Below are 115,343 nucleotides of genomic sequence, written 5' to 3'. Positions count from 1 at the left end.
CGCCTCGGTCGGTCCCGCCCCAGACTCCCGTCAGCGTCGTCGCCCGGTACATGCGCGACGAGGGGATCGGCGCCGTCCTGGTCACCGAAGGCGGACGTCTGCGCGGCGTGGTCACCGACCGGGATCTCGTCGTCCGCGTGATGTGCCAGGGCGGGAACATCGACCATGTGACCGCGGCGCACGCCTGTAGCGACGTACTGGTCACGGTCTCGCCCGACGACGACATCGACCGGGCTGTCACCCTCATGCGCCAGCGCGCCGTCCGGCGCATCCCGGTCATCGACGACGGCCGCCCGGTCGGCATCGTCACGCTCGGCGACATCGCGGTGGAGAACGAACCCGACTCCGTCCTGTCCGCGATCACCACCGCCACGCCCAACGAGTGACGAGCACCCGAGACGAGCGGCTGCCTGCCGGACGCCTCCGCGAAGCCCGGCGGGGCTGGTGGTGACCGGGCCAGGTGGCTTCCCGTCGGACTCCGGGATGCCCCCGGTGGTCAGCCGCTCTGCCGGGGCAGGCGCACCACCTGGACGAAGAAGTCGTCGATCTGGCGGACGGCCGCGATGAACTGGTGCAGATCCACCGGCTTGGTGACGTAGGCGTTGGCGTGCAGTTTGTAGCTGCGCAGGATGTCCTCCTCCGCCGCGGAGGTGGTCAGTACCACGACCGGGATGTGCGAGAGGGCCGGGTCCGACTTGATCTTCTCCAGGACCTGCCGGCCGTCGTACTTGGGCAGGTTGAGGTCGAGGAGGATCAGGTCGGGCTGCGGTACATCGGCGTGGGCCCCGCGCCGGTAGAGGAAGTCGAGCGCCTCCTCGCCGTCCCGTACCACGTGCAGGGTGTTGCCGATCTTGTTGTCCTCGAACGCCTCGCGGGTCATCAGCTCGTCGCCCCGACGGCGATCAACGCCCCTGCCGATTCTGTCGGTTCACGCGATCCCGGATTCAATGGGGGTGAGGCGTGGCTTGTAGGGCCCGTCCCGTTGGTGAGGGTGGGGCCCGGGCCGGTGGGTTGATCGGTCCGCGCGTCTTGATCGTTGCCGAGCCTGCTGATTGGCTGGTCGGCATGACTGATCTCGGACCCGTCGACTGGCCACCTGCCCCGATCGGGACCGAGCGGCTCGTGCTCCGCGAGTCCGAGGCCCGGGACCGTGCGGCGTTCATCGAGCTGCTCGCGTCGCCGGAGGTGCACACCTACCTCGGCGGCCCCCGGCCGCGTGACGAGCTTGAGAGTGAGATGTCCGGGGCGCCCGAGCGGTGGCCCGGGAGCTTCGTCGTTGATCTCGACGGGTCGATGATCGGCCAGATCCTGCTCAGGAGAGCAACGGGGCACCGTCGCCCGGCTGCCGCGGGGAAGGCCGATCTCGGCTACCTGTTCCTGCCGCGGGCATGGGGATTCGGGTACGCCGCCGAGGCGTGCGCGGCGGCACTCGACTGGCTCGCCGGCGCGCTTCCCGGCGAGCCGGTGGTGCTCACCACCCAGACCGCCAACGTCGGCTCGATGCGTCTCGCGGCGAAGCTGGGGTTCACTGAGGTAGAGCGGTTCGAGGCCTGGGGCGCCGAGCAGTGGCTCGGCATGCGGTCCCCGGTCACGCCGTCCGATTGAACTCGTGCCCGACAACGCGGATCCGCAACTGGACAGCACTGCCGGGGCGGAGCCCAGCGCTGTTGAAACTCGGGTCCTAGCTCAGCCTTTTTTGGAGCTGTGACCGTGCCTCGCAAGACGGCGAGGCGGACACCTCGGTGGTCGGGGCTGGATTCGATCCGACCCCACGAGGTCAAGGTGCCGATTCGCTAAGCGAGGAGAACTGGCGTGCCCATCAGGCCGGAGGAAGCCGCCGATTTCCTGCGTGCCGAGCTGACAGCCGGGCGATCGACGACGACCGAGCTGACCACTCGGCCGTGGGGCCCACGGGGATGCCGGCTGCGAGTCCGATCAGGGCGGCGGCGCCCAGGGCGAATCCGACCTGGGGCGACCGGGAGGCCCACGGAGCGGGTGAAGAACAACGCGGCCCCGGAAATGAAGAGGCCCTTGCCGATCTGGTTGATGAAGGTCGCGGCGGCGAAGGCGCGTTCGGGGCTCGTCTCGGGTATCAGGCCACAGGCTACCGGCCAGGCCGGTAGCCCTCCTCCGGTGCCCTTCCCGGCCGCCGTCTCGGTCGGTTCGTTTTGTCGGCGCTGACTCCTGGTGTCCAACTGGCCGCCCCTCCGACTCCGGGTGATGACGCGTGTTCGGGTGCCCTCACGCCGAGAACGCCGTCCATCGCCGCCTGGGCTGCCGAGTGCTTTCGAGCTCGCGAGCGCTGCCTCGCACGGCTTGATGGACGGCGTTGCCGATCAGGCGGACTTGTGGCGGGCGCCGCCCTCGATGTGGATCGTCTCGCCGGAGACGAAGCCCGCACGCAGGAGCCACATCACCGTGTCGACGACGTCGTCGGCCTGGCCGTGGCGTCCGACGAAGGTCCCGTCCGCGCTCTTGCTCAACAAGGCGGTCTTCTTGTCACCAAGGCGATCCCAGGCGCCCGAGTCCACGACACCGGGCGAGACGGCATTGACCCGTACCGGCGCCAGATCCGCCGCCAGGTGGCGCGCGGCGTACTCGACCGCACCGTTCGTGACGCCCTTGACGAGTGATCCCGGCCCAGGGCGCCAGCCGACCACACCGGAGAACAGCACCATCGACCCGGTCGGCCGCAGGACCGGCGCGAAGTGCTTGGCCACCAGCATCGGGCCGACCACCTTCGCCGTGAACGCGGCCAGCAGCTTGTCGCGATCCAGCTCGGTCGCGCGAACGTCGTGCGGCGCCGAACCGGTCGTCACGATGTGGTCGATTCCGTCCTTCAGCCGTTCCGCCGCGGCCGCGAGCGTCGACTCGTCCTGCAGATCGACCCGCACCGCCGTGGCGCCGATCTCGCGCACCAGCGCGTCGGCCGCAGCGAGATCGCGGGCACCGACAACAACCTCGTACCCGTCCTTCACCGCACGCCTCGCGACGGCCGCGCCGAGCGCCCGCGAACCGCCGATGACCAGGATCCGTTCCATGTGTATCGACTCCCTTTCGTAGGATCGAGTGCCACGGTATGGTTTTGATACCGGTATCTTCAACGAAACTGGGAGCAGCGATGGGCAAGGCGTACAACGTGATGGCAGCGACCTGCCCGAGCCGCACGGTGCTGCACCGTATCGGCGCCCGCTGGACGGTGTTCGTCGTCAACGCCCTCGACGACGGACCTCGCCGCTTCACCGAACTGAAGGGGCACATCCGGGGCATCACCCCGAAGGTCCTGACCGAAACCCTGCGCTCCCTGGAAGCCGACGGTCTGGTCAGCCGCCACGAGTACGACGAGAACCCGCCCCGGGTCGAGTACGCCCTGACACCGCTGGGCCGCTCTCTGCTCATCCCGCTCCGCGCCGTACGACTCTGGGCCGAAGAGCATGTCCCGGACATCGAGGCGGCCCGAGCCCGCCAGCCGATTCTCTGACCCATGAGCCGACTGCCGACATGAACCCCGGCCGCGGCCGGTGCGGCCAGGGTCTCGGCGAGTCCTCACGGGCAATCATCCGACGCTCCAACACCCCTTCCGCGTCGGCGAGTTCAGCCACACCCGCTCGGCTTCCGCGCGAAGTTCCACCGCCCGTACCCGGGCATTCGTCTCCCGATCCTTCACCAGTCCCATCACCGACGTCACCCCTCAACTCCGCTTCGCCGAGAACGAATTCACCGCCCCGAACCACGGGAGGGGCGCGTCGATCGGCGATCTCTGGACAGCCGGCGGCCAGGCGCGTAGCACAGCCACCGCAGAGGAGACCCGCAGCTTCATTCAGCCCGGTCCCGAAGCCTGGCGGTCCAGCTCCCGCGTGAACGCCGGACCGCCGCCACGGCCCAGTACGTTCCGCAGGCCGACTTGGCTTTGGACCGCCTACGGTGGCTGAACATCCAGGCGAACACGCAGGCAGGAGCGCTGCTTCGACAGGTGCTCCGTCAGGTTCCGTTGGCCCCGAGTCGGCGGCGTCGACCGGGTGATCACGGCGAGCACCGGCCCCCGGTTGAAGCGGGTGACCAGGACGCTCATCAGGTCCTGGCCGGCGGACGGTCAGCCCTCGTACAGGCCGTGGCCCTCGCTGGCCGCCGCGCGCATCAGGACGTCGGCCAGTTCCACCGGGGTGGAGAGCATCGGGTAGTGGCCGGTGGCCAGTTCGAAGAAGGTGACTCCGGGCTCGGCGAGCTTGGCGAACCGCGGCAGGCCTGTGCCGTGCAGCGTGCGGGCGAACTCCAGGCTGAGGCCGTTCGCGAGGCAGAACACCCCGGTGGTCGGGAGCTTGAGCCAGGCGCCGGTCAGCTCGATCGGCTCGGTGACGGTCCGGACCGGGTGCGGGGTGGCGAGGCGGTGGTAGCGCTCCAGTTCGGCCGACGGGACGGCGTGCACCGCCGGGATCTCCTCGGGCACCGGGATGACGCCGCCGCGGGCGCGGTCGGGGAGGCCGAGCTGCGGCATCTGCGCCACCACCGACTCACCCGGCTCCGGGAAGCCGGTGTCCACGAACACCACCCGGGCGACCTGTCCGGGGCGCCGGTCGGCCGCCGCGAGAGCGGGGAAGATGCCGTAGCTGTGCGCCACCAGCACAATCCCCGGGCTCTCCGCGTCGAGCAGCGCCGCCACGGCGTCGGTGTGCTCACCCAGCCCGACGCCGGCGGGGTCCTCCCCCGCCCGTTCGGCCAGGCCGGGCAAGGTGACCGGAAGCGCCCGGTGCCCCTGCGCGGTCAGCTCGGCGGCCACCGCCTCCCAGGCCCAGCCACCCATGAAAAGCCCCGGGACCAGCAGAAACGTCGTCATGACAGACCTCTTTCGAAACATCGCCTGTGCGGTGGTCAGGACGGTAGGACCTCCCCCTGGGGGAGATTCCAGCCGTTTCCGGCGCGCGGGCCCGGCAAGATCCGCCGGAAAGGGCCCAACGGTGTCTCCCGATCAAGCGTTGGGTGTGGGCGAGGGCGTCTGTGAACCAGTGCCACCCGCCCGAACGCAGAACGCCGTTCAACTCCACCAGGGCGGCGAGAAGGCAGAGGTCCCTCCCCCGGTCCTCGGAACTCGTCGAGCGGGGTGCACCGGAGTCACGGCGTCAGGTCGGGGTGCGGGATGCGCACCGTCTCCACCCAGCTCGGGGGCTGCGGTGCGGTGGCGCCGATCAGAGCCGCGATGACGCGGCAGGGCGGGTTCTCGTCTGGCCAGGGGGTGATCCCGTCGGTGAGCACCACGACGATGTTCGGGCGGTCCGGCGTCGCGAGCGCCGCGCCTATGCCGACGCGCATGTCCGTTCCGCCTCCGCCGCCCAGGGTGATCTGCTCGGTGGCCGCCACCCGGGACACGGCCTGCACATCGGCGTCGCACGCCAGCACGGTCACGCGATTGCCCCGTACACCCACCTCGCGCAGGACGCCCGTCACCTCCGCGAGGGCGGCGGCCAGTTCGCCGTCGCCCATCGAACCGGAGGTGTCGATGACCACGGCCACCCGCGGCAGCGGCCGGCGCAGGCTCGGCAGCACGACACCGCGCAGCGCGGGGGTACGGCGCGAGGGGCGGCGATAGGTGTAGTCGACGGCTCCACCCGCCCAGGCGGCGGCTTCCCGGACCGCGCCCGACAGCGCCTGCCGCCAGTCCACAGTGGGTTCCAGGATCTCCTCGGCCCAGCGTTGCCAGCCCCCGGGCAGGGAGCCGCGACTGCGCTGATGGGCGCGCATCGCCTCGGCGGTCTGCCGCCGCAGCGCCTGCGCCTCCACCTCGCCGATCCGCGCGGGCCCGGCCGACCCCGGCAGGTCCCAGGATGCGGGCCGCCCGTGGGCGCCCGATCCGCAGTCCGAGGCGCGCACCTGCGGCGGCAGCAGGTCTACGTACTCCTCGAACAGCCGGCCCTCGGGAAGGCCGAACCGGCGGGGTTCCATGCGCCCCTCGGGCAGCCGCAAGCCGTCGGCGAGCAGATCGTCGTTGATCTCACAGTCCTGGGCGACGTTCACACGATGCCAGTCGCGCTGGGCGGCGGCGGGCAGCCGGTCGGCCCGGCCGTGGTGGTCGCGCAGCAGATGCGCCACCTCGTGCACCCAGACACCCGCGAGCTCGGGCACCGCCGTCGCCTCGACGAAGGCGGGGGACACATAGCAGCGCCAGTGCCGGTCCACCCCCATCGTCGGCACATCCGTGCTCGGCACGACGGTCAGGCTGTACAACGCCGCCGCCAGGTACGGCCGTTCGCTCGCCGCCCGGTAGCGGGCGGCGAGCAGTTTGGTCATGTCCAGAGCGCTGCGGGCGTCCCCCGTGGTCCCCGCGCGGCTCACCGGCTGCCGCCGGGCAGCGCCCCCGACATCTGCAGCAGGTCCAGGAACCCGTCGATGCCGGGCGGTACGGGCCAGTCGAGGCGCCGCATCGCGGCGAGGTCGGTGGCGGCCCGGGCGGCCACGTCCGGTACGCCCGCGTCCACCGCCTTGGCCAATACCGTCCAGCCGGCCTCCCAGCGGGGCCGGGTGAGGTCGCTCTGGATGGCGGCGACCACCGCGATGAGGAACGCCAGTTGCCGGTCGCCGCGGTCGGGCAGGGCGAAGGCGTCCGGGTCGGCGAGGACCCGGTCGGGGTCGGGCAGATCGAGGTGTTCGAGGTAGGACAGCAGCTCCAGGCCCGCGCCGTCGCCGACCGCGCCGGTGAGTGCGGCGGCCAGTGCCTCGCGGCCGGCCCCGGCCGCGTACCCGGTGGCGAGCAGTTTGAGGGCCATCTCCCAGGTCCGGGGGGACGGCCAGGACCGACCTCGGCTCTCGGCGTCGCCTGGAAGGTGGTGGACCAGGCCGGGCCGGGCCGTGAGGAAGCCGGAGATCGCGCCGCGGGCCCGTGCGACCGCACCGGGCACCCTGGCGGCACCGACGACGGGCACGGTCACCTCTGGCCAGGTGCCGGCCATGCCGCGGGCGACCGTCCGGGGGTCGTGGGTCCATTGCAGATGAACGAACCGGTTGGCGAGCGGCGGGCTGAGATGCCAGCCGTCCGCCGCGCTGGACGGCGGGTTGGCGGCCGCGACGATACGCACCGTCTCCGGCAGGACCAGACTGCCGACCCGTCGTTCGAGCACCACCCTCAGCAGCGCTGCCTGCACGGCCGGCGGTGCGGAGGACAGTTCGTCGAAGAAGAGCAGGCCCTGTCCGGCCCGAGCGAGGCGCACCGCCCAGTCCGGCGGAGCCATCGGGACTCCGGTCACGGCCGGGTCGTCACCGACGATCGGCAGTCCGGCGAAGTCGGAGGGTTCGTGGACGCTGGCGATGACCGTCTCCAGCGGCAGGCCGAGCCCGGCGGCCAGCTGCTCCAGGGCGGCCGACTTGCCGATTCCGGGCTCCCCCCACAGCAGTACGGGCTGATTGGCCGTCACGGCGAGGGCCAGTGCCTCCAGCTGCGGGTTCGCGGCGGGCTCGGTCCGTCGCGTGCTCAGCCTGCGGTTGAGGTCGTCCGCGGCCGCCAGCGGGCCGGACGGCGCGGCGGGGGCGGTACGGTCGGTGCTCAAAAGGGCTGCTCTTCCTCGTGGTCGGGCTCGGCCGCGGAGTACTGCCGAGCCCCGCCATCGGGTGCGGCAAGCTCGGCGGGGTCCTCCACGAAGTACCGCTCCCCCGTAGAAAATTCGGCGAGCTCGGCGAGGCCTTCCGCCGAGTAACGCTCTTCCTCGTCATCGGGTTCAGCGGGGTCGGCGGGGTCCTCCGCGTCATCGGGTTCAGCGGGGCCGGCGGGGTCCTCCGCGTAGTACTCCGCCTGCTCCTCCATCCATTCGTCCCACCACTCGGCGCCGACGCCCGGATGCTCCTCGCATACGCGGTCCTGGAGGAAGGCCAGGTCGGGCCGCTTGTACCGGCGGACGAGCTGGGCGAGCGACAACTCCGACTGGTCGGTCACGTCGAGCCGCGCCCCGGCGGCGACGAGCGCCTCCACCAGCGCCCTCGTGCCGAGGTCGTTGACGGCCACGAACAGCGGCGTGCGCTCCCGCCGGTCGCGGGCTTCGAGGTCGAGTCCGTCCGCGAGCAGCCGCGGCAGCAGCGTCTCGTGGTCGAGCAGGTTGAGTACGTGGAGCAGGGTGCGGCCGCTCTCGTCCCGCACCCGGGGATCTACGCCCGCGTCCAGGAGCTCCAGCACGCCGGAGGTGTCACCGTGCTGGGCGCGCTGGAACAGTTCGTTGCGCTGCGCCCGCAGTTCCTTCGGCAGGCGGCCTTGTCCGGATGTCCACGTCTGCTCCACGGCGAAGCATCCGGCGACGGCACCGCCGAAGGCGCGCAGGGCGCGCTCGCGCTGCTGCTCCTCGTCGCTGTGCGGCATCCGCAGCAGGGATCCGGGCCGGAAGCCCACCTCGTGCCATTGCCCGCGGCATCTGACCTGTACGGGGGCGGGCGCCGTCGGCCCCGGCGGGCCCACCGGGCCTTGCGGGACCTGGAGAGCGGGGAACAGGGCCGTGCTGACGAGCGGATGCAGATGCTCCGGTGCGACGCCTCCGGCGCGCATCAGATCGAGGTCGGGGAGTCTGCGCCACAGGGCCTCCGCGAGGGTGGGCTCGCCCTTGGCCTCCTCCCGGTCGACGATGCGCGCCAGCAGCCCGCCGGCGTCCGCGGGCTCCAGCAGGATGTAGGTCCGCCAGTGCGTGGTGGGGACGAGGAAGCGATCGGAGACGCCCTCGGCCGCCTGCCGGCGGATCTCCGGCTCCAGGCGGGTGTGGTTGAGTGCGATCCCGTCCAGGAGCCGCTCCGGCTCCTCGCGGTACGAAGACCTCTTCGAGGAGGTCAGGTCCAGCTCGATGCCGACGGCGGCGAACGCGGTCCGGGTCTCGCCCCTCTGGTGCAGCAGCGTGGCCCACTCGGCCCGCGCCGCCGGGTCGCCGTCGCCGGGATCGGCCGTCGGCAGTTCGTCCGTGTCGCGCGGGGTGGCGTCGGCGTGGAAGAACGGCGGCCGGTCCGTGCCGCCACCACACCGTTCGCGCAGCTCGGCAGTGTGCCGGACATCCCACAGGTGTCGCGCGTCACGCCAGTCCTGCGTGGTCTGCCCGAAGACGCCTGCGTCCCCCTCGTCCTTGACTGCCGCGAACCGCAGGGTGATCCGCTGCGGTCCGTCGATCATCGCGGGAGTGGTGATGTGCAGGGACGGCGTGGCCGGGCGGCCCGCGTCAGGTGTTCTCGGGTGGTAGTGCGCGAGGACTACGGTCGTGTCCTTGGCGAGTGTGGTCCGCCCGCCGAGTGTGCGCGGCAGGTGCCAGCGCAGCAGGTCCGGGGCGAAGTGGCGGAGGTCGCCCTCCAGTTCGGCTGCGATGTCCTCGCCCCAGCGGCCGGCGACGTCGGACAGGTCGAAGCTGACGTCGACGTCGGCCGCCGCACAGGATCCCCGCCAGTCGCCGGCCAGACGGTGTTCGCTCGCGCGCTCGATCATCCAGCGGGGCACCGCGTACCGGCGGATCCGGCGCCGGCTCGACACCTCGTCCGGGGGGAAGCAACGCAGGTCGCCACGAGAACTCAACGGTAGACGCTCCCTATCGCGCGCACGTCGGGATGCGCCCCGGCGGCGGGCCGCAGACGTCGGGTGAAGGAACGCTTCACCTTGCGGGGCAGGCCCGGTCCCAGACCGACGTACTCCAGGGGCGAGTTGTCGGGCACGGCCGCCAGCAGTGTTTTCGCGCCCCGCCCGGTCAGGCCGGTGTGGCACAACTCCAGCCGGCGCAGCGGGCTGCCCTGCAGGGCGGCGGCCAGCGCGTGGGCGCCCTCGTCGCCGGTGGTGTTCGCGGGGGCGCCGAGGCTGCGTTCCGACAGTGGCCGGCCCAGGTCGAGTGCTTCGATCCCGTCGAGGCGGTCGGCGAGGGCCCGGACACCGGCGGGACCGATTCCGTTGCCGCCCAGGCCCAGGCGCACTGGCCGCACGGGGTCGGCCGCGGCGGCGAGGATCGCGGCGCCTTCGTCTCCGAGGTGGTTGGCGGGGAGATACAGCTCGCGCACACCCGCCTCGCGAATCAGGGCCGCCAGCAAGGGGGCGGCGTCGGCGGTCAGACCGTTGCCGCCGAGGAAGAGGCGTTCCACTGGGCTGGTCCGGCTGGTGAGGGCGTCGAACAGGGCCCGCAGACCGTCGGTGGTCAGACCGGTGTTGACCAGGTCGAGCGTGCGCAGCGTGGTGTTGCTGGGCAGCATCGCGGCGAGCGCGCGGGCGCCGTCGTCACCGACCGGGTTGCGCTTGAGCCACAGGGCGCGGACGGTGCCGTCCGTCGTCAGCGCCTCGGCGAGTGCGGTGACACCCTCGGGGCCGATGCGGTTGCAGCCGAGGTAGAGCGTGCGCAGGCCATGCCCGTCGACCAGCGCGTCGGCGACCGTACGGGCTCCGTCGTTCCCGATGGCGTTCGTGCCGAGCAGGACGTGCGCGGCGTACGGGGAGGCGGCGGCGACGGGCATCAGCCGCTCGGCGCCCACCGCTCCGAGTCCCTGCTTGCACAGGTCGATACGTCCGTCCGCCCGCACGGTGCCGAGCGGGAAGATCTCGTCGGCCTCGACCGGCTGCGCGGACCGCAGCCGGTCCAGCAGGGGCTGCAGAGCGGCGGGGTCACTGACCGGGATGTCCGGGTGCTCGATCGCGGGGCAGCGTACGGGTGTCGGCTGCGTCATCACCACTCCACCGGTCCATCGCCGGTGTCCGGCCCGCCGAGGGCGGCATCGCCCTTCGACCGCCCGGGACGAACCGACGCCAATCGACTTTCCTGCACGACAAGGGCGGCAAGGCTGGCCGGATTCGAACCGACGTCCTCCAGCTCGATGCTTGGGCGCGACGACCTCTGCGCTACAGCCTTGCCGCGAAGATCATAGCGGCTTTCATCCCTGCGTTCGAACCCAGTTGGGCGAATCTGGGATCGGACGAAGACCCGGTGGGGAGGTCCGCCGGGGCGCTCCGGAGCGACTCACGGATCTCGCCCCCGTCACACGCGCCCGACCCCGCCTATCCCGCTCACCGCTCTCGGCCATGACAACTGCGCTTGCCCGATGGGGCGTTGGCAGCGCGAAGTCGTCCGGGCCACGCCGCCCCACTCGGCTTCGGATCCCGGCGTTCAAGGGCACGCACCCGTTCGCCCCGCGGACATGGCTGACCTCAACTCCCTAGGGCCTGCCTGGCGACTCCCGCCGGGCCCGCGGCGCCCGGCAGCGCAATCCCCCAAGCTCTTCGAGCAGGGGGACCCCCACGCCGCGTTGTCGGACACGCCCAAGTACGCCCAGTACGGGGGCGACCTGCCGCCTTGCGATGCACGGCACCGGACGCCGCGGCCCGATCCGACGCGAATCGTCAGACAGGCCCTGGCGCACCGAAGCGTTCGACCGGCGCAAGCAGCCCACCTGCGCCCGACCACAGGTGCGCGAGCCGCCGGTCGCGCTTGGCCGCCGGCTCGCGCGTGCGGACGGGGCCGGCGCTTCTCAGAGCGGGGCGACCGGCTCGAGGGCCTCGACCGCGGCGGCCGCGGCGGCGGAGTCCCGGCCGTAGAAGATGTCGATGTCGACCTCCTCGCCGCCCATGGTGAGTGTGTCCCAGGCGCCGCTGAGCACCAGCATGCGCAGCGTGCTGCCCTCCAGGGTCCCCAGCCGTTCCAGGATCGCCTCGTCGTCCGGCAGTCCGGGCATGCGCTTCGCCAGCCGGGTACGGATCTCACGCAGCCGCTCCAGCAGCGTCGCGGTGTCCGCCTCGCGATCCGGCTCATCGGCGATTCCGTCGATACCGTGCGCGATGATGTCCTTGATGGCCCAGGTGGTGCCCTGGTCGTCGGTGGTCACCATCGCCTTCCAGGCACGGCTCTTGTGGCGGTACTGGAGCATCGACATGGCGGCCTCGTGGCGCAGGAAGTCCGCGTCCCGGAAGGGCTTGCCGTTCCATGCCCCGTTGAGCGACCGTGCGAGCGAGATCGCGGAGGCCAGGCCGCTGTTGAGTCCCCGTCCCGGCCAGAAGTGGATGGCGTTGGCGGCGTCGCCCAGCAGAAAGCCGTACGTACCGGTGGAGTTGGCCGTGGGCGGCAGCAACTCGGCGGTGAAGCGGGGACGTTGGACCATGTCCAGACGGAAGGAGGTGACCGCGCTCAGGTCGTGCGACTCGACGCCGAACAGGCGCAGCCCCTCGCCCACCCGTTTCCACAGGGCCGAGCCCTTGATGAGGGCCGGCAGGAACAGGGTGCTGTGCGTGGAGCACTGGAAGTCGCCGTACTCGTCGCGCCCCATCAGGCAGGGGCGGGAGGCGATGCACTCTTCGAAGACGCGGCGCACCGGATCGATACCGACGACCTCCGCGGCCTCCGCGTCCGTCAGGCGCATGTTGAGGAAGCCCTCTCCACGCAGGGAGTTCAGCAGGAACCGGTTCTGCCCGACGGTCAGCAGCACCGCCATCGGGTCGCTCAGACCCGACTTCACCCGCAGGCCGAGCACCACGTCCTGGAGATGACGGTCGTTCAGCGAGTAGATGGACTCGTCCGCTCTGCCGAACTTGGCGGCGAAGTGCTCACGGGTGTGCGACCGTCCACCGTCACAGATCGCCAGTACGTGCTGGGTGGTCAGGGCGTCCTGTTGTTCGTCGATGCTGAACCGGGCGGGGACGAGTCGGATCCGCCCCGGTTTCTCGTTGGCCACCTCCAACAGCCGGTCCTCGATGTAGGCGATGCGCATGTTGCGCGGGTGGTGATCGCCGATGGAGTCGGGGCCGGAGGGCCACATCTCGGTGTAACTGTCCGGATCGAAGAGCCGGGCCTGCACCTCCTCGGGCAGACTGAGGTACTGACGGCTCTGAACGGTCACCACCTGCTGGCGGCGCACATTGCCCTGACTCGCGTCCTTCCAGACGACCTTGCGGCCCTGCTTGCGCCACCGGCCGTCGTAGACGGTGATGTTCACCTGGGTCCCGAGGAAGCGCTCCAGCAGCAGGGCGAGTGACAGGCCCACGGGGCCCCCGCCCGCGATGGTGACCCGCAGCACCGGCCCGTGTTCGACCTCCTCGTCGCCGTGGGTCAGCGACCTCGGCAGGGAGAGCGCCATGATGGTCTCCATGGCGTCCGGGACCTCGAAGCGGAACTCCTGGTCACCGATGGTGATGTCGTCCCCGGGCTTGAGGAGTTGGGAGTCGATCTCCTCACCGTTCACCAGTGTTCCGTTGCTGCTGCCGCAGTCGCGCAGCACATAGCCCTGAGTGTCGTCGAGGACGATTTCCGCGTGGAAGCGTGAAACGTTCAAGCTGGAGAGGACAATGGTGTTTTCCGGATTGCGTCCGAAGGTGACCCTGGTGCCTATCACCGGTATGCGCTCTCCGGCCAGCAGTCCTTCGTGTCCAACAAGCACCGGTGCCACAGCACTTCCTTCCGAGATCGACGTCATGGCCGCTGCCGCGGTGCCACCAGAACGCACCGCGGCGCGGGCAGGACCGGGCAGCGTCTGACGGTTGGGACAAAGGGGCGTGCCCTCGATGTATCCGAAGGGGAATGGATCAGTTCGACGACGGCGTAGCGTCGCTTGACCGGTACGGATGCCCATCATGCCCGATTCCGAAGCCGTTCGGGAGAGGCCCTCCGGCGACGGCGGAACGGACCTCGCCAGGAACGCGTCAAGGTCCATCCCCCCGCCGGACACCCGCCGGACGCGATGTCGGCCAAGTGGCGGCCCACATCGGCGATCACGGCCCTCGCGGCACACCCGGCACACCCGGCACACCCGGCACACCCGGCACCCAGTGTTGCTGCCGCATCTGTCGCGCGTCCTGCAAGATCGAGCGCAAGTGTGTCGACGATGTCGCGTTCCGCCATCTCGCCGCCGGGCAGGGCCCGGACCGCCGGTCGCTGTCGTGGTTCCGCCGCCGTCATCTGGACGGCCTCGCGGACCTGTTCACTCAGTACCTGTACCTCGCTCACAAGCTCGGCGGGGTCAAGATGGGCCGCGTCGCCCTGGACGGCACCAAGCCGGAGGCGAACGCTTCCAGGCACAAGGCCAAGGGCTACGGCCGCATGGTCGACAAGGAGGAGCATCTCGAAGCTGAGATCGCCCAGTTGGAGGCCAAGGCCGCCGCTCTGCCGGCCGACGCCTAGACCCCCGACTCCGCCGAAAGCGAAGGGTTGGGTCGGCGGCAAGGAGGTCGACGTGCCCGCCGAACTGGACCGGCGCGAGAAGCGCCTGGCCAGGCCGCAGGCGGCCCGCACGCGACTCGAGGCCCGAGCGGCCGCCGAGGCACGCGACGACTCGCTCTTCCCGAAGTACAAAGGCGGACGCCCGAGAACCTTCACCCTCCCTCGGAGTCCGTACTCCGTCACGAAGTTCTGGACCGTGTCGCCGCCCCCCCGAAGGCTCCCCACGCGCACGTGGACCGGGGGAATCGGGGCGGGCGGTCGGAGCCCCTGCCTACCGGCTCGACCGGCCGCCGTCGGCTTCACCGGGGACATCAGCTCGTTCGCGGCGGTGAAGGCGCTGCGCCAGGCGGGAACGAAGATGAGCCTGCTGGCGGCGGTGCAACTCCAGGTGGAGGCAGTGGCCAGTCCGGAGGGCCAATCCGGAGTGATCCGGCAGCCCCCGAACACGCGGGGGCTGCCGCAGGTGTCGCGCTGCTCATGAGGTCAGGTAGCAGGCCTTCCGCACGTCGGCCAGCGGATCCGTGCCGAACGTCGACGACGTACAGGCGGTGCCGCCGGTGAACGCCTTGTACACGAAGCTGCCCCGGGCACCGTACGCGACGGTCCGCTGCCTGCTGAAGGCGCACGTACCGCCTTCGTCCGCGCAGGCCGTGGCGTAGCCGGGCGGGCCGCCGGTCGCGGCGTAGCAGGTCTTCGACTCGCCGGGGATCGAGTCGCCGAACGTGGCGTCGGTGCACGGCGTGTCACCGGCCGCCGTGATCGTGGCGAACGCGCCGAAGGCCCCGTACATCACCGGCTGTCCTGCGGCTGCCGGGCAAGTGCTCCCCTGGGAAGCGCACTTGGTCCAGCCGCCGGCCGGGGCGCCGTCGGGTGGCAGGTAACAGGACTTGGCGACACCGTCGATGGGATCGCCGAAGTGGGCGTTGGTGCAGGCGACGGAGCCTTTGGCTACCTGGTGGGCGAAGTTGCCGTTGGCCCCGTAGGCGACATCACGGTTGTAGCCGGGCACGGCGCAGGTGCCGCCCTCGGCCGCGCAGACGGTGTATCCGGGCGGACCACCCGCGTCGGCGACGTAGCAGGACTTGACGAGGTTCGACGCCGGGTCGCCGCCGAAGGAGGCGTTGGTGCAGGCGGTGCTGCCGGTCGCCGTCTTGTATGTGTACCTCCCCGCGCCGTAGGCCACGGAGCGGGTGCCGCTGAAGGAGCACGTACCGCCCTCGCCCGCGCACCGGGTGAAGCCCGCCCGCAGCGCACCGGTACCGGGATCGCCGGGGTTGGGCGGATTGCCCAGTCCGGTGGCGCTCACGGTGTAGCTGCCCGGGGCGACGCCGGTGAGGTAGACATAGGTGTCGTCCTGGCTCGCGCCGGTGATGCCGGAGGTGGGTGTGAAGGTTCCGTTGTTCCAGACGGTGGTGCCGTTCACGGACACCGAGATGCTGCCGCCGCCGAGCTTCGGGACGCCGATGCGGCCGGTGGTGCCGGACGGGCTGGTCAGGTGCGCCGAATAGGCGCCGGCGGCGGGGTCACGGGACCAGGACGCGTTGACGGCGCCCTGGGGCAGGGTGATACGGCCCTCGGCGCTGGTCAGGTCGCCGGGGTGCGGCACGAAACGGTACGCGCCGGTCGCCGACTCCGGCGCGGTGCCGAGCACGTCGAAGGTGAGCGTGGAGGTGGGCGCGGTGGACCAGCCGTGGGCCAGGCTCATGAACGAACCCCCGTAGGCGAGGCCGCCGTCGGCCCTCACGCCCTCCCAGAAGGTGCTCTTCGTGCCGATGTCGCTGGTCAGCATGTGGCCCCAGGTGCGGCGGATCTGCGCCAGGGCGGTGTAGTCGTCGTTGGCGGTGAAGCGGGCGTTCAGCTCCATGCCGCCCGCGAAGGGCGACACGTTGCCGCCCCATTCGGGGGTGGTGGGGCCGTACACGCCCCAGTTCTTCCCGAGCCCCGCGATGACGCTCTTCGACTTGGCCGTGGAGTCGGTCAACCCGTACCAGACAGCGAGGGAGTTGCCGTCCTGCGGGTAGAGCCCGCTGGTGGGGTTGTCCTTGTACATGCCCTTCGAGGCGTCCCACAGCAGCGAGTTGGCCGCGGTCTTGATGGCGGCCGCCTTGCCGTTCCAGCTCGCGGCGAGCGCGCTGTCGCCCTCGGCCGTGGCCAGGGTGGCGCCGCCCCTGAGCGCGGCGTACAGCAGTGCGTTGGCGGAGATGTTCTCGCCGCCCTGACCGACCCGGGCCCAGTCCTGGGTGCGGGTCACGCTGAGCAGGCTGTTGCCGTCGATCTTGTTGGTGATGAAGGCCATCCCGCGCTTGTAGTTGGCCCATTCGGAGTCCAGCCACGCCCGGTCTGCCGAGTAGGTGTAGTACGTGGACGTACCCAGCAGCGTCCAGGTGTGGTAGGTGTCCGAGCCGGTGAGGTTGAACGGCGGTCCCGACCACGGGATCTCACCCTGCGCCGACTGCGCGTTGTACATCGTGGTGAGCGCGTTGCGGGTCGAGGCCAGGTCGCCCGAGTACGCGTACTGCGTGGGTACGGCGATGCCCATGTCGCCGGGCCACACCGTACGGTCCCGCTTGGCCCCGTCGACCAGGACGGAGTCACCGACGCCGACGGTGGCGCTGTTGTCCCACGCCGAGGCCGGCGGGGGCCAGGCGCGGCCCTGGCCGGAGGCGATCGTGTTGAGCTGAACGGTGTACGCCCCGGCGTACCAGATGCTGTTGAGCAGATCGTCGCTGGAGGTGAAGTAGTTGGCGTAGTCGGCCGGGTCGGCCTTCCCCGGAGCCGCTGTGAAGTTGAGGCTGACGCCGTTGAGGTCCACCCAGCCCGAGGTGTCGAGGAAGACGGTGAGGTAGCGGAAGCCGCCACGCAGTTGCGCCGTGGGCATCGTGTAGGTGCCGTTGGCGGAGGCCGTGGCGTAGAGGGCCCCGTCCTCACCGTCGCGGCCGCTGCTGCGGTCGCTGTTGTTGCCTACGTACAGGGACGATTCGCTGAAGGCGAGGCCGACCCGTTGGCCGTTGTCGCTGGTACCGCCGAAGGACAACGTTGCCAGGCCGCCGACTTCCTTGCCGAAGTCGAGGGTGATGGCCGACTGCGAGCCGGAGATCCGCGTCGACTGCCCGCTGAGGACGTTCTGCGGGTTCGCGACGCTGCCCGAAGTCCGGTGGACGACGGTCGGCTTGAGGGTGCGGGAGGTAGGCGAGTAGTTCGAGGCAGCAAGACCCGCCAGGGGTCTGGACGTCGCCGCAGCCGACGCCGCCCCGGACGCGGGAGAGGCCGCACCGGCGGACGGCGCGGGGGCCACGGCCAGCGCGGCGGCCACGAGCATGGCGAGGCCAAGTAGGCGCCCTGGACAGGGCATTCGGTTCAGCGGGGGCCGGCGGCGCATGAGTACCTCCCGGATCGGATACGGAAAATGACTGCTCGAATCGGCGACCAGCCGCTTGAATCGATTCAAAAAGATCGCCCGTGAGGGCCTGGGACTGAAGTGGCAGCGGGTGTGCGAGATGACTCGCCGAAGTTCGCACCGAATGATGGGCGCACGAAAAGCGGGTGTCAACCCATCGCACCATCTGTCAACTCCATTGAAAAAGCAGCCTCTTGCGGCATTGACATGGCATCGCCAAGCCAGTTCACTGCCTCGGAGACAGGTATGGACCAGTGCTCGATTCCCGCCCGACTCAGCGGCAGCCGTCGGCCCAGCCGCCACGTCCTTCGACCGGCGTCCCCCATCGTGAAATCGAGGCGAGTTCCGGTGTCCTCACGAAGCTCCGACATCGTTGTCAGATCACGGCTCCTCAGCTTCCTGCTGACGGTCGTTCTCGCGTTCGTGGCACTGGTCCCGGCCGCCACGCCGGCGACCGCGGCCGCCGCCACCCAGGTGTGCGTACTGGCCTGTGACACGCTGGACCCCTCACAGGCCCGGCAGGAGAGCTTCCCCGTGCCGAACAAGGACCTCAACGGCCGTCGCCTCGAACTGCACGTGTCCGACGCGGACGACATGGCCTGGGCCAGCATCGACAACGGCGTCACCGGCGACTCGGTGTGGCTGGGCCGCTCCTGGGACGGCGGCGCCACCTGGGAAGGACTGCTCGGCAAGGCGAGCATCCCGAGCACCTGGACCGGCACCAGGACGCTGATGTACAACATCACCGATCCCCGCAATCACCGGCGCGAACTGGTGCGGGCCTGCGGCGACGCCGCCGGCGTCGGCTGTACGAACTGGGTCTACCCCACCGTCTGCGACACGCTCTGCGACGGAACCAGCGCCGCGCAGGCGGCCGGCGACGACCAGCCGGTCCCGTCGACCACCCTCTACGGCCGCACAATCCGGCTGCACGTCGACCAGAAGAACTCCATGACCTGGGCGAGCATCGACACCGGTGGCGCCGGCGACGAGATCTGGCTCGACCGCTCCTGGGACGGCGGTTCGACCTGGCCGGACGGCTCCTCACTCGGCCGCACCAGCACCCCGTCCGGGGCCACCGGCACCCGTACCGCGATGTACGCCACCCGCGATCCGCGCGGCCTCCTCCACGGCGGCGCGGTCCGCGCCTGCGGCCGGGAGGCCGCCCACCAGGAGGGCAGCTGCACCGCGTGGGTCAGGCCCGCGCCGACCAGGGCGCGCGCCGCGGCGGACGCGCTGATGACCTCGTACGACCCGTACAACGGCTGGTGGCCCAGCAGTTGGTGGAACTCCGCCGCGACCCTGACCTCGCTCATCGACTTCGCGAAGGCCACCGGCAGGCACGACTACGACTGGGTCGTCGCGCGCACCTTCGACCAGAACAAGGGCGTCTTCGCCGCGGGTGTGCGCAGCTCGGACGCGATCGAGGGCCACTTCATCAGCCGTTCCATCGACGACTCGGGCTGGTGGGCCATCGCCTGGCTCGACGCGTACGACTACACCGGCGACTCCCGCTACCTCGACGAGGCCGTCACGATCGCCAACTACGTGCAGCAGTACTGGGACCCCGGCACCTGCGGGGGTGGCGTGTGGTGGGACCGCGAGCGCACCTACAAGAACGCGGTGACGAACGGGCAGTACCTCTGGCTGACCACGGCGCTGCACCAACGCATCGCGGGCGACACCGTATGGCTCCAGCGCGCCAGGACAGCCGCCAACTGGTACCGGTCCAGCGGGATGATCAACTCCTCGGGGCTGGTGAACGACGGGCTCACCTCGGCCTGCGCCAACAACGGCGGCACCGTGTGGAGTTACAACCAGGGGCTGGCCATCGGCGGCTTCACCGAACTGTGGAAGGCGACCGGGGACGGCGCCCTGCTGGCCACCGCGCGGACCCTTGCCGACGCCGCGATCAGCAGCCCGGCGCTGACCCGGGACGGAGTCCTCACCGAGTCCTGCGACGTCGGCTCCGCGTCATGCGACGACAACCAGAAGCAGTTCAAGGGCATCTTCATGCGGAACTTCGCCGACCTCGCGAAGGCCACTGGTTCCAGTACCTACCAGAGTTATGTTCAGAAGCAGGCTGACACGCTGTGGGCGCACGACCGCAGCTCCCTCAACGCCCTCGGCGAACGCTGGGCCGGTGCCGGCCCCCAGCAGACCGACTGGCGTACCCAGGCCAGCGCCCTCGGAGCCCTCACCGCCGCCACGGGATGACGACCGGTGGGGGGCCGGGAAGGGACGGGGGGCGGGGGGGCTGAACGCCCGGTGCACTTCGAAATTGGTGGATGGTGCCGCGACACCGCAAAAGTTGGCGCGGATCGACTCGCGTGGCTCGTCGCTCAGTCGGGTGTTCAGTCGGGTGTCCCGGCCGAGTCGGCCGGTCCGGAGTCGTTGTCCAGGGCAGACCGTTCGACGTCGTCGCTGGTCGCCGGCCCAACCGGCCGGCGCCAGACATCGCCCGACGCTCCCGAGTCCCGTCTTGAGGCCGCTAGGAGACTCAGCCACCGCTCTTTCGGCGGAACGACCGCTGACTCGCGGCCGGGCCGTGCGCGCCGTGGACCTTCGACCTGTTGGTGTTCGCAGCGAGGTCAGCGGCGTCCGCCTGGACACCACGCTTGCGCGCCAGAGCCTCCCGGAACTTGCGCTTCAACTCGTCCTGGCCGTCGTCGTCGGGCGTGAGGGAAGGGCTCTCGCCGTCAACCGGCTCTTCGGCCGACGGAGACTCTGCAGGCATGGTGACCTCCTGGGACTGGGCAGTGGAAAGCACAGCTTGTCACGGCGGGCACCCCTCGAGGCACCCGCTCCTCCCATCGCCAACCGCCATAGCGGCTCGTTGACGCTGAACCTGGATGAGGACTCCCCGCCGCCGATCAGCGCACCGGACCCTCCACCTTCACCTGCCCCGACGGCCTGGTCGGCCCGTGCTCCGGCTGCCAGCGGACCACCCACAAATACGGCAAGGGCTGCCCGCCCTGCGCCAGGCCAGTGGTGCATGCCCCCCGCCCACGAGAACTGGGGCTCCACCGCCCGCTTCACCAGCACCCGCCCCGTCGCGCACTGCTTGCGCGACGCGGGCAGCGCACTCCTTGCGCGACACCGGCGGCCGATTTGTCGTATTCCGAGGCCGTCGATGTGAAGCGCCTCACTGCCTGGGTGCTTCAGATCGGGCATGCGCGATCATGACCGGATGGACGCTCGTTTCCTTGGCATCGCTGAGCTGGTCGAGGCCCCGTCCGTGGCGGTCGTAATCGACGTCATGCGTGCTTTCACGGTGGCTGCCTGGGCCTTTGGCCAGGGGGCGGAAAAGATCGTTCTTGCCGAGTCGCTGGACGAAGCCCTGGCTCTCAAGGCTCGCCACCCGGATTGGGTGGCGCTCAAAGACGGTCCGCCCGCGCCCGGGTTCGACACCGTCAACTCGCCGGGCCTGCTGAGGTCTGTCGACCTTGCAGGACGGACCGTTGTGCAGAAGACCACGGCAGGGACGGTCGGCGCTCTTGCGGTCAAGGAGGCGTCGCTGGTGCTGTGCGCCGGCTTCGTGGTGGCGGAGGCTACGGCTCGGCTCTTGCGGACACGCGAGTGCGAAAGGGTCACGTTCGTAGTCACCGGCGAAGATGGGCACGCCGAGGAAGATCTGGCGTGTGCTCAATACATCGCTCGGAGGGCCACTGAGGCTGGGACGGATGCAGTTGAGTTCCTCCGCCGCGCTGCCGGGTCGCGCGCCGCCGCCGAGCTGGCGGAGGGTGTGCGTCAAGGAGTCCATCCTGATGACGTCGCGCTCTGTCTTGAGCTCGACCGGTTCCCCTTTGCCATGGTGGCGACCTTGGAGGACTCGCTCATGGTCCTCCGTCCGCGCGCCATGCCCTCGCTGACCGACAAGGCTTCGATCTGATCGCTGGTGAGGTCCGACTCTCGCAAGCGGAACGGATCACCGCTCCTGCCTCTCGGCCCACCGCACGACGTAGGGGATCACCACGACGCGAGCAGGCCGCACATCAGCAGCGCGACCGCCCTTGGGGTCTGCCATCGGAGGACCGCGTTCTGCTGGTCACGACGTACTGGCGCACGAACTTGACGATGCGACAGCCGATCTCGGCATCGTCGGCTTGGCTTCTCTTGCTTCGGCAGGCCCTGCACGTGCCCGGAACTGTGGCTTCCATCATGGCGAATGTGATCTTGTCCTGGTGAGATCACCGGATGCTCGGTTTCCTCCTCCGTCTCCTGCCGTTCTGGGTCCGCGAGCCCCTGCTCATCGCGGTCGGGTCTGTTTTCGGCGTACGCATCATGTATCTCGCCGTCCGCGATCACGATCGGGTCGCGGCCGGTCTGGGCGTGGTGTTCCTCGCGTTCACCGCAATACGCGTCTACGTGGTGGTCCGGGCCCTGCGCGCACGCCGGAACCCGAGTCCGGCAGCCTCCGCGACCGGGGCGGCAGTCGTTGCTGCCGCCCGGCCCCAGCCACAGCCCCAGACCCAGGCCGGTACCGGGCCGCGTCCTGGCCCGAACACTCCGGAGAAGGAGCACAACGCATGGAGCCAGGCCGTCGCGGCCGTGGCCGTGTTCGGGGCACTCGCGGCCACGCTGTGGCTGGGCCCACGCTTCATGCCGTCCGAGGACAACGCCCCGCAGCCCGCCTCGTGTTCGGACGGGGCACACGAGGAGCTTCCGAAGGCCTACAAGGACACTCCCCGGCCTGTGACCGGTGAAGAGCTGTGCAAGGCGCTCAACCGGCCAGACCTGGCCAAGCTCCTCGGAACGCCTGGAGAGACCGTGACCACGGTTTCCGGCACCAACAACACCGCTCCTCTGACTGAGGGGAAGGTCGCCCAGCCGGAGGCCGAGATCACGTTGGACACGTACACCGTGAATGTCTCGGCCAGTTACAACGACCTGTCGACCGACCAGTACGTGAAGCTGATGAAGTTCGGGGACGAGACGGACATCAAGACGCTCAAGGTTCTCGGTCGGCCCGCGGTCCTCTCCTCGGATCACACCATGAAGCTCGAGATCAATCTCGGGAGTGGCGGATCCGGCGGACCGGTCGAACAAGGCCCCCTGGCCAGGACGCTGTCCGTGGCCCTGGACCGTAATGACCGAGGCGGCTACTGCGACTTCACCGTGTGGAGCACGTCCGGAGCCCTCCCGAACGACAGCGTTCTCCTCGACATCGCCGAGAAAGTTCTTCCGAGGATCCCCGAACGACGTGTCCGATGAGACGCACCGGGCAGCTGAAGGTCGTACTGGAGGGTCGGGTCGTCGGACAGGACGGGCAGGTCGACACGGGCTGACGGTTCCGCCCGGTAGGCGGTGCCGTCGTCGAAGGCCTCGGCCACGCCCAGAAGCACGGGCCGGTACCCGTCGAGGTCACCGAAGGCGCGCTGGGCGTCCAGGGCACCGTCCCACGTTTCCCCGCCGCCTCGGCCTCCGGGGCGGACACCAGCCACAGCCACGCCGGGGCGTCGGCGGCGGTGCGGGGCTTTGAACCGGCGGCGCCGTCAGCAGCATCAGCAGCCGGGTCCTGCCTGTGGCCAGCCGCAGGCGTCGACACAGGCGTGCCGCCGGACGGCCGCCCAACTCCACCGCGATCGACCGCCGCCACCCCGTCAGACCGGTACTCGACCGGCGGTGCCGATCGGTCAGGCCCGGCACCTGCTCGACAAACGTCTTTCGGGAACACCACTTCCGGTCACGGAAGTATCGGCACACCCGAAGCCGGACCACGACTCGTCGCGAGCCCAACGGCCTCTCGTCGAAGCCGCGTTGGTACGAACCGTGCACCCGTCTCGCCTGCTTGCGGCAGCCCGGACAGCGACCAGGCCCTCATGCGGAGACCCTCCATCACCAAGGCACCGGAGAGTCGCTGAACGCTCAGCTCGCCCAGCGATCCCACCTGAGACGGGCTTCGGCCCACAGCCGCGGGCCCGGCGCAGCGCCTGACTAGTAGGGTCCTGGCATGCCGTCTTCCACCGCCCCGAAGTCGGCCACGTCTCGGGGCGTGCTCTCGTCGCTGCCGCGACCGCGTACACGTCGCCAGCGGCTCGCCACGGCTCTCGGCGGCAGTCTCGCCGTGATCGCCGGTGTTACGTGGTTTCTGCTGGGCACCGGACCCCGACCCGGCGATCACGCCCCCATGGCCATATGCGCCATCGACGGCTTCACCCTGACCCTGCGCGCCGACTTGGACGCGGACGGGCACCTGGACGAGATCAACGAGGTCACCAGCTCAGTGGTCTTCCAGAGGGACGATCACCGGACCATTGTCAAAGTCGACGCTGCCCGCGGATCCTGGCAGAAGCTGCGAGGTTCGTGGAGGAAGGACATGAAGACGCGGGGAGCCTTCGGCGACTTCGACGGCGACGGTTATCTCGACCTGGCCGTCTTCTACAGCCAGCGCAACAATGGCGACGCACCGCAGCACAACATGGTGGTGCATGAGGTGCACTACGGGCCTCTCGCCCGCGACCTGAGCAGCGACCGGACCGGCACCATCCGCGTGGGGTCATCGTCGTTCGTGTACGAAGCACGGGCCATCGACGCCAACCACGACGGCCGCGCCGAGCTGGAGGTCTTCCAGTCGGTCGGGGACGGCGGCGTCTCCCGCCGCATCGGCCGGCAGGACAGGGGCGGCGTCTCTGTGAGCCGTGAGGAGACCGGCTTCTACGGGGAGTCGGACTTCCCCTCCCGCTACCCCGACGCCCTCCACTACGGCGCCTGCGAAGATCGCTAGTGCGCCGGTCCACGGACTCCCGTCATGGGGAGCTTCAGCGAGCAGACCGGCTTCGCGACTCGTCCTCGCCCGGCCGGGATTGCGACAGCCTGCACGCCGGAGAGTACGAGGTCGACTGCCCGCACTGCGGCGTCGACTTGTTCGTCGTGTGAGTGTCTTCACCCGGTTCACATGGCCCTCGGGCGCGCTGCCTCGGCCGAGGGCTCTTGCCAAACCTGATTCCACGGAATGCGGGTGTGGCACGCCATGTGGCTGCAGCGCATCGAGGCCAAGATCGCCTCTCCAGGAGCGGGAGGCCGAACAGGAACGTCAGGCCGGGCACGGCGACACGTCGCGATCCCGCCCGCAAACGATTGGCGATCGGTGCGGTGCCGGTAGGTTCGGAAGTCATGCGGATCACGAAGTACACCCACGCGTGCGTGCGGCTCGAACACGAGGGCCGCGTGCTGGTAATCGACCCCGGGACGTGGAGCGAGGCGGCGGCCCTGAACGGTGCGGACGCCGTGCTGGTGACCCATGAACACGCCGACCACGTCGACGTCCCGCGCCTGGCCGGGCTCGGCGTCCCGGTCCATGCCCCGGCCGATGCGAGCATCCCCCGGCTGGAGGTGACCGGGGTGTCCTCCGGCGAGACGTTCACCGCTGCCGGTTTCCGCGTGAGGGCGGTCGGCGGCCGTCACGCGTTCATCCACGGCGGCGAGCCGGACTGCGCGAACCTCGGCTACATCGTCGACGAGGCGGTCTACCATCCCGGCGACTCGCTGCACGTGCCCGAGCAACCGATCGAGACACTCCTGGTCCCGGCGCAGGGCTCGTGGTTGAAGACATCGGAGGCCATCGACTTCGTCAAGGCGATCGCGCCACAGCGGGCGTTCGCGATCCACGACGCCCAGATCAACGACCGCGGCCTCGCGAGCGTCAACGGCTGGCTCGCCCAGGAGACCGACCATTGTTACCGGTACCTGAGCCCCGGCGAATCGATCTGAGGCTGAGCACGGGGCGGAGCCCGCGCGTGACGCTGTCAGAGAGACGCCACCCAGGCCGCCGTTTCTTCGGGGTGCCGGAAGCAAAGCGTGTCGAGCGGGGCGAAGCTGGAGTCGAGGGTGCGTCGCTCGATTTCGTCGTGCCGGGTTCCGTGTTGCGACCAGGACCACCAGGCCGGGTGGTCCCGGCGCAGCCACTCTCGCCAGGTCTCCCGGTTGCCGCCGAAGATGACCTCGCGGGTGACGGTGCGCCGGATGGACCGGCGCAGGACCCGGGGCATGACCACGTGCCGGGGGTAGTCCAGCCAGATCACGGTGTCGGCCCGGGTCCACAGTAGATCGCGGACTTCCGGGTGGCCGAGCGAGTCGACGATCCAGCGAGGCCCGGCAGCGAGCCTCGACACGTCCTCGGCCAGCTTGTCGTTGACGGCCCAGCCGGGCCCGTTGAAGAACAGCGCGTCCATCTCGTGGTACGGCATGCCGAGGCGGCCGCTCACGGCTCGGGCGAGAGTGGACTTACCCGCTCCGGTGACGCCCACCACCAAGATCCGTTCCATCCGCGCACCGTACACCTGAGGTCGGCGACCTGCTGTTCCCGCCCCCGGCCGCGCAGGCCGGCCGACTGACGGCTTTTTTTGCCCCTGACCCGGCGTCTGATTCGGACACGGGCAGCACGGACCGCCGCCGGACGACGCCGGACGACGCCGATCGTCGAGTCCTCAGCCGTACTGGCCGAGGAGCGCTCGGAGGTGGTCCTCCGAGCGCTGGGCGAGAACGGCCGATGTCCGATCTTCCCTCCCGATTTCCCGCCAGGGCTCGTTGACCTTCTCCGCGTCCGGCGCAAAGGCCAGCGCGTCCGGCACACGCTAGTACAGGTGGTCGGCCAGGTCATGGCTGAGCGTTCCGCCGGCCGCGATGCAGTGGTCCGCTGGCCACATGCCGACGCTCACTCCGTGCAGCAGAGCAAGCGCGGTGGAACAGTGGGCCACGTCCAGGTCAGCGGGTCCCCAGCACGTCTCCACCCAGTCCACGACACCCGTGACCGCCAGGGCGGCTCCTTCTCCCGCGAAGAGCGCGTTCCCGGGGTGGAAGTCACGGTGCGGGAAGCATGGCCGGCAGGCCGGGGGCGGACGGCGAATCACCTCCACGGCGCGCTGCCATATTTCCGGCTGTTTCGAGCTCTCGGGAAGCGCCACCGCTCCGGACTGGTCCACGCCTGGTAGACACGCGGTCGCGCACCTTCTGGGGCTCCTGAGGCTCGTCCAGATCGGTTTCCGCCTGTGCAGGCGAGGCCGCGCAGGCGCCTTCGGCTGCGGCCTGTTCACGGGCGGAGCCGTCGGCTCGGCAGGTCCCGTACCCGCTCAGGCCCGCGGCCTCCCACCGGCTAGGGCAGCAGAGGACAGGCTCCGGTCCGGAAGAAAGGCCACTTCCCGGAAGCGGCCACGAGGCGCTGCCCTTGGAGCAACCCGTCCAGGTGTGACCGAGCACTTCACTTGGCCGGTTGAGCAGGTGGAAGACGGCGGCCGCCGCGGCGCCCGACCCGGTGTGGCAGCCGGCCCGCGATGTCGTCCCGACAGGACGGCTGTGCCGCGCGGCGTTGTCATCGCACGTCGACGTAGTCCGTGACCATGGGGCTCTTCAGATAGTGGGCTCCGGTGCTGCGTTTCAAGGCAACAGCCCAGGTGCCGTCCTGGGCGGCCTTGAGGACGATGTTGCGGATCCGGCCCTTGGAGTCGGTACCCAAATCGCTGACGTAGCGGTAGGCGGAAGCTCCACGGGGCCGGAAATACAGGTCGAGGCCTTCACCGGCGAGCGGCTTCCAGGTGGTGCCCGAGGAGTACTGAAGCGTGCCTGCGAGGTGGAGGAGGCCGTTCTTGCGGATCGGTTCGGGGGAGACATTGAACCCGGTGATCCGCGTGGCGTAGCGGCGGAGGTGGACGGGATCGGTGGTGCTGCCCGCCAGGTCGGCGTTGCCGTTGAAGCGGGCACGCCAGTAGGCGTCCTTCGGCGCGGTGAACGAGGTGCTGAACTCCTCGTCGAAATTGGCCTTGTTGTAGCGGAGCTTCACGGGGAGTGTGGATGCGGCCTTCCAGCCGGTCCTGCCGTCCTTGGAGTATTCGATGGTGACGGCCGGGTTCGTGGGCCAATGAGCGCGCCGGTCGCTGTAGTACATCCATCCCGAGACATGGAGCCGGGAGTCGTCGCCGAGCGTGGCCGTCATGTCGAGATGGGTCGTGTAGGCCACGTGGAGGCTGAAGGGCTGAACGGCGATCTGCTCGAACGGTGTTCCGCCGAGGAGGAGTTGGCCGGACGGAGCGGGACTGTCCGTGGGAACGCGCAGAGTGTAGAGCCCGTGATCGTCCGTGGTGGTCTGGGCGACCACGAATTCCGAAGTGCCGGTGGGGCTCTGGCCGAAGAGGGTGAGCGATGTGTGCGGTAGTGGCTGCCAGCCGTCGGCCGTCTGGACCTCCGCACGGCCGGTGACAGTACCGGTCGTTCCCTGGCGCAGGTTGAGGGCATGTGTGCTCGCCGTGAATCGGGTCGGTGCCTGCACGGCGGTCACGTGCTGCTCGGGCGTGTCCAGGATGATCGCCCCGGGGTACGCGCCGGAGGCGCCCGGCCACGCCTTGAGGTCGGCCGACGGCCAGGTGGGGACAAAAGAGACGGCGAAGCGCCCGTCGGCTCCGGTCTTCGCGTCGATCCTGCCGTACCGGGAGGTGATGTCCACCGGGAGATTGGCGGCCGGGACAGGAGCGTCGGGATTCCGAGGATCCTCGGCGAGCACGGTCCCGTCGGCGGTGACCTCCTGATGGAGGTAGTCCGGTCCGGTCGGAGCGACGGAGAAGTCCGGAATCGTGAGAATGGTCCGGTACTGCAGTGTCAGGGGTGACAGGGCGCCGGCGACCGTGGCACCGGAGGAGTCCTCCAGGTCGACGGTGATGCGGTACTCGCCGAGTTCCGCCAGATGGACCGGTGCCCGCCAGACTCCGGACCGGCCGTCCACGCCGGACTGCTGGGTGAAGTCCTCGGTGGATCCCGCCTCGGCTTCGCCGTCCTGGCGACCGACGGGGGTGAAATGCGCGGTGATGTGAGTGATCGGGTTGTCGGAGTGCGCGGTGACGAAAACCATCCCCGGGTAGGCGTACCAGGCGTCCGCGTTGTCCAGGGCAGGTCCACCACCCGGAGCGGCATCAGCCTGGGCCAGCGTGGAGCCGGTGAGCATCGAGGCGGCCAGCACCGTGGCGGTGGTGGCAGAAAGCAGGGCAATGCGTCGCACGATGGTGTTCCCCCCACAGGATCACATGGCTCCCAGCGCACGGCGCCTCCCGACAGGCAGCCCGACATCGCTGTTCACCCGATGCGGATCGCGACCGGGTGATCAAGGACTATAGCGGCCCTGTCCGACAGTCAGTTCTCCCTCCGCCGACGCCTGAACGCGAGTGCTGGACCTCATTCGCATCGCCGGACACCAAGTCAGGAACAGTCGACAGAACGCTCAGCCGGCCGGCCGCGGCGCCGCCACGTTTCCCCTACCCCTTGCCGAACTCCCCTGTTCGGCCGCACTTGTTCGCATTTTCGTCGGCGTGGCCGCTGTGAACCGGACACGCTCATGGGAAAACGAGAGCTCAGGGGCCTGCAGTTGGCCGGAAAGATCGGCCGGAATCGTAGCTGACAGCAGGATTCTAGATCGCGTTACGTGTCATGTCTCCGTCGATTCATGCACAGCCGTCACCGTCCAGACGGAGAGTCACCCCCACGATGGAGGAACCGTGACCGGTTCGATGAGCCGCCGTAGATTTTCCCTCCGCCCGCTCGCGGCACCGCGTACCGTGCTGCTCGGCATCCTGAGTCTGTCCTTGGCGTTCGGCGCCGCCGTGGCCGGAGGCGCCACCGCCTCCGCCGTCGACACGAACTCGCTGCAGGTGTCCGGCACCACCACGTCCGGAATCCACAACACCTACGACCCCAGCGCGTTCACCTATCTCGCGCAGGGCCTCGACACCGGTACCTCGATGATCGAGCTGGACGTCTGGGACGACTTCTTCACCCAGGAGTGGAAGGTCAGCCACGACAGCCTCACCAGCAACGGCAACAACTGCGTCAATGCCTCCTCGGCCGCCGATCTGTACACGGGCAGCGCCAACAAGGACCTGGAGAGCTGCCTGGACGACGTCCGGGTGTGGCTCGGCGCGCACCCCGGCCACGGGCCGCTGATCATCAAGCTGGAGATGAAGGCCGGCTTCCAGTCCAGCTTCGGGATGAGCCCGGCCAAGCTGGACCAGTCGATCACCGCACACCTGGGCAGCCTGGTCTACAAGCCGAACGACCTGCTGAACAAGCCCGGCGGTGGCCAGTACGCCACCCTGGACGACGCGGCCAAGGCCGGCAACTGGCCGACCCGGGCGCAGTTGGCGGGCAAAGTGCTGCTGGAGGTCATCCCCGGCACGGTCGAGGAGAACAACCCGACCGACACCCTGTGGACGGACAAGGAGTACGCGACCTACCTGCGCAACCTGCACACCGCGGGCACCACCGCGCAGGCGAACATCTTCCCCTCGGTGCACAACGCCGCGTCGGGTGACCCGCGCACCCGCTACTCCGACACGACGCTGCGGCCGTGGTTCGTGGCGTTCGACGGTGACGCGGCCACATACATCAACAGTGGCATCGACACGAGTTGGTACGACAGCAACCACTACCTGCTGTTCATGACGGACTCGCAGAATGTGTCGCCGGCTCTCGACGACGTCAGCCCGTCGTCGGCCGACGCGTCGGCACGGGTCGCGCTGCTGGCCAAGGCGCATGCCACGGTCGCGTCGAACGACTGGCGGGGCCTGCCGGACGTGCAGTCGCAGGTCCTGCCACGCGGCTGACCCACGACTGATCCACGGCTGATCCACAGCTGATCCACGGTCGCAGGCCGCGCGGCTGCGGGGATGGGGAACCTGAGCCAACCGGGCCAGTGGCCGGGGCAGTTGATCTTCCGCAGCGTCAGGCTGATCTCGGAGTCGGTCAGGGATGGGCAGGATCGGAGAACATGCGACGGCAGGCACGGACTTCCGCAGGGATCACTGGACTCGACACCCACATGATCTTGGAAGGCCGTGCCTGCTCCGCATCCGGGCCCACATCAGGACAACCCGCTCGACCCGCGACCACGCCGAAGCCCCGGCGTACTACACCTTAGAAGTAGTGCGGCATGAAGTGCTGATTGGGAGAGTTCTCGGTGCACGCGTACAGGGCGAGGTACTTCGGCTGGGTACCCATGGTGTCCACGCACAAGCCCGTGCTCTTTTGCACGATCTCCCAGGTTCCCGGCTCCTCATCCCAATAATGGAGACTGAAGACCTGGGAGGCTTGCCCCAAGCAGTCCCATTCATTGAGGTAGTTGCCGCTCTTGGCATCGGGGCCCCCGTACACGTCGATGCACTTGCCGCTACCGTTGTTGACCAAGTTGAATTCGAACTGGCCTCCACCCGGGGGCCTCCGCAGCGTCCACAGGGACCCTTGCGCATCATAGCTGTCCGTGATCACACGGGTGCCGTTTGCGCTGCTCCTCGCTTCGAATCCAATGAATTTGGCGTGGTCACTATCGCTGATCAGGTCGACCACGGAGCCGTTCGCAGCCAGCTGCGTACGGAAATAGATCGGATAGTGGTCGGAACTCCTGCCGCCGTTCCTCACTCCGCGATAGTTCGCCATGTCGCGAGACGAGATCATGTAGTCGAGCTCGCCACCGCTCTGCTGGGTCGACTCGCCGCTGTGGTAGACCCACGCATTCTGGGCGCGAGCCGCAGTGTGCATTCCCTGGTTCGGGTCCCGATTGAAGTCCCCGATGGCGGTCCACGCATAGCCGCCCGCCGCGCGCGCCTGGGTCGCGATATTGGCTACCAGTTGCTCCGCTTCGTTGCTCGCGCCCGTGGCGGCCGCGTGCAGGCTGTAGTAGATGTCGTTGTCGAAGCGCAGCCCCAGTGCCGGTCGCGCCCCGGCCCGACCGGGCGGAGCGACAAACACCTCGTGGGCCTGCGTGCGCGTGACCATGGCCAGATTGACCCGGCTGTCTCCCGTCGGGCTCATCCAGTACACGTACCGCGTCCCCCACCGGTAGGCACGCACGGTGTAGCCGCCACGGACGTAGGTGTTCAGCAAATTCATGCCGTACGGTGTCGGTTCCGGCCCCGCCTCCTGAACCGCGACGATGTCGTTCTCGTCGCTGATGGCCCTGACGTCGGCCCAACGGGCGCCCTGCGAATTGTAGGTCGCAATGCTGTAGCTATTGGGCACGTCGGCATGAGCGAGGGGAGCCGGCAGGCCGACCGAGAAACCGATGATCCCGATCAGTGCCGCCACTATGGCGGGCACTTTGCCTCGTGCGCGTAAGAATCGGACAGGCGACAAAATGAGACCTACTTCCGGTGGATGGCAGCACGGAGCCTTTTCCAACCTGGCTGTGAATGACAGGTGTTGGCGCGGCTGACAGTGAGCTTTCCCCACCCTCGCACCTCCGCCTGACGTTTTTCTCACGTCCCGCTGACGTCCCGTCATGGGCGGACCGCGATACCCGAATGGTGGGGACCGCCCGGGCCGGCGGAAGCGTCGATCAGTAGGCGATACCCCACCAGGAGTTCGGCCGCGCGGCCCGCGACGGAGAACCGTCGACGGCGGTTCTCGCGTACCGGCCCGAGGAACTCGGCGTGCAGCGATTCCGAACGGGCACCTACCCCGGCCCGGCGGCACTGGGCGGGCTGATCGACGCGGTGCGGGACCACCGGGGACGGTCACGGCGACTGGTCTGCGTGAGCGCACCGGTCTATCGCGGACGCCGCTGACGTCGATGCCGCACCTGCCGGAGGAGGCAGGGGCCGTGACGGCGGACAAGCGTGGCGATGTTCGGGCCGTGCCCGGGCACGGCGGGACACCTGCGTCCGCGAGGCGGCGCGGATCGCTTCCGCCGGTGTCGCGGCACGCGTTCGCCCTGGCGCTCGGTGAGCGTGACCGCGAAGGAGCGGACGTGCCGGGTGAGGGCGTCGAGTTCGGGACAGTGAACGCGGACGGTCTTGAGCTGGAGCTGTTGGGGCTCGGTCAGGGCTTACGGGCGGCTGAGGATGCATCCGGCTCCGACGAGGAGGCCTCGCCCTGGGAAACACCCTGAGGGTTACGGGCGATGCCTCTCGCAGCAGGGCTCGTGGCCGGATGCGCCGACCCGGAACATCCGGTGGCGAACCCGAGCCCGTGCCGCCCGGCGCGAAAATCGGAGCCGCTACGACAATGCCGGACTTCGGTCATGGTTGACCGCCAGGCGTCACCCCCGTCCCCACCAGGGCCGACAACTGCGGGGAATACGTAGCATGCAGGACGAGCGCCGCGCTGCCCACCACCGCCGCGTCCGTGCCGAGCGGGGACGCCTCGACCTCCACGACCCGGATGTGACGGGACAGCGGGCGGCTCTTCAGCGCGGCGGCGACGACCGCGACGTAGCGGGACTCGACGTGCTGGATGCCGTGGCCGCCGAGAATGATCAGGTCGACGTCGATGAAGTTCGCGATGTCGACCGCGACCGAGGCCACGTACTCCGCGGTCTCGTCGATGACCGCCGCGGCGACCGGGTCCCCCGCCGCCGCGGCCACCCGGATGGCGGCGTGGTCGATCGCATCGGGATCCTCGGCGAACGCCCGCGCCAGCGCGCTGTCCGGGTGCGATCCTGCCGCGAGTCTGCGGTGCACTTCGGCGACGATCGCCGTGGGGTTGACGAGCCGTTCCAGGCAGCCCCGGTTGCCGCAGTAGCACTCCGGACCGTCTGGCAGCACCGAGGAGTGGCCGAACTCGCCCGCGTTGCGTGAACCACCGCGGTACACCTGGTGGTTGAGGATGAGACCGCCGCCGATACCGGTGCCGAAGAAGAAGTAGGCGAAGTCCGCCACTCCCCTGCCGGCTCCCGACCAGCGCTCGCCGATCGCGGCGGCGGTGGCGTCGTTGTCGAGGGTCACCGGCAGGCCCGTCGTCTCGCTGAGCATGTGCTGGACCGGCACCCGGGTCCAGTTGGTGAGTTGCGGCGCGCCGACGATCACGCCGTGTTCGATGTCGATCGGCCCGGGAGTGGCGAGACCGATCCCCAGGACCTTGTCGCGGTCGACCCCCGTCTCGGCCAGCACGTCGGCGACCAGTTCGGCCATGTCCTTCACGACCTCGGCCGGATCGGTGACGCTGCGAGCCGGGCGCTTCTTGACGACCAGGGGCCGGCCGAGCAGGTCGACCACGGTGCAGCTCAGCTCCACCGGGTCGAAGTGGAGGCCGACGGCGCAGCCGGCGTCGGCGTTCACCCTCAGGGTGGTGCGAGGTTTACCTCCGGTCGCCCCCTTGCTCTCGCCGTCCTCCCGGATGATGCCCTCCTCGATGAGCCGGCGCACGATGCCCGAGACGGTCTGCGGGGTCAGACCGGTGTACTGGGCGATCTCGACACGGCTGATGCCGTCGGCGAGCTGGATCTGGTCCAGGACAACCGCCCGGTTGTATCGCCCGACCTTGGGAAGGTTCGTTCCTGACTGCCGCACGCACGGTCCTCTCTCGATGCCCCGACAACATATCTTCCCCTGCCCATTGACTTAGTAAAACAAATGGATTTAGTGTCCGGCCGCAGATGAAACATCCCGGACGCGAGGGCACGGACCTGTGCCACCGGAGGCAAGTTGATGTCCATGGAATGCCGCGGGCGGCTCGGCCCGAAGACGCCTCGGCGCGTTCCCGGCGGTGGGGAGCACCGCTCATGACCGCCACCGCCTCGACCCTGCTGGAGATGCGGTCGATCACCAAGACCTTCCCGGGCGTCACCGCGCTCGCCGACGTCGGCCTCGTCGTGAGGGAAGGCGAGATCCACGCGATCTGCGGCGAGAACGGCGCCGGCAAGTCCACGCTCATGAAGGTGCTCAGCGGCGTCCACCCGCACGGCAGCTACACCGGCGACATCGTCTACCGGGGTGAGCAGGTCCGGTTCCACGACATCCGGGCCAGCGAACAGGCCGGCATCGTGATCATCCACCAGGAGCTGGCCCTGGTACCGGGCATGTCGATCACCGAGAACCTCTTCCTCGGCAACGAGCCGCGCCGACGCGGCTCGATCGACTGGAAGACGGCCCAGCGACGGGCCCTGGAGCTGATGGAACAGGTCGGGCTCCGTGAGGACCCCGACACCCTGATCAAGGACATCGGCGTCGGCAAGCAGCAGCTCGTCGAGATCGCCAAGGCGTTCGCCAAGGACGTGAAGCTGCTGATCCTCGACGAGCCGACCGCGGCCCTGAACGAGGACGACTCCCAGCACCTGCTCAACCTGCTGCGTGACTTCCGCGAGCGGGGCATCACCTCGATCATCATTTCCCACAAGCTGAACGAGATCGAGGCGATCGCCGACACCATCACGATCCTGCGCGACGGCCGCACCATCGAGAGCCTCGACGTGCAGGCCGACGGCGTCAACGAGGACCGCATCGTGCGGGGCATGGTCGGCCGTGCGCTCGACAGCCGCTTCCCCGACCGCACGCCCGACATCGGCGAGGTCCTCTTCGAGGTCCGCGACTGGACGGTGCGGCACCCGAGTTCGGACGATCGGCTGGTGTGCAAGGGCTCGACGTTCCACGTCCGCCGCGGCGAGATCGTGGGCTTCGCGGGCCTCATGGGCGCCGGCCGCACCGAACTCGCGATGAGCATCTTCGGCCGCTCCTACGGCACCTGGCTGTCCGGGCGCACCTTCAAGGACGGCGAGGAGGTCCAGCTGAAGACGGTGGCGGACGCCATCCGCCACGGGCTGGCCTACGTCAGCGAGGACCGCAAGTCGATCGGCCTGAACCTGCTGGACGACATCAAGACCTCGATGGTGGCCGCCAAGCTGTCGAAGATCGCCCGGCGCAGCGTCATCGACCCGGTGCGCGAGCACCAGATCGCCGAGGAGTACCGCCAGAGCCTGAGGATCAAGACCCCCGGCGTCGACGAGGGTGTCGTCAAGCTCTCGGGCGGCAACCAGCAGAAGGTCGTCCTGGCGAAGTGGATGTTCACCGACCCCGACCTGCTGATCCTCGACGAGCCGACCCGCGGCATCGACGTGGGCGCCAAGTTCGAGATCTACGGGATCATCCAGCGGCTCGTCGCCCAGGGCAAGGGGGTCGTCGTCATCTCCTCCGAGCTGCCCGAGCTGATCGGCCTGTGCGACCGCATCTACACGGTGTTCGAGGGCACCATCACCGGCGACGTGGCGCGTGACGACGCCGACCCGGAACTCCTGATGAAGCAGATGACCGCTACCAAGAAGAGCCCGACTCCATGAGCCGTATAACAGACCTGCAGAAGAACCTCTTCGGAGGCACGACCTCCAACGCCCGCCAGTTCGGCATGATCTCCACCCTGGTGGCAATCGTCCTGCTGTTCCAGATCTGGACCGACGGACTGACGCTCACCTCCGGCAACCTCATCGCGGTCGTCAGCCAGTACTCGTACATCCTGATCCTGGCCATCGGGATGCTGATGGTGATCGTCGCCGGGCACATCGACCTGTCGGTCGGCTCCGTCGCCGCGTTCACCGGCATCGTCGTCGCCAAGACGATGCATGAGTACTCGCTCCCCTGGCCGCTCGGCATTCTGCTCGGCCTGCTCGTCGGCGCGGCGATCGGCGCGTGGCAGGGCTTCTGGGTCGCCTACATCGGCATACCGGCCTTCATCGTGACCCTCGCCGGAATGCTGCTGTTCCGCGGCGGCAACCAGTACATCGGCAACGCCGACACGGTTCCGGTGCCCGAGGGCTTCCGCCAGATCGGCGCCGGCTTCCTTCCCGAGGCGGGTCCGGACACCGGTTACAACAACCTGACGCTGCTGCTCGGGGTGGCCGCCTGCGCGGGCGTCGTGTGGCGTGAGTGGAAGGCGCGCCAGACCCGCCGTGAGATGAACGCCGACGTGGCGCCGCTGTGGGTCATGGGCATCCGGCTGGCCGTCATGCTCGTTGTCATCATCTTCGCCACGCTCCGCTTCGCGGGCGGCCGGATCGGCACCAGCGTGCCGATCTCCGGCATCATCCTGATCGTCCTGGTCCTCGCGTACTCGTACTACACGCGCAACACCATCGGCGGCCGGCACATCTACGCCGTCGGCGGCAACGCACGAGCGGCCGAACTGTCGGGCGTGAAGCTCAAGCGGGTCAACTTCTTCGTCATGATGAACATGTCGGTGCTGGCCGCGCTGGCAGGCATGATCTTCGTGGCACGGTCCGCGGCCTCCGGCCCCCAGGACGGTCTGAGCTGGGAACTGGACGCCATCGCGGCGGTGTTCATCGGCGGCGCGGCGGTCTCCGGCGGCCTCGGCACCGTCAGCGGCTCGATCGTCGGCGGTCTGGTGATGGCCCTGCTCAACAACGGCCTCCAGCTGGAGGGGGTCGGCTCGGACATGGTCCAGATCATCAAGGGACTCGTCCTGCTCCTCGCCGTCGCCTTCGACGTCTACAACAAGAGCCAGGGACGCTTCTCGCTCCTCGGGGCACTGACACGTCCGTTCCGGCGGGACGACGACCCGGCCACGCCGAAATCGCCGCCGTCCCCGTCCTCCGACGCCGACAAGACCAAGGTCGCGGGCTGACACCCGCAGCCCCCGGCGGCCGGACCCCTCCGGCCGCAATCGCTCCACCTCCCCCGACGACCGGGCATCCGGTCTCCTGACGACCGGGTGCCCGGTCCCCACCCCGGAACGACCGGTCATGGGCACACGGTCCGGCGGTGTCCCACCGCACCGCCACCGCCGCGCTCGACGACGCAGCACAACTCCGGCAACCAGCACCACACGAAGGGTTCGACTCCACCATGCGCTCACTCACCATCAGAAGCATCGCCGCCGTCGGCGCGGCTGCCCTGCTCACCCTGGGTACGGCCTGCTCCAACCACCGTGAGGGTTCCACCGCCAGCACCGACGGCAAGGGCTTCGCGAAGGACGCGCTGATCGGCGTCGCCCTGCCGGCCAAGACCTCGGAGAACTGGGTGCTCGCAGGAGACCTGTTCACCAACGGTCTGAAGGAGGCGGGCTTCAAGGGCGACGTCCAGTACGCGGGCGCCTCGACCACCGTCGCCGACCAGCAGGCGCAGATCTCCTCCATGGTCACCAAGGGCGCGAAGGTCATCGTGATCGGCGCGACCGACGCCTCGCAGCTCTCCACTCAGGTCTCGCAGGCCAAGCAGGCCGGCGCCACCGTCATCGCCTATGACCGTCTGATCACCAACACCAAGGACATCGACTACTACATCGCCTACGACAACTTCAAGGTCGGCCAGCTCCAGGGCCAGGCCCTCATCGACGGCATGAAGGCCAAGAAGCCCAAGGGCCCGTGGACGATCGAACTGTTCTCCGGCTCGCCGGACGACAACAACTCGAAGGTGTTCTTCGACGGAGCGATGCAGGTGCTCAAGCCTCTCATCGACAAGGGCGACATCGTTGTCGGCTCCAAGCAGACCGACATCAAGCAGACCGCGACCCAGGGCTGGAAGGCCGAGAACGCCCAACAGCGCATGGACTCGCTGCTGACCTCCGCCTACGGCGGCAAGAAGACCCTCGATGGTGTCCTGTCCCCGAACGACACCCTGGCCCGCGCGATCCTCACCTCGGTGAAGGGCGCCGGCAAGCCGATCCCGGTCGTCACCGGCCAGGACTCCGAGGTCGAGTCGGTCAAGTCGATCATGGCCGGTGAGCAGTACTCGACCATCAACAAGGACACCCGCAAGCTCGTCGCCGAGACCATCAACATGGTCAAGTCCCTGCAGAAGGGCAGCAAGCCGACCATCAACGACACCAAGTCGTACAACAACGGCTCCAAGGTCGTCCCGTCGTACCTCCTCCCGCCCGTCATCGTGACGAAGGAGAACGCGGCCCAGGCCTACGCCAACGACCCCAAGCTCTCGCCGCTCACGAAGTAGCACCGCAGGAAACACCGATCACCGCCGTCGCCCGTCCCGGGGTACCTCCGGGACGGGCGACGGCGGTTCGCGTTCCTCCTACTCGACAGTGATCTTGAAGGTACTGGTCGTGTTGCGGATGTCCTGGGCGTTGCCGCTCATCCGCAAGTTGCGGAAGGTGGCTTCGCCGACAGCCGGGCCCTGACCGGGTTCCGGCAACTCGTTGGCCCAGATGCCGAATCCCGACTTGGCGTCGAAGGCGTCGCCGCTCTTCTTGGAGTTGGTGATGGAGATGTCGGTGAAGATCGTGTCCTTCACCGGGAACTGGGGTTGGCCACCGGAGTAGTTGGTCTGGAACATGACGCCTCCGTAGGTGGAGTCGTCGATGTCGACGTCGTTCACCCTGATGCCCTGGAAGACCTTGGAGGCGGAGAACGCCCAGATGGCGGGGAAGACCTGCGAGCCCCAGAAGTGGCCGCCCGTTCTGTCCAGGGAGACGTTCTCGATCGTCGTGGGATCGGTCCCGAAGCCGTTCATCGGGTAGCCGAAGTCCAGCGAGGAGATCGTGATGCCGGAGTAGACCAGGGTGTCGGCGACACGGAGGTTGCGGAAGGTGTTGTTGTAGCCGCCGTAGACGGCGATCCCGGCCGCTCGCCAGGTGAGCGTCGATGTCAGGTTCTCGTAGAGGTTGTTCTTCTCGTCGGCGCCGCCGGCGTCGATCGCCGAGAAGAGGGCGAAGCTGTCGTCGCCCGTGGCACGCGCGTCGTTGTTGACGACATGGTTGTCCGTGGAGCCGTTCGTCATGTTGATGCCGTCGGCGAAGGTGTCCCGGATGCGGGCGTTCTTGAGGGTCATGTTGTCGGTGTTGGCGCCCCAGTAGAGGCACACCATGTGCTCGACCCAGATGTCGTCGATGGTGATGTTGGCGACGTTGGAGAAGTCGAACACCTTGCCCGGACCGTCGATCCGGGACGTGTAGTTGCCGAAGTAGGAGAAGCCGGTGAACGACGAGCCGTTGGCGGTGGCCTCGGCCCGGAAGCCGACGTCGGTGTTCTCCTGCGAGGCGGGGGCGTGGAAGCGGGTGAACCACGGCCCGGCTCCGACGACCTTGACCGCCTTGCCGTAGACCTGGAACTTGCTGGAGGTCTCGTAGTCACCGGCTGGCAGGTAGACGCCGACCAGCTTGCCCGTGGTGTCCATGCGGACCTTGTCGAGTGCGTTCTGCACGTCCTGGTGGGAGAAGCCCGCCGGGACCGTATAGGCAGCCGGGTCCGGGTTCGGGACCGCCGTCGCCTGCTCGGTGTTGACGAAGTCGATGGCGTAGGTGGAGGCGTTGGCCGCGTCCTTCTGGAGCCGGATCTTGGAGCCGGCCGGAACGGTCTTGCCGAGCTGCAGGTTCGCCTCGTCGTAGATGTGGCGAGGGGCACCGGAGCCGGGCGAGTTTCCGGGCGCGGTCTCGTTGCCGTAGAGCCAGGCGTACTTCGAGGTGAGGTCGATCGCCTTGAGGAACTGGCCGTCCACGTACACGTCGAGCGTCGTGTCGGTACCGTCCGGGATCGAGAAGCGGGTCACCAGGGTGTTGGTCGCGGCGCGGGTGGTCCATTCGACGTACTGGCCGGTCCCGTTGAGGGTCACCGCCTTGCGGCCGCTCGCCTCGCCGGCGATGTCGCCGACGGTCCGGTTCGGGCCGACGACCTTGGCGCCGGCGCCGAGGGTGCCGTCCTCGGCCTCGTACATGTCGTACGGCATGTCGGCGCCGCGGCCGACGAACAGGGCTTGCGTGGTGGTGTTGTTGGCCCGCTTGACCGGCAGTTCGTTGGTGTCGTCGGCGATGACCGTCTTGACGGTGTACTTGCCGTTGACGGCCGTCCACGAACCGAGGCCGACCGGTGCGGTCGTCTGGCCCGCGGCGATGGCACCGTCGTAGGAACCGCTGAGCGTCTTGACGGTAGCGCCCTTGGAGTCCTGGATCGTCAGCGTGACACCGTGGGCGCCGGAGGAGGCGGCCACCGTCCCCTGGTTCTTGATCGCGACGGCGAACTCGACCTCGTCGCCGGCCGACGCGCTGGAGGGGGTCCAGGAGACCGGTGCGGCCAGGAGGTCGGAGCTGGAGACGGGCTTGACGACGAGGGCGTCGGAGCGGGTGAAGGTGTTGTTCGCCTCGTTCTGCTCGATCACCTTGTTCGACGGGTCCACCTCGGCCCCGACCGGGTAACTGCCCGCGTCCCGGGCTCCGATGCTCGCGGTGACCGTCGTCGTCTCACCGGCCGCGAGCGCCGGGACGTCCGCCGTGGCGACCTTGGTCCCGCCGAGGGTGAAGTTGAGGTCGGTGGCCTTGGCCGCCTTGCTCCCGCTGTTGGTGACGGTCGCGGCGAGGCTGATGGCGTCCGACTCGACCGGGGCCGCGGGCGTGTTGGTGATGCCGGTGACCTTGAGGTCGGGGTTGGCCGCCGGGGAGCCGATCACCTGGAACTCGGCGACCTGCGCGCCCGGGGCGCCGGAGTTGGAAGTGAACTTGAGCTGGATGTCGGCGGCGGAGCCGGAGACCGGGATGGTCACGCTGTTGCCGCTGGACGGGTTGAACGTGTAGTCCTTCGCCGCGGTGAGGCTGGTGAAGGCCGTCGCGTCCTGGTCGCGGCCGAGCACCTGGACGTTCTGGGTCCGGGTCGCCCAGGCGGCGTCCGGGTTGAGTTTGACGACGACCTGGCTGAGGTCGGCGTTGGCACCCAGCTTGATGGTGAGGGTGGCCGGGTAGGCTCCGCCTCCGCTCTCCCAATAGGTGCCGATCTGGCCGTCGTTGGCGTTGGCCGCGACGTAGGTGAAGGTGTAGGAGGACGCCTCGACAGGCTTGCCCTGGGCGAGGTCGGATCCCGAACCGGAGCCGGTCCGGGTGACGCTGTTGCTCGCCGCCGACACGTTGCCCGCGGCGTCCTTCGCCTTCACGTAGTAGGTGACCGTGGCCGTCGCCGACGGGGTGTCGGTGTACGTCGTGACGTCACCCGCCACGGACTTGACGAGTTGGCCGTTGGCGTAGACGTCGTAGCCGGTGACCTTCACGTTGTCGGCGGACGCCTGCCAGGTGAGCTTCACGTCGCTGCCGGACTGCGTGTAGGCGAGGTTGCCGGGTGCCGTGGGGGCCTGGGTGTCCCCGCCCGATCCCTGGCGGGTGACGCTGTTGCTGTTGGAGGAGATGTTGCCCGCCGCGTCCTTCGCCCGTACGAAGTACGTGATGTCGGTGCCGGCCGGCTGCGTGTCGATGTAGGTCAGGACATTCCCGGCGACGCTCGCCCGCAGTTGGCCGTTGGCATAGATGTCGTACCCGGTGACGGCCGTGTCGTCGCTCGCCGCGTTCCAGGTCAACTTGATCTGCCCGGTGGCCGGTTCGGTCAAGGCCAGGTTGGACGGCGCGGTCGGTGCCTGGGTGTCGCCGGTGGCCGGTCCGTAGACTTCCAGCTCGGACAACTGCCCGGCGGGCCAGCCGGTGTTGGCGGTGAACAGCACCCGCACGTACCGCGTCGTGGTGGTGTCGAGGGCGATGGTCGCCGACTGGTCGTCGCCACTGTCGAAGGTGTACGCCTTCGAGGCCGTCAGGTCCGTGAAGTTCTGGTTGTCGGTCGAGCCCTGGACCTTCAGCGTCTGGCTGCGGCTCGGCCATCCCCCGGGCAGCCGCAGCGCCACCTGGTTCACCTTGACCGATGATCCGAGGTCGACCTGGAGCCACTGCGGGAAAGCGTTGTTCGTGCTCTCCCAGTAGGTGGCCCGGTTGCCGTCGCCGGCGTTGGCCGCGCCGTACACGTCGGCGTGCCCGCTCTCGGTGAAGGGCTTGCCCTGGGCGAGGTTGGGGGTCGAGGCGGCTGTCGTGAGGATCTGCATCTCGGCGAGCTGGGCGGTGGAGGCGACCGAGTTGCCGCTGAAGTCCGCCCGTACGTACCGGGCGAGGGTCGCGGGGAAGGAGACCTTCACCGTGTTCCCGTTGCCGGGGCCGAAGACGTACTGCGCCGACGACTTGAGTGTGGCGAAGCTCTTTCCGTCGGCGCTGCCCTGAAGCGCCAGCGACTGCGTGCGGGTCTGCCAGTGCTCGGGCAGTCGCAGCACGACCTGGCGGACGCGCTCGGTCCGCCCGAGGTCGGTCTGCACCCACTGGGCCGACTTCTTTCCGGCCTGCCAATAGGTGTCGGCGTCGCCGTCTGTGACATTGGCGGCCGTATGTGCGCCGCGGACGCTGCCGGCCTTGGTGGCGGCGTCCGCGGCGGCGTTGGGACCGCCGACGGCGTGGGCGCCGACGGCGGGCAGACCCAGAACCATGACGGCGGAGGCGAGCGCGGCGGTCACTGCGCGGCGTCTCCAGGATCTCGGCTTGTGTGGAGTCATACGAGGTTCACTCCCTGCGGAGGTTCGCGCGCCGGAGGGGGCGGCGAGGTCGGCTCGTTCCTGGGCAGAGCGGTGGCGCGGTACGACTGAATGGTCCGAACGGTTCGAACGGACTGGACGGCAAGAGCTGTCTGTACGGACATGTGCGATCCCCGAAAGGAGGATCACACGCAGGTTCTTGCATTGTTTCATCGCAATATTGCAGAGCGGTGCGAGTGCGTCTACGGCCAGGACGCCACAAGTTTCACCATCAACAGCCGAGTCTCAACGCCAAGGACATGGCGCACAAAGTCGGCAGACCGATGAACCGGTCCATGCGCGAGACCCGAAGGGCCAAGGCGAGTCAGCCGGGCACCCCCGGAGCGGCCCTTCTCCGGGGTCAATCTCCATATGCCGCCCACCGAGAGCCTCGCGTCGACCCTTCAGAAGCAGCTGTCGCCTGCGTCGGCGTCACCCGGCGTCAACGCCCGCACGCGCCGGTCCAGGCCTTGCGGCCCGAAATGCAAGCCAACGAAAGTTACGCAATTTTTTGCGCTTCCATGCGTCGCCGCAAAAGAGCCGGACCTCATACAGACCGTGTCGCATCCCATTGCGGAGCTGGCACTGGCCGGTCGCGATGACCGGCCGGATACATCACTCGCTCACCCCGCGCGAAGCCGCCTGCAACGGGCGCCGTCCGCATCGGCGGCTCTGAATCCGACGAATGTCCGGCGTGCTGACTACAACCCCGTACGAACTTGGGATGTCTTCTGAGTGGATGCAAGGGGGGTGTTGCACTGCCGTGCCTGTGCCACTCCCTGCCCCTATCCCAATCCCTGAACTGCGCCTCGCCGTCGGCCGGGGAGCCGACCGCGCACCTCCGGCGCCACGCGCGCAAGAAGCCGCGGCGGTACAGGACCTCGTAGAGCAATCCAGAAACGAAGGAGGATCTCTCCAGTGCGTCACATCAAAAGCGCGGCCCTGACGGCCGCCGCACTCCTCAGCCTCGGTGGCGGCACGATCGTTGCGGCCCCCGCGGCGCAGGCCGCCGTGCCCTTTCCGTCCATCGGCTGGCAGCAGCACAACTGCGACTACGACGGCAACGGGTTCGACGACGTACTGATCGGCGCCCCGGCCGCCACGGTGAGCGGCGCCAAGGCCGCCGGCTACGTCACCGTGCAGTACAGCTCGTCAAGTGGTCTCAGCACGACCAGGAAGAGCGTCCTTCAGCAGAACTCCTCCGGCGTCCCGGGCGCGGCCGAGGCCGGCGACGGCTTCGGCGGTGCCGTGGCCTCGGGTGACCTGGACAACGACGGTTACGACGACGCGATCGTCGGCATCCCCGGCGAGGACCTGGCCGGACTGTCCGACACGGGCGGCGCCACCGTCTTCTGGGGCTCGCCGACCGGGCTGCACGGCAGCGACAGCACCTGGCTGCAGGACCCCGACCAGCTGCGGGCCGGCTCGAACTTCGGTCTGGGCATCGAAGCGGCCCGGTACTTCGCCCCGGACCCGGCAGCCCCGGACGCCAACCTGCGCGACAGCATCGCCCTCCTGGAGAACGACACGCTGCTGTTCTTCACCGCCGCGCCGGAGGCGCCGGCCCGGCAACTGAAAGTGGTGGACACGGGAGTCCGGGCTCGGGACATGAGCCCGAAGGAGACGGGTTTCGCCTTCCGCAGTCTCAGCCACGGCAACTACAACGAGGACTCATGGGCTGACCTGGCCATCTCCGGTGTGACCACCGGCGACCAGCCGGGCATCGGCGCCACCCAGGTGCTGCACGGCGCGCCCAGCGTCGAGGAACTGGGGGACGGCGGCGCGTTCGAAGGCGGTCCCGCCGTCGTCTCCAGCGACTTCAACCACGACGGCCAGGACGACCTGGCCATCGGCGACACGGGCGTCGGCTCGCCCGTCGGTGGATCGGTCTCCGTCTACCTGGGCAAGGGCGACCTCTCCGGCCTCGACCCGACCCCGGCGCAGACGTGGACGCAGGACTCCCCCGGCGTCCCCGGCACAGCCGAGGCAGGCGACCGGTGGGGCTCTGAACTGTCATCCGGTGACACCGACGGCGACGGCCGCCCGGACCTCGCCATCGGCGCGCCCGGCGAGGACGTGGGTTCCGTGCCCGACGCGGGTGCGGTCTGGACGCTGCGCGGCGCACCGGGCGGGCTGACGGCGACCGGGGCACGCAGCTTCGACCAGAACTCCGCCGGCATTCCCGGCGCGGCGGAGGCCTCAGACCACTGGGGCGGCCAGGTGCGGCTGATCGACGCCGACAAGGACGGCCTGTTCGGCCTGCTGGCGGCGGCACCGGGTGAGAACACCGGCGACGGCATCGTATGGGTCATTCCCGCCTCGTCGTCGGGGTTGATCGCCAAGGGTTCGTGGACCTACGACGGGCCGAGGCTCGGGGCACCGGTGTCCCATGGGCGGTTCGGCACGGCGATCGACGAGTAGCGAAGCCGAGGAGGGCTGGGCGTTCAGTCTCCCTTGGGAGGCAGTGGTGCGCCCTTCTGCTCGCCGAGTACGGCGCTGTGTCCGCGGGGATCGGGCACGGCGCCACAGCCGCCAGCCCGCTCACGGAACTGAAGTCGACCCGCGGGCCCTTCACTCGCCTCGCACCTTCGCGGGCGGCTTGGGTCGGCTGTCTTTTAGGGAGCCTGCTGGGCAAGCGCCCGAACGCGACACCTCGGCGAGCGCGCGGGCCGACGGCCGTTCATGGGGCGAAGGCCGTGACCGGCATGTCGCCCCGCGGGAGAGCCCAGCCTCGGCCTTGTGTCAGGCAGGAGCCAGACGTGGATCCTCCGGGAAAGCGAGAGGGCCCGGATCGAATGGATCCGGGCCCTCTTCAACAGTAGCGGGGACAGGATTTGAACCTGCGACCTCTGGGTTATGAGCCCAGCGAGCTACCGAGCTGCTCCACCCCGCGTCGTTGTCCCCACCGTACGCCATCAGAGCAGGTACCAAACACCACCGTCCGCCGCAGAGCCTCTGCGGCGAAGCCGACCTTGGTGGCGTACTCGTACCGGCCCCGCTGTGAACCGAGGTCTCGATTGTGTCCTGCCACGCGTCGTAGAGGTTCCGGTGGTCGCCGGCAGCGTCGCCATCTGCCCCCCTCGCCTACAGCCTCATGCTGGTCGCCGTCATGCCGGCCCTCAACGGCGCCGGGGTGGCGCTTGGAAGGTATACGTGGTGTCCCCCGATCAGAGGGCGGTTCTGCGGCGTCTGCCGTGTTCTGTGCGGCCGTTCGGATGACTGGTTGGTGAGGCGTGCGGGCTGAAGCCGGGTGCTGGCCTAGCCTGTCGCGCGTCCGGGCTTTCCCCTGCTCTGTCCGGATTTCCCGTACTGGTCCGGAAGGAGTGTGAGGGTGGGGCTTTCGTCCGGCATCCGTGGCCTCCAACGGATTCTGCTCGCTCTGTGCCTGTCGGCAGCTCTGCTGGCCGGCTGCAGTTCCGGAGGTGGCGGGCCGGTGACGCTCAACTGGTACAACTTTCCCGATGATTCCGGTGCGTTGGCCAGTGCGGCCGGCGCCTGCTCCAAGCAGTCCGGTGGGCGCTACCGGATCAGTTACAACAAACTGCCCCGTACCGCGGACGGGCAGCGCCAGCAACTGGTGCGTCGACTGGCCGCCAAGGACAACACCGTCGACATCATCGGGCTGGACGTCACCTGGCCCGCCGAGTTCGCGGAAGCCAAATGGATCCTGCCGTGGACCGGAAGCAACCGCACCGCGGCCATCCGGGACACCCTGGAGGTCCCCCTGCGGACGGCCACATGGAAGGGCCGGTTGTACGCCGTCCCGTACAACACGAACACCCAACTGCTCTGGTATCGCAAGGACCTGGTCCCCACGCCGCCCACGACCTGGGCCGAGATGATCCAGATGGCCGGCCGTCTGGCGAAGCAGGGCAAGCCGCACTACGTGGAGATCCAGGGCGCACAGTACGAAGGACTCACGGTCTGGTTCAACACGCTGGTGGAGAGCGCCGGCGGCTCCATCCTGAACGCGACCGCCACGGCTCCCAAGTTGGGCCCACCCGCCGTGCGCGCGGCCTCCATCATGAAGGCCCTGGCCACCTCGGCCGCAGCCGATCCGTCCCTGTCCAATCAGATGGAGGACCAGAACCGGCTGGCCATGGAGTCCGGCAGCGCGGCCTTCGAGATCAACTACCCCTTCGTGTATCCCTCGATGAAGGCCAACAACCCCTCGCTCTTCAAGCAGTTCCGATGGGCGCCCTACCCGGGGGTCGAAAGGGGTCGGCCGGCCAAGCCCACCATCGGCGGCATCGACCTGGCCATCGGCGCCTACTCCCGTCACTCCGGGTTCGCCTTCGAGGCGGCTCTGTGCCTGCGGAACCGGCAGAACCAGTTGACCGCGGCGCTCAAGGGCGGGCTCCCACCCACGCTCCGCTCGCTCTACTCGTCCCCCTCGCTGGTCAAGAACTACCCCTTCGCCTCCACCGTTCTGACGGCCCTGGAGAACGCCAGCATCCGGCCCAAGACCCCCGCCTACCAGAACGTGTCCATCGCGATCTCGCACACCCTGTCGCCGCCGAACGGGATCCAACCGAGACCGGACGTGCAGAAGATCAGTGGCCAGATCAAGGACGCCCTCGCCTCGAAGGGGCTGATCCCGTGACCCAGTCGGCTCCGACCGCCCCTCAGGACGCACCGGCGCCCAAAAACGACCCCGCTCTGTCCGAAGGGGCCCGGCAGGAGCGCCGATTGGGCTGGCTGTTGTGCGCACCCGCCGTGATCGTCATGCTCGCCGTCACCGCCTACCCGATCGTCTACGCGATCTACCTCTCACTCCAGCGATACGACCTGCGCTTTCCACAACAAGCGCGGTTCGTCGGCTTCAGCAACTACGGCGCCGTGCTGTCCTCCGAGTTCTGGTGGCAGGCTCTGTGGGTGACGGTGCTCATCACCGTGGTCTCCGTGGTCGTGGAACTCGTCCTCGGATTCGCCCTGGCGCTGGTGATGCACCGCACCATCTTCGGCCGCGGGACGGTTCGTACCGCCATCCTGATCCCGTACGGCATCGTCACCGTGGTCGCCGCCTATTCCTGGCAGTACGCCTGGACCCCGGAAACCGGCTACCTGGCCGATCTCCTGCCCTCCGGCAGCGCTCCCCTGACCGAGCAGTGGCCGGCCATCGGCCTGATCATCCTGGCCGAGGTGTGGAAGACCACACCCTTCATGGCCCTGCTGCTGCTCGCCGGCCTCGCCCTGGTGCCGGAGGAGACGCTGCGCGCGGCCCAGGTGGACGGCGCCGGAGCCTGGCAGCGCTTCTTCCTGGTGACCGTACCCCTGATGAAGCCGGCCATCCTGGTCGCCCTGCTCTTCCGCACCCTGGACGCCTTCCGGATCTTCGACAACATCTACATCCTCACGTCCGGCGCGCACAACACCGGCTCGGTGTCCATCCTGGGCTACGACAACCTCTTCACCGCGCTCAACCTCGGCATCGGCTCGGCCATCTCCGTACTCATCTTCCTGTGCGTGGGATTGATCGCCTTCGCCTTCATCAAACTCTTCGGGGCAGCCGCCCCCGGCTCTCAGGAAGGGGGACGCTGATGTCCGCCGCCGGACGACGCCGGATGTCGGGGTGGGCCGTGGTCAACATCCTCGTGATCGCCTACGCGCTGTTCCCGGTCTGGTGGATCGTCGCTCTGTCCTTCAAGGACCCCAGCACCCTCACCGACGGCAGTTTCATCCCGACCAAGTGGACGTGGGAGAACTACCGCGGGATCTTCCAGACCTCCGAGTTCACCCGCTCGCTGATCAATTCCATCGGCATCGCCCTGATCTCCACGGTGATCGCGGTCGTGCTGGGCACCATGGCCGCCTATGCCGTCGCCCGGCTCCGTTTCCCCGGCAAGACCCTGCTGATCGGCATGTCGCTGTTGATCGCCATGTTCCCGCCCATCTCGCTGGTCTCGCCGTTGTTCAACATCGAGCGGATCATCGGCATTTTCGACACCTGGACCGGTCTGATCATCCCGTACATGACCTTCTCCCTGCCGCTTGCCATCTACACCCTGTCGGCCTTCTTCCGGGAAATCCCCTGGGACTTGGAGAAGGCGGCCAAGGTGGACGGTGCCACCCCGGCGCAGGCGTTCCGGCTGGTGATCGCTCCGCTCGCGGCGCCGGGAGTGTTCACCACGGCGATCCTGGTGTTCATCTTCTGCTGGAACGACTTCCTCTTCGCGATCTCACTGACCTCGACCTCGGCGGCCCGGACCGTGCCGGCGGCCATCGCCTTCTTCACCGGGAGCAGTCAGTTCGCCCAGCCCACCGGTTCGATCGCCGCCGCCGCCGTGGTGATCACCATCCCCATCATCATCTTCGTGCTGCTCTTCCAGCGGCGCATCGTGGCCGGGCTCACCTCCGGAGCCGTCAAGGGCTGACCGGCGGCAGCCGTTCGTCAGGACAAGAAGGACCGACCGTGGCAGAGATCGTTCTCGAAGGCATCACCAAGCGCTACCCCGATGGTGCGTTGGCGGTGAATGACGTCAACCTCAGTGTCGGGGACGGCGAGTTCGTCATCCTCGTCGGTCCCTCCGGCTGCGGTAAGTCCACCACCCTCAACATGATCGCCGGGCTGGAGGACATCACCGAGGGCACCCTCCTGATCGACGGACAGGTCGTCAACGACAAGACCCCGAAGGACCGCGACATCGCCATGGTCTTCCAGAGCTACGCCCTCTACCCGCACATGAGCGTGCGCGACAACATGGGTTTCGCGCTCCGGCTGGCCAAAGTGGACAAGGCGACCATCCGCGAGAAGGTCGAAGAGGCCGCCCGCATCCTCGACCTGACGGAGCATCTGGACCGCAAGCCCGCCAACCTCTCCGGGGGTCAACGCCAACGGGTGGCGATGGGTCGGGCCATCGTGCGCAACCCGAAGGCGTTCTTGATGGACGAGCCGCTTTCCAACCTGGACGCGAAGCTCCGCGTCCAGATGCGCACCCAGATCTCGCGCCTGCAACAACGCCTGGGCAGCACCACGGTCTACGTCACCCACGACCAGACCGAAGCCATGACACTGGGCGACCGGGTGGTGGTGATGCGCGGCGGAGTGGTACAGCAGATCGGGACCCCGCAACGCCTCTATGAGCAGCCCAAGAACCTCTTCGTCGCCGGGTTCATCGGTTCGCCCGCAATGAACTTCCTGCACGCCACCGCCGAGGAGCACCGCCTGCGCACTTCGGTGGGCGACCTCGACCTCAGCGACCGACTGCGCCGCACCCTCGAACGGCACAACGCCCCCAGGGACCTGATCGTGGGGCTGCGCCCGGAGGCCTTCGAGGACGCCGCCCTGGTGGACCAGGGCAGGGCCGGATCGGGTACGACCTTCAGCGTGGACATCGACGTGGTCGAGTCCTTGGGATCCGATGTCTACGCCTACTTCACCGAGGACGAGTGGCAGCCCACCGCCACCTCCGAACTCGCCGAGCTCGCGGCCGACTCGGGAATGACCGACACCGGCGCGGGCGGGCACCAGATCGTCACCCGCCTCAACGCCTCCACGCGGGTGCGCGAGGGCAGCCGGGCCGAACTCTGGGTGGACACCGCCAAGATGCACGTCTTCGACCCGTCCTCCGGGGCCAACCTGACACTGTCCGACGAGCCCGCCGACTGACAGGGTGTGCAGCGGGCAGATCCGGCCGACGCTCGCGGTGGCAGGCACGGTGCGCGGGACGACGGGTCGGGGGTCTGTAGCGCGGGCCCGGTCGGCGGCGTGCCGTCCAGCCCGGCCCCCAGGAGCCGCTGGACGGTGGTGGCGGCCGGGATCGAGGCGAGCAGACCTCAGTGACCGCCCCGCCCATGGTCCGCATCGAGGGGTCGACGGGCTCACGCCCCGTACCCGCGTTTCGCCGGGTGAGCTCCGCTATTTTCGAACCCGGTAGACCTTGATGTCCTTGTTGACGAAGAGGTGGACGTAGCCGCACCGCCAGCAAATAAGGCCTGTCGCGTTCTCGTCGGCCCATGCCAACGTGAAGAACTCCATGCCGGCGCTGTTCAGCAGGACATCCCGCACCCGGAACAGGTCCCCCTCGCAGATCTGGCAAGTGATCCAGATCTCACCCAGCGCCGCACGTACCGGCTTCGCCATCTCGCGGACGCCCCCGTCGTTGCCATATGGACGGAGCGAGACTACCGGGCAGTACGAACCGCTCGCCGCCCGCTGGAGCACGTAGTGGCCCGTGTCGGGATCACTGGCAGGTGATCGACGGGATTCCGCACCGGGTGCACGTGCGGAACAGGTCGGTGCAGGCCGCCCGCGACGCGATCGCCGCGGACACCGATCCCTCCTCTGGCCCTGCTCGTCGAACCCGACCGGCAGTATGTCCCTGGTGGTGATTACGCAACTGGCCCGGGCGCACCTGGATTCGTGGACGGTGGCGTGGCTCCGAGAGCCGCGAGCAGCCGGTCCACGGCCTCGTCCAGCGTGGAGCGGGGACAGCCCAGGTTCACCCGCATGTAGCCGTGGCCCTCGATCCCGAACTTCTGTCCCTTGTCCAGCCACAGCCGTGCCCTGGTGAGCATGAACTTGTCCAGCGACTCGGCGTCCATCCCCAGTCCCCGGCAGTCCATCCACGCCAGATACAGCGAGTCGGCCGGCAGGACCCGCACCTTGGAGGTGGCGGAATTGACCGCCTGCGCGAAGTGCGCGTGATTGCCACGCAGGTACGTGAGCAACTCCTCCAGCCAGGGCTCACCGTGCACATAGGCCGCCTCGGCCGCGACCATGCCCAACCCGTTGACCAGCGGGAACACGTTGCGCTCGTACTGGCGGGCCAGTTCCGCCCGCAGCCTGGGATCAGGTACGAAGACGTTGGCGCTCTGCAGGCCGGCAAGGTTGAACGTCTTGCTGGGAGATGTGCAGGTGATGCTGTTCCGTGCGAACTCCTCGCCGAGCGAGGCGAAAGGGATGTGCTTGCGGTCCGCGTTGATGATGAGGTCCTCGTGAATCTCATCGGAGACGACCAGGACATCATGCCGGGCGCAGATCTCGCCCATGGTCCGCAGTTCGTCCTCCGACCACACGGTTCCAGTGGGGTTGTGAGGGTGGCTGAGGATGAACAGCTTGGTGTCGGGGCGGATCGCGGACTCGAACGTCGAAGCGTCGAACCGGTAGCCGTCGTCGGTCCGCTGCAGCGGCGCGAACGCGAGGTGACGGCCGTTCAGCAGGACGTCGTCGTGGAAGTGGACGTAGACCGGAGGCTGGATGAGCACCGAGTCGCCCGGCGCGGAGAACGCCTGCACAACCGTCTTGAGCGTGGTGATGATGCCGGCGGTCTGCATCACCCACTCCCGGGGGACCTCCCATCCGAATCGCTTGGCCTGCCAGCCGGTCACGGCGTCGAGGTAGCTGTCGGTCGCGCCGCCTGGATACCCGAAGACGCCGTAGTCCACAGCCTGGTGGAGCGCGTCGATCACGGCCTGGGGGGCCTTGAAGTCGGTGTCGGCGACCCACATCGGCAGCGGGTCGGCCGCAGCCTCGTCGGCCGTCAGGAACTGATGTGCACTGGCCCACTTCATGGAGTTGCTGTTCCTGCGGTCGACGACGGCATCGAAGACCGATCCGGTCTCGGCCGCGGGGGTGCTCTGCCGTGTCCGGTTCTGCGGGGTGGTATCAGGTGCCATGACTGGATGCTAGAAGCGTGGGTCCATCACGGTGAGCGGTGGGACCGGTCGCGGTCGTCCGGCCGGCGCCTGTGAGGCCGGGATGAGGTTGCGCCTGCCAGGCTGTGGGTGCTGGTAGGGCCGTGACGGGGCGGGTCACGGCGATCAGCCGGTCACGGTGGTGAAGCGGCGGTTCCGGCGTGTCGCAAGACCTGCGGAGGCCGTGGCCGTCGGCAGGCGCACCCCCGAGGTGGGCCGGCCGACGGCGGCCACTACACCACGTGGAGGGTGTACTGACCGGAGGTGTGCGCGGTGAATCGCCAGCCGCCGGGCTGTTGCGCCAGCCTGATGCCGCTGAGACCGCTCCCGGTGGCCTGCGGGCGGCCGGGGCCGGGGACCCACACGTCCAGGGTGCCCGCCCCGGAGCCCGACAGCCGCAGGTCCCGCGTGGTGACGGAGGAGCGCAGGGATTTCAGGCGACCGGGGGCGCTCCGCGGGTACGCCTGGGACAGCGCCGTGGTCTCGAAGGCCGGGCTCGGCAGCGGCTTGCCGTCGGGGCAGGTGTACAACACGACGCCGCCGCCCGAGGTGGTGGCCGCGGGGTCGTTCTGCGGGTCACCGCAGGCCTTCTTCCACACCCAGATCGCCGAACCCAGCAGGTCGGTGTTCTGCCGTTCCAGGAAACGGTCGAACCGGGAGCGGAAGTCGTCGGGGTCCCCGAACCATCCCCACTCGCCCGACCACAGCGGTGCCCCGTACGCCCGGGCGGTGCGCTCGGCGGTGGTGTAGCCCTGCTCGATCGAGGTCAGGGTGACGCCCAGGCCCTGGTCCATGGTGATCGACTCGCTGTACAGGTGGGGCGAGAAGACGAGCAGTGGGTCATCGGCGAACCCGACCGGTGGGGTGGTGTCGAAGCCGAGCCCCGACCAGAGGATCGAGGGCTCGAAGAACACCAGGTGGTGGAAGCCGCCGGAAGCCCGCGACTCCGCTGCCCGGATCGAGGTGATCGCCTGCTGGTAGAGGCGTCCGAGCAGGAGGGACGAGGTGACCCCGGGGGCGTCGCCCGGGCCGGGCTCGTTGAGGAGGTCGTAGCCGGCGACGGCAGGATTGTCCGCGAAGTCCGCGGCGAGGCGGCCCCAGGCGTGGGCCAGTTCGGTGCCGATGCCGTCGGTGTCGTCGTAGAGGTTGGTGAACGCCTGCTGCACATTGGGCGAGAGGTCGCGGCCGAGGAAGCCGCAGGCCCGGGCGCCGTCGGTGAGCGTCGCCCAGTCCGGGGCGCCGTCGTTGCCGAACTCGGGTGTCGCCCCGGGGCGGCAGTGCGTCCCCGGCGTCGCGCTGACGAACTTGGAGAAGGTGTCCTGGTGCATGTCTAGGACGGTGTGGATCCCGTGCGCGGCGGCCTGGTCGACCGCGGTGCGCACCCTCGCCAGATACGCCTCGTCGAAGACGCCTCGCTTCGGCTCCAGGGCCGACCACGACAGGGCCAGCCGCTGGACGTCGAATCCGTACCGGGCCATCAGAGCGTAGTCGGAGTCCTCCAGCGGCCACACCGTGCGCTTGGCCGGGTCGGGCTGCCCGTAGTCGATGAGCTGGTTGACGTTCACACCGCGGAGCAGCGCCTGGCGCCCCGCGCTGTCGCCGATCACCGGAGGCTGTCCGTTCCGGCGCAGCACGGTCAGCGGCAGCAGACCGTTCCGGTCGCGGCCCGCGGCCTGCCGCGGCTCATCGCCGGAGGCCGCCGCCGTTCCCGTCGTTCCCGGTGCCAGGGTGCCGGCGGCGAGCGCCAGGACGGCGGCCACCGCGACGGGCGCCCAGCGGACGGCACGGGCGACGCCCCTTCGTTCGACCGGGGCCGTCCGCCGTGTCCGCGCCCGTACGACGGCCCAGGGCAGGGCCACGAGACATGTGCACACGCCCGCGGTCACGCCCTCCGCTGCCCGCACCAGAACGGACGCGACCGGGAAGAGAGCCCCGCCGAAACCGTCCAGGCACCCGTCCAGCACCCACAGCAGCGAGAAGCCGAGGGCTCCGGCCGCGGTGAGCGTCGCCGCGAGCGACCACAACGTCACCCCGGCGCGGGCGCTGGTCAGGCCCGGTGACACCACTCGACGCCAGAGCAGGACGCCTGCGAACGCCGCCGCGCCCCCGGCGACGAGTGCGGCGATGCCGGGGCCGGGCGTGGGGCCGGCGGCCCAGGCGAACACGCCGGTACCCGCCTGGAGCGCCACGGCGGCACCGGCCGGCAGCCACGCGAACCCGGCGACCCGGTCGACGCCGGCGCCCGAATCCCCCGCGGCGCGCTCGCCGCGGAGGCGCCGCACGCCGATCCAGTACGCCGATGCCGCCAAGCCCGCGACCAGCGGCCCGAACACGGCGTACTTCGCGCCGGTCAGACCGCACTCGGCGAGCAGCGACCCGGTCGTCGGGAGCAGGTGCAGGCCGCCCGGGCCGGCGATCGCCAGCAGCAGCACGCTGTAGGCCAGCTTGGCCAGGAACGCCACCAGGATCAGACTCGACCAGACGGCGCCGAAGACCCATCGCGCCCTCGCCACGGGGGCCGCGGCGTGCACCAACCGGTGGACGGCCACCGCGCTGCCACCTGTCAGCAGGGGCAGGAACACCACCGTGGCCCAGGCAGGGCTTGTAGCGTTGCCGGGTACGAAACCCGCGTCCAGCCAGTTCTCCGGAGCGAACAGTCCGGTCCCGTCGGCATAGCCGAGGGCAGCGCAGAGAACCGCGAGTACGACCGCGGTGGTGAGGGACGCTGTGCGGGCCAGCCTACGGCCGCTGCGCTGATCATCGGCAAGGAGCATGGATGCAGAAGATAGGGCAGTCCTAAGGTCGCGCATAAGGTCTGTGAGCAGGAATTTCTCCGGCCCCGCGACGCCCGGGCAGGTCCGGGCGGCACGGTGGCCCCGGGCTGCTCGACCGGTGCCTTCCGCCGGAGCGGGTGCGGAGATCCGAACTCGCTCCCCCGGCTCGGGAGTTACCGGACCTGGCGGTCCTCTTCCGGGGAGCCGTTGCCCCGCAGGCGGACCGCGCGCCCTCCATACGACCGTCGGATCACCGGGACGGCTCCCCCGCCGGTCACCGAAGCCGGCCGGGCCGGCCTCGGTGACCGCCCCTACGCGAGCGCCACGCGGTTGAGTGCGGAATCGACCGCCTGAACAGGCACCGGGCCGTAGCAACGCGATACGGGAAATTGGCCGTCCGCTACGAGGCGACCGTCCTGGTCACAGTCATCAACGAGTGGCGGTGACCAGCATCTTCCCGGCGGACCTCAATCCTTGATGTCGAGCGCCGTTCCATACATCCGGTCCACCTTCAACCGGATGACCACGCGGCGTTCAGTGACCAGTTGCCTCAGGAACGCGTCTTCGTCTTCTGGCTCCGCGCCCTTCGGGATCATTCCGAGTAGTTCCCGCCCAACTGCGTCACCGGGAATCGTCGTCACCTCGGAGACCCCGGCCTTGCCCTCGGCGACTGCGAACGACCACACGTCGTCGCCCTGCACATGCAGCGCCGCATGTGGGTCGCGCCGCAGGTGCTTGACCTTGACGCGGTCGGCTGTCGTCGAGAACCGCACGATGCGGTCATCGGCATCCCAGCTGTAGAGCATGGTGGTCAGGTGGGGATGGCCGGTGCGCTTGACAGTGGCGAGGGTACCGAACTGCTGCTTGCCGAGCAGCTTGGAGAGGGCTTCGTCGGACAGTGGGCGAGGAGCGGGACCTTGACTCATGACCTGATCAACGTCCGTGGCCGCACGAGTATTTCTGGCGTTCCATCAGGCCAACCACTCGCTATCGCAACAGACCCTGGTAGTCGCGGTTGGGGCCTTCGCGGAACCCGCGAACCTCCGCATACACGGTCGCTGTCGAGCCCGACGGACGACGCCCGCACAAGACGCTCGGCTGGGAATCCCAGCCGAGCGCATGCGCAAACTGCTCGCGGCTCGATCAACGCGAACGCGTGTGGCGACGGCCCCTCGAATCCGCCCGGAGGCGAAGGCACCTTCCGGTCCTCCGACTCAATCGGCGGGTCGGCGCGATGGGCCGGAGCCCGAGGTCACGCGCCGCTCGCGGTCACATCCGCGGAGTAGACCAGCGCGACACGGTGGTTGTACTGGATGGTGTACATCTGCTTGGCGCCGACGACGACCGCCCCGGACGTGAAGTAGTCGTCGGTGTTGGCCGGCGGCCGGGTGGCGACGTACGCCTGACCGGTGGGGACGGTGTAGTAGCTGATGGGCGCCTGCGTCGAGGGGGACAGCCCGGCAGGGTACTCCGCTCGGTCGGGGTAGCTGGAGCCGTATACGGCCACCGGCGTGGCGGCCGCGGCGGAGACCAGCGTCACGCCGTACGCGGGAGTGGTGTTGACGCCGCCGGGGTTGTAGAACCAGACCTTCGCGCCGCTGTACCAGATGGCGGTCCAGTCACCGTCGACGTCGGCCACCACGAACTGCTGTCCCGCCTGGGCGGTGGATCCCCAGTCGCTGATCCGGTCGGTGCCCGCGCCGCCCTTGTGAATGGCCTGGTCGCCGAAGAGCGGGGCGGTGTCGTTGGGCGCGGTGCGCAGGAAGACGAAGTTGGAGGCCTGTTGCTGGCTGGTGCAGGCGGGAGTGGCGCCGGTGGGGTCGTCACCGGGGCAGATCTGCAGGGTCTGCTGGTTCTCGGTGAAGCCGGGGGTGATCGTCACCGCCGAGCCGACCGGCCCGACCCCGTGCTCGCCCGTCACCGGAGCGCCGAGCAGGCTCATGAAGTGCTCCCAGTCCCAGGAGGTGCCCGGGTCCCAGTGCATGCCCGCGACGAGGCTGGAGTTGGGGCCGGCGACATTGTCGTGGCCGATGATGTGCTCACGGTCCAGCGGTATGCCGAAGCGGTCCGAGAGGTAGCGCACCAGGGACGCGGTGGCCTCGTACTGCTCCTCGGTGTACCAGGTGCCTCCGTGCGCGGCGTAACCCTCGTGCTCAATGCCGATGGAGTGCAGGTTCGTCGAGTAGTTGCCGGCGTGGAAGGCGACGTCCTTGGTCGGCACCATCTGCGTCACCGCGCCGTCCGAGGAGCGCATCACATAGTGCGCGGCACTGCCGCCCGGGTTCTGGAACGTCGAGATGGCCGACTGGTACGACGACTCGGTGTCGTGGATGACGACGGTGTCGATCCTGATGCCGTTGGCCGGGCGGTTGGAGACCTGGCCGTTGGACGACGCCGCCGGCACGAAGGTGCACGAGACCTCCGGCGGGCACTCGGTCGCCGCGGCCGCCGCGACGCCGGTCAGGGCGAGCCCGCTCAACTGCCCGGTCGCGAGGCGGACTTTCCGGTCGCCGCTCATCGACACCCGCTGGCCGTCGAGGGTGGTGCGCGCGGCCCCGGTCCTGATGGTGGCGTAGACGCGGTTCGCGAACGCCGTGGCGCCCCGTTTCTGCGACGAGCCGCTGTAGCGGGCCACCGCTCCGTACCACTGGCCGGCGTCCGACGGCCGACTGCCGGTCACGGCCTGCTGGTACGAGGCGAGCAGCGCGGCACCCCCCGCGATGTTGGCGGCGGGGTCGTCACGCAGTTCGGCGAGCGACAGACCGGTGAGCTTCGCCGCCGCCTGCAGCGTGTGCAGGGCGGGGTCCTTCGCCATCGCGGCGAGGTCCGCCCGCCCCGCCGCCCCGGCCGGACCGCCGGCCAGCATCGCGGGGGTGACATCGGTGAGGTGCATCGGGCCGTAGCCGCCGCTGGTGCTCATCTGACCGGAGTGGGCATCCCATGCCGACTCCTGATACGCCACGGCGAGCAACACCGCGGCGGGGACACGGTACTTGGCAGCGGCCGCCGCGAAGGCGTGTTGCTGTGCGCTCGGCCCTGACGGCGCGGCGGTACCGGCCTGTGCGGTCGCCGGCACCACGGCGGTCAAGGCTCCCGCGGTCAGCACACTCGCGGCGGCCAGACCCATCAGCCGATACCGTGACACAAGCATGCAAGAAGCCTTGACCGTTGTCTTCTTCGTCTTCACGTGTTTCCGTACTCCAGAACAGCCGGATAAGAGTGAGCGGCGTTGTCTGCCGGATGGGCGAGCTACGCCGCTTCAAGGCGGGAACATGAGGAAAATGCCGACATCGCCGCATGGCGAACAGTCCCGAAAGGACTCGCCGTTGCGATTCAGCACTTCATGTCGAGGCGTCAAAAACCTTACAGATTAGACGCGTTGGAACTATAAGACAGGTGAACTCGGCCGTGCAAGCAGCCCTTTGAGGCATCGGATTGCCATCACAGACGGAATGCGATGTCGCGAGACATTCGGCGAACGAGGTCGGATTCCGTCCCGCATCGGACAGCCCGGCGCGGGAGAGCTGTGAACACCTCGGCATCCGTGGCCTCGCCCGGCCACAGAGCGGCTTCAGCGGCAGCGAGGGGGCACGTCGCCACCCGGGCTCCGCCTGTGAACACGATCGAGCCCCGGACCGGGCCGTTCGAAATTGGGATGCGGGTCGATCCGACGCACGCGTGCCGCCGATGCACAGGCAGCCGACGACGACGCCTCGCGGAAGGCCCGCGGAACAACGACGGGGCGGCGGACCTGCGTGTTGGTCATGTACTTGTCCGGCATCCTGTCATGGAACATCACCACCAATAAGGGTCGGCGCAACGCTGTCGGCCATTTCATCCGGCAGACCGGCCTGACGTATTTCTTCGGAGCGAGAGCGGCCAAACGGCCGGGAGACGCCCACGAGTCGGGGGAGAAGTGCACTCCGCGGCACTGCGACACAGGCAGGGACCAGTACAACAACCGAGTGGCGCGGGTCTTCGAGAGCAGTAGCTGGAAATCGCAGCCAGACCCGCTACTGGCTCAACAGGGGACAGCTCTTCCAGTACCTCTACGACATCGGCAACTGGCTGTACAGGAACCGCTGTCTCAAGTAGCAGCTGTCGATACACCGAAGTGATCTGACCGATCGACAAGCCGGGCGTGGTCTTCCCTGAGTGGGGACCGCGCCCGGTCATCAACTGCCGTACTCCTAGGAGCACCGTTGTTCCCCACTGCATCGTCCGCCGTCACCCGCGCCGGGCTGGCGGCCGCCCTCCTGCTGCCGACCGCATTCCTCGGGGCCTGTTCCGTCATCGGCGGCGACAGCTGCAATGGCACCAAGGACGAACTCAAGCGGTTGGCCGCGCAACCGCTGCTCGACGCAGCGCCCGCCGGTGCGGCGGCACCCACCAACTACCGCGACCTGGGCATAACCACCGCGTGCGACGGCGACGACAGCAGCAGCGGAGAGCCCTGGCTGCACGCGGACCGCTTCTTCGCCTTCCCCGGCAAGGCCGAGGACGTCGTCGCCCACTACACCAAGGAAGCCGCCGCGGCCGGCTGGCGATTCGAGCACGACCCGGACCCCGCGGCAACGCCCGCCACCGTCGAAGGCGCCTGCTGGACCAGGACCGAGAAGGGCCGTCACCTGCTGCTCAACGTCGACTTCCGGAGCCCTGACTACTCGCCCGCACCCGAGGTGGGCGCGGGAATCGGCTACGCGGTGTCGATCGGCACGACGCCCGACGGCAACAACGACGACAACCAGGCCACCTGTTGGCATTAGCCAGTACTCCAGCAGCGTCCGCTGTGCGGGCTGGTCGGAGGCATCGTCCGGAGCATGACGGGCTGATGGTGCATCAGGGGCGGTCCCGGCGGACCGCCCCTCCGGTGAGTGGTCCGGTCGGGGAACTGGCCGGGCTGCGATCGGGGCAGCCTCCCGGCGTGATCGACGACCTTGCGGACGCGACCTGCGGTGCTTCGAGCGAGTGGTGTCCGAGCCGCCTTCGCAGGCGCGAGGCAGGCGAAATTCGCTACCGTGCCAACCGGGAAGGGCTCAGACTCGTCGCGTGACCGACATGGGGACGTTCCGGGAAGCGGTCACCGAGTGGGCGGCCGGTGGTCCCGGTGACCCCGCTCGCGAGCTGGCCGCGCGGTTGTCCGTCCGGGTGGCGGTCCTGCTCGAAGGGCCGAGCGATGTGGCGGCGGTCAGCGCGCTCGCCGACAGACGCGGCCGGGATCTGGGGGCCGAAGGCGTGTGTGTCCTGGCGATGGGCGGTGCGATGAGCGTCGCCCGCTTCGCGTCTCTCCTCGGGCCAACCGGACTGGGGCTGCGCCTCACGGGATTGTGCGACGAGGCGGAGCGTGGCTACTACGCGCGTGGTCTGGAGCGGGCCGGTGCGGCCGAGCAGGAGTTCTTCGTCTGCGCGGCGGATCTGGAGGACGAGCTCATCCGCGCCCTGGGCGTGACGCGCGTGGAAGAACTCGTCCGGGCCGAGGGCGACCTGCGAGCCCTGCGGACCTTCCTGCGCCAGCCCGCACAGCGGGGCCGCACCGGGCAGCAGCAGTTGCGGCGCTTCCTCGGCACGAAGAAAGGACGCAAGATCCACTACGGCCGCGTCCTCGTCGAAGCCCTCGCCCCCGACCGCGTACCCGCCCCGCTCGACGACTTGCTCACCAGTCTCTGACTGCTCCGCACAACTCGTCCGGCGTCGGTCGCTCGACCCACCCGCCTCAGCGAACAGCCCACCCAGCCACATGAGTTGGTCTGTCACCCGCTGAGGAGTCGAGCATTGGGTTCGAAACGAGTCCTGTCGCCCGGCGCGACGATGTCGTCCAGGTCGGTGAAGTAGAACGACGTCGTCGTGGCCGCGACCACCTCGAGGAGGAACTGGCTGCACGACATCGGATACGTCTCCCAGAGAGGGCCGCGTCCCTCATTGAGGATGACGGTCCACTCCTCGGGCTCGACGCCCGGCCGGACCAGCCAGTAGAGGTAGTGTCCCCCGCCTTCCGCGTACCCCCAGGGCACCAACCTGGTGTTGCCCTCGTGGAGTTCAGACGGCTTGCCCTCGCCGGATTCCCTGCGCGCCCATGACCAGCCCATGCGCTCGGTCGCACCAGGAGCGCCGCGCGCACTTCCCCTCGCGTACCGGGTGGGGGGACGATGGCAGTCATGACTTTGTCGACAGCGTTCACGAAGTTGTTGGGTGTCCAGCACCCGATCGTGTTGGCTCCGATGGGCGGATCGGCGGGCGGCGAGCTGGCGGCCGCCGTCTCGTGCGGCGGCGGGCTCGGCCTGGTGGGCGCCGGCGGCGGCGACCCGGCTTGGCTGGCGCGCGAACTGCCGATCGTGGCGGGTGCCGGGAAGCCATGGGGTGTGGGGTTCCAAGCCTGGGCGACCAACATGGACATGGTCGAGCAGACGCTGGAACACGGTCCAAGAGCTGTGATGTTCTCCTTCGGAGATCCGAGCCCGTACGTCGAACGGGTCCGTGACGCCGGTGCGGCGGTGATCATCCAGGTCACCGGACTGGATGAGGCCAAGCAGGCGATGGACCTGGGCGCCGACGTCATCGTGGCGCAGGGCACGGAGAGCGGGGGGCACGGCGCCCGGCACGGGCGATCCACGCTCCCCTTCGTACCGGTCGTGGTGGACCTGGCCGATGGAGTGCCGGTACTCGCGGCCGGTGGGATCGCCGACGGCCGGGGCGTGGCCGCCGTCCTGGCCCTGGGCGCCGCCGGGGCGCTCATCGGCACCCGTTTCCAGGCAACGGCCGAGGCACTCATCGACCCCTCGACCGCCAAGGCGCTCGTCGAGGGCCGCGGGCAGGACACGGAGCGCAACCGCATCCTCGACATCGCCCGAAGTTCCCGATGGCCGTCGAGGTACACGGCTCGCACTCTGGGCCACCCCTGCCTCGACCGATGGAGGGGCCGGGAAGCGGAGCTGGCGGCGGACCCGTCGGCAGCCCGACTGGCCTATCAGGCTGACCTGGCACGCGGCGATGTGCCCGCACTGCCGGTATGGGCCGGCGAGGCCGTCGATCTCGTCACCGACCTGCCACCCGCAGCCGAGCTTGTCGCCATTCTCGCCTCGGAGGCCGGCCATGCCCTGGCCCGAGCGGGACGTCACTGACCGGAGCCGCACGCCGTGACCGGAAGGCCGCCCACCACGGCCGGGGACTACTCCCCCCGCGTCCTGGCCCGCGCCATGCACAACTTCACGAAAGACGGGTAGTCGCTCTGACGGAATGTCACCATGACCCGGAGAACCGTTCCGACCCGCCCCGTGACAGTCCATCGGCATCCGGCACGACACCGCTCCACCGCTTCGACTCGGCCCACGGGCCGTGCACACCCGTGCCTCGAGACCCTCTTCCACTCCCACGTACGCACGCGACCGGCCGAGCCTCGGCATCACGACCGCGGCACCTCACGTGGCTGGGCCGGTCCGGTCTACGGCATCGCCGGAACAGGAGCACGCCATGCGCCTTTACGCCCAGACCCCAGCGCGTCGGAGCCGTCAGGTGCTTGCCGACCTGATCGCGGTGACCCTGATCGCGGTCGCGGTGTGGTTCGCCCTGGCCGTCCGCGACGCGATCCAGCTGCTGGCCGAGCCGGGGCGGAAGGCCCAGAGTGCGGGCGACAGTCTCGCCGGCGGCCTCGGTGACGCCGGCGACGCGGCCTCGAAGGTGCCGCTCGTCGGAGGCTCTCTGAAGAAGCCGCTCCAGTCCGCCGCCGACGCCGCCACCGGTCTCTCCGACGCCGGGCAGTCACTGGAGGACTTGGTGGGCCACGTGGCCACACTGGCCGCGGTCGCCCTGATCGTCCTCTCAGTGGCCTTCGTGCTGGTGTTGTGGCTTCCACCGCGCCTGCGCTGGATGCGGCGCAGCACCACCACCCGGCGTCTCCTCGACGCCCCCGGAGGCGCGGACCTGCTCGCGCTGCGCGCCCTGACCGGGCCGCAGCGGGATCTCGCCGCGGTCTTCGCCCCGCCGGGTGGCCTCGCCGACGCCTGGCGGCGCGGAGACCAGAAGGTCATCGCCGACCTGTCCAAGGTGACACTCAGGCAGGCGGGCCTGCGGCCATGATGAGTGAAATGAACGCCGCCCCACCACGCCCCGGAGCCCCGGAGCCCCGGAGTCCAGGAGCCAATGGTCCGGCGGGTGAAGGCGACGCCGCCGATGCCGTCCGTGCCGACGGCTGTCCGACGGCTGGCTTGTCCGACGGCAGTCAAGCGGGAGACTCGGACCGAACCCGCGACGTCCCTCTTCGGAAAGCGGTCGCGGCCCTCCGCACCCGCGGATAGACATGTGCCATGGCAGCTGACGACTCCAGCAACACTCAAGCAGGACAGTCGGGACTCGTTGTGAGGGTCCCTGAGGCGGAACCTGCTGTTCGAGTGTGGCGGGACCGGCTGGGCCCTTCCGCCCGTGCGGCTGTCCCGGCACATGTCACCGTGCTCTTCCCATTTCTCCACGAGAGCCGCCTCGACGGCGACACCTTGGCTGCCATCGATGGTGTGATCGGGCGTCATAGGCCCTTCGAGGTCCGGTTCGAGCGCTGCGGGCGGTTCCAGGGGATTCTGTATCTCGCCCCTGAACCGGGCACCCCGTTTCGCCGGATCACCGAGGCCATCGTGCGTCGGTGGCCCGAAACCCCTCCGTTCGGCGGGCAGTTCGATGACATCGTCCCGCATCTGACCATCGTCCAGGGGCAGGACGATGCCGTCCTGGACGAGGCCGAGGCCGACCTTCGCGGCCGCCTTCCCATCACTGCCCGCGTATCGTCGGTCGATCTCATCGTCCATGACGGATCGCAGTGGCAGCAGCGGGCGGCGTTAGCGCTGCGGTGACACCGCGACGAGCGAGGGCGCTCAACTGCGGACTCTCAGTGACCGGCCTGCGGCTCGAAGCAACCCGTCTCCGGGTAGGGGCCGTTGGCCGACACCTGATAGTTGGTCTTCTGCACGAAGGCGGTGACGCAGGCATCATCATGGACGCGCAGGCCCACCCGCGCGCCCTCGTGCGTGACCTCCCGGCCGTTCTCGAAACGCGGGTCCATCGGTTTGACCTGCAAGGTCCCGCCCAGCAGCTTCCACTTGGCGTCGAAACGCTCCTCCTGGTAACCGAGCTTGAGCATCGCGGCGCGGACCGTCTTCGGGTCCCACGTCTTGTGCTGCCACAGCCGCTTGAGCACAGGTTCGATGCGGGCGGCCTCCCGCTGGGCGTCCTTGGCGCTCGCCGCGGACATCTGGCCCGCGATACGGAAGCCGTTGTTCTCGCGATAGTGAGGGGCGCCTTCACCGGCCCCCGGTTCCACGTAGGGAGACCCCACGGGGGAGCTCGGGGTGGTTCTGTTCCCCTCGTCGGTCGCGGTCCCGCCGACCGCCCCCGTCGGCACGCGCTCCGTGCCGCACGCCCCGAGCGACACCGCCGCCAGGGCAACCAGAGCCGCCGCCACAGCACCCCTTCCGCGCCACCCGGACCCGCACCGTGCGACCGCGCCCAACGCACCCTTGCCCACACATGCCTCCCGCACGCCTGCGTCCCCCCGCTCCAAGATCGAGCCCATGCTAGGAGCCGCCTCACCCTCCGTCGTGAGTACCGGTACTCATTTCGGCGCTCGGGATGCCTCTCCATGGAAGTGCGTCTCCAAAGCCTCACGTCAAATCCTTGTGCATGACGATGCAAGGGCGGTCGTGTCGGCGGTCGGTACGTCGGTCGATCTCCTGCCAGCCCAGGGAGCTCCAGAAGGCCAAGGAGGCCGGAGTGTTCTCCAGGACGGCCAGCCGGATACCGTCTCTGCCCTCGCGTCGGAACCGTTCCTCGACGAGCCCGGCCAGCAGGCGTCCGACACCCGTGCGGTGAAGACTCCCGTGCACCAGCAGCAGCCCGATCCACGGCCGGCCATCGGTGGGGTGACGGTCGAGCAGGCACAGCAGGCCGACGATCCGGTCCTGGACGTCACGGGCGAGCAGGACCTCGCAGCCCTCCGTCTCCGCTTCCTCCCGCAGATCGGCCTCGACCCTGTCGGCCGGAATACGCTCGGGGTCGTACTCGCCCGCAGCGCGGCAGTACTCCGGGTTGCTCGCGTAGAGGCCCACCACCCCGGTCATCTCTTCCGGGGAGAAACGGAGCGGGGAAAGCGACAACGGTGGCATCCGGGCAGGGTATCCAGCCGTACCGACTACGGTCAGTCGCGCGCGCTCCATCCTCGACCTCAGTCGCGGCGGGCCCACCGTGCGGCCTGGACCGTTCCTTCCTGGATGTCCTGCTGGGGCAGTTGAAGGCCGAGCGCCTCGTCCAAAGCGTGGAAGTACAGTGCGAACTCGCTGGTCACATCGGGGTGGTCCAGTTCGGCGCGGCGTATGGCCCGGTTGAGGAAGTCGAGCCGGCCGCCCCGGTAGTAGGGGGCGCGGCCCCGGTGGTACCAGATCAGTTCCAGTGCACCCCGGTCGTCGTCGACGCGGCAGCCGTCGCGTGTGTGGTCGAAGGTGTACATGGCTTTCGCGGCGCAGGCGCTCAGCCGCACCGTCTCCGTGACCCCGAGCCGGGAGAGAGCCGCGCTGTCGGCCCGGACGCCGGGTGGTGTGTCGTGGTACATCAGGAATACCCAGTCGCCTGCCTGCCCGAAGCAGAAGGTCTCCCAGGCGGTTTCCCAGTGGTCACGGCCGGAGTCGTCCACGCCGGGCAGGTCCGACAGGCGTGTCCCGGTGGCGGTCTGTTCGGGGTCGGCTCCGTGGAGGAGGGCGATCTGCTCGGCGTTGATCCCCTCACCGCGGAAGAATTCGAGGTTGGTGTACGGGTCCTGGTCCCGCCACGTGCCTGCGATCCAGGCGAGGCGTTCCAGCGGGTCGCGTCCGCACGGCCGTGCCGACTCCGCACCATCCGTGCCGCCGCCACGGAATCTACGTCCCCATGCGGGGTTGATCCGGTCGAGTATCTCGGCCTGTCCGGTGACGAGGTTGGTGACCGGGCCGTGGCCCGGGGAATGGGCCACGATGTAGTCGGCGAGGTGCCGGACCGCTTCCTCTGCGGCGAAGTACAGCACCTGGTCGAGATCCCGGGTCGCGAAGATCTCCTGGTGGGGACTGCGGTAGCCGCGCACAGTGCCGCCCTCGTCCAGAACGAGGAACAGCCCACCCGGATCACCCACGAGCCGTTCGTACTGGTCGCGTGACGTACCGATGGCCGGGAGCATGGCGGCGTCGAGCAGGTCGGAGTCGGCGGCCGTCCGGCGCCAGGCGTGTCTGAGTGAGTCCTCCGTCAGCTGCATGGGCGTCAGTATGCGGCCCGGCACTGACAATGCTGTCGCTGACCGCAGGGCAACTGCGGCTGCTCGAAGGGGACTTGACTCGCCGGACCTTCATGGCGGGTTTCACCGATTTCCGCCCGGCCGTACCCACCCTCGAAGTTCCGAGGACAGCTTGTACGCAGTCGCTGACACCCGCCCCCGACGTCCCGAGGACAGCATGTACCCAGTCGCTGACAACCGGCGACGGCGGGAGACGCGGGCCGCGTGCGCTCATGTCACAGGACGCCGGGCTACCTCGTCTCTAGGGGTGTAACCACTGACGACCCCAAGGAGCCCCCAATGGATCCGCGACTGAACTACTTCGCCGACCCGACCGCCGGCAAGGCCCTCAAGTACTTCATGTCGGCGGGCAAGGCAATCAAGGACTCACCCCTCCCGGCCGCGACCCAGGAGTTGGTGGCGCTGCGTGTGAGCCAGATCAACGGATGCGCGGTCTGCATCGACATGCACACCAAGGAGGCAGCCGTTGCCGGCGAGACCTCGGTACGACTGAACCTGGTCGCGGCGTGGCGGGAGGCCACGGTCTTCACCGAGGCCGAGCGCGCCGCGCTGGAGCTGGCGGAAGAGGGGACCCGGGTCGCGGACGCGGCCGAAGGCGTCAGCGACGAAGTGTGGGCGCGGGTCGTCAAGCACTACGACGAGGAGCAGCTCACCGCGCTCGTGATCCTGGTTTCCTTCATGAACTCGGTGAACCGGCTGAACATCATCACCCGGCAGCCGGCCGGCGACTACGAGCCCGGACAGTTCCACTGAACGGCAGCAGCCACACATGACAGGGCAAAGCCGGGCAGGGCAGCGCAGGGGCAGGGGCAGGCGTCGTGGGAAGGTGAATCACCGTGAACAAGGTTGAGGAGTTCGAGGAGCTGCGAGCGATGCTGTTCTCGATCGCCTACCGGATTCTGGGCAGCGTGAGCGAGGCCGAGGACGCGGTGCAGGAGACATGGCTCCGCTTCGACCGTTCGACGACCCCACCCACGTCGGCCAAGGCCTTTCTGTCCGCCACGGTGACGCGGGTCTCGATCGACGTACTGCGCTCCGCGCGCGTACGACGGGAGCAGTACGTCGGCCCGTGGTTGCCCGAGCCGCTGCTGAGTGATCCGTACCAGGATCCGGAGCGCTCGGCGGAACTGGCCGACTCCGTGTCGATGGCGGCGCTGCTGTTGCTGGAACGACTCAGCCCGCTGGAGCGGTCGGTGTTCGTGCTGCGGGAGGTGTTCGCCTTCGGGTTCGACGAGATCGCCGCGGCAGTGGGACGTTCGGAGGGGGCGTGCCGTCAGTTGCTGGTGCGGGCACGGCGGCACATGGAGGCCGGAAGGCCGCGGTTCGAAGCGGACCGCCAGGAACGGCAGGAGCTGGCGGCGCGGTTCTTCGACGCGTTGAGAGACGGTGATGTGGGTGCCCTGCGCGATCTGCTGGCCGCCGACGTACAGCTGGTCGGGGACGGCGGCGGCAAGGCCCCGCGTCTGGCCAGGGCCGTCGTCGGCGCGGAGAACGTGGCCCGCCTCCTTGCCTCCGTGTTCCCCGCGATGGCCCGGATCGACGTGACGTTCGATCCGCACGAGGTCAACGGTCAGCCCGGCGCGATCTTCCGCGCCCCGGACGGCAGGATCCTGCACACTCTGGCCCTCGAGGTTCTCGACGGGCGGGTCCAGGCCATCCGTTCGGTGATCAACCCGGACAAGCTCGGCCACCTCGGGCCGGTCGCCGACGCCTGGGCCTTCGACCGCGAGGTGAGGCAGGCCCGCCGGCAGATGAATCGACGCCGTAGGTCCGTAGCTCCCTAGGGAGGGGCGGGCTTCAAAACAATTCGCCTGGCCGGAGCGCGCCCATTACCCTGCGCGACGTGAACCACCCCCGCGCATACCGCCGTCCTTCATGAGTCTCGCCCGAACCCTGATCGACGTCCGGCCCCTTCGTACGTCCCCGGTCTTCAGGCGTCTGCTGATCGGCCGGACCGTGTCCGTGCTGGGCAGCTTCATGACCATGGTCACCGTCATGTACCAGGTCTGGGACATGACACACAGCACCGTCTGGACGGGCGCGGTGGGGCTGGCACAGGCGCTGCCGATGGTCGTGTTCGGGCTGTTCGCCGGCTCATAGGCGGACCGCGGTGAGCATCTTCCTGTTCGCCATCGGCGGCATCGCCGCTTCCGCGCTGTCCGGCACGATCACGCGGCTCGGGCGTCCCGGGCCGGTGATGCTCTGCGGTGCGGGGATCTGGGGAGCGGCGCTCGCGGCCTTCGGCCTGATCCGCGATCCGTGGGCCGGACTCGGACTCCTCGTCCTCGCCGGGGCCGCCGACGCCGTCTCGGTCATCTCGCGCAGCACGATCGTGCAGACCCACACGCCGGACGCCCTGCTGGGCCGGGTGACGGCGGCCGAGCAGATCGTCGGCCAGGCCGGCCCCAACCTCGGCAACCTGCGCGGCGGCGTCGTCGCCGGCTGGGCCTCGGGGGCGACCGCGCTGGTCAGCGGCGGGCTCCTCTGCCTGCTCGCGGTCGTCTGGGTCGGCGCGAAGACGCCGGAACTGCGCGGCGGATCCGTCCCCGATCCCTGCACCGACGCCACGCCTCTCCAGCCCATGAACGTCCCCGTACCGGATTGACCGTGCCGGACGCGGCCGCGTCGACAGCCGAGTGCTGCATCATCCGTCGCTCACCGAGTACTGGGGAACGGCCGTCTTCAGCACCTCGGCACGCAGGTGGTCGAGCCCGACCGCTCCCCCGCCCGGCCCGGCCCGCTGGGTGGCGCCATCCCGCACCACCCCGCACCACCCCAGCGCGACCCGGCCGACAGTCTCAGCAGCCCGCTCCTTCCCGTAGCGGTGGTTCAGTTCCCCCCGGGCCGATTGTCGATCGGCGGGAACGCGACACCGGTCGGGGTGTTGAGGCCGGCGGCGGGAAGCGTGTCCTGGCCACCGTCGGCCTCTCGGACTCGTACCACCCGATTGTTGAGGCCGTCGGCCACGTAGAGGCAGCCGTGGCCGTCCAGGGCGATGCCCAGCGGATCACTCAGGCCGGTGGTGGGCACCGTGCTCTGCGTATTGCTGCCCGCGGACACCTTCACCACGCGGTTGTTGCCGCTGTCCGAGATGTAGAGGTCCCCGGCGGCGTTCAGCGCCAGCCCGGTCGGCTGGGACAGGCCGACGGTGGGAACTGTGGTCTGTCCGCTGCCGTCCGCGGCGACCTTCACCACCCGGCTGTTGACGAAGTCGGAGATGTACAGGTCGCCGCCGGTGCCCAGGGCCAGGCCCCAGGGATGGAGCAGTCCCGTGGTGGGGACGGTCGTCTGGCCGCTGCCGTCGGAGGGGACCTTCACCACGCGGTCGTTGAAACTGTCGGCGATGTAGAGGCTGTCGTGGGCGTCGACGGCCAGGCCCAGCGGGCGTGACAGGCCGACGGTGGGGACGGTGGACTGCGCCCCGCCCCGCGCCTCCAGTTTCACCACCCTGTTGTTGCCCGTGTCGGAGACGTAGAGCTCGCGGGCGGTGTCCCACGCCAGACCGGTCGGCCGTACTACGCCGCTGAGTGGAACCGTCGTCTGAGCGTCCCCGTTCGCCGGCAGTCTCACCACGCGGTCGTTGCCGTAGTCGGACACGAACAGAGGTGGTCTGGCCGGTGAGGGACCATCCTCCGGTGCCGCACCCGCCGGTCCGGTAGGAAGTGCGCAGAGCACGAAGACCCCTGCGGCAGCCGCGATCCGCCGGGCCCAGCCCCCTCTGCGGCCATCACGGGTCGGAGTCTCGCGCGTTCGTGATTCCGTTGTCCTGCGCTTCACGATTCGCCCATCTGTTCTCGACGGTCGGCGCGTTGCCGAACCGCCTGCGGAAACGGTTGCCGCCGCTCAGGCGTAGGGCCGCGCCGCTGGTACGAAGCGCGTCCGTCCGGAGGCGGAGACGCCGTCGCGGGTTCGGGCGGCGACCAGGGTCGGCGGCATGATCGATGCCTTCCCCCATGACGCGCCGCATCCCACTGCCGTCGCCCGCTCGGCCGACCCCGTACCGGCAGGCAGAGCCGGCGTCCCGCTCGATCCCGCGGACCGTTGACACCACTCCCGCGCGGCTCATGAGCCCGCACACCTCCGCCGCCCACCGACGAGCCCGAACCGGCTTCAAGGAGCGCCAACAGGCCCGGGGGCGGCTCCGGGCCCGAGGCCCTCGGCGCACCTCGCGAGCCGGTCGGCGATCCTTTCCGGACGCGCCCCTGCCCCCGGCCGACGGACCCGGTGTGCGAAAACCCACCGTGCGCCTGCGCAACGGGCGCTGGGTGAGGCACTTAAATACCGGAGCATGACTACCGAGTCTCAGCGTTTCACCGTCTTGCTGGTCCCCGAATACCTCGAGAACAAGGACGCGGCCTCCGCGCAGGACTCGGCGGTGCGATCAGCGGTCGTCGAGGCGACCGGCGAGACAGGCGAAACGGGCTACCCGCGCTACGCGGGGGACGGGATCGTGGCCGACATCGACCCCCGTACGCGCACGGTCGAGGCGGTGCTGGTCGATGGCTCAGAGCTGGACTACGGGCTGAACGCCATGGTCGCTTCCTGATCCGACCGTGGCCCCTCCCTCCCGAAGCCGCGGTGAAGGGCTGAAGACCCCGACCCGCCTCACCGCGGACGCATCGGGATGCAAGGGCGACCGGCAAGAAGAAACAGGCGCGGCGATGATTTCGGGGCGGGAGACCGGTCGTTATCAGGGAGAGAAGGGGAGATCCGCCATGCCGACGCAGGAACCCGCGAAAGAACCCGCCACCGAGCTCGATGCCCGCTACAGCTCCGCACTGAATCCCCGCCCGGGTGCCGCGAACGTCACCGCCACCGAGTGGGCCGGGGCCCAGCGGCTGCTGGAGGCCGCCGAGATCTTCTGGCTGTCCACAGTGCGGCCCGACGGTCGGCTGCACGTCACTCCCGTGATCGCCGCCTGGCACCACGGGGTGTTGTACTTCTCCACTGGCGCTGGGGAGCAGAAGGCGAAGAACCTCGCTCATGACGGCCACTGCGCGCTGACCACCGGCGGAAACTCGCTCACGGAAGGGCTCGACCTCGTGATCGAGGGCAAGGCGGAGCCCGTTGCCGATCCGGCCGTGCTGGAGAAGGTGATCGCGGCGTACGAGGCGAAGTACGGGCCGCACATCACCTCGCCCGAGGGGACCTTCCACGGGATCGGGGACGCGTTCCGAAAAGGGGACGCGGTGGTGTTCGGGGTGGCTCCGGCCACGGCGTACGGCTTCGGGCGCGACGACGGGGTCTACACGCATACGCGGTGGGCGTTCTGAGCAGCGAGGCTCCCTGGGACTGGGGGATCTGGAGGACGCCCGGTGGCTTCCCCGTCCCCGGGAAAGCGACCGGGAAGACAGCCCGGGTCAGTCCGCCGTGCCGGCCATCTGGTTGTCCAGCGCGGTGCAGAGCCAGTCGTGGGTGGCGCCGGGGGTCGGTTCCGGCGAGTCGGTGAGCTCGGCGGCGAGTTCCCAGTAGTGGTCGATACGGGGGTCCGCGGCCAGCACCCCGCCGAGTCGGCGGCGAAAGGCGGGCGTGTCCCGCGTACCGCGTGAGCGGGCGTAGGCGGCGACGAAGCAGTCGAGTGCCTCGCCCTCGTGCGGTGGCCGCTCCGCCCGCAGCCGCGGCGCTGCCAGTGCGTACGCCTCGACGAGACCGTCGTAGAGCACAGCCGGGCGGCCCCCGTCGGGCCGGTGTGCCGCGGGCCGGCCGTTGCCCGTGCCGGGGCAGGGGGCGGAGACGAAGGCGTGCAGCCGGGTGAAGGCCAGCACCTGGGCCGGCGTCGGGCCTTCGGGGAGCTGCGGAACGGAGTGTTCGACGATGGCGGAGACCAGCCGGGCCGGGAGCCTCGGTGGCAGCCAGCGCCGCCAGAACCGCGCCAGTGGTGCCGTGCTGGGCGGGACGGACACGGCGCCGATCAGCCGCAGCCGCGCGGCGCGTTCCTCCGGGGCGCAGTCCCGGAGCAGTTGGAGGGCCGCCTCCTGCCAGCGCAGGGCGGTGAGCCGCGAGCCGATGTGGCGCAGCTGCCCCGCGACGACGTCCTCCAACGTGTCCTCCTGGTCGAGGATCCGTCCTACGTCGGGAACCGGCAGGTCGAGGGTGCGCAGGGAGCGGATGAGGTGGAGCCGGTCGAGTGCCTCGGGGCCGTACCGGCGGTGGCCGCCGGTGCTGCGGGCACCTTCGGGCAACAGACCCCGGTCCGAGTAGAAACGGACGGTCTTGACGGTGACGCCCGCGCGCTCGGCGAGCTCTCCGATGGTCCACATGCTGTCAGGGGACACGGGCACGGGCTTGAGCCTCCCTCAGGGGGAGTTCCTACCGTACCGGCGAGCGCGGAGCGCCGGTACGGCCGGCCCTGCGGCGACCGGGCCCTGATCCTGGTACCCGACGCGGGGGTCCGCGACCGGTTGTCGCACGGGGCCGGTGCGGCTGACAGCGAATGGCTGATCCCCCGCCGCCACTTGAGGGTGGCAGCACTGGGGCAGTGTCACCGGGCTCCCGTCGACGGTTCGATCATCGCGATGGTCCAGGGCTCGGTGGGATTGGGGGGACCCGCTTCCAGGTCCTGACCGATCCTCGGGTGAGCTTCTTCGAACTCGACACCGGGCACTGGCCGATACTCTCCTGCGCCCGCGAAGTGGCAGAGGTACGGCTCCGGGCCGCAGCGGGAGAAGGACACCGGGTGACCGCCGCGGTGAGCGAACAACCGGCGCACCTTCGCCCGTTCCTGATGGACGTGCCGAGCGGCGCGCGAGCGGATCGGACGGGTCGATCTGCGCCTCCCCGATGACTTCGCCCACACGGTATCGGGCCGACCGACCACACCGAGCGGGCGAGCCGCGCCGTGGAACGCGCGGTGCGGTCCGTGTTGGGGCGTCTGAGGGGCTGGGCGTGCAAAGCGCTGGGTCCGGATCAGATCATTTCCGGCCTGATCGGCATTTCTGCCCCCCTCAGCTTCTACGCTTCACAGAGCATGGTGTGGCCGAGGGGGTACCTGGTTTGACATATTTGTGTGCCGAGTTGGGCGTGCTCGAGCCCGTCCGTACGTGTGACTGCGGGGTTGCGCCGGTATCGACTCATCGACACGAGCCCAAAACGCCTCAGTTGGGTGTTCAGGCAAGGTGGGAACGACAGGCGCCGTGCGACGGTGCTCATGCTGAGTTTCGCGGGGAGAGCAGTGCGTACAGGCAAGGCCAAGGAGATGCGCAACCTGATCGGCCAGCTGACCGACGGACTGGAACTTCCCATTCCCACGACCCCGGACACTCTGTTCGCCGCGCTGATCGACAGGGTCTCCGAAATCAGGGGCCGTCGGGTCATCCTCCTCAAGGAAGAGTTCCCGCACCGCACCGCCACGGGCCTGTGGCTTGACATGCCGGAGCACGACATCATCGTCGTGGACAAACGTGCGGCGCCGGTCCACAAGCTCGCGATCATCTGCCACGAGATCTGGCACATGGTCAAGGGGGATTGCGGCCAACACGCCGCGGGCGTCTCCGTTGCGGCACGAGCGCTGAACGGCCAGGACGACCTTCATCAAGCGGCGAGGGCCATGGCTGCACGCAGCGAGTTCCATGAGCGCTCGGAGCGGGAAGCCGAAACCTTCGCGCTACGGGCAGTGACGCATCTGCGGATCTGGCTGGAGGGGGAGCCCGGCAGCCCCTCCATGGACCGGACCCAGGTCGCGGGCCGGATCGGCGCCTCGCTGGGACACCGCCGGTCCAAGGCCTGACCCGTGGACGCCTCCCCCTACTACATACCCGCGCTCGCCCTGTGGGCCGGTCTCGCGGTGAAACTGCCTGATCTGGTGCGAACCTGGCGTGACCCGCTGGTCCGCTCGGTTTGCTGGGTGATCTTCCTGGGCGGCGCCGGATTCGTTTTCGCCGCCCCACCCACTGTCGCAGCCGTGAACCGTGCCAGCGGCATCCCGAATCTCGCCGCTCCCCTCGACTACGCCATCGTCAGCGCCTACAGCGCCTCCTGCCTGTTGTTGATTCTTCACTGGCGCGGAGGGCCGGCCGACCATCTGCGCCGGCTGGCTCGACGATGGCAGATCGGCTACACCATCCTGATCGCGCTGCTTGTCGTCCTCTTCATCATGGGAGACGCCTCCGTCGAGCGGCGTACGGATCTTGACACCTACTACGCCACCACGCCGTGGATAGGGCAGATGATCGCGCTGTACCTGCTCGGACATGTGACCGCCGCGTTGACGACCACGTCGATGTGCTGGCGCTGGGCGCTGCAGGTCCACGGATGGCTACGGGCCGGGTTGTGGCTCCTCGTCGCGGCCTGGCTGTTGAACCTGTCGTTCAGCACTCTGAAGATCATCGCGGTGGCGGCGAGGTGGACCGGCAACGACTGGGACGTTCTGAGCACCGTCCTGGCCCCCGGCCTCGTGGGCCTGGCCGCCACGATCGCCACCGTCGGATTCACGGTGCCGCTGCTGGGCCCACGGGTGGTGCGCCTTCGGCACGGCGTGGTCACGTGGTGGCGGCTTGGCCCCCTGTGGCATGAACTCAGCAGCGCCTCCCCCAATAGCCCGCTGGCCGCCCCTATCCCCTGGTATTCGTCGTACTCCGTGCGGCTCACCCAGCGCGAGGCCGGCATCCAGGACGGACTGAACCTCGTCCGCCCTCATCTCGATGACCGGGTTCGCTCACGCGCGCAGACAGCGGCCCGGTCCGCGGGCCTTGGAAGCGAGGATGCCTCACGCGTCGGCCTCGCGGCGATGATCACTGCTGCCGTCCACACCCAGTCCAACGGCATTTCCTCCCCCACCGACGCATTTGACCACTGTGCCGGCCTCGCGACGCGCACCACCTTGGTGGGTGTGGCACGTGCTCTGCGTTCGTCCCCCATCGTCGCGGCTGCCCGCGCCGCGGCTGCGGCCGAAGCCGACGAAGGAAACCAGGCCAACTCCCCCGAGGGAGCCGCGACCTAGTGGCCGGCGGAATCGTCTTCTACATTCCGGGCGTCCTCCTCCTGCTTGCCGCCGGGCTGAAGCTGTCGGCAGGCACGGGAGTCTGGCGGGACTCACTCATCGCATCGAGCAGCGCGATCCTCCTGGCCGGCTCCGCCGCGTGCATCCTGTCCGCCCCACCCACGATCCGGTTCGTCAATGACGCGACCGGAGTGGCGAACTTCAGCGCCCCGCTGGTCTATTCGGGCATGACCGCGCTCAGCGCGGCCTACCTCATACTGATGATCAATTGGAAGGGCGGGCCACCGGACGTCCGACAGCACGCCGTCCGGCGCGTACTGGCCGTGTACGGGCTGGTGATCGCGGGCATCTGGGTCTTGTTCGCCCAGGCGGACGTGCCCGTGGAACGGGCCCAGGATCTGGACACCTATTACGCCACCACGCCGTACATGCGCGAAATGATCGTGCTGTACATGGTTGCTCACACAGCCGCGACCATCGCCCTCGCGGCCATGAGCGTGAACTGGCTCCGGGAGGTGCATGGCGTGACCCGCGCCGGCTTGGTCCTGCTCGTCGTCGGCCTGACGTTCGACGCGGGCTACCAGGGCGCCAAGTACACCGCCATGGCGGCCCGTTGGGCGGGCGTCGACTGGGACTTCCTCTCCACCGCTGTTTCCCCTCCACTGGTCATGCTCGCGGGGATCACCTGCGCCTGCGGCTTCGCCGTACCCAGGGTCGGGCCGCCGGCAGTCGACAATCTCCGCGCCTGGAGGCGCTACCGGCTGCTGAAACCGCTGTGGGCGGAAATGCAGACACTGCGTGCACCGGCAGAGGGGATCATCCGCTGGTGGGATCCGCCCGTGGTACGCCTGGCACGACAGGAGATCGCGATCTGGGACGGCTTCTTGGCCTGTTCGCCCTATCTTGATGACCAGGTGCGCACGACCGCGTACACGGAGGCGGTGGCGTTATATGCCGCTGCCGGTACCTCCGGAGTACGAGCGTTCCTGCGGTCGACAGCCGATGTGGTCAGGCAGCCCTTCCGTGCGGCGCCCCAACCGGCGACGCGGCACGCAACTGACGGCGTGCCCGAGCAAGTTGCCCACCAGGCCGCGCTGGTGGCCGAGGCGGCGATGCTGGCCGCAGCCCGCGTGCACATGCTCCACCCTGCCGGCGCCGAGGTTCCGGCGAGAGCGGGGGCGCTGCAGTCCCTTTCGAAACCACACCTGATGGTGCGTCTCTCGCGGGCGCTGTCGTCGTCGCCGATCGTAGCGAAGGCACGGCGGCACGCCGCCGCCCAGGCCACCCGGTGGGAGTAGCGCAACTGCGGGACGGCGCGTTCCTCACCGCCGCCCGCAGCGACCGGATACGCCCTCTGATCCACGCGCCGTTGAATGACACACAACGAGTGGTGGTCAACTCCGCATCCTTCACTGAAGAATGGGACGCCGTATCGGCTTCGCCCCTCGGCCACGCCCCGGAGAAAGCACTGGACAAGTACGGCTCGGCCGCCGCTTCCGGCATCCCGCCACAGACGGTGCGCCGACCGCTTGCCGACCAGTCCGCCACGCCGAGCGGCCCACTCGCGCTGGATGCCGCTGTCGCGTATGGCTGAGCACCGTCCGACGTCTTCCCTCTCCTGTAAGAGAAATGAGTCCACCTATGCCATCGTCTGCCAGAACTGCCTCCCGTCGCACAGCGGTGGTGATCGGAGGGGGGATGACGGGCATGCTCGCCGCAGCTGTGCTCGCCGACTTCGCAGACGTTCGGATCATTGAACGCGATGTGCTGCCCGACGGCCCACAGCCCCGCAAGGGACTGCCGCAGGCCCGTCACGCCCACGTGCTGTGGTCGGGCGGCGTGAAAGCACTCGAGGACCTCCTGCCCGGCATCGTCGCGCAGCTCGTCGCCCGCGGTGCCAACACACCGCGCATCATGACCGACTTGGTGTCCAAGGCCCCGTCCGGCCAGTGGTTCCGCAGGTTCAACCACGCCCGCCACACCAACCTGCTGTGCAGCCGCGACCTCCTCGACGCCGTGATACGCACCAGAGTTCTGCAGGACGAACGCATCACTCTCCTCCAGCAGACGGAACTGCTCGCCCTGCAGGGCAACGGGGACCGGGTGACCGGCGTCAGCGTCCTGGCGGATCGGTCCGAACAATCCATCCCGGCCGACATGGTGATCGACGCGAGCGGTCGGGCGAGCCGTGCCCCCACGTGGCTACAGGATCTCGGGCTCCCACCGGTCGAGGAGCGGTCCGTCGATTCCGGCATCGGCTACGCCAGCCGGATGTACCGCGCACCTGGCAGCACGGAAAGCGGCTTCCCCATCGTCAACGTCCAGGCCGATCCCCGCCAGGTCCCCAGCCGTGGCGGCATCATCACCCCCATAGAAGGCGCCCGATGGCTCGTGACGCTCTCCGGAGCCCGCGGCGGGCAGCCCAGCAGCGACAACGACGACTTCCTGCCTTTCGCCCTGAGCCTGCCTCACCCCATCATCGGCGAACTGCTGGCCGGCGCCGAACCCGAAACCGACGTCATCACCACCCGCAGCACAGCCAACAAACGGCGCTACTACGAGAAGGCCATCCGCTGGCCCGATGGCTTCGCCGTGCTCGGTGACGCTGTCGCCGGCTACAACCCTGTGTACGGCCACGGGCTGAGCGCCGCCGCACAGAGCGTCATAGCCCTGCGCCGCGTCCTTCAGCAGCGGCACATAAGCGCACCCGGCACGGCTCGGCGTGTCCAGAAGGCCGCGGCGCGCCCGGTCGAGAACGCCTGGAGTCTGGCCGTAGGCCAGGACGTGTTCTACCCGGGCGCCAGCGACCAGCCTCCCACCCGCCTCGAATCGACTCTCGCGGCGTTCGTCGACAAGGCGGTTGACGCCGGCTCGCGCAACCCGCATGCCCTACGCATCCTGCTGGATGTGATGAGCATGGAAAAACCGCCTGCCCGGCTGCTGATGCCCGACATGCTCGCCCTTGTCTACCTCGGCCGGAAGGAACCTTCTCTGGACGGTCCGCCGCTGACGGAGCACGAACGCGGGGCCGTCGCCACCTGAAGCGGTGGAGCAGGGGGATGAAGCAGTTCGAGCGGTTGCTGAAGGGTGCGGGAGCGGGATTGAAGAGCTGCCGTTCCTCGTCGGACCTGGGCCGGTGTCGGGGGCGGCGCCGGCTCGCGCCGCACTCGCGTTCATGTCGGCGGCTGCTCCACGAGCGTTTTGGTGAACGGGGTGACGGGACGCTCCAGGGCCTCGCCGTCCGTGGTGATGTCGACCGCCTCGTTGTAGAACGCGAGGAGGTTCTTGATCGCACTCACGGCGGGCAGTGGCTCCGGGTAGCTCCAGACGACGTTCGGCGGGACACCGCCCTCACCCTGCCTCGACCAGTACTCGGCCGTGCCTTTGTAGGGACACCCGGTGCTGTGGTCGGTGGGTACGAACAGGTCCAGGCGGACGTCCTCGCGCGGGATGTAGAACCGCGTCGGCAGGCCGGTCTCGAAGAGCAGGACCGGGCGGTGGGTGTCGGCGACGAGTGTGCCGTCGATCTCGACCGTGATGTGGCGGCTGCTGGGCATCGCGTCCACCCGTTTGTGCGGGTCGCGAGGGTGGATGAAGATCTCTTCCTCCTCCTCGTACCAGTGGTCCAGACCTCGGCCCACGCGCCGGAACCACTCGAAGGCGATGTGTTCGGCCAGATCGGCCGTGGCGAACGTCCAGGCCGCGTTCGCCAGCAGCTCACCGCCGAGGTCGAGGTCGTAGAAGATCCGCGATCCGGTGTGCGTGCCCGTCGGGGGGTTCTTCGCGGGGCGGAGCAGGTCCTCGCGGACCTCCTCGCGTGGGAAGGCGTAGAGCGGCACCGGCACCCCGGGCTCCCACACGAGGACGGGATGCCGACTGTCGACGACGGTGACCTCGCCGGTGCGGCCGCGCACCCAGCGTTCGCTGGGCTCCCACAGGAGGCCATCCGGGGTCGTCCGGACGGATCGCGCGGTGGGGAACGTGGTCATGACCGTCTCTCCTTCGGCTCGGGCTCATGGTGCGGGATGTGTGCGGCCCGGCCGGCCGCCATCCCGTGCAATACGCGCCTCACGAGCGGAGTCGTGGTGGTCGAAGGACGGGGTGGCGCCGGTGTCCACGGTGGCTATGGCGGTCGTTCTTGCCTTCGACGAATCCGCCCCGAGATGGGATCTGGACACCGTGCTCGCGCATCAGGTGCACCAGGTGCAGGTCGAGGCGGTCCAGGTCGAGCTTGCGGAAGGAGTCCTCGAAGGCGCGCCGGGTGTTCTCCTCGGCCGGTGCGTCCTGGACCCACAGTTTAGTGGTGCCGAACAGCTCCTCGCGAGCGATGCCGCTCTTCTTGATGGCGCGGTCGACGGCTTCCTCGTTGCCGTAGGCCGCGGCGGTGTCGAGCAGCCGATATCCGGCCCCTGAGGGCTTCGGTGACGGTCTGCATGGAAGAATTGCCTTGCTGTTGGACCGACTGAGTCGGCCGGTCTGCGGTCGCTCGGGCCGGACCGCGAAGGCGGTAACGGTCGCGGTGGCGGTGGCGGTCAGAGAGTGATGAGGGCATTGGCGGACTGGGATCTTCGGCCCGCGTCTCTTCGAGACGTCGAGGCGGTGGCCGAGTTGCGTGCCATGGTGCTGCGGACGGATCTGGAACGTCTCGGGCGGTACGACGCGCAACGGGTGCGGCAGCGACTGCGGGACGGCTTCGACCCGGCCCACACCTGGCTGATCGAGGTCGGTCGTACGTTCGCCGGCTGTGTGGCCCTGCGACCGGCCGCGGACGCCCACTGGCTCGAGCACTTCTACCTGGCCCCACATCTTCAGGGCGGCGGAATCGGTTCCGGCGTGCTGAGCGAGTTGCTGGAGCAGTGCGATCGCCTTGGTGTCCTGATCCGACTCAACGTACTGCGGGGCAGTCCGGCTCAACGGCTCTACGAGCGGCACGGGTTCACGGTCGAGACAGAGGATCCGGTGGACGTGTTCATGGTGCGCAATCTCGCCCGATGAGCGCCGAAGCGACCTCCCGGCAGAGACGTCGGGCGACTTGGGCTTCGCCCTCCGAACTGGGCCCGCCTTCCCACGCGGGCGGCCTCGCCGATCCGTGGTCAGCACCGTCCGTCCGCTTCTGGAGGCGTACCCGTATGCGCGACACAGCCGAATACATGGCGGAGACCTACGATCTCGGTGCCGGGCCATGGACGTTGACACCGGTCACCCGCGGCGCACTGGGCCAGATCTGGAAGTTGTCCGGGAACGGCTCCTCGTGGGCGGTCAAGGAACTCCTCTTCGGCTGCGACGAAGCTCAGGTCCACCGGGAGGCCGCGTTACGGCAGGCCGCGGAGAACCTGGGCATCGCGTCACCGCGGCTCATTCCCAATCGTCACGGCTCGTACGTCTCCCGTCTCGCATCTTCTTCCGGCGGGTCCCACGTCAAGTTGTACGACTGGATCGACGGCCCGACGGCGGACGCCTCCGATCCGGACATCCTGGACTGGTTCGGGCGGACGATGGCACTCCTCCACACGGCGGGAGAGGGCGCGAGTGAGACGCCGGGCTCCTGGTACGAGCAGTGCCCCCAGGACGCCGAGTGGAAGGATCTGCACACAAGGGTTCAGCAAGCCGGCCTGCCGTGGTCCGACGCGTTGGGCAGGTTCATCGCCAACTCCGCGGCTGATCTGGCGCGATGGGTGAGCCCGTCCGAGCCCGACGATCTGGTGATGTCGCACCTCGACCTGCAGCCCCAGAACGTTCTGGTCGGCCCGGACGGTCCGGTCCTCCTCGACTGGGACAACGCCGGTCCTGCTTCGGCGGAACGAGAGCTCGCCCGTGCCCTGTACGTGTGGTCGGGCCGCAACCGGCCGACCGTGGATTCCGCCATCCGGTTGGCTCGGGCCTATCGGAGCGCCGGAGGCCCTGCCACGGTCAAAGGGCCACAGTCGTTCTCGATGCTTTTCGCGACGGACCTGAACTTCATCCGCGTACAGGCCGAGTGTGCCATCGATCCGACCGTGACCGCCGCGCAGCGAGAGTTCGCGAGCAACCAGGTCGTTGCTTCGTTGCGCGGCGTCCCGGATCTGTCGGCCGTGTCCCGGCTGGCCACGGCTCTTGAGGCGTCGTGGTGACCGGCGGCGGTGTGGGCCGGTTCGTGCACCCTGTTTCGCCTCGGTGGAGGAAGTTCAGGAACCCGTACGTTCCCAGCCGCGACGTGGGGCGCGGGCGCCGAGTCCGGTGTCGCGGCTGCGGTAGACGATGTACGGGCGGGTCAGGTAGCCCACCGGTGCGGTGAGCATGTGGACGAGCCGGGTGAAGGGCCAGGCCGCGAAGAGCAGCATGGCGCTGATGGCGTGGAGCCGGAAGAGCACCGGAGTGCCGTTCATCAGGGCCGGGTCGGGCTGGAAATAGAAGATGGAGCGGAACCAGGGGGAGATTGTTTCGCGGTAGTCGTAGCCGTTGCCGACGATGTTCGCGACCACGGTGGCGGACAGGCCGAGCACGATGGTCAGGGTCAGGGAGACGTACATGGCCTTGTCGTTGCGGGTGGTGGCGGAGAAGACCGGACCGACGGTGCGCCGCCGGTAGATCAGGATGGCGATCCCGCCAAGGGTGGCGACACCGGCGATGGTACCGAGGACGACCGCGCCGATGTGGTACGTGTGCTCGCTGATCCCGGCCGATTCGGTCCAGCTCTTGGGGATGACCAGACCGCCGATGTGGCCGAGGAGCACGACCAGGATGCCGAAGTGGAACAGCGGGCTGCCGATGCGCAGCAGCCGCCTCTCGTGGAGCTGGGAGGATCGGGTCGTCCAGCCGAACTTGTCGTAGCGGTAGCGCCAGACGTGGCCGAGGACGAACACCGCGAGGCAGACATAGGGCAGGACGGTCCAGAGCAGAATGGCGTCGGTGCCTGCCTCCGCCAGCACGGTGACGGGCTGCGCGGGCGCGGTCATCGGGGACCTCCTACGACGGGGTCGGGCAGGAAGACAGGGGTTGCCGCGTACGGGTCGAGTCCGACCTGTTCCTCGGGCGGACCCTGGGCCGCCAGGCGCCGGACGGCTTCGTGGTCGTCGCCGGCGAGGGCGGGCAGGGTGGCGGAGACGGAGTCCAGGACGTGCGCCCAGGGCGAGCCGTCCTCGTCGAGCGCCATCCGCAACAGCTCCAGGCCCGCGCGGTGTTCGGTCAGCAGGCTCGCTCCGGCGGCGGGCTCGGCGGCGGCGAATTCGAGGACGACGGCGAGGTGGTCAGGCAGTTCGTCGTCCGCTAGGCGCCATCCGGCCGCGGCGTAGGCCTGCTTCAGCCGCAGCAGGCCCAGACCGCGTTTTCGGGTGTCGCCGTACGCGTAGTACGTCAGATAGGGGCAGCAGCGTTTGCGGTGGTCGAAGGTGGCCACGTAGGCGGTGGCCAGGTCGTCGGGCGCGGTCTGCCCGGCGTACGCGGTGAAGCGGAGCAGGGGACGGGCGACCGGGTCGGGAAGGGTGGCGGCGACCCGGTCGGCCAGGGCGCGGCGGGTCCCGAGCCGGTCGTCGGGGTAGGCGAGCAGCAGGGACTGGGCCTGCCAGGCATGGGGACGCCAGGGCTCGGTGCGGGATGCCCGCGAGGTCTTCCTCTTCATGGTTTCGGCTCGACCTCTTCATCGTGGTCCGGGCCGGCTCCGCCGCCGGACGGTCCGCCCGGGAACAGGCCGGGCGGGGAGCCCTTGCCGTCCCAGTTGAGAAGGTTCACGCGGGTGGCCTTGTCGGTGGGCGTGCTCGGGGTGTCGGAGGTCTGGCGGTTGCTCAGGACGTGGAAGTTCTCCACCGCGATGGGGGCCGCCCCTCCGGAGGTCTCGCCGAAGGGTCCGGAGCCGCCCATACCGGGACCGCCCTCGTAGTCGAGGCTGCACTCGGTGGCCAGTTCCTCCAGCTGATGGGCCTGTTCGGCGTGGGCGGACGGGATGACGTACCGCTCGTCGTACTTGGCCAGGGCGAGCAGCCGGTACATGTCGTAGACCTGTTCGCCGGTCATGCCGACGGCCTCGGGAATGGCCTCGTCCGGTTCGCGGCCCATGTTGATGTCGCGCATGTACGCACGCATGGCGGCCAGGCGGCGCAGGACCGCGTCGACGGGTGCGGGGTCGCCCGCGGTGAAGAGCTGGGCGAGATAGTCGACGGGGATGCGCAGGGCGTCGACGGCGGCGAAGAGGGTGCGGTGGTCCTCGGCGTCCCGGCCGGTGTCGCGGACGGCGTCGACCACCGGGGACAGGGGCGGGATGTACCAGACCATGGGCATCGTCCGGTACTCCGGGTGCAGCGGCAGGGCCACCTTGTAGGTGTTGATCAGGGCATGGATCGGGGACCGCTGGGCGGCCTCGATCCAGTCCCGGGGGATGCCCGCCTTCTGGGCCGCGGCGATCACCCGTGGGTCGTCGGGGTCGAGGAAGACCTGTCGCTGGGCCTCGTACAGGCCGGTGTCGTCCGGGGTGGAGGCGGCTTCCAGGACGCGGTCGGCGTCGTAGAGAATGAGACCGATGTAGCGCAGCCGTCCCACGCAGGTCTCGGAGCAGACGGTGGGCAGGCCGACCTCGACGCGCGGGAAGCAGAACGTGCACTTCTCCGCCTTGCCGGTGCGGTGGTTGAAGTACACCTTCTTGTACGGGCAGCCCGTGATGCACATCCGCCAGCCGCGGCACTTGTCCTGGTCGACCAGGACGATGCCGTCCTCCTCCCTCTTGTAGATGGCGCCGGAGGGACAGGAGGCCGCGCAGGAGGGGTTCAGGCAGTGCTCGCAGATCCGCGGCAGGTAGAACATGAAGGTCTGCTCGAACTCGAACTTGATCTTCTCGGAGACCTGGTTGAGCAGAACGTCCTTGTCGCCGTGGTCGGGCGAGCCGCCGAGGTCGTCGTCCCAGTTCGCCGACCAGGCGATCTTCATGTCCTTGCCGGTGATCAGGGACTTGGGGCGGGCGACCGGGGTGTGCTCCTGGAGCGGGGCGTTGGTCAGGGTCTCGTAGTCGTACGTCCAGGGCTCGTAGTAGTCGTCGAGGGTGGGCAGGTTGGGGTTGGAGAAGATCTGGATCAGCTTCTTGAAACGGCCGCCCGCCTTGAGCCCCAGCTTGCCGTGCTTGTTGAGTTCCCAGCCGCCCTGCCAGGTGTCCTGGTCCTCGTAGCGGCGGGGATAGCCCTGGCCGGGGCGGGTCTCGACGTTGTTGAACCAGACGTACTCGACGCCGGTGCGGTTGGTCCATGCCTGTTTGCAGGTGACTGAACAGGTATGGCAACCAATGCACTTGTCGAGGTTCATCACCATCGCCATCTGGGCCATCACGCGTCCGATGGCGGCTTCGCCTCGGGGCATCAGTACGTCACCTCCTGGTTGTCGCGGCGGCGGATGACGGTGACCTCGTCGCGCTGGTTGCCGGTCGGGCCCAGGTAGTTGAAGGCGTACGACAACTGGGCGTAGCCGCCGATGAGATGGCTGGGTTTGATCAGCAGGCGGGTCAAGGAGTTGTGGATGCCACCGCGCCGGCCGGTGGTCTCGGTGCGGGGCACGTCGATGAGCCGGTCCTGGGCGTGGTGCATGTAGACGGTCCCTTCCGGCATGCGGTGCGAGACGATCGCGCGGGCGGCCACCACACCGTTGCGGTTGACCGCCTCGATCCAGTCGTTGTCGTGCACGCCGATCTTCGCCGCGTCCTCCTTGCTCATCCAGATCGTGGGACCGCCCCGCGAGAGGGAGAGCATGAACAGGTTGTCCTGGTACTCGGAGTGGATGGACCACTTGTTGTGCGGGGTCAGGTAGCGCACGGTCACGCCCAGTTCGCCGACGTCTCCGAGGCTCGGCTCGCCGAACAGGGCGTCCATGTTCAACGGAGGCCGGTAGACGGGGAGATGCTCGCCGAGTGCGGTCATCCAGTCGTGGTCGAGATAGAAGTGCTGCCGCCCGGTGAGGGTGTGCCAGGGCTTGAGGCGTTCGACGTTGACGGTGAACGGCGAGTAGCGGCGCCCGCCGGTCTCCGAACCGGACCATTCGGGACTGGTGATGACGGGGACCGGGGCGGCCTGGGTGTCGGCGAAGGTGATCTGCTTGCCCTCGTGCTCGGCCGCCAGGTCCGCGAGCCGGGTGCCGGTGCGGGCTTCGAGGGTGTGGAAGCCCTGGGTGGCGAGGTGGCCGTTGGTCGTGCCGGACAGGGCGAGGATCGCCTCGCAGGCCTGTGTGTCGCGGGCGATCGACGGGCGGCCGTCGGCTGTTCCGCCGCGCACGGTGCCGTTCTTGTGCCGCAGGTACTGCAGTTCGCGGTCGACCTTGAAGGTGAGGCCCTTGGTGGTGGCGCCCAGGGAGTCGAGCAGCGGGCCGAGGGCGCCCATCTTCTCGGCGACGGCCGGGTAGTCGCGTTCGACGGTGACGATTTTCGGCATGGTGCGGCCGGGTACCGGTTCGCACTCCCCCGCCTTCCAGTCACGCACCCGGCCGTGCGGGTTGGCCATCTCGTCGGGCGTGTCGTGCAGCAGGGGCGCCGCCACCACGTCCTTGCGGACGCCGAGATGAACGGCGGCCTGGCGGCTGAACTCCTTGGCGAGGGTGTGGAAGGCGTCCCAGTCGGTGCGGGTCTGCCACGGCGGGGCGATGGCCGGGTTGAAGGCGTGCACGAAGGGGTGCATGTCCGTGCTGGACAGGTCGTGCTTCTCGTACCAGGTGGCGGCGGGCAGCACGACGTCGGAGAAGACCGTGGTGCTGGTCATGCGGAAGTCCAGGGTCAGCAGCAGGTCGAGCTTTCCTTCGGGGGCCTCGTCCCGCCACACCACGTCCCGCGGCCTGGCCTCCGGCGGCGCCTCGGTGGCCCGCACGGACGCGTCGGTGCCCAGCAGGTGCTTGAGGAAGTACTCGTTGCCCTTGGCCGAGGAGCCCAGCAGATTGGCCCGCCAGATGGTCAACACCCGCGGGAAGTTCTCCGGGGCGTCCGGGTCCTCGCCCGCGAACCGCAGCCGCCCCGCCCTGAGCTCGTCCACCACGTGTTCGGCGACCGGGCGGCCCGCGGCGTCGGCGTCGTCCGCCAGGTCCAGCGGGTTGCGGTCGAAGGTCGGATACGACGGCATCCAGCCCATCCGCGCCGACTGCGCGATGACGTCCGCCGTGGTCTTGCCGGCGAACGGGCCACCGCTGCCCGGACCGGCCGCCGCGAGGGTGTCGGCGGAGAACGGGTCGTAGCGGAACTGGTCGGCGTGCAGGTACCAGTACGCGGTCTGGATCATCAACCGGGCCGGACGGTTCCAGTCGGCGGCGGTCGCGATCGCCGAATAGCCGGTGATCGGACGGACCTTCTCCTGGCCGACGTAGTGGGCCCAGCCGCCTCCGTTGACGCCCTGGCAGCCGGTGAGCGTGGTCAGCGCCAGGAAGGCGCGGTAGATGGTGTCGGAGTGGAACCAGTGGTTGGTGCCCGCCCCCATGACGATCATCGAACGCCCGCCGGACTCCTCGGCGTTGGCGGCGAACTCGCGGGCGATGCGGGCGGCCCGGCCGGCGTCCACTCCCGTGATCGCCGCCTGCCAGGCCGGGGTGTACGGCTCCTCCGCGTCCTCGTACGACGTCGGCCACCGGCCGGGCAGGCCGTCACGGCCCACTCCGTACTGGGCCAGCATCAGGTCGTACACCGTGGTCACCAGACGCCCGGCCACCCGCCGCACCGGTACCCCGCGCCGCAGTCGTCCAGCGCTGCCGTCCGGAGCGTCGAAGCGGGGCAGGCCGACCGTGACGGGTGGCTCGCCGCCGCCGTCGGCGGACAGCAGGGGGTCGGTGTCGCCGAGGTCGAGGTTCCATTTCCCGGCCCCGGCCTCGCCGTAGCGGTCGCCGAGTGTGCCGTTCGGCACCACCGGTTCCCCGGTGGCCGCGTCCAGCAGCACGGTACGGAACTGCGCGTGCTCGGCCTGGGCGGCCCCTCCGCCGAGGTCGGCGGCGGTCAGGAACTTGCCCGGCACGTAGGTGCCCGGTTCGGCCTCGGCCTCGTCGAGCGTGACCAGGAACGGCAGGTCGGTGAACCGCTTCACGTACGACGTGAAGTACTCCGTCCGCCGGTCGACGAAGAACTCCTTGAGGATCACATGGCCCATGGCCATCGCCAGGGCACCGTCGGTGCCGGGCTGGACGGGCAGCCACTCGTCGGCGAACTTCACGTTGTCCGCGTAGTCCGGCGCGACCGCGACGACCTTCTGGCCGCGGTAACGGGCCTCGACCATCCAGTGCGCGTCCGGGGTCCGGGTCACCGGCAGGTTGGAACCCCACATGATCAGGTATCCCGCGTCCCACCAGTCCCCCGACTCCGGCACGTCGGTCTGGTCACCGAAGACCTGCGGTGAGGCGACCGGCAGATCGGCGTACCAGTCGTAGAACGAGAGCATCGCCCCGCCGAGCAGGGAGTAGAAGCGGGCGCCGGCCGCGTGGGAGACCATCGACATCGCGGGGATCGGCGAGAACCCGGCCAGCCGGTCCGGCCCGTACTCCTTGATCGTGTGCACGTGCGCGGCGGCAACCATCTCCATCGCCTCGTCCCAGCTCGCCCGCACCAGGCCGCCCTTGCCGCGGGTCGCTTTGTAGCGCCGGGCCCGCTCGGGGTCGGAGACGATGTCCGCCCACGCCAGCACCGGGTCACCGAGGCGGGCCTTCGCCTCGCGGTACATCTGGAGCAGGACGCCACGGACGTACGGATAGCGGACCCGGGTCGGCGAGTAGGTGTACCAGGAGAAGGCGGCGCCGCGCGGACAACCGCGCGGCTCGTACTCGGGGCGGTCGGGGCCGACCGAGGGGTAGTCGGTCTGCTGGGCCTCCCAGGTGATGATGCCGTCCTTGACGTACACCTTCCACGAGCAGGATCCGGTGCAGTTCACCCCGTGGGTGGAGCGCACCACCTTGTCGTGCGACCAGCGGTCCCGGTAGAAGTCGTCGGCCTGACGGCCGCCCTTTTTGTGCAAGGTGCGGAGGTCTTTGGAGACCTCCGCCCGGGTGAAGTACCGGCGGCTGCGGACCAGCGCCTCCGACAGATCGCCGTCCATGCCTGGCCGCGCCTGTTCCCGGCTGGTATCCGTGCTCACCGTGCCACTCCGTTCCGGGCACAACGGGCCCGTTCGAATCGTGATCGGTTCCGGCCGCACATGGCACGACGACCGCTGCCTGCCCCGGGGTCAACAGTGGCACCACGATCGACATATGGCTCGTTGAAGGTCACCCGTCTGCCAGGGTGGCTGCGCGGGCGCCGCTGTACCTCACCCCAGCACAGACAGATCCCGTGCCCCCCACTCGTGAGTGGGGGGCACGGGATCTGCGTGGTGTGCTCCCGGCGGCCGGGAGCACGGCCCGGTCAGGCGGTCGGCCGGACCAGGGCGCCGCCCGCCTCGCTGCGCACGGCCTCGACCGCTTCCCAGTCCTCGGTGCCCAGGTTGGCCAGCGCGGCCGGGAAGACGCCGTCCTGCTCCTTGAGGATGTGATCGCGCAGCATCGCCATCGCCTCCATCAGGCGGTCCGGCCAGGCCGGGTCCGGGGGTGTGACGCCGTCCGCGGTCTCTGCCAGCACGGACTCGATGCGACGGTGTTCCGCCTCCAGGGCGGCGATCTGCTCGGGGAAGTCCTCGGCCAGGGCGGGGAACAGGCCGTGTTCCTCCACCTGGGTGTGCGGGCCGAGCACGGTGGCGATCTCCCGGGCGACCTCCGCCATCCGGGCCGCGCCGCCCTCCTGGTGGGCGGGGCGGAGGTGGCTGATCAGGCGGACGACCTCGTCGTGTTCGCGGGTCAGCTCGTCGATCGTCGCCAGGGACTGGCAGCCGCAGTACTCACACACCGGTCTTCTCCCTGTCCTTCGTTGCCGTCGGTCTCGTCCACTCGCCCTTACACGGCGTGGCCGGTCGGGCGAGGCTCGCCCACGCTTTCGGTGAGCGGCTTGCTCCCGCGGGCTTCCACAGCGGCGCGGACACCGGTGAGGGTGTAGATCAGCGCCGCGGTGGCCACGACCGCGAGGAGTGCGAGGCCGGCTGCGTACGTCCCGTACGCGCCGTACAGCGAGCCCATCACCAGCGGCGGCAGGAAGCCGCCGAGGCCGCCCGCGGCGCCGACCACACCGGTGACCGAGCCGACCTTGTTGGCCGGGGTCAGCAGCGCCACCAGGGCGAAGGTCGCTCCGCTGGCCGCACCGAGCGCGGCCGCCATGGCGAGGAAGGCCACGGTCCCCAGCGGCGCCAGCTCAGGGGTGGACGACTGCACGAGCGCTGCGGCCACCACCACGGCCAGCGAGCTGGCCAGTACCCGCACCGGGCCGATGCGGTCGGAGAGCCAGCCGCCTATGGGACGCATCGCCACCGCGAGCAGCACGAACCCGGCCATCCGGTTCGCGGCGTCGGCCTGGGTCAGGCCGTAGCCGGTCTTGAGGTAGGTGGGCAGGTAGACGGAGAAGGCGACGTAGCCGCCGAAGGCCACCGCGTAGAGCGCGGACGCCTGCCAGGTGATGCTCAGCCGGACGGTGGCGGCCAGCCGGCGGGCCAGCGGCTCGGTCGGTACGGTGCGGCCGGGTGCGTCGCGCAGCAGCAGCGCGGCGACGACGGCGTAGACGGCCAGGACCACGGCGGTGATCAGGAACGGTGTCGCCATGCCGTGCGCGTTGACCAGCTTCACGGTGGTCAGGGCGCTGATGGCGGTGCCGCCCATGCCCGCGCCGAAGATGCCGATGGCCAGGCCTCGCCGCTCGGGCGGGAACCAGGCGCTGACGAGGGGCACCCCGACGGCGAAGGCGGTGCCGCCGATACCGAGGAAGAACCCGCCGATCAGCAGCGAGGTGAGGGAGGAGTGCCCGGCCAGGCCGAGGTAGAGCACCGGCAGGATGGTGACCGCCGATACGATCGGGAACATGATGCGACCGCCGTACCGGTCGGTCAGCGCGCCGACCGGGATACGGCCCAGTGAGCCGACCACGACGGGCACCGCCACCAGCAGCGACTGCTCGAACGACGACAGGTCGAGGGTGTCCTTGAACCGTGGGCCGAGCGGGCTGACCAGCGCCCACGCCCAGAAGTTCACGGCGAAGCCCACGGTGGCCAGAGCCAGCATCAGCCACGCCTGCCGGGACACCGGAGCTCCCGACGGTGAGTTGCCACTGTTCGACTTCAACGGCTGGACCATGCTGTCCATCCCTTCCCTGTCACGGTGGTGCCGCAGCACCGAGATCGCGCTGGCACCGCAGGCCTCTCGCCGGCGGGCCGTAACCCCACTGGCCACCATGCGCCCCAGTCCCAGCCCACGCATGGGGCCATGAGTCCCGACCTCCCGGGCTGACAGTCCCTGATTCGGACCCGGCCGTTCCGCTACAAGGCCCCGGCCCTTCGCCTGCCCGGACTAGGGCCGACCGGCCCTACACGTTCCCGGCGCGCGGAGGGACGATGGTCCGATGTCCCAGGACGACGCCTTTCACGAACTCGACCGGCAGGAGTGCATACGCCTCCTGGCCAAGGTCCCGGTCGGCCGCGTGGTGTACACCCGGCAGGCACTGCCCGCGGTCCTTCCCGTCAACTTCTGCCTGGACACGGACAACTCCGTCCTGCTGCGCACTTCGTCGGCCTCGGACCTCGTCCGCGCCATCGACGGCGTCGTGGTCGCCTTCGAGGCGGACGAGTTCGATGCGGAGACCCGGTCCGGCTGGAGCGTGGTCGTCACCGGACGGGCCACCGTCGTGACCGATCCCGCCGAGCACGAGCGGTTGTCGCAGGTCGGCCCGACATCGTGGATGCCGTTGCGGAACGCGGTGTTCGTGCGGATCGAATCCGAGATGGTCACCGGACGTGACCTCAGGGGAGAACGCGGAACGGAGTGACGGCACCGTCCGCGCCGGCCGCCGGGCTTCAACCGCCCGCCGCGCGGACGAGACATGTGCCGACAGGGCTGCGCGGGCCGGCGCGCGCGGACGGGCCATACCCCGACGAGGCCGCCCGGTCGGCGCGCGAGCACACTGCGCGCCGACCGGGCGGAGTCAGCCAGTCGGTCCGGTCCGCTTATCGGTCCCCATCCGGGCAGCCTCCGGCTCCGGCCCCGTGACGGAGCCCGGTACGGGGTCTGCGCAGGCGCGCGGCGTGCGGCCCCCGCCCGTGCCGTAGCCGAAGCGGATCAGCACCTGCGGGCCGCACCGCCGCTTCGGTCCGGCCATCGCCGCCCGCAGGTCCGGCCACTCCATCGCCTGGTGCAGCACCGAGGTGCGCACACCGAGCCGGGTCGCCGTGAGGAGCACCCGCTCCAGCGCCTGCCCCGCCCTCAGCCAGTCCTCCCGCCAGTCGTAGGACGTCCACAGCAGGGCCACCTGGGCATGGCGTTCGAAACGCAGGGCGGGCAGTCGCGGCACGGACAGCCCGCCGGTGAAGTCCCGCACCGGCATCCGGCCGGACACGTCCCGCGGGCCCAGGGCTGTGATCGGAATGCCGTACGACGCGTCACCTCCCGGAACGGTGATCCAGGTGCGCTCCTCGTCCGCGCGAGCCGGGTCGGCGGCGTTACGGTCCTCGGCCGCCTGCGTCAGGCGCAACAGGCGCCGGGTCCCCATGATGTCGGGAACATCCAGGTGCGCGCCCTCGGCCCGAGCCGAGCCGGTCATCTCGGACACGATCGGTTCCGGTACCGGACGGCCGGTGAAGGGCATCCTGCTCGTGTGGCGACGCTCGACCTCCTCGTACAGCTCGCGCAAGGGCAGCTGCGCGTCCGCGCCAGGCTTGGTCAGCCGCACGGTGGCGAGCAGATCCGGATCGTCCGGGGCGGGACAGAGCCGGACGACCGGATCCCAGCCGAGGTGCTCGGCGGCCACCCGGAGGTTGAAGACGGCCGCGCCCACCGACAGGTGCTGGGCGCGCTGCCGGGGATCGGCCTTCGGCAGCTGCCGCTCTCGGTCGAGACGGACCTGGATCAGTCCGTTGTCCGGGTCCAGGCCGAACCGCCAGGGTTGTGTGTTGTGAATCGACGGCGCCGCCACCGCCGCGGCCAGCAGGGCGTGAACCGTTGCGGCGTCTACTTTCCGGGTCTGCATCGAGGCTCCTTCGCACCGTTCTCCCCCGTTGCGTCAACCCTGCGCCGTCGACCCGCTCAGGAGGAGGGTTGACCGGCCCACACCGCGGGCCATGCGGCCCTCAATCGGGACGGAGACTGCACAGGAAGGGCTCCTGACAGCCACAACGGTCGCGGTGATCACCGGCATATCGCCGCTGCTCACCATGGCGGCCGAGCCCCTGGCAGCGGAACAGGATGTCTTCCGTGATCAGCCAACAGGGCGTCCCGCGGAGCGAGTTCGTCATCGCGGACGGATTGGGTCCGGCCGACGTCCAGCACGTTCACCGCGAGGCGCTCCATGTCCTGCGCTCCGACGTCGACTCAGCCGTCCTCGACGCCTACAGCGGCGAACCTTGGCCGCCTGCCGTACTGAACTCCTACGAACGCGCATTGTCCCTCGCCCGTGAGCAGACCGTCGGCGGCACTCGTTCCCGGCGGGGCGGCCTCGGCATGGGAATCGACATCGACGTGCGCGACGACGAGCAGTTCGGCGTGCTCCTGGACCTGGTTCCTTACACGATCAACGCGGACGGCTGGCAAGGCGACTGCTTGATATTCGGCGCCAGCGACACAGGAACCTCCCTGTGCATCGCCGTCACTCAAGAGCAGGAGACAGCGCTTCTTTCCCGACTGGCCGCACTGGGGGTCTCCTCGCCGGTCCTCGCCCCCTGCCACAGCGAAGGCGACACCGGAGTGTGTTCGGGGTTCGGACGCGCAGGGCCGAACAAGTTCGGTTATCACGTGGAGCCACCTGGTCAGTGACCCACTTCAGCCACTCACTGTGGCTGCCATCGCTGTCGTGCCCCACCGGAACAGCCGGTGTGGGCCGGGTCAAGTGGCAGGCAGGGCGGTGGCGAGCAGGACGACGCCGAGTGAGCCGACGAGGGAGACGACCGCCAGGGACCGGGCCAGTTCCGGGCGGCCCCTGGATTGTGCGATGCCGTGTCCCGCCGCCGCGATCATCACCACGGCGAACAGGGCGAGTTTGGCCGCGAGGGTGCGGCCGTAGCCGGGCTCGGCGAGCGAGGCCCACGTGACGCCCCGGTGCCAGGCCATGGCCCAGCCCGTGCCCAGTTGTACCGGCAGGAACACGGCGCCGGTCAGCATCCCGAACCGGCGCCCCGCCGCCGAGGTGAAGCGGTCCTTGGCCTCCGGGGCGAGCAGACGGCGGGCCAGCGGCAGGATCACCAGGGACAGTGCCAGCTGCCCGCCGACCCACAGGACGGCGCCCGCCACATGCGCGAATCGCACCAGGGACCACCAGCCGACGGTGTCCATCAGTCGCTCACCTCCACCATGCCGTGGGCGCCGGCCTCGGCATGGCGCATGTCGTGGTCGACGAAGGCGTAGTGCCCGGCCTCGGGGAACGTCGTCTCGACGAAGCCGCCCTGCGCCGTGGCCAGGTCCAGCACCTGCGAGCCGCCCGCCTGGTCCGGCCGGAGCAGATAGGCGCCCTCCTTGTACACGGTGTCGAAGACGGTGCCGACGATGTGGAAGGCGATGCCGTCGCTCGGCCCGGCCGCGACCACCCAGAAGCGGGCCCGTTCGCCGGCCTTCGCCTTCAGGGGCCGCTGGGTGTACTGGTTGGCGATGCCGTTGAACACCCAGGCGTCCGGGGTGTCCTGGCGCATCTTCGTCACCTGGGCGGTGCTGCCCGGCGTACCGAGGTAGAGCTCGGAGGAGACCAGCACGTATTCGTGGTCGACCTTCTTCAGGCCGGGCGGGTCGATGACGACGGCGCCGTACATGCCGTTGCCCATGTGCTGGAGCATCGGTGAGGTGCTGCAGTGGTACAGCCAGGCTCCGGCCTTCCCTGCGCGGAATCGGTAGACCAGGCGTTCGCCGGACTGGATCGTGCGCATGGGTCCGTCGGGGGCGAGGGAGCCTGCGTGGAAGTCGATGCCGTGGCCCATACCGGTGTCGTCGTTGACGAGGGTGACCTCGAAGACGTCGCCGACCTTGCCGTGCAGGGTGGGGCCCGGCGCGGTGCCGCCGAAGGTCCACATCTGCTGCTTCACGCCCGGGGCCACCTCGATCTCGGTGTGAGCGGCGTGCAGCTCGGCCTTGTGCACCGTGCCGCCGGGCGCGGGGGCCAGGTCGGCGGTGCGCGGCCGCCAGCCTGCGGAGAAGTCGGCGGAGAGGTCCAGGCCGCCGTCGGTGGCGGCCGGCATGTGTCCGTCCTGTCCCATCGACATATGTCCGGTGCTGTCCGTCGCCGTGTCATCCTTCTTCACGACGATGTCCAGGGTCATCCCGGCCGCCCGGTGGCCCGGCAGGGTGCACCACGCCTGGCGGTCCGCGGTGACCGCTCCGAGGTCGATCACCCGGCTCTGCCCCTTGCCGAGCATGGGTGTGGCGGGACCGTCCTGCACCTTGAGGTCGTGCCGCTGGGGGGCGGTGTTGGTGACCTTGAGACGCAGGTCGGTGCCTGCGGCGACCTCGATCCGGGCCGGGCGGATCCGCATGTCGGCCAGTATCACTGCGACGGTACGGGTGGCTCCGGAGCCACCGCCCGCAGCCCCGGCAGCGACGTCCGAACCGCCCGTGCTGCCACCGCTGTTCGCCACCAGCACGGCCAGCACGGTCACCACGGCACCCGCTGCGGTACCCCACAGCACGGGACGCCGCGCCGCACCGGCCCCGCCGGCCGCCCGCAGGAGACCGCGGCCGCCGCGGACGAGCAGGGACACCACCAGGGCGAGGAACGCGGCGCCGGCCGTCCCGGCGAGCAGCGCGCCCGCGGCGCCGGCGGGGTGGGGCAGCGGCAACGCCAGAAGGGCGACGCCGAGGTTGAGGACCGCCAGCCGCAGCGGCCAGTACCGCTCGAGTACCGCCCGCAGCGCGGCCCGGTCCTTGGGGCCGGAGGAGAGCACGACGGGGAGGAGATAGGTCAGGGCCCCGACGAGGACCTGGGCGACCAGCCCGACGAGTAGCACCGGGACCAGGGACCCGATGTCGTCCTGTACCTCGGCGAGCGGCCGCGCGACCAGAAGCCCCAGGTCCACGGCCACGCCGACGGCCAGCCATCCCATGGCCGCGGCCAGCGTCCACGCGGCGGCCGCCGAGATCGCGGGCCTCCTGCGCACCGTACGGGCGAACAGGTGGCCCGTGACAGCGACGCCGGCCGCGTACAGGGCCATGCCTAGTGCGGCGGCGGGGCGCCATCCGGCCGCCAGTCCGGCGACCGCGGTCAGCAGGCCGCCCCCGGTCAGCACCAGCACCCGTCGGGCCAGCCGGGTGGTGTGCTCGGCCATGCGCACGCCCAGCACAGTGGGCCAGAGCATGAACAGCGTGCCCAGCACGGGCAGCCCGATCCAGCCGAGGAGTGTCACGTGCACGTGGGCCAGCTTCAGCCCGGTGTAGTGCTGCGGGCCGGCCCTGCCGGTGGCCAGCAGCCAGCCCAGGACCGCGCCGACGATCAGCGCCGCCGCGGCGGCCCGGTAGTAGTCGGCGATCGGGGCGAGCCGTCCGCCCAGCGCTCCCCGCCCCATGCGAACCAGCACCACCAGGTGCGCGGTGATCGCGGCGACCAGCAGCGCACACCCGGCACCGGTCAGGACGGGCAGGTCCGCCCACACGCCGCTGAGGACACCCACGACCCCGATGTTGACGCCGGCCAGCCGGGCGTTGCTCCACCGCCGGTCGGGCAGCCGGGTGTGGAGCATGGCGACTGCGAAGTGCTCGCTCCACACCACGATCGCCGTGGTCGCGGCACCGAGCAGAAACAGGTGGATCGCCAGCCAACGGGCCACTGGCAGCGTCTGCTGGACGCTAGCCGCCAGCAGCGCGAGCGCCGCCCAGGCCGCGACCAGACCGTGGGCGGCCAGGTGACGGCCGCGCTGTCCGGACGCCTTGAACCTGCTCGGCGGGCGGGTAGCGTCGGCAGCCGGGTCATCGTTCTTGCTGTGCACGGTGCTCCTTGCCGCCCGGGGCGGCGGTCGGACGGGGACGAACAGGCTGCTCGGTGCGAGCGGTCCCGGCCCGCAGCGCGGCCAGTTCCCGCTGGTAGGGGAAGGACCCGGGGACGTAGCCGCACCACGGCTCCTCGGCGTACGGGTCGCCGGTGACGCCGTAGGCGCGAGAGCGGGAGCCGCCGCAGACGTGGCGGAACTCGCACGCCCCGCACCTGCCGCCCAGCCGGTCGGCGTCCCGCAGACCGGTGAACAGTTCGGAGGTGCGGTAGATCTCCGTCAGCGGCCGCTCGCGCACGCTGCCCGCGCCGAGCGGCAGGAACCCGCTGGGGTGGACGGATCCGGTGTGGGAGACGAAGACGAATCCGCGGCCCGCGTTGACGTCGAGCGGCGGACGCCGTACCCGGCGCACGTCGGTGGCAAGGCCCAGGTCGGCGACCCGGTCACGCAGCTCCTTGTACAGCGGGCCGAGTCCCAGTACCGCGAGATGGTCGTCGCCCTTGTCCGCGAGGATCTGGCGCTGGAGCGCGACCCGGCGGAAGTGATGGGCTTCGGTGGTCTTGGCGGGGATGGTCACACCTACGTCGTAGACGAAGTTGAGAATGTCCTCGACCTCGCCGGGCGTCAGCACGCCGAGGCTGCGGCCCCGGCCGGTGGGCACCAGGAAGAAGGCGCTCCACAGCATCGCCCCGTGCTCGGCGACCAGGCGGACGATGTCGGGGAGGTCGTGCAGGTTGTGCCGGGCTACCGTCGTGTTGATCTGCACCTTCATACCGAGGGCGCGTGCCGTGTCCCAGGCGTCCAGGGTCCAGCGGAACACGCCGGGCACCCCGCGGAAGGCATCGTGAAGTTCGGCGGTGGAGCCGTCCAGGCTGAGGGAGAGCCCGGACGCGCCCGCGGCGTGCACGGCGCGCAGTCGCTCCTCGGTGAGCGTCGGGGTGCCGGAGGGCGAGACGGCGACCCGGACCCCGATTTTCCTGCCGTAGGCGATGAGGTCCGTCAGGTCGGGGCGCTGGAAGGGGTCCCCTCCGGTGATCACGAACAGGGGGGCCGGCTGCCCGAAGGCGGCCACCTGGCGCAGCAGGTCCTGCGCGGCGACGGTGTCCAGCTCCCGCGGGTCGCGGTCGGGCACGGCCTCGGCACGGCAGTGGAGACAGGCCAGCGGGCAGGCCCGGGTGGACTCCCAGATGACGATGAACGGCCGCTGCCCCGCGTCGTGGCGCTGGCGGCGGATGGCATGCGTGGCGGCGCTCATCGCGCGGTCCTTCCCGGCGTCCTGCGGCTGTGTCCGGCCGCCCCGGAATCGGGGCAGACGAGGCGGGCGGCCGGACGGTGACCGGACCGGACCGCGCGCGGCTCCCACCGTGAGCGGCAGCGGTGGGATCGGCCTCGATGGCGGGCGATGTGGTCGTGCACGGGGTTCCTCCGGATCGGTCGCCGTCAGCATCCACCGGCGGCGGTGGTCGGCGCGGCGGCCGATGGTCTTCTCGGACGGGGCCGATGGTCCCTTTTCTGATGGGCGCACAGGGCCGACGGTCCCCGTTCGCGGCAGGCGTACAGGGCCGGACGGACCGTCGGAAGGGTGGCGGGCGGGAGTCCGGACCGCCTGGGCGCCGCCGGGTGTTCAGGAACGGTTCGGGGAGCGGGGTGCCAGGGTGTCCGCGGTGGCGACCAGTGCGATGCCCAGGCCGGTCAGTGCGGCGCCCAGGCCGGTGACGAGGGTGGTGATCTGCCATGCCTGGTAGGCGGACATCAGCGAGGCACGCAGGGACTGGCCCATGAACGCGGTCTGGCGCAGCTCGGAGAGCTGCTCGTCGTCGCCGCCGGCGGCGTGCAGCGCGGCGGTGATCTCCGCATAGGCACGGCCGCCGGTGGCCCGGTCGAGATTGCCCTTGATGAACTGGGCGTAGGCGTGCGCCTCGGCGCCGGTTTCCACCGGCTGGCCGGCGTAGGCCTTGAGTTCGGCGGGCAGCCCGCGGTCGGGGAAGGTGATCTTCTGAGCGGCCAGTTCTGTACGGATCTCCTTCCTGCCGCTGCGTCCGCGCACCAGCATGACCGGTCCGGCCACGGCCAGCGCGACGCCGACCGTCCCGAGCAGGGTGCCGGCCCGACGATGTGTTCCGTCCATGGCGTGTCTTCCTTCTTTCCTCATGTGCATGCGTCGTGCTCGCGTGGTGCTCGCGGGTACGGCGGGTGCGCGCACCCGCCGTACGTGAGCGACGTCCGCCCGCTGCCGGGAGGGGGCGGTGGCGCCGCGTCAGTGGTGGCTGAGCCGCAGCCGCCACGCTTCGGGGCCGCGTTCCAGGTACTCCACCGAGAAGATCCCGGGGTTGCGCTGCTCGATCTGCGCGAGGAGCGGCAGCGGGTCGTGCGGTGCGACCAGCACCATCGCGGTGCCCGCCGGGACGGCGTCGAGAGCGCCGAACACGGTGGCGTGGCGCAGGGCGTGCGGAACTTCCCGTACATCCAGCTCGGGCTCCGCGCCCTCTTCCGCACCGCCGCAGCCGCACACTCCGCCGCAGCCGCCGGTCTCCTCGATCAGTTCTTCCCGCATGTCCTGTCCTTTCTCGGTGTTCCGGGTTTCATGGGTGCCCTCGGCGGACGTGTCCTCCGCGAGCCGTTGGTGCATGTCCGCGAGCAGATCCGCGAGCGAGATCCCGGGCGTCATGGCGAGCAGCGGCAGCACGAGGCCGTTCTCCTTGGCCAGGTGCTCCTCGAAGAACACCTGCAGGGCACGGGCGTCGGCCGCCGAACCTGCCGGGGTGGGCGCCGCGCGCAGGGAGTCGACGAGCGCGGTCAGACAGCGGTGTTCGCCGATCAGACTCTCGACGAGCAGCCGTGTCTCGGGCAGGCCGTGGGCGGTGGGGTAGAGCGCGGCCTCCTCGGCGGCGGCGTGCGGCAGCAGCGAGCGGTCGCAGAAGGCCAGCAGGCCTAGGTGGATCTCCTTGGCGGCGCCCAGGTCCTGGTCCACGGCCGTGAGCAGCATCTTCACCCGCCCGGCCAACTCTCCCGCGAGGCGGGCATGATGCGCCGCGGCGGCTTCGAGGGCCGCGGCGTCCTCGGGGGCCGAGGCGAGGGTGAGCACACTCATGACGGTGTCTCCAGGAAGTCGGCGGTCGGCTCGGCCGACCGGTTCGGGCGGGGAGGGCGTTCCGGGGTCCGGTGCCGGGGAGGGCGGATGCTGCGTCCGGCCGCGGTGGAGCGGCCGGACGCACGGCCGAACCGGGCGACACGGGCCGTACGCGCTGTGCCTGTGGCGGCCGGGGACGAAGGAGAGGTCGCCTGGCAGGCACGGCATGCGATGGCCCGGACGGACGGCCGTCTGCGGTTCGGACGGACGGCCGTCTGCGGTTCGGACGGACGGCCGTCTGCGGTTCGGTCGATGCCCAGCATGCAACTCCGGCCACACCCGACCAGGCGGCCGACCGGACCTGGCACCGGGACCGTTCGGCCCTATTGCGACCGCTCAGAGTGGGCCGGAAAGCGGTCCGGCAGGGACCGCCGGACCCAGGTACGCCGAGGTCCGTGGCACCTAGCGTCCCAGCCATGGAGAACGATCAGAACGTACGACGGCAGGCGTCGCGCGCCGGTCAGGACTGGCCGCTGGCCGCCCGGCGGCTGCTCACCCGCCGTGAGGTGTCGTCCGACGGCCGCGCCGTGTTCGGCGAGAGCGACCCGAAATGGGAGAGTTTCTACCGAGACCGGTGGGCGCACGACAAGGTCGTACGGTCCACGCACGGCGTCAACTGCACCGGTTCCTGCTCATGGATGGTGTACGTCAAGGACGGCATCATCACCTGGGAGCACCAGGCCACCGACTATCCGTCGATCGGCACGGACTGCCCCGAGTACGAGCCGCGCGGCTGCCCGCGCGGCGCCTCGTTCTCCTGGTACACCTACTCCCCCAGCCGGGTCCGCTACCCCTATGTGCGCGGCACGCTGCTGAAGCTGTGGCGCGAGGCACGCAAGCGGCTCGGCGACCCGGTCGCCGCCTGGGCGGAGATCACGTCCGACCCGGCGAAGGCGCGGGCGTACAAGCGGGCCCGCGGCAAGGGCGGTCTGGTGCGCGCCGGCTGGGACGAGGTGAGCGAGTTGGTCGCGGCCGCCCACGTCCACACGGTCAAGGCGTACGGTCCGGACCGGGTGGCGGGCTTCTCGCCGATCCCGGCGATGTCGATGGCGTCGTTCGCGGCCGGTACCCGGTTCATGTCGCTGATCGGCGGCACGCTGCTGTCGTTCTACGACTGGTACGCCGACCTGCCGGTCGCCTCCCCACAGGTCTTCGGCGACCAGACCGACGTCCCCGAGGCCGCCGACTGGTGGAACGCCGGCTACCTGATCATGTGGGGCTCCAACATCCCCGTCACCCGCACGCCCGACGCGCACTTCCTCACCGAGACCCGCTACAACGGCGCGAAGGTCGTCGCGGTCAGCCCCGACTACGCCGACAACGTCAAGCACGCCGACGAATGGCTCTCCCCGCACCCCGGAACGGACGGGGCGCTGGCGATGGCCATGGGCCACGTGATCCTGCGCGAGTTCCTGATCGACCGCGAAGTGCCGTACTTCCAGAAATACTTGAGGACGTTCACGGACGCTCCGTTCCTGGTGACCCTGCGCGAGCACGCGCTGGGGCTGGTGCCGGACGGGTTCCTGACCGCCGCCGACCTCGGGCACGACGAGGGGGCCGAGGAGAACGCAGGGTCCAAGACCGTTCTCCTGGACAGCGCGACGGGCGAACCCGTGGTGCCGAACGGTTCGCTCGGCTTCCGCTGGGGAGAGACCGGCGCGGGCCGTTGGAACCTCGACCTCGGCGATGTCGTGCCCGAGCTGAGTCTGCTGGAGCGGGCCGAGGACACGGTCGCCGTCGTGCTGCCCCGGTTCGACGAGGGCGCCACCGAAGGTGGCTCGACGATGGTGCGCGGTGTTCCCGTTCGCAGGATCGGCGGGCGGCTCGTGACCACGGTGTTCGACCTGATGCTGGCCCAGTACGGCGTGGCTCGTCCGGGCTTGCCGGGCTCCTGGCCCTCGTCGTACGAGGACGCGTCCGAGCCGTACACGCCGGCCTGGCAGGAGACGATCACCTCGGTCCCGGCCGAGCAGGCGGCCCGGATCGCCCGGGAGTTCGCCCGCAACGCCGAGCGCACCAACGGCCGTTCGATGATCGCGATGGGCGCGGGCACCAACCACTGGTTCCACTCCGACACCATCTACCGGGCCTTCCTCGCGCTGACCACCATGACCGGCTGTCAGGGCGTCAACGGCGGCGGCTGGGCCCACTACGTCGGCCAGGAGAAGGTCCGCCCGGTCACCGGGCAGCAGCACCTGTCGTTCGCCTTCGACTGGCAGCGGCCCACCCGGCACATGGCCGGCACCTCGTACTGGTACCTCAACACCGACCAGTGGCGCTACGAGGCCATCGGGCCCGACGAGTTGGCGTCGCCGCTGGGCGAGGGCCGCTTCGCGGGCAAGTCCACCGCCGACTGTCTGGCCCAGGCGATCCGGATGGGCTGGACCCCCGGCCATCCCGGCTTCAACCGCAACCCGCTCGACCTCACCGACGAGGCGGCCGCCGCCGGGCGTCCGGTCGCCGAGCACATCGTCGACGAACTCAAGTCCGGGCGGCTGCGGTTCGCGGCCGAGGACCCCGACGACCCCGCCAACTTCCCCCGCGTACTGACTGTCTGGCGGGCCAACCTGCTGGGCTCCTCCGGCAAGGGCAACGAGTACTTCCTGCGCCATCTGCTGGGCACGGACGCGGCGGTCCGCTCCGAGGAGACCCCGCCCGAGGCACGCCCGCAGGACGTGGTGTGGCGGGAGGAGGCCCCCGAGGGCAAGCTCGATCTGCTGGTCACCATGGACTTCCGGATGACCTCGACCAGCCTGCTCTCCGATGTCGTCCTGCCGGCCGCGACCTGGTACGAGAAGGACGACCTGTCCAGCACGGACATGCACCCCTTCGTGCACGCCTTCACCCCGGCCATCCCCCCGCCCTGGCAGGCCCGCACCGACTACGACATGTTCCTGACCATCGCCGACAAGTTCAGCGAACTGGCCGGTGAGCACCTCGGCACCCGCACCGACGTCCTGGCCGTCCCGCTGCTGCACGACACCCCCGATGAACTCGCCCAGCCCGGCGGGGTCGTACGGGACTGGAAGGCTGGCGAGTGCGAGCCGGTCCCCGGCCGGACCATGCCCAAACTCGTCGTCATCGAGCGGGACTACGCGGCGGTGGCACAGAAGATGCGCGCCATCGGCCCGCTCCTCGACACCCTGGGCACCACCACCAAGGGCGTCACCGTCCACCCGAACCAGGAACTGGACGACCTCCGGCGCCGCAACGGCACCGTCCGGGACGGAATCGCCGCCGGGCGGCCCTCGCTGGCCACCGCCTCCGACATGTGCGAGGCAATTCTCGCCCTGTCCGGCACCACCAACGGGCGCCTCGCCACCGAGGGCTTCCGTGAACTGGAACGGCAGACCGGCAGCAAGGGTCTCGTGGAACTCGCCGCCGAACGGGAGGGTGAGCGCATCACGTTCGCCGACACCCGCACCCAGCCCCGCGCCGTGATGACGTCGTACGAGTGGTCGGGCAGCGAGGCCGGCGGACGGCGCTACTCCGCCTTCGTCATCAACAAGGAGCACAAGAAACCCTGGCACACCCTCACCGGACGGCAGCACTTCTTCGTGCAGCACGACTGGATGGCCGAATTCGGCGAGCAACTCCCGGTCTACCGGCCACCGTTGAACACACCCCGGCACTACGGCGACGATCAGCTGCATGAGGACGGCCGGGCGGAGGTCACGGTCCGCTATCTGACACCGCACTCGAAGTGGTCCATCCACTCCAACTACCAGGACAACGCGCACATGCTCGCGCTGTCCCGTGGCGGCCCGGTCATCTGGATGTCCACCGCCGACGCCGAGAAGATCGGCGTCAAGGACAACGAGTGGATCGAGGCCTACAACCGCAACGGCGTCGTCGCCGCCCGCTCCGTGGTCAGCCACCGCATGCCCGAGGGCACGGTGTACATGTACCACGCCCAGGACCGCAACGTGAACGTGCCGAAGACCGAGGTCAGCGGCAAGCGCGGCGGCATCCACAACTCCCTGACCCGCCTGCTGATCAAGCCCACCCATCTGGCGGGCGGCTACGCCCAGTTCACGTACGCCTTCAACTACTACGGCCCGACCGGCAACCAGCGCGACGAGGTCACGGTCATCCGCCGTCGCTCGCAGGATGTGGAGTACTGATATGCGCGTCATGGCTCAGATCGCCATGGTGATGAACCTCGACAAGTGCATCGGCTGCCACACCTGCTCGGTCACCTGCAAGCAGACGTGGACCAACCGCACCGGCGTCGAGTACGCCTGGTTCAACAACGTCGAGACCAAGCCCGGCGTCGGCTACCCCCGTCGCTACGAGGACCAGGAGCACTGGAAGGGCGGCTGGATGCTCGACAAGCGCGGACGGCTCGTCCTGCGCTCCGGGGGACGCCTCAAGCGACTGCTGTCGCTGTTCTCCAACCCCGATCTGCCGTCCATCGAGGACTACTACGAGCCGGTCACCTACGACTACGACAACCTGGTGAGCGCCCCGGCAGGCCCGGACATGCCGGTGGCCCGCCCCCGTTCGGTCCTCACCGGCAAACCCACCGCCATCACCTGGGGTGCCAACTGGGAGGACGGCCTCGGCGGCGCGGGCGAGAACGCCGGCGCCGACCCCAACCTCACCGGGGAATGGGCAGAGAAGGTGAAGTTCGAGTTCGAGCAGACCTTCCTCTTCCATCTCCCCCGCCTGTGCGAGCACTGCCTCAACCCGGCCTGTGTGTCGGCGTGTCCGTCCGGCGCGATGTACAAGCGGGTCGAGGACGGCATCGTCCTGGTCGACCAGGACCGCTGCCGCGGCTGGCGGATGTGCGTGACGGCGTGCCCGTACAAGAAGGTGTACGTCAACCACGCCACCGGCAAGGCCGAGAAGTGCACCTTCTGCTTCCCGCGCATCGAGGCCGGACAGCCAACCGTCTGCTCCGAGACCTGCGTCGGCCGTCTGCGTTACCTCGGACTGCTCCTCTACGACGCCGACCGCGTCGGCGAGGCCGCGGCCACCCCGGACGAGAAGGACCTGCTGGACGCCCAGCGCGGCGTCTTCCTCGACCCGCACGACCCCGAAGTCATCGCGGCCGCACGGGAGTCCGGCATCCCCGAGGACTGGCTGGACGCAGCCCGCCGCTCCCCGGTGTACGACCTGGTCATGCGTTACAAGGTGGCACTGCCGCTGCATCCGGAGTACCGCACCCTGCCGATGGTCTGGTACGTGCCCCCGCTGTCGCCCGTGCTGGACGCCGTGGACGCGGCGGGCGGGAACCAGGACGACCCGGACCATGTCTTCGCCGCCGTCACCCGGCTGCGCATTCCGCTGGAGTACCTGGCGGAACTGTTCACCGCCGGAGACGCCGACGTGGTCGGCGGAGTGCTGATGAAACTCACCGCACTGCGCTCGTTCATGCGCGAACGCACCCTGGGCGAGGAGGGCGACGAGGCGGTGCTCAAGGCCGTCGGCCTCACCGCCCGGGACGCGGAGGACATGCACCGCCTGCTCGCGATCGCGAAGTACGCCGACCGCTATGTCGTCCCCGCCGCGCACAAGGAGGACGCGGCCTCCCTCAGCGCGATGGAGAACCGCTGCCCGGTCGAGTCGTCCGACGCACCGGACGACAACGGTGGCGGACGCGTGATGCTCGGGATCCCCACCCTGCGCCGCAAGAACACCGGAGACCGACCGTGAGCCCCCTGCCCGCAAGCATTCCCGCCCTCGTCCGCACCCGCGTCCGGGCGGCCGTACGCCGCCCGGCCCGGCTCACGCCCGAGGAGGCCGAGGCACGCACGCTGCTGCTGCGGATGTGCTCGCTCCTTCTCCAGTACCCGGACGACGAACTCACCGCCGCCCGGCCCGCCCTGACGGACACCGTCGAGGCGCTGCCGCCCTCACCCGCAGCCCAACACCTCGCCGGCTTCACCGCCTGGTTCACCTCCCAGGAGCCGGATGCGCTGGAGCGCCATTACGTCGAGATGTTCGACCTGCGCCGCAAGAGCAGCCTCTATCTCACCTACTACCTGCACGGCGACACCCGCCGACGCGGTATGGCCCTGCTCACCCTGAACCAGCGGTACAAGGCCGCCGGTTGGGACACCGACGGGGGTGAACTGCCCGACCACCTCCCGGTCGTGCTGGAGTTCGCCGCCCTGACCGGCACCGGCGCGGGCGAGGCACCGCTGCGGCAGCACCGGCGCGGACTGGAGCTGATCCACCGGGCTTTGGACGACGCAGACTCCCCCTACCGGCATGTTCTGGGGGCGTTGCTCACCCTGCTCCCGCCGCCCACCGAGGCGGACCGGGCCGCGGTGGCCCAGCTGGTCGCCGAGGGGCCGCCCAACGAGGAGGTCGGACTCGACCCCTACGGGACGTACGGGGAGGGGGAGTTCGCCCCTCCGGGCACGTTCGTGCCCCCGGTACCCGCCCCGCCGACCCGTATGCCGTCCCACCCGACCAGCCGTACGGAAGGCCCCCGATGAACGCCCCCCTCCACCCCCTGGCCGCCGCTTCCGTGAGCGGCGCCGATCTGCTCCTGTGGGTCGCGGTCCCGTACATCTGTCTCGCGGTGTTCGTGGTCGGGCACATCTGGCGTTACCGGCAGGACCAGTTCGGGTGGACCTCCCGCACCAGCCAGCTCTTCGAACACCGCTGGCTGCGGTGGGCCAGTCCGCTGTTCCACCTGGGTGCCTTCATGGTGATCGGCGGGCATGTCGTGGGGCTCGCGATCCCCGACTCGTGGACCGAGGCCGCGGGCATCTCCGAGCACGCCTATCACACGACGGCCGTCTGGGCGGGCTCGGTGGCGGGCGTTGCCATGGTCACGGGGCTCGGCATGCTGTGCGCCCGACGGCTGCTGACCCGGCGGATCCGACTGGGCACCGACCGCAGCGACAAGCTTCTCTTCCCGCTGCTGTCCGCCACCGTCCTGCTGGGCATCACCGCCACCGCCACGCACAACGTCTTCGGCCCCGGCTACGACTACCGAGCCACCATCTCCGTGTGGTTCCGCGGCCTGTTCACCCTCCAGCCGCAGCCCGAGGCGATCTCCGGGGCTCCGCTGCTGTTCCAGCTGCACGCCCTGACCGCCTGTCTGCTCTTCGCCGCCTGGCCGTTCACCCGTCTCGTGCACGTGTGGAGCGCGCCCATCGGATACCTCGCCCGGCCGTACCTGGTGTACCGCAGGAGGGCCGCACCGGCGACAGCCCCGACGGCAGCGAGCCGGACCCGGCGGGCCTCCCACTCCGGGCGAACCCGATGAGCCAGGGTCCCGCGCTCTCGACGCAGTCCACGACCGCCGCGGCCACGCACACAGCGGGCGCCGCCCGCCGGACAGGCCTGGTGATGCTCCTCGCCGGAATCGTCGGCTGGCTCGCCTCCTTCCAACTGACGGTGGACGACTGGCGGTTGCTCCGCGACCCCACCTATCAACCGCCGTGCAACATCAGCCCGGTCGTGAGCTGCGGCAGCGTCATGTCCAGCTCGCAGGGCAGTCTGTTCGGCTTCCCCAACATGCTGCTCGGGCTGGGCGCCTTCGCCGCCGTGGCCGCCCTGGGCGTCGCCGTCCTCACCGACGCGCGACTGCACCGCGGGCTCTGGCTCGCGCTGGACGCCGGGGCGCTGGTGGGGGTGGTGTTCGTCCACTGGCTGATGGTGCAGTCACTCTACGAACTCAACAAGATTTGCCCCTATTGCGCCGGCGTGTGGATCGCCACCATCGGACTGTTCTGGTGCGTCACCGTGCACTGCCTGGAACGCGGAATCCTCCCCGCTTCACGGCGCGTGCTGGCGATCGTCAGGGACACACACTGGATGCTGCTCGGCGCCTGGTACGGGGTGATCGCGCTGCTCGTCCTCACCCGCTTCTGGCCGTACTGGAGCAGCTTGCTGTGACCGACGGCAGAAGTCGACGCCCAGACAACTCACAGATCACACGCACGAAAGACACCACGGGCTGTGCGCGGCGGTCCGGCTTGGCAGTCACCGCTGAACAGAGAGCCAGTCCTTCCGGCGGCCGTTCTGCCACGCCCTGAGGCCGGACCAGCGCAACGATCCGACCGAGCGGCAACTGCTGTGCTCACGGGCCGGCGCGGACGGGTTGCCCCTTGCGCGTCCGGCCCGTGCCCGCTGGGCGCGGCGGACTGCACAGCGCGCCCTCGATCGTGGTGGTGACAGCCGAGCGTGGGGACCGGAGCCGGGCGGACGACACAGCCGGGGTACTCATCCGCCCGATCAGAACCTCCGGGATCCGTGCACCGCCGCAGGTCGGGTCCAGTGTCCGCCGCCCCTGGCTCCTGCCCGCTGCTACGAACCGTCCGCGTGCACCGCGTACACGTAGCGCTTGTTGACGTATTCGCCCAGGTTCCAGATCACGGACTCGCTGAAGGCCCAGCCGGAGGCCCCGCTGCTGTGGTAGCTGAGGTCTTCGCAACCGATGACCAGGTCGCACACCGCGCCGGCCGTCGAAGCCCCGGAGGTGAAGCTGCGCAGGGTTCCCTTGGTGGAGGTGCCGTCGCTGGCGGAGAGATAGTGCTTGCTGTTGCGGGACACCACGCCCTGGATCTTCTGCTGGCTGACGGTGACGGCCTCCGTCGCGGTGAGCGAGCCGAGTTGCCGGTCGGTGTAGTCGAGGTTCCAGCGGACCACCTTGGGCGTGGTGGTGCCGACACCGGTGCCGTTGAAGGTGCCGTCCGTGTAGCTGACCGCGCCGGACAGGGAGTACTCGCTCACGACGAGGCTGTCGGGGGTGCTGGCGCGGTCGAGCCCGATGGCCGTGTAGCGCAGGTAGGTTCCCGCGTTGTCGTAGGCCGCGCTCTGCGGAAGGACGTACTGGTAGCCGTACCCGTAGTAGGACCCGTCAGTGTGCAGACCGCACACGTCCTTCTCGGTGAGAGGCACCTTGAAGAGGGTGTTCAGGTCGAATACCCGCAGTCCCTTGTAGGTGTCGACCACATAGAGGAGGTTGCCGTACCACATGATGCCGCCGGCATGCTTGCGGATCGGGTTGAACGAGAACTCGCCCGTGGCGGTCTTGACGGGCTCGACCAGCAGGACGTGCCGGTACTTCGGCGCCGACGCGTTGTTGTAGTTGACGAACGTGAGCCGCAGACCCTTGTCGATCGCGTACTCGTCGACTCCGTCACCGTCGGGATCGGTCTCGAAGTACCAGGAGGCGAGGACGACGCGGTTGCTTCCGCCTTCGGGATAGTTGCCGTTGCCATAGGCATCCGCGCTGGTGGTGACGCCCTGGGGAATCCAGTAGTCGACCGCCTGGTCGTCGGAGTCCCAGGCGAAGCCGGTCTCGAAGGCCTCGGCCGTGCTGGGGGCGCTGGTGAGATGGGTGGCACTGCGGTTGACGTCGGCGATGACGGTGGCCGCGTCCACCTTGGGCAGCTTGGTCGCCAGACCGGCGGACAGATCGGCGAACTCGCCGTAACTGTTGGAGGACCTGCTGGTGAGGGTGAACTGGCCGGCGTCGATGGTGGCCGCCTGAGCGGGGGAGGCGGAAAGGACACTGCCTGCGGCTCCGATGAACGGTGCGGCAGCCATTCCCTTGATGATCGCTCTTCGTGTCATGGTCACACCACGAAAGCTATGTTTCCTTGATCAACAACACAAGAGGGGCCATCATATTCGACGAGGCGGCTCGGTCTGTACCGGATGCGACATGATCAGCACGCCGGCCGCCGAGTTCCCGGCAGGGCAACCGGGGCGACCCGGGCATCAGGCCTGCGATCGGGGGTACCTCCCCTGTGGAGGTACAAGATGTTCGAGGCAGGTGACATCCGCGAATGGCGTGGCCACGACGTGGTGGATCCCGGCGGCCACAAGATCGGCATTCTGGAATCCGTCTACGTCGACACGGCGACCGACAGTCCGTCCTTCGCCACCGTGACCGTGGGACTGCCGACGCGCCGTCGCCTGGTGTTCGTACCTCTTGACGGCGCGACCGTCGGGCCGGGCTACCTGAAGGTCGCTCACGACAAGAACCTGGTGAAGAAGGCCCCGGCCATCGACACGGACGGCGTGCTGCCCGCCACGGACGAGCCAGGAGTCTTCGCACACTACGAACTCGAATACATACCGGGAGTCAAGGGCGAGCGCCGGCTCGCCCGTCGCTGATCCGCCGAAAGCCGCCGGGAGAGACCGATGACCCTGTTCCTGTTCCTGATTCTTGTGGCCCTCGTCCTGGGCATCATCGGATTCGCCGCCCACGGACTGTTCTACCTGCTGATCATCGGCTGCCTCGTCCTGCTCGCCGATCTCGCCTACGCCGGCATGCGCTTCCGCCGCGGCGGACGAAAGCAGCGCATGGCCCGGTGAGCGCATGGCCCGGTGAACCCGGACGCCCGGCACCGGACGACCCGGTCCGTTCCGGCCGGCCCGGCGGTTCCGGGGCGTAAGCGATCATGGCCGGGTACGTCCTCGTCGTACCCGGCCACAGCCGTCGGGGCCTTGGCGGCCCCTGGGACCGAAACCGTCACCGCGCGACCGGAGTTGTCCTCACCCGCCCAGGTACGGGCTGTAGAGCGCGGACAGGAAGCGGGTGACGATGACCTCGCGGGTCGCAGCCGGGAGGGCGTCCAGGAGACGGTTCACCGGGGCCATCCGGGCCGCATTGTCGCCGGTCAGGTCCACACCCGCGGCGGGGAGCAGTGCCGCGAAGGACGCGTTGTCGAGTTCGGTCAGGTCCACCTGCTGGAGCAGGTCGACGATGTCCGCGGGGGGCGTCGGGGGCCCGAGCGGACGGATGATGTCGACGCATTCGCGCAGTACGGCGAGCAGTTCCTCGACGCCGTGCTCGCTGACCCCGGTGAGGGTCAGGTGCAGGTTGGCCGGGAGGCCGTCGAGGCTGAGCTGGGGCTGGAGGAAGAAGCCCCGGGCGCGGGTCTCGTCGGCGAGGGCGAAGAGGTCGAGCGGGGTCTCGGCCGTCGGGTCCACGCCGATGGCCACGAGGGTGGCCTCGGGGGTGCCGAGGACCGTCAGGCCGTCGATGGCCTCGACGCCGCTGATCAGTGTGCGGGTCGCGGACAGGGCGGCGCGGCCGAGTTCGCGGTAGCCGTCGGCGCCGAGGGCCTGCAGCGTGGCCCACGCCCCGGCGAGTGGGCCGGCTCCCTTGCTGCTCTGGATCGTGGAGTTGACGACGCTGTAGCCGGGCCAGGCGGCGCAGGCGTAGTAGGCGTTGAGGCGCAGGGCCTCGTCGCGGAACAGCAGTACGGAGGCGCCTTTGGGGGCGTAGCCGAACTTGTGCAGGTCGCAGGAGAGGGAGGTGACGCCGGGGACGGAAAGGTCGAAGGCCGGGACGGGCGCACCGGCCTCGGCGAGCCAGGGCAGCAGCCAGCCCCCGACGCAGGCGTCGACGTGGCAGGGGATGCCGCGGGTGGCGGCGTCGGCGGCTATCTCCGCGACGGGGTCGATGACGCCGTGGGCGTAGGACGGGGCGGAGGCGACGACGAGGACGGTGTTCTCGTTGCAGAGCGCCGCCGTTGCGGCCGGGTCGGCCCGGTAGGTCGCGGGGTCGACGGGTGCGCTGCGAACGGTGACCCGCAGGTAGCTGCCGGCCTTGTGGAACGCGGCGTGGGCGGTGACCGGGACGACGATCTCCGGGGCGAGGACGTCCGGGCGGGCGTCCCGGGCGGCCTTCACCGCGAGGATGATCGACTCGGTTCCGCCGCTGGTGAAGATGCCCGGGGTGGCGTCGCCGCCGCCGAGGCGGGCGGCGGTCGCGCCGACGACCTGGCGTTCCAGCGCGACGATGCTGGGGAAGGCGGTCGGGTCCAGGCCATTGACCTCCATCATCGTCAGATAGGCCCGTTCGGCGGCTTCGCGTACCTCGGGACGGCCGCTGTCGTAGACATAGGCGGTGGTGTGCCCGCCTCGAGTGGGCAGGTCGGCGGCGGTGAGGACGGCGAGTTCGGCGAGAAGGTCGGCGCCGGAGCGGCCGGTCTCGGGCAGACCGGGGTGGGCGGCCTGGGCGGGGACGGTGGCCTGCTGAGGAGTCGTCATCGGGTGGTTTCCGTTTCTAGCGCGGCGCGGCGGCGGCCGTAGGCGCGCAGGGCAGGCAGGGAGAGCAGCATGAGGAGTGCGGGGACGAGGCTGAAGCCCAGCAGGATGCCGGTTCGCGCGGTGGCGGTCTGGGCGACCGGGTGGTCCAGGGTCGAGGAGACGAAGCCGGTGGCTGCCAGGGCGATCGAGTACGCGCCGGGTCCGGCCGCGAGGCCGACAGTCTCACCGGCCGTCCACAGTCCGGTGAACGCGCCGGACTGGACCTGGCCGGTCCTGGCCTTGTCGGCATGCACCGTGTCGGGCAGCAGAGCGAGCGGCAGCACCTGAAGGGCCGCGTAGCAGACGCCGAGCAGCCCGCAGAGTGCGAGCGTCGCGACGACCGCGCCGGTGCCACTGCCGTGGCCGGCGGCCGGGAACAGGGCCACCGCGCCGACGGCGTACCCACAGGTCGCGAACGTGAGGCAGCGCAGCCGTCCCCAGCGTCCGGCGGCCTTGGCCCAGAGCGGAACGGCGACGGCGCTGGGCGCGACCAGGCAGACGAAGAGCATCGAGGTCAGGCCGTAGCCGCCGAGGCGGTAGGTGGCGACGTACGGTGCGGCGGCGAGCATGATCGCGACGGCGGCGGCCTGCAGCACGAAGGCGGCGAGCAGCGCGAAGAACGCGCGGTTGCCGCGTGCGGTGCGGAAGGCCGCGACCAGGCCGAGAGGTTCGGGCCCTGGTCGTGAGCGCACCCAGCGGGTACCGAGGGCGGGCACCAGCAGGACCGCCGCGACGACGAGGCCCACGGTCAGCCCCATCGCTCCGTATCCCGTGCGGCCTCCGCCGGCGGCGCTGACCACCAGCGGGGCCGCGCCGCCCGCGACGAGGATGCCCAGGGTCAGGAAGACGATCCGCCAGACCATGATCCTGGTGCGGACGGCCGGTACGGACGACATCTCGGCGGGCAGGGCGACGTACGGCACCTGGAACAACGAGAAGGCACTCGCGGCCAGAACGAAGGTGACGGTCACCCAGACCGCCGCACCCGTGCCGGTCATCGGGGACAGGAACATCGCCGCGAAGGCGGCGGGCAGCGCGAGCGCACCGGCGACGAGCAGCCGGGTCCGTCGGCCGGTGCGGACGGCCTCACGGTCGCTGGCGGCACCGACCAGGGGGTTGAACACGGCGTCCCAGGCCTTGGGCAGGGCGACCACGAGTCCGGCGATACCCGCGGGGACGCCCAGCGCGTCGGTCATGAAGTAGAGCAGCAGAAGGCCGGGGACGGTGGAGAAGATGCCGGTGCCGACCGAGCCGAGGCCGTAGACGAAGAGGCGGCGTCGGGTGAGTTCATCGTCGTCGGTGGTCGGGGGGACCAGGGCGGTCGTCATCCGCGCCCCTGGTCGCGCGGTTCCTCGTCGTACGGTTCCTGGTCGCGCGATTCCTGGTCGCGCTGTTCCTGGGCACCGAGCCCCAGATCCCGCAGGACCAGGGCGCGCAGGTGGGCGCGGAAGCGCGGGACCTCGGCGCGGATGCCCGAGCGGCAGAAGCCGTGGGTGCTCCACAGCACCGTCCAGACGGTCATCTCGATGTCGGTGGGTGCGGCGGCCCCGGTCGGCGGCGCGGCCGGGACGACCTCGCGCACGGTGTCGCGGACCGATTCGATCAGCGGGCGCGCGTAAGTGGCCTCCAGATCCGCGAACTCGGCCGCGTCGGAGAGCCAGCGGCGCATCCACAGGGCAGGGATGTGCGGCTGGTCGAGACAGAAGTCGAGGTACCGATCGACCAGGTCGGTGACGGCCGCGACCGGATCGGTGGGCGCCAGCGCCCGGAACGCGACCAGCGCGTCCGTCAGCACCCGCTGCTCGGCGAGGTGGGCGCGGAGCATGACCTCCCGGTAGAGGTCCGGCTTCCCGCCGACGTGGTAGGCGACGGTGGCCATGTTCAGCCCGGCCTCGGCGGCGATACGCCGGGTGCTGGTGCCGTCGTAGCCGTGGTCGGCGAAGAGTGAGGTGGCGGCCGCGATGATGCGTTCACGACTGGCATCGGCGGGCGGTGGCGCGGGGGCGGGTGAGGCGGGTGGCGAGTCGGACATGGCGGGGAGAATACGTCTCCGGAAGGCATCGATCAATCGATTGATGGAGACCGTTTCCGCGACTCCGGCCGGCCCCTCGCAGCCCCGTCGACCCCGCCCGGCCTCTCACGACCCTGCCGACCGCGCCGGACCTCTCGCGGCGGCCGCCGAACACACCCGCGAACGCCCATACCGAAAACGGCTGCCGAACCACGCCCGCCGTGCTACTTCGAATGAGCCGACCGGCTCGACCGTGACGCACGTCACACAGCGTGGCGCGGATTTTTACCTGGCGCAATGATCACCGAGGCCGCGGCAGCCGTACCACCTGCGAAATCTGATCATCACGTCAGGAGGCACCATGCCCGTCTCACGCAACTTGGCAGGAACGGTCTTCGTGGGCGGTGCGGTGGCCCTGACTCTCACCGCGCTCGCCTACCCCGCCATGCTCGGCTTCCAGACCGCGTCGAGCGCCCAGACCCGCGTCATCGCGAACACCCAGTGGGGCCCGCTCACCGAGGCCGACCGCGACTTCGTCGTCAAGGTCCGCGCGGCCGGGCTGTGGGAGTACCCCTTGGGTGAGATCGCGCTGAAGAAGGGCTCGACACCGGCGATGCGGGAGGCCGGCAAACATCTGATCGTGGGGCACGCCCGCCTCGACGATCTGGACCGCAAGGTGGCCGTACAACTGAACATCACTCTGCCGAACCAGGCGTCTCCGCAGCAGCAGCAATTCGTGGCGACGTCCGTCGCCCAGAACGGCAAGCAGTTCGACACGACCGCCGCCAACATCCTGCGCGTCACGCACGGGAGCATCTTCTCGGTCATCGCCAAGGTGCGCGCCACCACCGAGAACTCGCTTGTACGCGCGCTCGCGGACCTCGCGAACGACACGGTCCTCGACCACATCACCGTGATGGAGAAGACCGGCACCATCAACTTCGACCAGGTCCTCGCCCAGCAGACCGCCCCGCCGACGCTCCCCAAGGACCAGCTCACGCCGCCCCCGCCGCAGCCGGGTGCCCCGCTCGTCGTCCTCACCCCGCGGCCCGACCTGAACGTGCACACCGACTCGCCGACACCCAGCCCGCAGGTCGGCTGATCAGCGCGGGCCGACGGATTCCCGTCCGGCCGCCTGCGCGGCCGATCTCGACCACGCGGGCAGCATCACCGTCGACCGACGTCGGCCGTATGGCGATTCAGCGGCTCTCCTCAAGGACCGTCTCCGGGCTCAGTTCGCGGCGGATGAGTGCCTGGGCCACCTCGGTCGAGCGCTGGTGGCGGATTCCGCTGTAGCGGCGCAGAGTCCGGGCGGCCTCCTGGACGGTGAGAGATCCGGCGGCGGCGAGCATGCCGACGGCCGTGTCGGTGGCGGCCTTGGCGGACACCGTCGCCTGGACCCGCGTGACGATGTCCGCCGGACGGAGCGGTTCGACCGTCCATTGGACTACGGCGATGGCCGCGACATCGGCCAGGGCCTGCAGAAGCGCCGTGTCCTGCTCGGACAGGGCTCCGGTGGTCCCGGTCAGGAGGTTGAGGGCGCCGACGACCTGATGTCTGATGCGCAGGGGAAACGCGTAGGTGCCGACGTATCCGGCGGTGCGGGCGAGCTGGACGAAGGCCGGCCACCGGTCGGTGAGGACGGACAGGTCGGGTGCGCTGATCGCCTGGGCGGTACGCCAGGAGTCGATGCAAGGGCCGTGGCCGGTCTGGACCTGGAACAGCTCGATCATCGCGGCACGGTCATCGGTGACGGCGATGGGGCGCAGACCACCGCGGGCGGTGGACAGCATGACGCCTGCGGCGTCCACTCCGGTGAGGGTGACACAGTGGCCGACGAGGCGGTGCAGGAGAACGGTGGGATCGGCATCGTCGGCGACGATGTCGGTGAGACCGACGAAGGCCTCGGTGATCTGCTGCTCGCGACTCATACGGATGTCACCGTTCTCCCGCTCCGGGCTGCCGGAGGGACGGGCCTAGGCCGTTTCCTTCGGATCACCTTGCAGACCAGATGAAGATGGCTGCGAGGTGGAGTCCGGCGAGGTAGATGGTGGCGGTCTTGTCGTAACGG

The 115,343-nt window shown here is 69.5% G+C and carries 89 protein-coding genes, 2 tRNA genes and 6 pseudogenes (1 of these 97 running past the window's edge); 48 read left to right on the top strand and 49 right to left on the bottom strand.

Annotated elements, in window-relative coordinates; translation table 11 throughout:
• Positions 1-386, top strand: partial view of a CBS domain-containing protein gene (locus ACFYR3_RS29370; RefSeq protein ID WP_389285126.1) — the 3' portion only. Its footprint begins 34 nt before the window's first position; only the last 386 of its 420 coding nucleotides appear in the window; the start codon falls outside the window, past its left edge; it ends in the stop codon at positions 384-386.
• 110 nt (positions 387-496) lie between these two features.
• Here the strand turns inward: ACFYR3_RS29370 and ACFYR3_RS29365 are convergent, their stop codons facing one another.
• Positions 497-880: a response regulator gene (locus ACFYR3_RS29365; RefSeq protein ID WP_389285125.1), complete on the bottom strand. Its 384-nt coding sequence runs from the start codon at positions 878-880 to the stop codon at positions 497-499.
• A 185-nt stretch (positions 881-1,065) separates the two neighbouring features.
• On the opposite strand from ACFYR3_RS29365, the gene ACFYR3_RS29360 reads away from it, so the two are divergent.
• A complete protein-coding gene (locus tag ACFYR3_RS29360) occupies positions 1,066-1,605 on the top strand; it encodes a GNAT family N-acetyltransferase (protein ID WP_355855104.1) in 540 nt (179 codons plus the stop codon).
• A 731-nt stretch (positions 1,606-2,336) separates the two neighbouring features.
• Here the strand turns inward: ACFYR3_RS29360 and ACFYR3_RS29355 are convergent.
• On the bottom strand, positions 2,337-3,041 hold the full coding sequence (locus ACFYR3_RS29355) for an SDR family oxidoreductase (protein ID WP_389285124.1): 705 nt from the start codon (positions 3,039-3,041) through the stop codon (positions 2,337-2,339).
• Positions 3,042-3,121: 80 nt separating this feature from the next.
• Between ACFYR3_RS29355 and ACFYR3_RS29350 the strand changes: the two genes are divergently transcribed.
• On the top strand, positions 3,122-3,481 hold the full coding sequence (locus tag ACFYR3_RS29350; RefSeq protein WP_355855098.1) for a helix-turn-helix domain-containing protein: 360 nt from the start codon (positions 3,122-3,124) through the stop codon (positions 3,479-3,481).
• A gap of 612 nt (positions 3,482-4,093) precedes the next feature.
• Here the strand turns inward: ACFYR3_RS29350 and ACFYR3_RS29345 are convergent.
• From ACFYR3_RS29345 to ACFYR3_RS29315, 7 genes are all read right to left on the bottom strand, one after another.
• A complete protein-coding gene (locus tag ACFYR3_RS29345; RefSeq protein WP_389285122.1) occupies positions 4,094-4,834 on the bottom strand; it encodes an alpha/beta fold hydrolase in 741 nt (246 codons plus the stop codon).
• Between the two features lie 275 nt (positions 4,835-5,109).
• Positions 5,110-6,282, bottom strand: coding sequence for a VWA-like domain-containing protein (locus ACFYR3_RS29340; protein WP_355855092.1), 1,173 nt, complete (start codon positions 6,280-6,282; stop codon positions 5,110-5,112).
• Between the two features lie 41 nt (positions 6,283-6,323).
• Positions 6,324-7,535, bottom strand: a complete 1,212-nt coding sequence (locus tag ACFYR3_RS29335) for an AAA family ATPase (protein WP_355855089.1) — start codon at positions 7,533-7,535, stop codon at positions 6,324-6,326.
• Positions 7,532-9,520, bottom strand: a complete 1,989-nt coding sequence (locus ACFYR3_RS29330; protein ID WP_389285121.1) for an ankyrin repeat domain-containing protein — start codon at positions 9,518-9,520, stop codon at positions 7,532-7,534. The genes ACFYR3_RS29335 and ACFYR3_RS29330 overlap by 4 nt, the downstream gene beginning before the upstream one ends.
• Entirely contained in the window at positions 9,517-10,650 is a 1,134-nt protein-coding gene (locus ACFYR3_RS29325; RefSeq protein ID WP_389285120.1) for a gala protein, read from the bottom strand. Before ACFYR3_RS29325 ends, ACFYR3_RS29330 begins: the two co-directional genes overlap by 4 nt.
• A gap of 109 nt (positions 10,651-10,759) precedes the next feature.
• Positions 10,760-10,832: transfer RNA gene (locus ACFYR3_RS29320), tRNA-Arg, on the bottom strand.
• Between the two features lie 616 nt (positions 10,833-11,448).
• Positions 11,449-13,383 (bottom strand): FHA domain-containing protein, encoded by a 1,935-nt coding sequence (locus ACFYR3_RS29315; RefSeq protein ID WP_355858629.1) that lies wholly within the window; start codon positions 13,381-13,383, stop codon positions 11,449-11,451.
• A gap of 371 nt (positions 13,384-13,754) precedes the next feature.
• Here ACFYR3_RS29315 and ACFYR3_RS29310 point away from each other — a divergent pair.
• Positions 13,755-14,232 (top strand): annotated as a pseudogene (locus ACFYR3_RS29310) (transposase); the annotation flags it as partial.
• Between the two features lie 369 nt (positions 14,233-14,601).
• Here ACFYR3_RS29310 and ACFYR3_RS29305 read toward each other — a convergent pair.
• Positions 14,602-17,445, bottom strand: a complete 2,844-nt coding sequence (locus ACFYR3_RS29305) for an alpha-L-rhamnosidase (RefSeq protein WP_389285119.1) — start codon at positions 17,443-17,445, stop codon at positions 14,602-14,604.
• Between the two features lie 672 nt (positions 17,446-18,117).
• Between ACFYR3_RS29305 and ACFYR3_RS29300 the strand changes: the two genes are divergently transcribed.
• The gene (locus tag ACFYR3_RS29300) at positions 18,118-19,740 is read left to right on the top strand and encodes a glycoside hydrolase family 76 protein (RefSeq protein WP_389285144.1); all 1,623 of its coding nucleotides are present in this window, start codon (positions 18,118-18,120) and stop codon (positions 19,738-19,740) included.
• Between the two features lie 283 nt (positions 19,741-20,023).
• On the opposite strand, the gene ACFYR3_RS29295 is transcribed toward ACFYR3_RS29300, so the two are convergent.
• Entirely contained in the window at positions 20,024-20,260 is a 237-nt protein-coding gene (locus ACFYR3_RS29295) for a DUF5302 domain-containing protein (protein ID WP_389285118.1), read from the bottom strand.
• Between the two features lie 453 nt (positions 20,261-20,713).
• Between ACFYR3_RS29295 and ACFYR3_RS29290 the strand changes: the two genes are divergently transcribed.
• The 3 genes and pseudogenes from ACFYR3_RS29290 to ACFYR3_RS29280 all read left to right on the top strand — a co-directional run bounded on the left by ACFYR3_RS29290 (position 20,714) and on the right by ACFYR3_RS29280 (position 22,737).
• Complete coding sequence (locus ACFYR3_RS29290) at positions 20,714-21,415, top strand: 2-phosphosulfolactate phosphatase (RefSeq protein WP_389285143.1); 702 nt, start codon at positions 20,714-20,716, stop codon at positions 21,413-21,415.
• A gap of 110 nt (positions 21,416-21,525) precedes the next feature.
• Positions 21,526-21,609 (top strand): annotated as a pseudogene (locus tag ACFYR3_RS29285) (IS5/IS1182 family transposase); the annotation flags it as partial.
• 111 nt (positions 21,610-21,720) lie between these two features.
• Positions 21,721-22,737 carry a DUF6215 domain-containing protein gene (locus tag ACFYR3_RS29280; RefSeq protein ID WP_389285117.1) on the top strand — a complete coding sequence of 339 codons (1,017 nt, stop codon included), beginning with the start codon at positions 21,721-21,723 and terminating at the stop codon, positions 22,735-22,737.
• A gap of 150 nt (positions 22,738-22,887) precedes the next feature.
• On the opposite strand, the pseudogene ACFYR3_RS29275 reads toward ACFYR3_RS29280, so the two are convergent.
• Positions 22,888-23,328: pseudogene (locus ACFYR3_RS29275) on the bottom strand (hypothetical protein); the annotation flags it as partial.
• A 148-nt stretch (positions 23,329-23,476) separates the two neighbouring features.
• On the opposite strand from ACFYR3_RS29275, the gene ACFYR3_RS29270 reads away from it, so the two are divergent.
• On the top strand, positions 23,477-24,250 hold the full coding sequence (locus ACFYR3_RS29270) for an FG-GAP repeat protein (protein WP_389285116.1): 774 nt from the start codon (positions 23,477-23,479) through the stop codon (positions 24,248-24,250).
• A 389-nt stretch (positions 24,251-24,639) separates the two neighbouring features.
• Positions 24,640-25,236 carry an MBL fold metallo-hydrolase gene (locus ACFYR3_RS29265; RefSeq protein ID WP_355841473.1) on the top strand — a complete coding sequence of 199 codons (597 nt, stop codon included), beginning with the start codon at positions 24,640-24,642 and terminating at the stop codon, positions 25,234-25,236.
• 35 nt (positions 25,237-25,271) lie between these two features.
• Here ACFYR3_RS29265 and ACFYR3_RS29260 read toward each other — a convergent pair whose 3' ends face one another.
• The 3 genes and pseudogenes from ACFYR3_RS29260 to ACFYR3_RS29250 form a co-directional block, all read right to left on the bottom strand.
• Entirely contained in the window at positions 25,272-25,790 is a 519-nt protein-coding gene (locus ACFYR3_RS29260; protein ID WP_356784994.1) for an adenylate kinase, read from the bottom strand.
• 162 nt (positions 25,791-25,952) lie between these two features.
• Positions 25,953-26,473 (bottom strand): annotated as a pseudogene (locus ACFYR3_RS29255) (phosphotransferase); the annotation flags it as partial.
• A gap of 360 nt (positions 26,474-26,833) precedes the next feature.
• Positions 26,834-28,510, bottom strand: coding sequence for a hypothetical protein (locus ACFYR3_RS29250; RefSeq protein WP_355841479.1), 1,677 nt, complete (start codon positions 28,508-28,510; stop codon positions 26,834-26,836).
• A 493-nt stretch (positions 28,511-29,003) separates the two neighbouring features.
• On the opposite strand from ACFYR3_RS29250, the gene ACFYR3_RS29245 reads away from it, so the two are divergent.
• Entirely contained in the window at positions 29,004-30,107 is a 1,104-nt protein-coding gene (locus ACFYR3_RS29245; protein ID WP_389285115.1) for a phosphatidylinositol-specific phospholipase C domain-containing protein, read from the top strand.
• Between the two features lie 310 nt (positions 30,108-30,417).
• Here ACFYR3_RS29245 and ACFYR3_RS29240 read toward each other — a convergent pair whose 3' ends face one another.
• Positions 30,418-31,584: an RICIN domain-containing protein gene (locus tag ACFYR3_RS29240; RefSeq protein WP_389285114.1), complete on the bottom strand. Its 1,167-nt coding sequence runs from the start codon at positions 31,582-31,584 to the stop codon at positions 30,418-30,420.
• Between the two features lie 344 nt (positions 31,585-31,928).
• Between ACFYR3_RS29240 and ACFYR3_RS29235 the strand changes: the two genes are divergently transcribed.
• Positions 31,929-32,063: a hypothetical protein gene (locus ACFYR3_RS29235; RefSeq protein ID WP_356784988.1), complete on the top strand. Its 135-nt coding sequence runs from the start codon at positions 31,929-31,931 to the stop codon at positions 32,061-32,063.
• A gap of 125 nt (positions 32,064-32,188) precedes the next feature.
• Entirely contained in the window at positions 32,189-32,386 is a 198-nt protein-coding gene (locus tag ACFYR3_RS29230) for a hypothetical protein (protein ID WP_355841488.1), read from the top strand.
• A 130-nt stretch (positions 32,387-32,516) separates the two neighbouring features.
• Here the strand turns inward: ACFYR3_RS29230 and ACFYR3_RS29225 are convergent, their stop codons facing one another.
• On the bottom strand, positions 32,517-33,785 hold the full coding sequence (locus ACFYR3_RS29225) for an ROK family transcriptional regulator (protein WP_355841491.1): 1,269 nt from the start codon (positions 33,783-33,785) through the stop codon (positions 32,517-32,519).
• Between the two features lie 212 nt (positions 33,786-33,997).
• On the opposite strand from ACFYR3_RS29225, the gene mmsA reads away from it, so the two are divergent.
• The 3 genes from mmsA to ACFYR3_RS29210 all read left to right on the top strand — a co-directional run bounded on the left by mmsA (position 33,998) and on the right by ACFYR3_RS29210 (position 38,171).
• Positions 33,998-35,548, top strand: coding sequence for a multiple monosaccharide ABC transporter ATP-binding protein (gene mmsA, locus ACFYR3_RS29220; protein ID WP_355841494.1), 1,551 nt, complete (start codon positions 33,998-34,000; stop codon positions 35,546-35,548).
• A complete protein-coding gene (gene mmsB, locus ACFYR3_RS29215; RefSeq protein WP_355841497.1) occupies positions 35,545-36,846 on the top strand; it encodes a multiple monosaccharide ABC transporter permease in 1,302 nt (433 codons plus the stop codon). Before mmsA ends, mmsB begins: the two co-directional genes overlap by 4 nt.
• Before the next feature lie 137 nt (positions 36,847-36,983).
• A complete protein-coding gene (locus ACFYR3_RS29210; RefSeq protein WP_355841500.1) occupies positions 36,984-38,171 on the top strand; it encodes a sugar-binding protein in 1,188 nt (395 codons plus the stop codon).
• 78 nt (positions 38,172-38,249) lie between these two features.
• On the opposite strand, the gene ACFYR3_RS29205 is transcribed toward ACFYR3_RS29210, so the two are convergent.
• Positions 38,250-42,521, bottom strand: a complete 4,272-nt coding sequence (locus tag ACFYR3_RS29205) for a discoidin domain-containing protein (protein WP_389285113.1) — start codon at positions 42,519-42,521, stop codon at positions 38,250-38,252.
• Positions 42,522-43,457: 936 nt separating this feature from the next.
• Here ACFYR3_RS29205 and ACFYR3_RS29200 point away from each other — a divergent pair.
• Positions 43,458-44,960 carry an FG-GAP repeat protein gene (locus ACFYR3_RS29200; RefSeq protein WP_389285112.1) on the top strand — a complete coding sequence of 501 codons (1,503 nt, stop codon included), beginning with the start codon at positions 43,458-43,460 and terminating at the stop codon, positions 44,958-44,960.
• Positions 44,961-45,358: 398 nt separating this feature from the next.
• Here the strand turns inward: ACFYR3_RS29200 and ACFYR3_RS29195 are convergent.
• Positions 45,359-45,432: transfer RNA gene (locus ACFYR3_RS29195), tRNA-Met, on the bottom strand.
• Positions 45,433-45,870: 438 nt separating this feature from the next.
• On the opposite strand from ACFYR3_RS29195, the gene ACFYR3_RS29190 reads away from it, so the two are divergent.
• Genes ACFYR3_RS29190 through ACFYR3_RS29175 form a run of 4 tightly spaced genes read left to right on the top strand, consistent with a single transcriptional unit; the run spans position 45,871 to position 50,148 of the window.
• Positions 45,871-47,142, top strand: coding sequence for an ABC transporter substrate-binding protein (locus tag ACFYR3_RS29190; RefSeq protein WP_355841509.1), 1,272 nt, complete (start codon positions 45,871-45,873; stop codon positions 47,140-47,142).
• Positions 47,139-48,080, top strand: coding sequence for a carbohydrate ABC transporter permease (locus ACFYR3_RS29185; RefSeq protein WP_389285111.1), 942 nt, complete (start codon positions 47,139-47,141; stop codon positions 48,078-48,080). Before ACFYR3_RS29190 ends, ACFYR3_RS29185 begins: the two co-directional genes overlap by 4 nt.
• Positions 48,080-48,913 (top strand): carbohydrate ABC transporter permease, encoded by an 834-nt coding sequence (locus ACFYR3_RS29180; protein ID WP_355841515.1) that lies wholly within the window; start codon positions 48,080-48,082, stop codon positions 48,911-48,913. The genes ACFYR3_RS29185 and ACFYR3_RS29180 overlap by 1 nt, the downstream gene beginning before the upstream one ends.
• Positions 48,914-48,951: 38 nt before the next feature.
• Positions 48,952-50,148: a sn-glycerol-3-phosphate ABC transporter ATP-binding protein UgpC gene (locus ACFYR3_RS29175; RefSeq protein ID WP_355841518.1), complete on the top strand. Its 1,197-nt coding sequence runs from the start codon at positions 48,952-48,954 to the stop codon at positions 50,146-50,148.
• A 249-nt stretch (positions 50,149-50,397) separates the two neighbouring features.
• On the opposite strand, the gene ACFYR3_RS29170 is transcribed toward ACFYR3_RS29175, so the two are convergent.
• From ACFYR3_RS29170 to ACFYR3_RS29150, 5 genes are all read right to left on the bottom strand, one after another.
• The gene (locus tag ACFYR3_RS29170; RefSeq protein WP_389285110.1) at positions 50,398-50,622 is read right to left on the bottom strand and encodes a hypothetical protein; all 225 of its coding nucleotides are present in this window, start codon (positions 50,620-50,622) and stop codon (positions 50,398-50,400) included.
• Between the two features lie 248 nt (positions 50,623-50,870).
• The gene (locus tag ACFYR3_RS29165) at positions 50,871-52,157 is read right to left on the bottom strand and encodes a MalY/PatB family protein (protein WP_389285109.1); all 1,287 of its coding nucleotides are present in this window, start codon (positions 52,155-52,157) and stop codon (positions 50,871-50,873) included.
• 251 nt (positions 52,158-52,408) lie between these two features.
• Complete coding sequence (locus ACFYR3_RS29160) at positions 52,409-54,949, bottom strand: glycoside hydrolase family 5 protein (protein ID WP_389285108.1); 2,541 nt, start codon at positions 54,947-54,949, stop codon at positions 52,409-52,411.
• A gap of 467 nt (positions 54,950-55,416) precedes the next feature.
• Positions 55,417-55,875, bottom strand: coding sequence for a PPOX class F420-dependent oxidoreductase (locus ACFYR3_RS29155; protein ID WP_389285107.1), 459 nt, complete (start codon positions 55,873-55,875; stop codon positions 55,417-55,419).
• Between the two features lie 326 nt (positions 55,876-56,201).
• On the bottom strand, positions 56,202-58,100 hold the full coding sequence (locus ACFYR3_RS29150; RefSeq protein WP_355841532.1) for an N-acetylmuramoyl-L-alanine amidase: 1,899 nt from the start codon (positions 58,098-58,100) through the stop codon (positions 56,202-56,204).
• A gap of 1,051 nt (positions 58,101-59,151) precedes the next feature.
• Between ACFYR3_RS29150 and ACFYR3_RS29145 the strand changes: the two genes are divergently transcribed.
• Together ACFYR3_RS29145 and ACFYR3_RS29140 are read left to right on the top strand one after the other, a co-directional pair.
• Entirely contained in the window at positions 59,152-59,715 is a 564-nt protein-coding gene (locus ACFYR3_RS29145; RefSeq protein ID WP_355841535.1) for a hypothetical protein, read from the top strand.
• 283 nt (positions 59,716-59,998) lie between these two features.
• Positions 59,999-60,616 (top strand): TOPRIM nucleotidyl transferase/hydrolase domain-containing protein, encoded by a 618-nt coding sequence (locus tag ACFYR3_RS29140; protein ID WP_355841538.1) that lies wholly within the window; start codon positions 59,999-60,001, stop codon positions 60,614-60,616.
• Between the two features lie 83 nt (positions 60,617-60,699).
• Here the strand turns inward: ACFYR3_RS29140 and ACFYR3_RS29135 are convergent, their stop codons facing one another.
• Complete coding sequence (locus ACFYR3_RS29135) at positions 60,700-61,035, bottom strand: hypothetical protein (protein ID WP_389285106.1); 336 nt, start codon at positions 61,033-61,035, stop codon at positions 60,700-60,702.
• Between the two features lie 69 nt (positions 61,036-61,104).
• Here ACFYR3_RS29135 and ACFYR3_RS29130 point away from each other — a divergent pair, with 69 nt between their 5' ends.
• From ACFYR3_RS29130 to ACFYR3_RS29120, 3 genes are all read left to right on the top strand, one after another.
• Complete coding sequence (locus tag ACFYR3_RS29130) at positions 61,105-62,067, top strand: NAD(P)H-dependent flavin oxidoreductase (protein WP_389285105.1); 963 nt, start codon at positions 61,105-61,107, stop codon at positions 62,065-62,067.
• A gap of 349 nt (positions 62,068-62,416) precedes the next feature.
• Complete coding sequence (locus tag ACFYR3_RS29125; protein WP_389285104.1) at positions 62,417-63,022, top strand: hypothetical protein; 606 nt, start codon at positions 62,417-62,419, stop codon at positions 63,020-63,022.
• A 227-nt stretch (positions 63,023-63,249) separates the two neighbouring features.
• On the top strand, positions 63,250-63,786 hold the full coding sequence (locus ACFYR3_RS29120; RefSeq protein WP_389285103.1) for a 2'-5' RNA ligase family protein: 537 nt from the start codon (positions 63,250-63,252) through the stop codon (positions 63,784-63,786).
• Positions 63,787-63,821: 35 nt separating this feature from the next.
• On the opposite strand, the gene ACFYR3_RS29115 is transcribed toward ACFYR3_RS29120, so the two are convergent.
• From ACFYR3_RS29115 to ACFYR3_RS29105, 3 genes are all read right to left on the bottom strand, one after another.
• Complete coding sequence (locus ACFYR3_RS29115; protein ID WP_389285102.1) at positions 63,822-64,394, bottom strand: hypothetical protein; 573 nt, start codon at positions 64,392-64,394, stop codon at positions 63,822-63,824.
• 199 nt (positions 64,395-64,593) lie between these two features.
• The gene (locus ACFYR3_RS29110; RefSeq protein ID WP_389285101.1) at positions 64,594-65,094 is read right to left on the bottom strand and encodes a GNAT family N-acetyltransferase; all 501 of its coding nucleotides are present in this window, start codon (positions 65,092-65,094) and stop codon (positions 64,594-64,596) included.
• A gap of 59 nt (positions 65,095-65,153) precedes the next feature.
• The gene (locus tag ACFYR3_RS29105) at positions 65,154-66,209 is read right to left on the bottom strand and encodes a hypothetical protein (RefSeq protein ID WP_389285100.1); all 1,056 of its coding nucleotides are present in this window, start codon (positions 66,207-66,209) and stop codon (positions 65,154-65,156) included.
• A gap of 318 nt (positions 66,210-66,527) precedes the next feature.
• On the opposite strand from ACFYR3_RS29105, the gene ACFYR3_RS29100 reads away from it, so the two are divergent.
• The 3 genes and pseudogenes from ACFYR3_RS29100 to ACFYR3_RS29090 all read left to right on the top strand — a co-directional run bounded on the left by ACFYR3_RS29100 (position 66,528) and on the right by ACFYR3_RS29090 (position 68,853).
• Positions 66,528-67,001 (top strand): carboxymuconolactone decarboxylase family protein, encoded by a 474-nt coding sequence (locus ACFYR3_RS29100; protein WP_389285099.1) that lies wholly within the window; start codon positions 66,528-66,530, stop codon positions 66,999-67,001.
• A gap of 83 nt (positions 67,002-67,084) precedes the next feature.
• The gene (locus ACFYR3_RS29095; RefSeq protein WP_389285098.1) at positions 67,085-68,032 is read left to right on the top strand and encodes an RNA polymerase sigma-70 factor; all 948 of its coding nucleotides are present in this window, start codon (positions 67,085-67,087) and stop codon (positions 68,030-68,032) included.
• 91 nt (positions 68,033-68,123) lie between these two features.
• A pseudogene (locus tag ACFYR3_RS29090) lies at positions 68,124-68,853 on the top strand (hypothetical protein).
• Between the two features lie 224 nt (positions 68,854-69,077).
• Here ACFYR3_RS29090 and ACFYR3_RS29085 read toward each other — a convergent pair.
• Positions 69,078-69,845 (bottom strand): hypothetical protein, encoded by a 768-nt coding sequence (locus ACFYR3_RS29085; RefSeq protein WP_355841556.1) that lies wholly within the window; start codon positions 69,843-69,845, stop codon positions 69,078-69,080.
• A 691-nt stretch (positions 69,846-70,536) separates the two neighbouring features.
• Here ACFYR3_RS29085 and ACFYR3_RS29080 point away from each other — a divergent pair.
• Together ACFYR3_RS29080 and ACFYR3_RS29075 are read left to right on the top strand one after the other, a co-directional pair.
• The gene (locus ACFYR3_RS29080; protein ID WP_355841559.1) at positions 70,537-70,794 is read left to right on the top strand and encodes a hypothetical protein; all 258 of its coding nucleotides are present in this window, start codon (positions 70,537-70,539) and stop codon (positions 70,792-70,794) included.
• 169 nt (positions 70,795-70,963) lie between these two features.
• The gene (locus ACFYR3_RS29075) at positions 70,964-71,521 is read left to right on the top strand and encodes a pyridoxamine 5'-phosphate oxidase family protein (protein WP_355841562.1); all 558 of its coding nucleotides are present in this window, start codon (positions 70,964-70,966) and stop codon (positions 71,519-71,521) included.
• An 87-nt stretch (positions 71,522-71,608) separates the two neighbouring features.
• Here ACFYR3_RS29075 and ACFYR3_RS29070 read toward each other — a convergent pair whose 3' ends face one another.
• Positions 71,609-72,508, bottom strand: a complete 900-nt coding sequence (locus ACFYR3_RS29070) for a MerR family transcriptional regulator (RefSeq protein ID WP_355842038.1) — start codon at positions 72,506-72,508, stop codon at positions 71,609-71,611.
• A gap of 935 nt (positions 72,509-73,443) precedes the next feature.
• On the opposite strand from ACFYR3_RS29070, the gene ACFYR3_RS29065 reads away from it, so the two are divergent.
• The 5 genes from ACFYR3_RS29065 to ACFYR3_RS29045 all read left to right on the top strand — a co-directional run bounded on the left by ACFYR3_RS29065 (position 73,444) and on the right by ACFYR3_RS29045 (position 78,228).
• Positions 73,444-73,974, top strand: a complete 531-nt coding sequence (locus ACFYR3_RS29065; RefSeq protein WP_355841565.1) for a toxin-antitoxin system, toxin component — start codon at positions 73,444-73,446, stop codon at positions 73,972-73,974.
• A gap of 3 nt (positions 73,975-73,977) precedes the next feature.
• Positions 73,978-75,186 carry an MAB_1171c family putative transporter gene (locus tag ACFYR3_RS29060; protein WP_355841568.1) on the top strand — a complete coding sequence of 403 codons (1,209 nt, stop codon included), beginning with the start codon at positions 73,978-73,980 and terminating at the stop codon, positions 75,184-75,186.
• The gene (locus ACFYR3_RS29055; RefSeq protein ID WP_389285097.1) at positions 75,186-76,484 is read left to right on the top strand and encodes a hypothetical protein; all 1,299 of its coding nucleotides are present in this window, start codon (positions 75,186-75,188) and stop codon (positions 76,482-76,484) included. Before ACFYR3_RS29060 ends, ACFYR3_RS29055 begins: the two co-directional genes overlap by 1 nt.
• Before the next feature lie 89 nt (positions 76,485-76,573).
• The gene (locus tag ACFYR3_RS29050; RefSeq protein WP_389285096.1) at positions 76,574-76,780 is read left to right on the top strand and encodes a hypothetical protein; all 207 of its coding nucleotides are present in this window, start codon (positions 76,574-76,576) and stop codon (positions 76,778-76,780) included.
• A gap of 47 nt (positions 76,781-76,827) precedes the next feature.
• The gene (locus ACFYR3_RS29045; RefSeq protein ID WP_355841577.1) at positions 76,828-78,228 is read left to right on the top strand and encodes an FAD-dependent oxidoreductase; all 1,401 of its coding nucleotides are present in this window, start codon (positions 76,828-76,830) and stop codon (positions 78,226-78,228) included.
• Positions 78,229-78,359: 131 nt separating this feature from the next.
• On the opposite strand, the gene ACFYR3_RS29040 is transcribed toward ACFYR3_RS29045, so the two are convergent.
• A complete protein-coding gene (locus tag ACFYR3_RS29040) occupies positions 78,360-79,175 on the bottom strand; it encodes a DUF427 domain-containing protein (RefSeq protein ID WP_355841580.1) in 816 nt (271 codons plus the stop codon).
• Between the two features lie 142 nt (positions 79,176-79,317).
• Positions 79,318-79,593, bottom strand: a pseudogene (locus tag ACFYR3_RS29035) (aldo/keto reductase); the annotation flags it as partial.
• 135 nt (positions 79,594-79,728) lie between these two features.
• Here ACFYR3_RS29035 and ACFYR3_RS29030 point away from each other — a divergent pair.
• Positions 79,729-80,181, top strand: a complete 453-nt coding sequence (locus tag ACFYR3_RS29030) for a GNAT family N-acetyltransferase (protein ID WP_389285095.1) — start codon at positions 79,729-79,731, stop codon at positions 80,179-80,181.
• A gap of 134 nt (positions 80,182-80,315) precedes the next feature.
• The gene (locus ACFYR3_RS29025; protein ID WP_389285094.1) at positions 80,316-81,296 is read left to right on the top strand and encodes a phosphotransferase enzyme family protein; all 981 of its coding nucleotides are present in this window, start codon (positions 80,316-80,318) and stop codon (positions 81,294-81,296) included.
• Between the two features lie 54 nt (positions 81,297-81,350).
• On the opposite strand, the gene narI (ACFYR3_RS29020) is transcribed toward ACFYR3_RS29025, so the two are convergent.
• The 6 genes from narI (ACFYR3_RS29020) to ACFYR3_RS28995 all read right to left on the bottom strand — a co-directional run bounded on the left by narI (ACFYR3_RS29020) (position 81,351) and on the right by ACFYR3_RS28995 (position 90,306).
• Positions 81,351-82,121: a respiratory nitrate reductase subunit gamma gene (gene narI / locus ACFYR3_RS29020; RefSeq protein WP_389285093.1), complete on the bottom strand. Its 771-nt coding sequence runs from the start codon at positions 82,119-82,121 to the stop codon at positions 81,351-81,353.
• Complete coding sequence (gene narJ, locus ACFYR3_RS29015; RefSeq protein ID WP_355841592.1) at positions 82,118-82,783, bottom strand: nitrate reductase molybdenum cofactor assembly chaperone; 666 nt, start codon at positions 82,781-82,783, stop codon at positions 82,118-82,120. Before narJ (ACFYR3_RS29015) ends, narI (ACFYR3_RS29020) begins: the two co-directional genes overlap by 4 nt.
• Complete coding sequence (gene narH, locus ACFYR3_RS29010; RefSeq protein ID WP_389285092.1) at positions 82,780-84,504, bottom strand: nitrate reductase subunit beta; 1,725 nt, start codon at positions 84,502-84,504, stop codon at positions 82,780-82,782. Before narH (ACFYR3_RS29010) ends, narJ (ACFYR3_RS29015) begins: the two co-directional genes overlap by 4 nt.
• A complete protein-coding gene (locus ACFYR3_RS29005; protein WP_355842040.1) occupies positions 84,504-88,193 on the bottom strand; it encodes a nitrate reductase subunit alpha in 3,690 nt (1,229 codons plus the stop codon). Before ACFYR3_RS29005 ends, narH (ACFYR3_RS29010) begins: the two co-directional genes overlap by 1 nt.
• A gap of 305 nt (positions 88,194-88,498) precedes the next feature.
• Positions 88,499-88,975 carry a hemerythrin domain-containing protein gene (locus ACFYR3_RS29000; protein WP_389285091.1) on the bottom strand — a complete coding sequence of 159 codons (477 nt, stop codon included), beginning with the start codon at positions 88,973-88,975 and terminating at the stop codon, positions 88,499-88,501.
• A gap of 47 nt (positions 88,976-89,022) precedes the next feature.
• The gene (locus tag ACFYR3_RS28995; RefSeq protein ID WP_389285090.1) at positions 89,023-90,306 is read right to left on the bottom strand and encodes an MFS transporter; all 1,284 of its coding nucleotides are present in this window, start codon (positions 90,304-90,306) and stop codon (positions 89,023-89,025) included.
• Between the two features lie 265 nt (positions 90,307-90,571).
• Here ACFYR3_RS28995 and ACFYR3_RS28990 point away from each other — a divergent pair, with 265 nt between their 5' ends.
• A complete protein-coding gene (locus tag ACFYR3_RS28990; protein ID WP_389285089.1) occupies positions 90,572-90,994 on the top strand; it encodes a pyridoxamine 5'-phosphate oxidase family protein in 423 nt (140 codons plus the stop codon).
• A gap of 156 nt (positions 90,995-91,150) precedes the next feature.
• Here ACFYR3_RS28990 and ACFYR3_RS28985 read toward each other — a convergent pair whose 3' ends face one another.
• Positions 91,151-92,191 (bottom strand): Acg family FMN-binding oxidoreductase, encoded by a 1,041-nt coding sequence (locus ACFYR3_RS28985; protein ID WP_389285087.1) that lies wholly within the window; start codon positions 92,189-92,191, stop codon positions 91,151-91,153.
• Positions 92,192-92,415: 224 nt separating this feature from the next.
• Here ACFYR3_RS28985 and ACFYR3_RS28980 point away from each other — a divergent pair, with 224 nt between their 5' ends.
• Positions 92,416-92,973 (top strand): hypothetical protein, encoded by a 558-nt coding sequence (locus ACFYR3_RS28980; RefSeq protein ID WP_389285086.1) that lies wholly within the window; start codon positions 92,416-92,418, stop codon positions 92,971-92,973.
• 69 nt (positions 92,974-93,042) lie between these two features.
• On the opposite strand, the gene ACFYR3_RS28975 is transcribed toward ACFYR3_RS28980, so the two are convergent.
• The 5 genes from ACFYR3_RS28975 to ACFYR3_RS28955 form a co-directional block, all read right to left on the bottom strand.
• Positions 93,043-93,489 carry a hypothetical protein gene (locus ACFYR3_RS28975; protein WP_389285085.1) on the bottom strand — a complete coding sequence of 149 codons (447 nt, stop codon included), beginning with the start codon at positions 93,487-93,489 and terminating at the stop codon, positions 93,043-93,045.
• Complete coding sequence (locus ACFYR3_RS28970) at positions 93,489-96,122, bottom strand: multicopper oxidase domain-containing protein (RefSeq protein ID WP_389285084.1); 2,634 nt, start codon at positions 96,120-96,122, stop codon at positions 93,489-93,491. The genes ACFYR3_RS28975 and ACFYR3_RS28970 overlap by 1 nt, the downstream gene beginning before the upstream one ends.
• Entirely contained in the window at positions 96,103-97,377 is a 1,275-nt protein-coding gene (locus ACFYR3_RS28965) for a TIGR04053 family radical SAM/SPASM domain-containing protein (protein WP_389285083.1), read from the bottom strand. Before ACFYR3_RS28965 ends, ACFYR3_RS28970 begins: the two co-directional genes overlap by 20 nt.
• A 369-nt stretch (positions 97,378-97,746) precedes the next feature.
• Positions 97,747-98,250, bottom strand: coding sequence for a hypothetical protein (locus ACFYR3_RS28960; protein ID WP_389285082.1), 504 nt, complete (start codon positions 98,248-98,250; stop codon positions 97,747-97,749).
• A gap of 129 nt (positions 98,251-98,379) precedes the next feature.
• Positions 98,380-99,213 carry a DUF2249 domain-containing protein gene (locus tag ACFYR3_RS28955; RefSeq protein WP_389285081.1) on the bottom strand — a complete coding sequence of 278 codons (834 nt, stop codon included), beginning with the start codon at positions 99,211-99,213 and terminating at the stop codon, positions 98,380-98,382.
• Between the two features lie 455 nt (positions 99,214-99,668).
• Here ACFYR3_RS28955 and ACFYR3_RS28950 point away from each other — a divergent pair, with 455 nt between their 5' ends.
• Genes ACFYR3_RS28950 through ACFYR3_RS28930 form a run of 5 tightly spaced genes read left to right on the top strand, consistent with a single transcriptional unit; the run spans position 99,669 to position 107,109 of the window.
• The gene (locus tag ACFYR3_RS28950; RefSeq protein WP_389285080.1) at positions 99,669-103,376 is read left to right on the top strand and encodes a nitrate reductase subunit alpha; all 3,708 of its coding nucleotides are present in this window, start codon (positions 99,669-99,671) and stop codon (positions 103,374-103,376) included.
• A gap of 1 nt (position 103,377) precedes the next feature.
• Complete coding sequence (gene narH / locus ACFYR3_RS28945; RefSeq protein WP_355841622.1) at positions 103,378-104,910, top strand: nitrate reductase subunit beta; 1,533 nt, start codon at positions 103,378-103,380, stop codon at positions 104,908-104,910.
• Entirely contained in the window at positions 104,907-105,698 is a 792-nt protein-coding gene (gene narJ / locus ACFYR3_RS28940) for a nitrate reductase molybdenum cofactor assembly chaperone (protein WP_355841625.1), read from the top strand. The genes narH (ACFYR3_RS28945) and narJ (ACFYR3_RS28940) overlap by 4 nt, the downstream gene beginning before the upstream one ends.
• Positions 105,695-106,477, top strand: coding sequence for a respiratory nitrate reductase subunit gamma (gene narI, locus ACFYR3_RS28935; RefSeq protein WP_355841628.1), 783 nt, complete (start codon positions 105,695-105,697; stop codon positions 106,475-106,477). Before narJ (ACFYR3_RS28940) ends, narI (ACFYR3_RS28935) begins: the two co-directional genes overlap by 4 nt.
• A complete protein-coding gene (locus ACFYR3_RS28930; RefSeq protein ID WP_389285079.1) occupies positions 106,474-107,109 on the top strand; it encodes a vitamin K epoxide reductase family protein in 636 nt (211 codons plus the stop codon). The genes narI (ACFYR3_RS28935) and ACFYR3_RS28930 overlap by 4 nt, the downstream gene beginning before the upstream one ends.
• Positions 107,110-107,520: 411 nt before the next feature.
• Here ACFYR3_RS28930 and ACFYR3_RS28925 read toward each other — a convergent pair whose 3' ends face one another.
• The gene (locus ACFYR3_RS28925) at positions 107,521-108,765 is read right to left on the bottom strand and encodes a hypothetical protein (protein ID WP_355841634.1); all 1,245 of its coding nucleotides are present in this window, start codon (positions 108,763-108,765) and stop codon (positions 107,521-107,523) included.
• A gap of 216 nt (positions 108,766-108,981) precedes the next feature.
• Between ACFYR3_RS28925 and ACFYR3_RS28920 the strand changes: the two genes are divergently transcribed.
• Positions 108,982-109,338: a PRC-barrel domain-containing protein gene (locus ACFYR3_RS28920; protein ID WP_355841636.1), complete on the top strand. Its 357-nt coding sequence runs from the start codon at positions 108,982-108,984 to the stop codon at positions 109,336-109,338.
• Between the two features lie 27 nt (positions 109,339-109,365).
• Positions 109,366-109,539: a hypothetical protein gene (locus tag ACFYR3_RS28915; protein WP_355841639.1), complete on the top strand. Its 174-nt coding sequence runs from the start codon at positions 109,366-109,368 to the stop codon at positions 109,537-109,539.
• A 180-nt stretch (positions 109,540-109,719) separates the two neighbouring features.
• Here ACFYR3_RS28915 and ACFYR3_RS28910 read toward each other — a convergent pair whose 3' ends face one another.
• The 3 genes from ACFYR3_RS28910 to ACFYR3_RS28900 are packed head-to-tail and all read right to left on the bottom strand — an operon-like array spanning position 109,720 to position 113,293.
• Complete coding sequence (locus ACFYR3_RS28910; protein ID WP_355841642.1) at positions 109,720-111,222, bottom strand: aspartate aminotransferase family protein; 1,503 nt, start codon at positions 111,220-111,222, stop codon at positions 109,720-109,722.
• The gene (locus ACFYR3_RS28905; RefSeq protein WP_355841645.1) at positions 111,219-112,589 is read right to left on the bottom strand and encodes an MFS transporter; all 1,371 of its coding nucleotides are present in this window, start codon (positions 112,587-112,589) and stop codon (positions 111,219-111,221) included. Before ACFYR3_RS28905 ends, ACFYR3_RS28910 begins: the two co-directional genes overlap by 4 nt.
• The gene (locus ACFYR3_RS28900) at positions 112,586-113,293 is read right to left on the bottom strand and encodes a TetR family transcriptional regulator (protein WP_355841648.1); all 708 of its coding nucleotides are present in this window, start codon (positions 113,291-113,293) and stop codon (positions 112,586-112,588) included. The genes ACFYR3_RS28905 and ACFYR3_RS28900 overlap by 4 nt, the downstream gene beginning before the upstream one ends.
• A gap of 340 nt (positions 113,294-113,633) precedes the next feature.
• Here ACFYR3_RS28900 and ACFYR3_RS28895 point away from each other — a divergent pair, with 340 nt between their 5' ends.
• Entirely contained in the window at positions 113,634-114,374 is a 741-nt protein-coding gene (locus ACFYR3_RS28895) for a DUF4142 domain-containing protein (RefSeq protein WP_355841651.1), read from the top strand.
• A gap of 97 nt (positions 114,375-114,471) precedes the next feature.
• Here the strand turns inward: ACFYR3_RS28895 and ACFYR3_RS28890 are convergent, their stop codons facing one another.
• Positions 114,472-115,203: a GAF domain-containing protein gene (locus tag ACFYR3_RS28890; RefSeq protein WP_389285077.1), complete on the bottom strand. Its 732-nt coding sequence runs from the start codon at positions 115,201-115,203 to the stop codon at positions 114,472-114,474.
• Between the last annotated feature and the right edge of the window lie 140 nt (positions 115,204-115,343).

Origin of the sequence: Streptomyces sp. NPDC005784 (assembly GCF_042871525.1) — a bacterium.
GTDB lineage: Bacteria > Actinomycetota > Actinomycetes > Streptomycetales > Streptomycetaceae > Streptomyces.
The sequence above is the reverse complement of the archived record's forward strand: the minus strand, read 5'-3'. Positions and strand labels throughout refer to the sequence as shown.

Bases quoted from the DNA above. Each gene is read 5' to 3' on its own strand.
- ACFYR3_RS29365 (WP_389285125.1), bottom strand. From the start codon at position 880: ATGACCCGCGAGGCGTTCGAGGACAACAAGATCGGCAACACCCTGCAC.
- ACFYR3_RS29360 (WP_355855104.1), top strand. From the start codon at position 1,066: ATGACTGATCTCGGACCCGTCGACTGGCCACCTGCCCCGATCGGGACC.
- ACFYR3_RS29355 (WP_389285124.1), bottom strand. From the start codon at position 3,041: ATGGAACGGATCCTGGTCATCGGCGGTTCGCGGGCGCTCGGCGCGGCC.
- ACFYR3_RS29350 (WP_355855098.1), top strand. From the start codon at position 3,122: ATGGGCAAGGCGTACAACGTGATGGCAGCGACCTGCCCGAGCCGCACG.
- ACFYR3_RS29345 (WP_389285122.1), bottom strand. From the start codon at position 4,834: ATGACGACGTTTCTGCTGGTCCCGGGGCTTTTCATGGGTGGCTGGGCC.
- ACFYR3_RS29340 (WP_355855092.1), bottom strand. From the start codon at position 6,282: ATGACCAAACTGCTCGCCGCCCGCTACCGGGCGGCGAGCGAACGGCCG.
- ACFYR3_RS29325 (WP_389285120.1), bottom strand. From the start codon at position 10,650: ATGACGCAGCCGACACCCGTACGCTGCCCCGCGATCGAGCACCCGGAC.
- ACFYR3_RS29315 (WP_355858629.1), bottom strand. From the start codon at position 13,383: ATGACGTCGATCTCGGAAGGAAGTGCTGTGGCACCGGTGCTTGTTGGA.
- ACFYR3_RS29305 (WP_389285119.1), bottom strand. From the start codon at position 17,445: ATGCTCGTGGCCGCCGCGCTGGCCGTGGCCCCCGCGCCGTCCGCCGGT.
- ACFYR3_RS29300 (WP_389285144.1), top strand. From the start codon at position 18,118: ATGGCCTGGGCCAGCATCGACAACGGCGTCACCGGCGACTCGGTGTGG.
- ACFYR3_RS29295 (WP_389285118.1), bottom strand. From the start codon at position 20,260: ATGCCTGCAGAGTCTCCGTCGGCCGAAGAGCCGGTTGACGGCGAGAGC.
- ACFYR3_RS29290 (WP_389285143.1), top strand. From the start codon at position 20,714: ATGGACGCTCGTTTCCTTGGCATCGCTGAGCTGGTCGAGGCCCCGTCC.
- ACFYR3_RS29280 (WP_389285117.1), top strand. From the start codon at position 21,721: ATGCTCGGTTTCCTCCTCCGTCTCCTGCCGTTCTGGGTCCGCGAGCCC.
- ACFYR3_RS29270 (WP_389285116.1), top strand. From the start codon at position 23,477: ATGCCGTCTTCCACCGCCCCGAAGTCGGCCACGTCTCGGGGCGTGCTC.
- ACFYR3_RS29265 (WP_355841473.1), top strand. From the start codon at position 24,640: ATGCGGATCACGAAGTACACCCACGCGTGCGTGCGGCTCGAACACGAG.
- ACFYR3_RS29260 (WP_356784994.1), bottom strand. From the start codon at position 25,790: ATGGAACGGATCTTGGTGGTGGGCGTCACCGGAGCGGGTAAGTCCACT.
- mmsA (WP_355841494.1), top strand. From the start codon at position 33,998: ATGACCGCCACCGCCTCGACCCTGCTGGAGATGCGGTCGATCACCAAG.
- mmsB (WP_355841497.1), top strand. From the start codon at position 35,545: ATGAGCCGTATAACAGACCTGCAGAAGAACCTCTTCGGAGGCACGACC.
- ACFYR3_RS29205 (WP_389285113.1), bottom strand. From the start codon at position 42,521: ATGACTCCACACAAGCCGAGATCCTGGAGACGCCGCGCAGTGACCGCC.
- ACFYR3_RS29180 (WP_355841515.1), top strand. From the start codon at position 48,080: ATGTCCGCCGCCGGACGACGCCGGATGTCGGGGTGGGCCGTGGTCAAC.
- ACFYR3_RS29170 (WP_389285110.1), bottom strand. From the start codon at position 50,622: ATGGCGAAGCCGGTACGTGCGGCGCTGGGTGAGATCTGGATCACTTGC.
- ACFYR3_RS29165 (WP_389285109.1), bottom strand. From the start codon at position 52,157: ATGGCACCTGATACCACCCCGCAGAACCGGACACGGCAGAGCACCCCC.
- ACFYR3_RS29160 (WP_389285108.1), bottom strand. From the start codon at position 54,949: ATGCTCCTTGCCGATGATCAGCGCAGCGGCCGTAGGCTGGCCCGCACA.
- ACFYR3_RS29155 (WP_389285107.1), bottom strand. From the start codon at position 55,875: ATGAGTCAAGGTCCCGCTCCTCGCCCACTGTCCGACGAAGCCCTCTCC.
- ACFYR3_RS29150 (WP_355841532.1), bottom strand. From the start codon at position 58,100: ATGCTTGTGTCACGGTATCGGCTGATGGGTCTGGCCGCCGCGAGTGTG.
- ACFYR3_RS29135 (WP_389285106.1), bottom strand. From the start codon at position 61,035: ATGGGCTGGTCATGGGCGCGCAGGGAATCCGGCGAGGGCAAGCCGTCT.
- ACFYR3_RS29130 (WP_389285105.1), top strand. From the start codon at position 61,105: ATGACTTTGTCGACAGCGTTCACGAAGTTGTTGGGTGTCCAGCACCCG.
- ACFYR3_RS29125 (WP_389285104.1), top strand. From the start codon at position 62,417: ATGCGCCTTTACGCCCAGACCCCAGCGCGTCGGAGCCGTCAGGTGCTT.
- ACFYR3_RS29120 (WP_389285103.1), top strand. From the start codon at position 63,250: ATGGCAGCTGACGACTCCAGCAACACTCAAGCAGGACAGTCGGGACTC.
- ACFYR3_RS29110 (WP_389285101.1), bottom strand. From the start codon at position 65,094: ATGCCACCGTTGTCGCTTTCCCCGCTCCGTTTCTCCCCGGAAGAGATG.
- ACFYR3_RS29105 (WP_389285100.1), bottom strand. From the start codon at position 66,209: ATGCAGCTGACGGAGGACTCACTCAGACACGCCTGGCGCCGGACGGCC.
- ACFYR3_RS29100 (WP_389285099.1), top strand. From the start codon at position 66,528: ATGGATCCGCGACTGAACTACTTCGCCGACCCGACCGCCGGCAAGGCC.
- ACFYR3_RS29080 (WP_355841559.1), top strand. From the start codon at position 70,537: ATGACTACCGAGTCTCAGCGTTTCACCGTCTTGCTGGTCCCCGAATAC.
- ACFYR3_RS29075 (WP_355841562.1), top strand. From the start codon at position 70,964: ATGCCGACGCAGGAACCCGCGAAAGAACCCGCCACCGAGCTCGATGCC.
- ACFYR3_RS29070 (WP_355842038.1), bottom strand. From the start codon at position 72,508: ATGTGGACCATCGGAGAGCTCGCCGAGCGCGCGGGCGTCACCGTCAAG.
- ACFYR3_RS29065 (WP_355841565.1), top strand. From the start codon at position 73,444: ATGCGCAACCTGATCGGCCAGCTGACCGACGGACTGGAACTTCCCATT.
- ACFYR3_RS29045 (WP_355841577.1), top strand. From the start codon at position 76,828: ATGCCATCGTCTGCCAGAACTGCCTCCCGTCGCACAGCGGTGGTGATC.
- ACFYR3_RS29040 (WP_355841580.1), bottom strand. From the start codon at position 79,175: ATGACCACGTTCCCCACCGCGCGATCCGTCCGGACGACCCCGGATGGC.
- ACFYR3_RS29030 (WP_389285095.1), top strand. From the start codon at position 79,729: ATGAGGGCATTGGCGGACTGGGATCTTCGGCCCGCGTCTCTTCGAGAC.
- ACFYR3_RS29025 (WP_389285094.1), top strand. From the start codon at position 80,316: ATGCGCGACACAGCCGAATACATGGCGGAGACCTACGATCTCGGTGCC.
- narI (WP_389285093.1), bottom strand. From the start codon at position 82,121: ATGACCGCGCCCGCGCAGCCCGTCACCGTGCTGGCGGAGGCAGGCACC.
- narJ (WP_355841592.1), bottom strand. From the start codon at position 82,783: ATGAAGAGGAAGACCTCGCGGGCATCCCGCACCGAGCCCTGGCGTCCC.
- narH (WP_389285092.1), bottom strand. From the start codon at position 84,504: ATGCCCCGAGGCGAAGCCGCCATCGGACGCGTGATGGCCCAGATGGCG.
- ACFYR3_RS29005 (WP_355842040.1), bottom strand. From the start codon at position 88,193: ATGGACGGCGATCTGTCGGAGGCGCTGGTCCGCAGCCGCCGGTACTTC.
- ACFYR3_RS28995 (WP_389285090.1), bottom strand. From the start codon at position 90,306: ATGGTCCAGCCGTTGAAGTCGAACAGTGGCAACTCACCGTCGGGAGCT.
- ACFYR3_RS28990 (WP_389285089.1), top strand. From the start codon at position 90,572: ATGTCCCAGGACGACGCCTTTCACGAACTCGACCGGCAGGAGTGCATA.
- ACFYR3_RS28985 (WP_389285087.1), bottom strand. From the start codon at position 92,191: ATGCAGACCCGGAAAGTAGACGCCGCAACGGTTCACGCCCTGCTGGCC.
- ACFYR3_RS28975 (WP_389285085.1), bottom strand. From the start codon at position 93,489: ATGGACACCGTCGGCTGGTGGTCCCTGGTGCGATTCGCGCATGTGGCG.
- ACFYR3_RS28965 (WP_389285083.1), bottom strand. From the start codon at position 97,377: ATGAGCGCCGCCACGCATGCCATCCGCCGCCAGCGCCACGACGCGGGG.
- ACFYR3_RS28960 (WP_389285082.1), bottom strand. From the start codon at position 98,250: ATGGACGGAACACATCGTCGGGCCGGCACCCTGCTCGGGACGGTCGGC.
- ACFYR3_RS28955 (WP_389285081.1), bottom strand. From the start codon at position 99,213: ATGAGTGTGCTCACCCTCGCCTCGGCCCCCGAGGACGCCGCGGCCCTC.
- ACFYR3_RS28950 (WP_389285080.1), top strand. From the start codon at position 99,669: ATGGAGAACGATCAGAACGTACGACGGCAGGCGTCGCGCGCCGGTCAG.
- narH (WP_355841622.1), top strand. From the start codon at position 103,378: ATGCGCGTCATGGCTCAGATCGCCATGGTGATGAACCTCGACAAGTGC.
- narI (WP_355841628.1), top strand. From the start codon at position 105,695: ATGAACGCCCCCCTCCACCCCCTGGCCGCCGCTTCCGTGAGCGGCGCC.
- ACFYR3_RS28930 (WP_389285079.1), top strand. From the start codon at position 106,474: ATGAGCCAGGGTCCCGCGCTCTCGACGCAGTCCACGACCGCCGCGGCC.
- ACFYR3_RS28925 (WP_355841634.1), bottom strand. From the start codon at position 108,765: ATGGCTGCCGCACCGTTCATCGGAGCCGCAGGCAGTGTCCTTTCCGCC.
- ACFYR3_RS28920 (WP_355841636.1), top strand. From the start codon at position 108,982: ATGTTCGAGGCAGGTGACATCCGCGAATGGCGTGGCCACGACGTGGTG.
- ACFYR3_RS28915 (WP_355841639.1), top strand. From the start codon at position 109,366: ATGACCCTGTTCCTGTTCCTGATTCTTGTGGCCCTCGTCCTGGGCATC.
- ACFYR3_RS28910 (WP_355841642.1), bottom strand. From the start codon at position 111,222: ATGACGACTCCTCAGCAGGCCACCGTCCCCGCCCAGGCCGCCCACCCC.
- ACFYR3_RS28905 (WP_355841645.1), bottom strand. From the start codon at position 112,589: ATGACGACCGCCCTGGTCCCCCCGACCACCGACGACGATGAACTCACC.
- ACFYR3_RS28900 (WP_355841648.1), bottom strand. From the start codon at position 113,293: ATGTCCGACTCGCCACCCGCCTCACCCGCCCCCGCGCCACCGCCCGCC.
- ACFYR3_RS28895 (WP_355841651.1), top strand. From the start codon at position 113,634: ATGCCCGTCTCACGCAACTTGGCAGGAACGGTCTTCGTGGGCGGTGCG.
- ACFYR3_RS28890 (WP_389285077.1), bottom strand. From the start codon at position 115,203: ATGAGTCGCGAGCAGCAGATCACCGAGGCCTTCGTCGGTCTCACCGAC.